This is a genomic window from Stenotrophomonas sp. S41, from assembly GCF_016624625.1.
In the GTDB taxonomy this organism is placed as follows: Bacteria; Pseudomonadota; Gammaproteobacteria; order Xanthomonadales; family Xanthomonadaceae; genus Stenotrophomonas.
The window spans coordinates 1-88461 of the sequence record NZ_JACVTV010000006.1; the positions used below are offsets into that span (position 1 = coordinate 1).

Annotated in this window: 71 protein-coding genes and 1 pseudogene; 36 read left to right on the forward strand and 36 right to left on the reverse strand. The window is 68.3% G+C overall.

Annotation, left to right across the window (positions count from 1 at the left end):
• Window positions 1-415 (reverse strand): hypothetical protein (locus IAE56_RS21055; protein ID WP_234455843.1); only part of this gene is annotated, 415 nt, incomplete at its 3' end.
• 208 nt (window positions 416-623) lie between these two features.
• On the opposite strand from IAE56_RS21055, the gene ilvC reads away from it, so the two are divergent.
• From ilvC to gdhA, 10 genes are all read left to right on the forward strand, one after another.
• A complete protein-coding gene (gene ilvC, locus IAE56_RS02495; protein ID WP_200751341.1) occupies window positions 624-1598 on the forward strand; it encodes a ketol-acid reductoisomerase in 975 nt (324 codons plus the stop codon).
• Between the two features lie 37 nt (window positions 1599-1635).
• A complete protein-coding gene (ilvG, locus tag IAE56_RS02500) occupies window positions 1636-3372 on the forward strand; it encodes an acetolactate synthase 2 catalytic subunit (protein ID WP_200751342.1) in 1737 nt (578 codons plus the stop codon).
• A complete protein-coding gene (locus tag IAE56_RS02505) occupies window positions 3356-3604 on the forward strand; it encodes an ACT domain-containing protein (RefSeq protein WP_200751343.1) in 249 nt (82 codons plus the stop codon). The genes ilvG and IAE56_RS02505 overlap by 17 nt, the downstream gene beginning before the upstream one ends.
• A 99-nt stretch (window positions 3605-3703) precedes the next feature.
• Complete coding sequence (locus tag IAE56_RS02510) at window positions 3704-4795, forward strand: threonine dehydratase (RefSeq protein WP_200751344.1); 1092 nt, start codon at window positions 3704-3706, stop codon at window positions 4793-4795.
• The gene (locus IAE56_RS02515; protein WP_200751345.1) at window positions 4792-6375 is read left to right on the forward strand and encodes a 2-isopropylmalate synthase; all 1584 of its coding nucleotides are present in this window, start codon (window positions 4792-4794) and stop codon (window positions 6373-6375) included. Before IAE56_RS02510 ends, IAE56_RS02515 begins: the two co-directional genes overlap by 4 nt.
• Before the next feature lie 10 nt (window positions 6376-6385).
• Entirely contained in the window at window positions 6386-7159 is a 774-nt protein-coding gene (locus tag IAE56_RS02520; RefSeq protein ID WP_200751346.1) for a class I SAM-dependent methyltransferase, read from the forward strand.
• Between the two features lie 60 nt (window positions 7160-7219).
• Window positions 7220-8638, forward strand: a complete 1419-nt coding sequence (gene leuC / locus IAE56_RS02525) for a 3-isopropylmalate dehydratase large subunit (RefSeq protein WP_200751347.1) — start codon at window positions 7220-7222, stop codon at window positions 8636-8638.
• On the forward strand, window positions 8638-9216 hold the full coding sequence (gene leuD, locus IAE56_RS02530; RefSeq protein WP_006390726.1) for a 3-isopropylmalate dehydratase small subunit: 579 nt from the start codon (window positions 8638-8640) through the stop codon (window positions 9214-9216). Before leuC ends, leuD begins: the two co-directional genes overlap by 1 nt.
• On the forward strand, window positions 9206-10267 hold the full coding sequence (leuB, locus tag IAE56_RS02535) for a 3-isopropylmalate dehydrogenase (protein WP_200751348.1): 1062 nt from the start codon (window positions 9206-9208) through the stop codon (window positions 10265-10267). The genes leuD and leuB overlap by 11 nt, the downstream gene beginning before the upstream one ends.
• 102 nt (window positions 10268-10369) lie before the next feature.
• A complete protein-coding gene (gene gdhA / locus IAE56_RS02540; RefSeq protein WP_200751349.1) occupies window positions 10370-11719 on the forward strand; it encodes an NADP-specific glutamate dehydrogenase in 1350 nt (449 codons plus the stop codon).
• Between the two features lie 474 nt (window positions 11720-12193).
• Here gdhA and IAE56_RS02545 read toward each other — a convergent pair whose 3' ends face one another.
• Window positions 12194-12664 carry an SEL1-like repeat protein gene (locus IAE56_RS02545; RefSeq protein ID WP_200751350.1) on the reverse strand — a complete coding sequence of 157 codons (471 nt, stop codon included), beginning with the start codon at window positions 12662-12664 and terminating at the stop codon, window positions 12194-12196.
• A gap of 161 nt (window positions 12665-12825) precedes the next feature.
• Between IAE56_RS02545 and IAE56_RS02550 the strand changes: the two genes are divergently transcribed.
• Window positions 12826-13158: a hypothetical protein gene (locus tag IAE56_RS02550; RefSeq protein ID WP_200751351.1), complete on the forward strand. Its 333-nt coding sequence runs from the start codon at window positions 12826-12828 to the stop codon at window positions 13156-13158.
• A gap of 118 nt (window positions 13159-13276) precedes the next feature.
• Here the strand turns inward: IAE56_RS02550 and IAE56_RS02555 are convergent, their stop codons facing one another.
• Window positions 13277-16429 carry an efflux RND transporter permease subunit gene (locus IAE56_RS02555; RefSeq protein ID WP_200751352.1) on the reverse strand — a complete coding sequence of 1051 codons (3153 nt, stop codon included), beginning with the start codon at window positions 16427-16429 and terminating at the stop codon, window positions 13277-13279.
• A gap of 4 nt (window positions 16430-16433) precedes the next feature.
• Entirely contained in the window at window positions 16434-17564 is a 1131-nt protein-coding gene (locus IAE56_RS02560; RefSeq protein WP_200751353.1) for an efflux RND transporter periplasmic adaptor subunit, read from the reverse strand.
• Between the two features lie 121 nt (window positions 17565-17685).
• Here IAE56_RS02560 and IAE56_RS02565 point away from each other — a divergent pair, with 121 nt between their 5' ends.
• From IAE56_RS02565 to IAE56_RS02575, 3 genes are all read left to right on the forward strand, one after another.
• Window positions 17686-18363: a TetR/AcrR family transcriptional regulator gene (locus IAE56_RS02565; RefSeq protein WP_108769938.1), complete on the forward strand. Its 678-nt coding sequence runs from the start codon at window positions 17686-17688 to the stop codon at window positions 18361-18363.
• A 139-nt stretch (window positions 18364-18502) separates the two neighbouring features.
• A complete protein-coding gene (locus IAE56_RS02570; protein WP_150453226.1) occupies window positions 18503-19150 on the forward strand; it encodes a protein-L-isoaspartate O-methyltransferase in 648 nt (215 codons plus the stop codon).
• A gap of 16 nt (window positions 19151-19166) precedes the next feature.
• A complete protein-coding gene (locus IAE56_RS02575) occupies window positions 19167-20525 on the forward strand; it encodes a TolC family outer membrane protein (protein ID WP_200751354.1) in 1359 nt (452 codons plus the stop codon).
• Between the two features lie 278 nt (window positions 20526-20803).
• On the opposite strand, the gene IAE56_RS02580 is transcribed toward IAE56_RS02575, so the two are convergent.
• Both IAE56_RS02580 and waaA read right to left on the reverse strand, forming a co-directional pair.
• Complete coding sequence (locus tag IAE56_RS02580; RefSeq protein ID WP_200751355.1) at window positions 20804-22066, reverse strand: amino acid transporter; 1263 nt, start codon at window positions 22064-22066, stop codon at window positions 20804-20806.
• Window positions 22067-22278: 212 nt separating this feature from the next.
• Window positions 22279-23577 (reverse strand): lipid IV(A) 3-deoxy-D-manno-octulosonic acid transferase, encoded by a 1299-nt coding sequence (waaA, locus tag IAE56_RS02585; protein ID WP_200751356.1) that lies wholly within the window; start codon window positions 23575-23577, stop codon window positions 22279-22281.
• A gap of 60 nt (window positions 23578-23637) precedes the next feature.
• Between waaA and IAE56_RS02590 the strand changes: the two genes are divergently transcribed.
• Window positions 23638-24555, forward strand: a complete 918-nt coding sequence (locus IAE56_RS02590) for an LpxL/LpxP family Kdo(2)-lipid IV(A) lauroyl/palmitoleoyl acyltransferase (RefSeq protein ID WP_200751357.1) — start codon at window positions 23638-23640, stop codon at window positions 24553-24555.
• Window positions 24556-24837: 282 nt separating this feature from the next.
• Here the strand turns inward: IAE56_RS02590 and IAE56_RS02595 are convergent.
• The 5 genes and pseudogenes from IAE56_RS02595 to IAE56_RS02615 all read right to left on the reverse strand — a co-directional run bounded on the left by IAE56_RS02595 (window position 24838) and on the right by IAE56_RS02615 (window position 30942).
• Window positions 24838-25287, reverse strand: a pseudogene (locus IAE56_RS02595) (transposase).
• A gap of 166 nt (window positions 25288-25453) precedes the next feature.
• Window positions 25454-26785 carry an O-antigen ligase family protein gene (locus IAE56_RS02600; protein ID WP_200751358.1) on the reverse strand — a complete coding sequence of 444 codons (1332 nt, stop codon included), beginning with the start codon at window positions 26783-26785 and terminating at the stop codon, window positions 25454-25456.
• Entirely contained in the window at window positions 26766-27881 is a 1116-nt protein-coding gene (locus IAE56_RS02605; RefSeq protein ID WP_108769946.1) for a glycosyltransferase, read from the reverse strand. Before IAE56_RS02605 ends, IAE56_RS02600 begins: the two co-directional genes overlap by 20 nt.
• 12 nt (window positions 27882-27893) lie before the next feature.
• Window positions 27894-28091: a zinc-finger domain-containing protein gene (locus IAE56_RS02610; protein ID WP_108769947.1), complete on the reverse strand. Its 198-nt coding sequence runs from the start codon at window positions 28089-28091 to the stop codon at window positions 27894-27896.
• 109 nt (window positions 28092-28200) lie between these two features.
• On the reverse strand, window positions 28201-30942 hold the full coding sequence (locus tag IAE56_RS02615) for a TonB-dependent receptor (RefSeq protein WP_200751359.1): 2742 nt from the start codon (window positions 30940-30942) through the stop codon (window positions 28201-28203).
• Window positions 30943-31359: 417 nt separating this feature from the next.
• On the opposite strand from IAE56_RS02615, the gene IAE56_RS02620 reads away from it, so the two are divergent.
• A complete protein-coding gene (locus tag IAE56_RS02620; protein ID WP_200751360.1) occupies window positions 31360-34710 on the forward strand; it encodes a GH92 family glycosyl hydrolase in 3351 nt (1116 codons plus the stop codon).
• Between the two features lie 8 nt (window positions 34711-34718).
• Window positions 34719-35453, forward strand: a complete 735-nt coding sequence (locus tag IAE56_RS02625) for a basic secretory protein-like protein (protein WP_200751361.1) — start codon at window positions 34719-34721, stop codon at window positions 35451-35453.
• A gap of 155 nt (window positions 35454-35608) precedes the next feature.
• Here the strand turns inward: IAE56_RS02625 and IAE56_RS02630 are convergent, their stop codons facing one another.
• Both IAE56_RS02630 and IAE56_RS02635 read right to left on the reverse strand, forming a co-directional pair.
• Complete coding sequence (locus IAE56_RS02630) at window positions 35609-37900, reverse strand: NADP-dependent malic enzyme (protein WP_200751362.1); 2292 nt, start codon at window positions 37898-37900, stop codon at window positions 35609-35611.
• Between the two features lie 228 nt (window positions 37901-38128).
• Window positions 38129-39472, reverse strand: a complete 1344-nt coding sequence (locus IAE56_RS02635; RefSeq protein ID WP_200751363.1) for a dicarboxylate/amino acid:cation symporter — start codon at window positions 39470-39472, stop codon at window positions 38129-38131.
• A gap of 331 nt (window positions 39473-39803) precedes the next feature.
• Here IAE56_RS02635 and IAE56_RS02640 point away from each other — a divergent pair, with 331 nt between their 5' ends.
• Both IAE56_RS02640 and IAE56_RS02645 read left to right on the forward strand, forming a co-directional pair.
• On the forward strand, window positions 39804-40970 hold the full coding sequence (locus tag IAE56_RS02640) for a porin (RefSeq protein WP_108769953.1): 1167 nt from the start codon (window positions 39804-39806) through the stop codon (window positions 40968-40970).
• 68 nt (window positions 40971-41038) lie between these two features.
• On the forward strand, window positions 41039-43687 hold the full coding sequence (locus IAE56_RS02645) for a PAS-domain containing protein (RefSeq protein WP_200751364.1): 2649 nt from the start codon (window positions 41039-41041) through the stop codon (window positions 43685-43687).
• Window positions 43688-43820: 133 nt separating this feature from the next.
• Here the strand turns inward: IAE56_RS02645 and IAE56_RS02650 are convergent, their stop codons facing one another.
• Genes IAE56_RS02650 through IAE56_RS02670 form a run of 5 tightly spaced genes read right to left on the reverse strand, consistent with a single transcriptional unit; the run spans window position 43821 to window position 48082 of the window.
• Window positions 43821-44273: a DUF695 domain-containing protein gene (locus IAE56_RS02650; RefSeq protein ID WP_200751365.1), complete on the reverse strand. Its 453-nt coding sequence runs from the start codon at window positions 44271-44273 to the stop codon at window positions 43821-43823.
• A 3-nt stretch (window positions 44274-44276) separates the two neighbouring features.
• Window positions 44277-44924 (reverse strand): response regulator transcription factor, encoded by a 648-nt coding sequence (locus IAE56_RS02655; protein ID WP_079223223.1) that lies wholly within the window; start codon window positions 44922-44924, stop codon window positions 44277-44279.
• Between the two features lie 29 nt (window positions 44925-44953).
• Window positions 44954-46009 carry an ABC transporter substrate-binding protein gene (locus IAE56_RS02660; RefSeq protein WP_200751366.1) on the reverse strand — a complete coding sequence of 352 codons (1056 nt, stop codon included), beginning with the start codon at window positions 46007-46009 and terminating at the stop codon, window positions 44954-44956.
• A complete protein-coding gene (locus tag IAE56_RS02665) occupies window positions 46006-47397 on the reverse strand; it encodes a sensor histidine kinase (RefSeq protein WP_200751367.1) in 1392 nt (463 codons plus the stop codon). The genes IAE56_RS02660 and IAE56_RS02665 overlap by 4 nt, the downstream gene beginning before the upstream one ends.
• Window positions 47390-48082, reverse strand: coding sequence for a response regulator transcription factor (locus IAE56_RS02670; protein WP_108769956.1), 693 nt, complete (start codon window positions 48080-48082; stop codon window positions 47390-47392). The genes IAE56_RS02665 and IAE56_RS02670 overlap by 8 nt, the downstream gene beginning before the upstream one ends.
• Window positions 48083-48462: 380 nt before the next feature.
• Here IAE56_RS02670 and IAE56_RS02675 point away from each other — a divergent pair, with 380 nt between their 5' ends.
• The 3 genes from IAE56_RS02675 to phbB all read left to right on the forward strand — a co-directional run bounded on the left by IAE56_RS02675 (window position 48463) and on the right by phbB (window position 51755).
• Complete coding sequence (locus IAE56_RS02675; protein ID WP_164074571.1) at window positions 48463-49599, forward strand: porin; 1137 nt, start codon at window positions 48463-48465, stop codon at window positions 49597-49599.
• Window positions 49600-49660: 61 nt separating this feature from the next.
• Window positions 49661-50989 carry a CitMHS family transporter gene (locus tag IAE56_RS02680; RefSeq protein WP_200751386.1) on the forward strand — a complete coding sequence of 443 codons (1329 nt, stop codon included), beginning with the start codon at window positions 49661-49663 and terminating at the stop codon, window positions 50987-50989.
• 25 nt (window positions 50990-51014) lie between these two features.
• Window positions 51015-51755 (forward strand): acetoacetyl-CoA reductase, encoded by a 741-nt coding sequence (gene phbB / locus IAE56_RS02685; RefSeq protein WP_108769957.1) that lies wholly within the window; start codon window positions 51015-51017, stop codon window positions 51753-51755.
• Between the two features lie 76 nt (window positions 51756-51831).
• Here phbB and IAE56_RS02690 read toward each other — a convergent pair whose 3' ends face one another.
• The 3 genes from IAE56_RS02690 to rsgA form a co-directional block, all read right to left on the reverse strand.
• Window positions 51832-54120: a TonB-dependent receptor gene (locus IAE56_RS02690; protein ID WP_200751368.1), complete on the reverse strand. Its 2289-nt coding sequence runs from the start codon at window positions 54118-54120 to the stop codon at window positions 51832-51834.
• A 564-nt stretch (window positions 54121-54684) separates the two neighbouring features.
• A complete protein-coding gene (locus IAE56_RS02695) occupies window positions 54685-55938 on the reverse strand; it encodes a flavohemoglobin expression-modulating QEGLA motif protein (RefSeq protein ID WP_108769959.1) in 1254 nt (417 codons plus the stop codon).
• Between the two features lie 206 nt (window positions 55939-56144).
• A complete protein-coding gene (gene rsgA, locus IAE56_RS02700) occupies window positions 56145-57245 on the reverse strand; it encodes a ribosome small subunit-dependent GTPase A (RefSeq protein WP_234455844.1) in 1101 nt (366 codons plus the stop codon).
• Between the two features lie 122 nt (window positions 57246-57367).
• Between rsgA and IAE56_RS02705 the strand changes: the two genes are divergently transcribed.
• The 3 genes from IAE56_RS02705 to IAE56_RS02715 are packed head-to-tail and all read left to right on the forward strand — an operon-like array spanning window position 57368 to window position 59982.
• Window positions 57368-58642 carry a pyridoxal phosphate-dependent aminotransferase gene (locus IAE56_RS02705; protein WP_108769961.1) on the forward strand — a complete coding sequence of 425 codons (1275 nt, stop codon included), beginning with the start codon at window positions 57368-57370 and terminating at the stop codon, window positions 58640-58642.
• 2 nt (window positions 58643-58644) lie between these two features.
• Complete coding sequence (locus tag IAE56_RS02710) at window positions 58645-59262, forward strand: SGNH/GDSL hydrolase family protein (protein ID WP_200751369.1); 618 nt, start codon at window positions 58645-58647, stop codon at window positions 59260-59262.
• A gap of 3 nt (window positions 59263-59265) precedes the next feature.
• Window positions 59266-59982, forward strand: a complete 717-nt coding sequence (locus IAE56_RS02715; RefSeq protein WP_200751370.1) for a class I SAM-dependent methyltransferase — start codon at window positions 59266-59268, stop codon at window positions 59980-59982.
• 62 nt (window positions 59983-60044) lie between these two features.
• Here IAE56_RS02715 and IAE56_RS02720 read toward each other — a convergent pair whose 3' ends face one another.
• A complete protein-coding gene (locus tag IAE56_RS02720) occupies window positions 60045-60824 on the reverse strand; it encodes a polysaccharide deacetylase family protein (RefSeq protein ID WP_200751371.1) in 780 nt (259 codons plus the stop codon).
• Between the two features lie 60 nt (window positions 60825-60884).
• Here IAE56_RS02720 and grxD point away from each other — a divergent pair, with 60 nt between their 5' ends.
• Window positions 60885-61811: a Grx4 family monothiol glutaredoxin gene (gene grxD / locus IAE56_RS02725; protein ID WP_108769965.1), complete on the forward strand. Its 927-nt coding sequence runs from the start codon at window positions 60885-60887 to the stop codon at window positions 61809-61811.
• A 122-nt stretch (window positions 61812-61933) separates the two neighbouring features.
• Here the strand turns inward: grxD and IAE56_RS02730 are convergent, their stop codons facing one another.
• The 3 genes from IAE56_RS02730 to IAE56_RS02740 all read right to left on the reverse strand — a co-directional run bounded on the left by IAE56_RS02730 (window position 61934) and on the right by IAE56_RS02740 (window position 66855).
• Window positions 61934-62473, reverse strand: coding sequence for a DUF924 family protein (locus IAE56_RS02730; protein WP_108769966.1), 540 nt, complete (start codon window positions 62471-62473; stop codon window positions 61934-61936).
• Between the two features lie 43 nt (window positions 62474-62516).
• Window positions 62517-63293 (reverse strand): AMP nucleosidase, encoded by a 777-nt coding sequence (locus tag IAE56_RS02735; protein WP_079223275.1) that lies wholly within the window; start codon window positions 63291-63293, stop codon window positions 62517-62519.
• A gap of 151 nt (window positions 63294-63444) precedes the next feature.
• The gene (locus IAE56_RS02740) at window positions 63445-66855 is read right to left on the reverse strand and encodes an autotransporter serine protease (protein WP_200751372.1); all 3411 of its coding nucleotides are present in this window, start codon (window positions 66853-66855) and stop codon (window positions 63445-63447) included.
• Window positions 66856-67103: 248 nt separating this feature from the next.
• Here IAE56_RS02740 and IAE56_RS02745 point away from each other — a divergent pair, with 248 nt between their 5' ends.
• The 5 genes from IAE56_RS02745 to IAE56_RS02765 all read left to right on the forward strand — a co-directional run bounded on the left by IAE56_RS02745 (window position 67104) and on the right by IAE56_RS02765 (window position 71886).
• Window positions 67104-68510 (forward strand): amidohydrolase, encoded by a 1407-nt coding sequence (locus IAE56_RS02745; protein WP_200751373.1) that lies wholly within the window; start codon window positions 67104-67106, stop codon window positions 68508-68510.
• A 17-nt stretch (window positions 68511-68527) separates the two neighbouring features.
• Complete coding sequence (locus tag IAE56_RS02750; RefSeq protein WP_200751387.1) at window positions 68528-69793, forward strand: amidohydrolase family protein; 1266 nt, start codon at window positions 68528-68530, stop codon at window positions 69791-69793.
• Between the two features lie 18 nt (window positions 69794-69811).
• A complete protein-coding gene (locus IAE56_RS02755; protein ID WP_200751374.1) occupies window positions 69812-70444 on the forward strand; it encodes a DsbA family protein in 633 nt (210 codons plus the stop codon).
• Window positions 70445-70536: 92 nt separating this feature from the next.
• A complete protein-coding gene (locus IAE56_RS02760; RefSeq protein WP_108769970.1) occupies window positions 70537-71478 on the forward strand; it encodes a DegV family protein in 942 nt (313 codons plus the stop codon).
• Between the two features lie 69 nt (window positions 71479-71547).
• A complete protein-coding gene (locus tag IAE56_RS02765; protein WP_079223285.1) occupies window positions 71548-71886 on the forward strand; it encodes a hypothetical protein in 339 nt (112 codons plus the stop codon).
• A gap of 80 nt (window positions 71887-71966) precedes the next feature.
• Here the strand turns inward: IAE56_RS02765 and IAE56_RS02770 are convergent, their stop codons facing one another.
• The 4 genes from IAE56_RS02770 to IAE56_RS02785 all read right to left on the reverse strand — a co-directional run bounded on the left by IAE56_RS02770 (window position 71967) and on the right by IAE56_RS02785 (window position 77045).
• The gene (locus tag IAE56_RS02770; RefSeq protein WP_200751375.1) at window positions 71967-73379 is read right to left on the reverse strand and encodes an efflux transporter outer membrane subunit; all 1413 of its coding nucleotides are present in this window, start codon (window positions 73377-73379) and stop codon (window positions 71967-71969) included.
• A complete protein-coding gene (locus IAE56_RS02775) occupies window positions 73376-74413 on the reverse strand; it encodes an HlyD family secretion protein (protein WP_200751376.1) in 1038 nt (345 codons plus the stop codon). The genes IAE56_RS02770 and IAE56_RS02775 overlap by 4 nt, the downstream gene beginning before the upstream one ends.
• Before the next feature lie 22 nt (window positions 74414-74435).
• On the reverse strand, window positions 74436-75983 hold the full coding sequence (locus IAE56_RS02780; protein ID WP_200751388.1) for an MFS transporter: 1548 nt from the start codon (window positions 75981-75983) through the stop codon (window positions 74436-74438).
• A gap of 153 nt (window positions 75984-76136) precedes the next feature.
• Entirely contained in the window at window positions 76137-77045 is a 909-nt protein-coding gene (locus IAE56_RS02785) for a LysR family transcriptional regulator (protein ID WP_108769975.1), read from the reverse strand.
• A 140-nt stretch (window positions 77046-77185) separates the two neighbouring features.
• Between IAE56_RS02785 and IAE56_RS02790 the strand changes: the two genes are divergently transcribed.
• Complete coding sequence (locus tag IAE56_RS02790) at window positions 77186-77626, forward strand: universal stress protein (protein WP_200751377.1); 441 nt, start codon at window positions 77186-77188, stop codon at window positions 77624-77626.
• Window positions 77627-77679: 53 nt separating this feature from the next.
• Here IAE56_RS02790 and IAE56_RS02795 read toward each other — a convergent pair whose 3' ends face one another.
• Window positions 77680-79125: a GGDEF domain-containing protein gene (locus IAE56_RS02795; RefSeq protein ID WP_200751378.1), complete on the reverse strand. Its 1446-nt coding sequence runs from the start codon at window positions 79123-79125 to the stop codon at window positions 77680-77682.
• Between the two features lie 198 nt (window positions 79126-79323).
• Between IAE56_RS02795 and IAE56_RS02800 the strand changes: the two genes are divergently transcribed.
• Window positions 79324-80187, forward strand: coding sequence for a PA4780 family RIO1-like protein kinase (locus tag IAE56_RS02800; RefSeq protein ID WP_200751379.1), 864 nt, complete (start codon window positions 79324-79326; stop codon window positions 80185-80187).
• 62 nt (window positions 80188-80249) lie between these two features.
• On the opposite strand, the gene fghA is transcribed toward IAE56_RS02800, so the two are convergent.
• From fghA to IAE56_RS02820, 4 genes are all read right to left on the reverse strand, one after another.
• On the reverse strand, window positions 80250-81080 hold the full coding sequence (fghA, locus tag IAE56_RS02805) for an S-formylglutathione hydrolase (protein WP_200751380.1): 831 nt from the start codon (window positions 81078-81080) through the stop codon (window positions 80250-80252).
• Window positions 81081-81128: 48 nt separating this feature from the next.
• Window positions 81129-82238 carry an S-(hydroxymethyl)glutathione dehydrogenase/class III alcohol dehydrogenase gene (locus IAE56_RS02810; protein WP_108769980.1) on the reverse strand — a complete coding sequence of 370 codons (1110 nt, stop codon included), beginning with the start codon at window positions 82236-82238 and terminating at the stop codon, window positions 81129-81131.
• A 59-nt stretch (window positions 82239-82297) separates the two neighbouring features.
• Complete coding sequence (locus tag IAE56_RS02815; protein ID WP_079223297.1) at window positions 82298-82573, reverse strand: metal/formaldehyde-sensitive transcriptional repressor; 276 nt, start codon at window positions 82571-82573, stop codon at window positions 82298-82300.
• Window positions 82574-82655: 82 nt separating this feature from the next.
• Window positions 82656-83564: a LysR family transcriptional regulator gene (locus IAE56_RS02820; protein ID WP_108750556.1), complete on the reverse strand. Its 909-nt coding sequence runs from the start codon at window positions 83562-83564 to the stop codon at window positions 82656-82658.
• Window positions 83565-83692: 128 nt separating this feature from the next.
• Here IAE56_RS02820 and IAE56_RS02825 point away from each other — a divergent pair, with 128 nt between their 5' ends.
• Window positions 83693-84796 carry an alkene reductase gene (locus IAE56_RS02825; RefSeq protein WP_200751381.1) on the forward strand — a complete coding sequence of 368 codons (1104 nt, stop codon included), beginning with the start codon at window positions 83693-83695 and terminating at the stop codon, window positions 84794-84796.
• Window positions 84797-84986: 190 nt separating this feature from the next.
• Here the strand turns inward: IAE56_RS02825 and IAE56_RS02830 are convergent, their stop codons facing one another.
• Window positions 84987-85664 carry an SMI1/KNR4 family protein gene (locus tag IAE56_RS02830; protein ID WP_200751382.1) on the reverse strand — a complete coding sequence of 226 codons (678 nt, stop codon included), beginning with the start codon at window positions 85662-85664 and terminating at the stop codon, window positions 84987-84989.
• 115 nt (window positions 85665-85779) lie between these two features.
• On the opposite strand from IAE56_RS02830, the gene IAE56_RS02835 reads away from it, so the two are divergent.
• The gene (locus tag IAE56_RS02835) at window positions 85780-86196 is read left to right on the forward strand and encodes a VOC family protein (RefSeq protein ID WP_200751383.1); all 417 of its coding nucleotides are present in this window, start codon (window positions 85780-85782) and stop codon (window positions 86194-86196) included.
• A 108-nt stretch (window positions 86197-86304) separates the two neighbouring features.
• Here the strand turns inward: IAE56_RS02835 and IAE56_RS02840 are convergent, their stop codons facing one another.
• Window positions 86305-87189, reverse strand: a complete 885-nt coding sequence (locus IAE56_RS02840) for a LysR family transcriptional regulator (protein WP_200751384.1) — start codon at window positions 87187-87189, stop codon at window positions 86305-86307.
• Window positions 87190-87293: 104 nt separating this feature from the next.
• Here IAE56_RS02840 and IAE56_RS02845 point away from each other — a divergent pair, with 104 nt between their 5' ends.
• On the forward strand, window positions 87294-88346 hold the full coding sequence (locus tag IAE56_RS02845; protein WP_200751385.1) for an NAD(P)-dependent alcohol dehydrogenase: 1053 nt from the start codon (window positions 87294-87296) through the stop codon (window positions 88344-88346).
• Window positions 88347-88461: the final 115 nt, after the last annotated feature.

Genomic DNA, 88461 nt, shown 5'->3' on the forward strand with positions numbered 1-88461 from the left:
ATGCGTTGTGGTGGTAGCGCCGGGCCGTGCCCGGCGAGCGCAGCGGTAAAAGCCCCTCATTCCCGCGCAAACAACCCGCTGAAAAGAGTGAATTCCGGTTCACCGAAACACTTTCAGCCGCAACCATCCTTGTGCCACAAGCGATTGCGCCGGATGCAGCGGAAACCAAAAAAATATCCGTTGCCAGGGTTGACACTGCCGAATCGCACATGTTTCTCTCGATCACATGTTGCACCACACCACGCCACTGCGAACCCACGTTGAAGCCGCCGACACCGGCGCCGCCTCGCTGCGTTCGATTCTCGTGCTCGTACTTATTACCCAGCCAACAGGTGCGGGACGAGCCAGCGTGTAAGCAACAGACACACCGGAACTCGACAAAAACCCGCACCCGCCCCGGTGCGGGTTTTTTCATTTCAAGACCTGGTTTCAGACGCAACCACCATGAACACCGCCAACTGCAAAACCCGGACCTGCCACACCACGACGCCTCGTGGTGGCTGTGCCCGTGCGATGCGCGGCGCCTCCCCCACCGTTTTCCCCTGACCGGCCGGTACGTCGCTTCGACTGCCGGCCGTCTTTTTCTTCCCGTCTTTTTCTTCCCACCGCAAGGAACCTCCCCCATGAGCACCAACGATCTGCCCCAGACCAAGATCGCCGTCATCGGCTACGGCAGCCAGGGCCGCGCCCACGCACTGAACCTGCGCGAATCCGGTTTCGACGTGGTGGTAGGCCTGCGCCCGGGCGGCCCGACCGAAGCCAAGGCCCAGGCCGACGGCTTCAACGTGGTGGCCCCGGCTGACGCCGTGAAGGACGCCGACCTGGTCGCCGTGCTGACCCCGGACATGGTGCAGAAGAAGCTGTACAACGAGGTGCTGGCGCCGAACATGAAGCAGGGTGCCTGCCTGCTGTTCGCCCACGGCCTGAACGTGCATTACGGCATGATCGAGCCGCGCGCCGACCTGGACGTGGTGCTGGTCGCGCCGAAGGGCCCGGGTGCGCTGGTCCGTCGCGAATACGAAATCGGCCGCGGCGTGCCGTGCATCTGGGCCATCCACCAGGATGTCACCGGCAAGGCCGAACAGCATGCCAAGGCCTATGCGGCCGGCCTGGGCGGCGCACGCGCCAACCTGATCCAGACCACCTTCAAGGAAGAGACCGAAACCGATCTGTTCGGTGAGCAGGCAGTGCTGTGCGGCGGTGCCTCGGCGCTGGTGCAGGCCGGCTTCGAAACGCTGGTGGAAGCCGGTTACCAGCCGGAAATCGCCTACTACGAAGTGCTGCACGAACTGAAGCTGATCGTCGACCTGTTCTACGAAGGCGGCATCTCGCGCATGCTGGAATTCGTCTCCGAGACCGCCCAGTACGGCGACTACGTCAGCGGCCCGCGCGTGATCGACGCCAGCACCAAGGAGCGCATGAAGGAAGTCCTGAAGGACATCCAGGACGGCACCTTCACCAAGAACTGGGTGGCCGAGTACGAAGCGGGCCTGCCGAACTACAAGAAGTACAAGCAGGCCGACCTGGAGCACCCGATCGAGAAGGTGGGCAAGGAACTGCGCGCCAAGATGGTCTGGTTGCAAGGACAGGCCGCGTAACCACGCGGCCACCCCCACCCGCTTTGCAAGGTTCCCCATGAACTCTCCCACACACCGCAGCGCGCCGCCCAACGGTGCGCGCTGGCTGACCCAGGCGCTGGAGGCCGAGGGCGTCCGTACGCTGTTCGGCTATCCCGGCGGCACCATCATGCCGTTCTACGACGCGCTGGTGGATTCGTCGCTGAAGCACATCCTGGTGCGCCACGAGCAGGGTGCGGCGCTGGCGGCCAATGGCTTCGCCCGCGCCAGCGGCCAGGTCGGCGTCTGCGTGGCCACCTCCGGCCCCGGCGCGTCGAACCTGGTCACCGGCATCGCCGATGCGATGCTGGATTCGGTGCCGATGGTCTGCATCACCGGCCAGGTCGCCACGCCGCTGCTGGGTACCGACGCCTTCCAGGAACTGGATGTGTTCGGCCTGACCCTGCCCATCGTCAAGCACAGCTGGCTGGTGCGCAGCGTCGATGACCTGCCGCGCGTGGTCGCCGATGCCTTCCGCATTGCCCGCGAGGGCCGCCCCGGGCCGGTGCTGATCGACCTGCCCAAGGACGTGCAGCTGGCCGATGCCAGCCACCTGCCGGCGCACGTGCCGTCCAGCGTGGAACCGCCGGCCGCGGCCGCCGATGCGGCCATCGCCGAGGCCATCGCCGCACTGGAAGCGGCCGAGAAGCCGGTGATCTACGCCGGTGGTGGCATTGCCCTGGGCGAGGCCGTGCAGGACCTGCGCGACTTCGCCGAGGCCAGCGCCATCCCCACCGTGATGACCCTGCGTGGCCTGGGCGCGCTGCCCCCGCAGCACCCGCAGTCGCTGGGCATGCTGGGCATGCACGGCACCCGCGCCGCGAACATGGCGGTGCAGGAAAGTGATCTGCTGCTGGTGCTGGGTGCGCGCTTCGATGACCGTGCCACCGGCAAGCTGGCCGAGTTCGCTCCGTTCGCCCGCGTGGTCCACATCGACGCCGACGCCTACGAGATCTCCAAGCTGCGCAGCGCCGATGTCGCGGTGCCGGGCAATGTCAGCCATGCCATCCGCGCCCTGCGTGCGGCCTTCCCCTCCCCCCAGGCCCACCAGGACGCATGGCGCAAGCGCTGTGCCCAGCACCGCGACCGCTTCGCCGCCCGCTACGACGCACCGGGCCAGCACATCTACGCCCCGGCGCTGCTGAAGCGGCTGAGCGAAGTGGCGCCGGCCGACACGGTCATCGCCTGCGATGTCGGCCAGCACCAGATGTGGGTGGCCCAGCACTGCCGCTTCAACCACCCGCGCAACCACCTGACCAGTGGCGCGCTGGGCACCATGGGCTTCGGCCTGCCGGCGGCGATGGGCGCGCAGTTCGCCTGCCCCGACCGCACCGTGGTGCTGGTGTCCGGCGATGGCAGCTTCATGATGAACGTGCAGGAGCTGACCACCATCGCGCGTTGCCGCCTGCCGGTGAAGATCGTGCTGCTGGACAACAGTTCGCTGGGCATGGTGCGGCAGTGGCAGGAGCTGTTCTTCTCCGAGCGCTACAGCGAGATCGACCTGTCCGACAACCCGGACTTCGTGGCCCTGGCCAAGGTGTTCGGCATCGCTGCCACCCGCATCGACAACCGCGACGACGTGGAAGGCGGCCTGGCCGCGCTGCTGGCCGAACCGGGCCCCGCCCTGCTGCACGTGGCCATCGATGCACGCGCCAACGTGTGGCCGCTGGTGCCGCCCAACACCGCCAACAGCACCATGCTGGAAAGCAACCCCGCCCATGCCCGCCAGGAGACCCCCAATGCAATACCGGCTTGACCTGGTGCTGCACCCGGCCGAAGGCGCGCTGCTGCGCGTGATCGGCATGGCCGAACGCCGCGGCTTCGCCCCGCGCGCGATCAGCGGCGCGCCGGTGGCCGCCGATGACGGACGCTGGCACCTGCAGCTGGTGGTCGATGGCCAGCGGCCGCCGGACACCCTGTGCCGGCAGATGGAAAAGATCTACGACTGCGTGTCGGTACAGCTGACGCCCGTGGAAGGAGCTGCATGATGAACACCCGTACCGTAGCGACCACGGTGCCGGCACGGAGGCGTCTTCTTCGTCGCCCGTGCCCGCACCCGGCGCAGTCCGGCAATCCGCTGGTGGCCCATGCCGGCCGCTGATGCCAGCAAGGAAAGCGATGTCGGTGACGTAAGCGTCGCCGACGTACTGGCTGCGCAGGCCCGCCTGCGCCGCTTCCTGCCGCCTACTCCGCTGCACCATGCCGAACGCTTCGGCACCTGGCTGAAGCTGGAAAACCTGCAGCGCACCGGTTCCTACAAAGTGCGCGGCGCATTGAACGCGCTGCTGGCCGGCCGCGAACGCGGTGACACCCGGCCGGTGATCTGCGCTTCGGCCGGCAACCACGCCCAGGGCGTGGCCTGGGCCGCCTACCGCCTGGACGTGCCGGCCATCACCGTGATGCCGCATGGCGCGCCGGCCACCAAGATCGCCGGTGTCGCCCACTGGGGCGCCACCGTACGCCAGCACGGCAACAGCTACGACGAGGCCTTCGCCTTCGCCGTGGAACTGGCGCAGCGCCATGGCTACCGCTTCCTGTCCGCCTTCGACGATGCCGACGTGATCGCCGGCCAGGGCACGGTCGGCATCGAACTGGCACCGCATGCACCGGACGTGGTGATCGTGCCGATCGGTGGCGGCGGCCTGGCCTCCGGCGTGGCGCTGGCACTGAAATCGCAGGGCGTGCGCATCATCGGTGCGCAGGTCGAGGGCGTCGATTCGATGGCCCGCGCGATCCACGGTGATGTCAACGAGATCGCACCGGTGCCGTCGCTGGCCGACGGCGTGCGGGTGAAGGTGCCCGGCTACCTGACCCGCCGCCTGTGTGCCTCGCTGCTGGACGATGTGGTGATCGTGCGCGAAGCCGAGCTGCGCGAGACCCTGGTCCGCCTGGCGCTGGAAGAACACATCATCGCCGAGGGCGCCGGTGCGCTGGCCCTGGCCGCCGGCCGCCGCGTGGCTGGCCGCCGCAAGTGTGCGGTGGTGTCCGGCGGCAACATCGATGCCGGCGTGCTGGCCGGCCTGCTGACCGACATCCGCCCCCGGCCGCCGCGCAAACCGCGCCGGCGCCGCAGTGAAACCCCACGCTCGCCCAGCAAGGCCAGCGCCCCCGCCTCCCCCACTTCTTCCCCTTCCAACCTGCAAGCCGTCGCGCCCGCTGTCGAGGAGATTTCCCTGTGACCACCATCGAACGAATTACCACCCCGCGCATCCGCATCTTCGACACCACCCTGCGTGACGGCGAGCAGTCCCCCGGCTGCAGCATGAGCCCGCCGCAGAAGCTGGTGATGGCGCGTGCGCTGGACGAACTGGGCGTGGACATCATCGAGACCGGCTTCCCGGCCAGCTCGCAGTCCGACCGCGAAGCGATGGCCCTGATCGGCCGTGAGCTGCGCCGCCCGAGCCTGACCCTGGCGGTGCTGTCGCGCTGCCTGCAGGCCGACATCGAAACCTCCGCGCGTGCGCTGGAAGCGGCGGCCAACCCGCGCCTGCACCTGTTCCTGTCGACCAGCCCGCTGCACCGCGAGCACAAGCTGCGCATGAGCCGCGAGCAGGTACTGGAGTCGGTACGCAAGCACGTCACCCTGGCCCGCACCTACGTCGACGACGTGGAGTTCTCGGCCGAGGATGCCACCCGCACCGAGCTGGATTACCTGATTGAAGTGGCCCGCGTGGCGATCGCCGCCGGCGCGACCACCGTCAACCTGCCCGACACCGTCGGCTTCACCACGCCGGAAGAAATCCGCGCGATGTTCCAGCAGGTCATCGCCGGCGTGGCCGACGTGCCGAACGCAGCCAACGTGATCTTCAGCGCGCACTGCCACAACGACCTGGGCCTGGCCGTGGCCAACTCGCTGGCCGCCGTCGAAGGTGGCGCACGCCAGGTCGAGTGCACCATCAACGGCATCGGCGAGCGCGCCGGCAACTGCTCGCTGGAAGAAATCGCCATGGTGCTGAAGGTGCGCCAGGCCTTCTACGAGCAGGACACCGCGATCAATACCCCGCGCATCGTCGGCACCTCGCAGCTGCTGCAGCGTCTGGTCGGCATGCCGGTCCAGCGCAACAAGGCCATCGTCGGTGCCAACGCCTTCGCCCATGAATCGGGCATCCACCAGCACGGCATGCTGCGCCACCGCGGCACCTACGAAATCATGCGTCCGGAAGACGTGGGCTGGGAGGATTCGCAGATGGTGCTGGGCCGCCACAGTGGCCGTGCCGCCGTCGAATCGCGCCTGCGTGCGCTGGGATTCTGGCTGGAAGAAGACGAACTGAAGCTGGTCTTCGAACAGTTCAAGGCGATGTGCGAGCAGCAGCGCGTAGTCACCGACGCCGACCTGCAGACCTTGATGCAGGGCGGCGCCAACAACCAGGGCTACCGCCTGGCCTCGATGACCATCAGCGATGTCGGCAGCCGCGCCAATGCGCTGGTCGAACTGTCCGACCCGGAAGGCAACCGCGTGGCCGAGACCGCACAGGGCGATGGCCCGGTCGATGCCCTGTTCGGCGCACTGTCCTCGGCCACCGGCGTGCAGCTGCAGCTGGACAGCTACCAGGTGCACAGCGTCGGCATCGGTGCCGATGCGCGTGGCGAAGCCAACCTGAGCGTGCGCCACGAAGGCGTGGAGTACGACGGCACCGGCACCAGCAAGGACATCATCGAAGCCTCCGCGCTGGCCTGGCTGGACGTGGCCAACCGCCTGCTGCGCCAGCGCCAGGGCGCCGCCAGCAACACCGAAACCCCGACCGCCGCCACTGCCTGAGGAAACTGACATGAGCGCCTTCGACACCGCCACCACGGCCGCCGGCCAGCAGTGGAACGCCCAGGACTATGCGATCGACGCCGGTTTCGTGCCGCTGCTCGGCGGTGCGGTGTCGCGCCTGCTCGACCCGCGCACCGGTGAACGCATCCTCGACCTGGGCTGTGGCGATGGCGTACTCAGCACCGAACTGGCCCTGAGCGGCGCACGCATCCACGGCGTGGACGCCTCGCCGGAACTGGTCAATGCCGCCCGCGCGCGCGGCGTCGACGCGCAGGTGATGGATGGCCACGCGCTGACCTTCAACGCCGAGTTCGATGCGGTGTTCAGCAATGCCGCGCTGCACTGGATGGGCAACCCGGACCGCGTGCTGGAGGGCGTGCGTCGTGCCCTGCGCCCCGGCGGCCGCTTCGTCGCCGAGTTCGGCGGCCATGGCAACGTGGCTACGATCATCGCCGCGGTGCAGGCCGCACGCGTGGCCCATGGCCATGGCGCCAGCGCGTTCCAGTGGTATTTCCCGACCGCCGATGCCTACGCCGACCGCCTGCGCCAGCACGGCTTCCAGGTGCAGCTGATCGAGACCACGCCGCGCCCGACCGCGCTGCCGACCGGCGTGGCCGGCTGGCTGCGGGTGTTCGCCGCGCCGCTGCTGGACGATCTGCCGGCAGCCGCCCGCGCCACCGTGCGCGAGGCCGCGGTGGTCCTGCTGGAGGACCTGCCGCGTGACGCAGCCGGCCGGCCGCTGGCCGACTACGTGCGCCTGCGCGTGCTCGCCCGCCGTCGCTGACTTGACCGTCCCGCTTTCTTTATTGATGTTCGCTCTCTCGTACTTCTGCCAGGCATACGCATGACTTCCGCACCCCGCACCCTGTACGACAAACTGTGGGACGCCCACGTGGTGGTTCCCGAATCCGACAGCGCCCCCGCCGTGCTGTACATCGACCTGCACCTGATCCACGAGGTCACCTCGCCGCAGGCATTCACCGAGCTGCGTTCGCGTGGCCTGGCGCCGCGCCGCCCGGATCGCACCAAGGCGACGATGGACCACTCCACCCCGACCCTGCCGGCCGGTGCCGACGGCAAGCTGCCCTACGCCAGCGCCGCCTCCGAAGCGCAGGTCGCCACCCTGGCGCGCAACTGCGCCGAGTACGGCATCGAGCTGTTCGACATGGCCTCGGACAACCGCGGCATCGTCCATGTCATCGCCCCGGAGCAGGGTTTCACCCAGCCGGGCATGACCATCGTCTGCGGTGACAGCCACACCTCCACCCACGGTGCGTTCGGTTCGCTGGCCTTCGGCATCGGCACCAGCGAAGTCGGCCACGTGCTGGCCACCCAGTGCCTGCTGCAGCGCAAGGCGAAGACGTTCGCGATCACCGTTGATGGCCCGCTGGCGCCGGGCGTCGGCGCCAAGGACGTGGTCCTGCACATCATCGGCGTGATCGGCGTCAACGGTGGCACCGGCCACGTCATCGAGTTCCGTGGCAGCACCATCGAAGCGATGGACATGGAACAGCGCATGACCCTGTGCAACATGTCGATCGAAGCAGGCGCGCGTGCCGGCATGGTCGCCCCCGACCAGGTCACCTTCGACTTCGTGGCCAACACCCCGCGCGGCCCCAAGGGCGCCGACTTCGATGCCGCCGTGGCGCGCTGGCAGCAACTGCGCAGCGATGAAGGCGCACGCTTCGACAGCGAAGTGCGCATCGACGCCGCCGATATCCGCCCGACCCTGACCTGGGGCACCCACCCGGGCACCGCCATCGCCGTGGACGCGCCGATTCCGGCCGCCAACGATGCCGCTGCGCAGAAGGGCCTGGATTACATGCACTTCCAGGCCGGCAAGGCGCTGGCCGGCACCCCGGTCGACGTGGTGTTCGTGGGCTCGTGCACCAATGGCCGCCTGAGTGACATGCGCGAAGTGGCGCAGGTGCTGCGTGGCCGCCACGTCGCCGACGGCGTGCGCATGCTGGTGGTGCCGGGCTCGGAGATCGTCAAGCGCCAGGCCGAGGCCGAAGGCATCCACGAGATCGTGCGTGCGGCCGGTGCCGAATGGCGCGAGCCGGGCTGCTCGATGTGCATCGCCATGAACGGTGACCTGGTCGCCCCCGGCCAGCTGGCCGTGAGCACCAGCAACCGCAACTTCGAGGGCCGCCAGGGCCCCGGTTCGCGCACCCTGCTGGCCTCGCCGATGAGCGCGGCGTGGGCCGCGGTGAAGGGCCAGGTGGCCGACACCCGCGAGCTGTTCGCACAGGAGGTGGCGTGATGGCCGGTTTCCGTACCCTGACCTCGTCCAGCGTGGTGCTGGCGCAGACCAACATCGACACCGACCAGATCATTCCGGCGCGGTTCCTGTCCACCACCGAACGCGCCGGCCTGGGCCGCAACGCGTTCAATGACTGGCGCTGGCAGGCCGATGGTTCGCCCGTGGCCGACTTCGCCTTCAACCAGCCGCACAACGCCGGCCGCAGCATCCTGCTGGCCGGCCGCAACTTCGGCTGCGGTTCCTCGCGCGAACACGCGCCGTGGGCGCTGACCGACCTGGGCCTGCGCGCCATCGTCAGCAGCGAGATCGCCGACATCTTCCGTGGCAACTCGCTGAAGAACGGCCTGCTGCCGATCGTGCTGGACGAAGCCGACGTGCAGGCGCTGATGCAGCGCCCGGACGACGAGCTGACCATCGACGTGGCCGCGCGCGAGCTGCGCACCCCCGACGGCCGCGTCTATTCCTTCCCGCTGGATGGCTTCTCGCAGACCTGCCTGCTGGAAGGTGTCGACCAGTTGGGGTATCTGTTGGGCCGTGTCCCTGAAATCGAACGTTACGAGAGTGAGCATGCACGCTGAAATTGTTGTCCTGCCCGGTGATGGCATCGGCCCGGAAGTCGCCGCCGCCGCGGTTGCCGTCCTGAAGGCCGTCGCCGAACGCTTCAACCACAGCTTCACCTTCAGCGAGCACGACATCGGTGGCATCGCCATCGATCGCCATGGCGAGCCGCTGCCGGCCGTCACCCTGGCCGCCTGCCAGGCCGCCAATGCGGTGCTGCTGGGCGCGGTGGGTGGCCCGAAGTGGTCCGACCCGAATGCCAAGGTGCGTCCGGAGCAGGGCCTGCTGGCGATCCGCAAGGCGCTGGGCCTGTACGCCAACCTGCGTCCGGTGCGCACCCATGAAGCCGCCCTGCACGCCTCGCCGATCAAGGCCGAGCTGCTGCAGGGCGTGGACTTCGTGGTGGTGCGCGAACTGACCGGCGGCATCTACTTCGGCGACAAGACCCGCGACGCCGACAGCGCCAGCGACCTGTGCCGCTACACCGTGGCCGAGATCGAACGCGTGCTGCGCAGCGCTTTCCGCCTGGCCCAGCAGCGCCGTGGCAAGGTCACCTCGGTGGACAAGGCCAACGTGCTGGAAACCTCGCGCCTGTGGCGCGACGTGGCCGCGCGCATCGGCCGCGAGGAATTCCCGGACGTGGCGCTGGAACACCAGCTGGTCGATTCGATGGCCATGCACCTGCTGGCCAAGCCGCGCGAGTACGACGTGATCGTCACCGAGAACATGTTCGGCGACATCCTCACCGATGAAGCCTCGATGCTGGCCGGTTCGCTGGGCCTGCTGCCTTCGGCTTCGCTGGGCGAACCGGGCGCGGTGGGCATCTACGAGCCGATCCATGGTTCGGCGCCGGACATCGCCGGCAAGGGCATCGCCAATCCCTACGCGACGATCTTCAGCGCCGCGATGCTGCTGCGCCACTCGCTGGGTCTGGAAGCCGAAGCGGCCGCCGTGGAAGCCGCCGTGCATGCGGTGCTGGATGACGGCGTGTTCACCGCCGACCTTGCGGCCAAGGGGCAGGCGGTCAGCACCGCCGCCGCCACCGACGCGGTGCTGGCCAAGCTGAAGTGAACCCACGAACGCGGCCCCCGGGCCGCGTTCGCGTTTGTGGCGGTCGTCCGCCCTACCCGCCGACCGCGCAGCCGCCGCCCCGCCCAGGCCTCAATCCAAGGAATGCCTTTGAAGCATCGTTCCCCCGACGAGTTCCTCGCCGACGTCGCCCGCCGTGACCCGCACCAGCCCGAGTTCCTGCAGGCAGTGAAGGAAGTGGTCCACAGCCTTTGGCCGTTCCTGCAGGACAACCCGCGCTACCTGCAGCAGGGCCTGCTGGAACGCCTGGTCGAACCGGAGCGGCTGATCCAGTTTCGCGTGGCCTGGAGCGATGACGCCGGCCAGGCCCAGGTGAACCGCGCCTGGCGCGTGCAGCACAGCTCGGCCATCGGCCCGTTCAAGGGCGGCATGCGTTTCCACCCGTCGGTGAACCTGTCGATCCTGAAATTCCTCGCCTTTGAGCAGACCTTCAAGAACGCACTGACCACGCTGCCGATGGGCGGCGGCAAGGGCGGTTCGGACTTCGACCCCAAGGGCCGCAGCGATGCCGAAGTCATGCGCTTCTGCCAGGCGCTGATGCTGGAACTGCACCGCCACCTGGGTCCGGACACCGACGTGCCCGCCGGTGACATCGGCGTCGGTGCGCGTGAGGTCGGCTACATGGCCGGCATGATGAAGAAGCTCAGCAACGATGCTGCCTGCGTGTTTACCGGCAAGGGCCTGTCCTATGGCGGCAGCCTGATGCGCCCGGAGGCGACCGGCTACGGCACGGTCTATTTCGTCGAGCAGATGCTGCACCACGCGCGCCGCGAAACCCACGGGGCACGCGTGCTGGTGTCGGGCTCCGGCAACGTCGCCCAGTACGCCGCGCAGAAGGCCATCGAGCTGGGCGCGAAGGTGCTGACCTTCTCCGATTCGGGCGGCACGCTGTACGCGCGCGATGGCTTCGACGAGCAGGCCCTGCAGGAACTGATGGCACTGAAGAACGAGCGCCGTGGCCTCCTGCAGGAACTGGCAAGCGATACCCGCTTCGAGTTCCTCGCCGGCAAGCGTCCCTGGCATGTGCCGGCGGACATCGCCCTGCCCTGCGCCACCCAGAACGAGCTGGATGAAGATGACGCCCGCACGCTGGTGCACAACGGCGTGCAGTGCGTGGCCGAGGGCGCCAACATGCCCTCCACGCTGGAAGCGGTGGATGTGTTCCTGCAGGCCGGCACGCTGTATGCACCGGGCAAGGCCAGCAATGCCGGTGGCGTGGCGACGTCCGGGCTGGAGATGAGCCAGAACGCGCAGCGGCTGTCCTGGCACCACGCCGACGTGGACGAACGCCTGCACGCGATCATGAAGGACATCCACGCCAGCTGCGTGCGCCATGGCAAGCGCGCCGACGGCAGCGTCAATTACGTGGATGGTGCCAACATCGCCAGCTTCGTGAAGGTGGCCGACGCGATGCTGGCGCAGGGGTTGTACTAGTAGATCCACGCCGTGCGTGGGTGGGGTCGGATCCTTTCCGCAGGAAAGGCTCTGACCCCTGCCAAAAGAGACTGAGCAGCGCAGGCGCAGCGACGAGCGCCTACTGCCGCCTGCGCCGCTTCTTCTGCTTTCTGCGCCCGTTCTGACTTCCCAGCCTAGACGAAGCGAACACCAGCCATCCGCCCACTACCATCCCAAACGTCCCCGCAGCGACGTTGTACGCGGTCGGCCCCAGACGCTGAATGATCGCGACGTGCAGTCCACAGTTGACCCGGCAGACCGGACCGGCCTGCGCGCCAACGAACACAAACAGACCGAACGCTACGCAGAGCAGTCCGCAACCCACTCCAAACAACCGCAGAAACATCACCTCGCTCCCCCTGATGTTGTTGGTAAGTCAAACACAGGAACGACGGTCAGCGTGACCGACGCAAGACGTGCCATGTTGCCAACCGCGCCATTGGCCGAGTGATCCTAATCACCTATACCAGCCAAGAACCCGGCGGCATGATCGTCTCCCGCTTCGGCGGCCCGGGCAATCCAGGACATTGCCTCTACGCGGGAATCCCCAGCGGACGCGCCTTTCAGCAAGGCCAATCCATACTCATACATTGCAGGGGGATACCCTGATCCTGCGGCCGACTTGAAGCACTGCTCCGCCCTGTCAACGTCCACCCCGACAAAGTCGCCAAACAGAAAATACGTGCCCAAGCGGAACTGAGCGGGCGCATAGCCCATGTCAGCCGAAAGCATCACTTGGGAAAGACTCCTCGCCTCGAATTCCTCAATGCTCTCCTCCTGGGATCCGTACGAAGACGACAGGAACATCGCCTCGGCGGATCCCGACTTCAGCGCATCGCGCAGGATCACAGCAACGTCATCCATTCGCCCGAGGTCGAGCAGGCGATTGATTTCCTTTGTGAGATCTGTCGGCAATCCAGTCATGAGGGATATTCCTTTGCGTCGTTCCCCGCCATCCTCCCGGCAGGTAGCAGGTTCCGGCTGAATCCGTCGAAGCAGCCACCCATGGGGTGGCTCTACTGTTGATCGTGGATGGTGCATGATGCCGGAACTGGATCCACCCTCTGCTGCCAAGGAACCCGGCCGTGCTCACTCCCGATCTGTTGACCGGCATTGCAGGAAGCCTCGGCCTCCTGCTCTGCGCCATTGCCGCCTGGATGCTGCACCGCCGGGTGCGTACGCGCAGCAGCGCAGCATTCGCGTGGCTGAGCACGGCAATGTGTGTGTGGCCGTTCATTGCTTCGCCGGCCTTTGCGGTGGTGGTCTATTACGCCGGCAACCCGCTGCCCCAGGCGTGGGCAAATGCGCTGGGCCTGGCCATCGACCAGATCATTCCCGTGCTGCTGACCCTGGCTGCCGCCGTGTTCTTCCTGCTGGCGGTGCGGGGTATCGCGTACCGGAACTCACCCGCGCCTTGAATCATCCACCCATGGGGTGGCTCTACTGACGAACCACGCCATACGTGGATGGGGTCGGAGCCCTTTCCCTGCGGGAAAGGGATCCGACCCCGGCAACGGCAGTCGAGCAAGCTCGACTCTACTCGCCCGGCTTGACCCGGAACCATGCCGCATACAGCGCCGGCAGGAACACCAGGGTCAGCACGGTGCCGACGATCAGGCCGCCCATGATCGAGATCGCCATCGAGCCGTAGAACGCGCTGCGCGACAGCGGGATCATCGCCAGCACGGCAGCGAGCGCGGTCAGCACGATCGGGCGGAAACGCCGCACCGTGGCGTCGATGATCGAATGCCAGCGGTCATGCCCGGCGTCGATGTCCTGCTGGATCTGGTCGATCAGGATCACCGAGTTGCGCATGATCATGCCGGCCAGCGCGATGGTGCCCAGCAGCGCCACGAAGCCGAACGGCGCGTGGAACAGCAGCAGGAACAGGGTGGCACCGATGATGCCCAGCGGCGCAGTCACCAGCACCATCGCCGCCCGCGAGAAGCTGCGCAGCTGCAGCATCAGCAGGGTCGCCACCACGATCAGGAACAGCGGCATGCCGGCCTTGATCGAGTCCTGGCCACGCGCCGAATCCTCCACCGTGCCGCCGGTTTCCAGCAGGTAGCCGCTGGGCAGCTGCGCACGGATGCCATCCAGTGTCGGCAGGAGCTGCTGCACCACGTCCAGCGGCTGCATGCCATCGCCGATATCGGCGCGCACGGTCACCGTCGGCAGGCGGTTGCGGTGCCAGATGATGCCGTCCTCGAAGCCATACTCCATCGTCGCCACCTGCGACAGCGTGATGCTGCCACCGTTGGCGACGGGCATGGCCAGGCTGGACAGCAGCTCCAGCTGGTCACGCTCGTTGGCCGGGCCACGCAGCAGCATCTCGATCTGACGGTTGCCTTCGCGGTACACGCTCACCGACTGCCCCGCCAGCGAACTGGCCAGGAACTGGCTGACCTGCGCACTGCTCACGCCCAGCGCGCGCGCACGTTCCTGGTCGATCACCAGGCGCACCACCTTGCTCGGCTCGCTCCAGTCCAGGTTGACGTTGATGACGTGCGGGTTCTCGCGCACCTTGGCCTCGACCTGGCGCGCGATGGCCTGAACCTGCTCGATGTGCTCGCCGGACACGCGCATCTGCACCGGGTAACCCACCGGCGGGCCGTTCTCCAGGCGGGTCACGCGCATCTGTACATCGGGGAACTGCGGGATGACGTCCTTCATCAGCCAGTCGCGCACGGTTTCGCGGGCGTGGGTGTCCTTGGCCAGCACCACGAACTGGGCGAAGTTGGTCGCCGGCAGCTGCTGGTCCAGCGGCAGGTAGAAGCGGGGCGAACCGGTGCCCACGTAGGACACGTAATTGGCGATGCCTTCGTGCCCGTGCAGCAGCTTTTCCAGCTTCTCGGCCTGGGCCTGGGTCGAGCGCAGCGAGGCGCCCTCGGCCAGTTCGATGTCAACCATCAGTTCCGGCCGGGTCGAATCGGGGAAGAACTGCTGCGGCACGAAGCGGAACATCATCAGCGAGAACACGAACAGGCCGATGGTCGCGGCGATCACCCACCAGCGATGGCGCAGGCAGGCATCGAGGAAGCGACGGAAGCGCTGGTAGAACGGCCGCTGGTAGGGATCGTGGTCATGGCCGTGCTCCGCCGGGGCGATCAGGTTGGCCAGCGCCGGGAAGCGGTCGGCCCACTGCCGGCGCCGGGCCAGCCAGCGCGCGGACAGGCTGCCCGGCTTCGGCGGCTGCGGATTGAACAGGTCCGGCAGCATCTTGTCGCCCAGGTACGGGATGAACAGCACCGCCGCGATCCACGACACCACCAGCGCGATGGTCACCACCTGGAACAGCGAACGGGTGTACTCACCGGTGCTCGACGCAGCGGTGGCGATCGGCAGGAAGCCGGCCGCGGTGATCAGGGTACCGGTCAGCATCGGGAACGCGGTCGATTCCCAGGCGAAGCTGGCCGCGCGCAGGCGGTCGTAGCCCTGCTCCATCTTGGTGGCCATCATCTCCACCGCGATGATCGCGTCGTCCACCAGCAGTCCCAGCGCCAGCACCAGCGCGCCCAGCGAAATCTTGTGCAGGCCGATGCCGAAGTAATGCATGACGAAGAAGGTCATCGCCAGCACCAGCGGAATGGTCACGCCCACCACCAGGCCGGTACGCAGGCCCAGCGAGAAGAAGCTGACCAGCAGCACGATCACTACCGCTTCGGTCAGCACCTGGACGAACTCGCCGACGGACTCTTCCACCGCCTGCGGCTGGTCGGAGACCTTGCGCAGCTGCATGCCGGTCGGCAGGGTCTTCTGCAGGCGCTCGAACTCCGCATCCAGGTTCGCACCCAGCTTGAGGATGTCGCCGCCGTCCTTCATGGCCACGGCCAGGCCGATGGCCTCTTCGCCCATGAAGCGCATCTTCGGCGAGGCCGGATCGGCGAAGCCGCGCTTGACCTCGGCGATGTCGCCCAGGTGCACGGTGCGCTCGCCGGCACGCACCGGGAACTGGCGGATCGCCTCGATGCTGTCGAACTGGCCGGTCACGCGCAGCTGCACGCGGTCGGTCGGCGTTTCGAAGAAGCTGGTACCGGCAATCGCGTTCTGGTCAGCCAGCGCCTGCTGCACCTGCTGCATCGACAGGCCCAGCGTGGCCAGGCGGGTGTTGGACAGCTCGATCCACACCTTCTCGTCCTGCAGGCCGACCAGGTCGATCTTGCCGACGTCGGGCACGCGCTGCAGTTCCAGCTGGATGCGGTCGGCGTAGTCACGCATCACCGCATAGTCGAAGCCCTTGCCGGTGAGCGCATAGATGTTGCCGTAGGTATCGCCGAATTCATCGTTGTAGAACGGGCCGACGATCTCGCGCGGCAACGTCGCGCGGATGTCGCCCACGCGCTTGCGCACCTGGTACCACAGGTCCGGAATCTGCTTGGAACGCAGGCTGTCGCGGGCCATGAAGATCACCTGCGATTCGCCCGGACGCGAATACGAGCGGATGAACTCGTATTCGCCGGTATTCATCAGCGCCTTCTCGATCGGCTCGGTCACCTGCCGCGACACCTGCTCGGCGGTGGCGCCGGGCCATTGCGTGCGCACCACCATCGCCTTGAAGGTAAACGGCGGGTCCTCGGACTGGCCCAGGTGCTTGTACGACCACGCGCCGATCACTGCGAAGGCGAGCATGGCGAACAGCACCAGCGGACGATTGGCCAGCGCCCACTCGGAAAGATTGAAGCGGCGCACCGGCTTACTCCTTGGCCTTCGGCGCGGCGGCCGGCGTGGCCGGCTTCAGCACCGGGCGGTTCTGCCGGTCCACGGCGGTCACCGGCTGGCCGGCGCGCAGCAGGTGGCCACCCGCGGCCACCACCCAATCACCGGCAGCGACGCCGGACAACACCGGCACGCTGTCGCTGCCATAGGCACCGGTGGTGACGGCCACGTCCTTCAGCGTGCTGTTGGCCGGATCCACCACCCAGACACTGGATGCCCCGTTGGCACCGCGCTGCAGCGCAGCCAGCGGCAGCTGCAGGGTGCCGGTGCGACCGGCGCTGCTGAACACCCGCGCGCTCTGGCCCAGCTCGACATCGGCCAGCGCTTCGGCAGCCAGGCTGACGCGGGTGGCATAGGTGCGCGCCTGCGGATCGGCCGCAGCCGCGATCTCGCGGATCGTGCCCGGCAGGCGCTGGCCCGGTCGGTTCCACAGTTCCACCTGCACCGGCTGGCCCACCGCGTAGTCGCGGAAGGTCGCTTCGGGCAGGTCGATCAGCACTTCGCGGGCGCCATCGGCGGCCAGGTTGAAGATGGTCTGGCCGGCCGACACCACCTGCCCGGCCTCGGCCTCGCGGCTGGCGATCACGCCATCGGCCGGCGCGCGCAGCTGGGCATAGCCCGCCTGGTTGCGCAGCACGTCGAGGTTGGCGCGGGCCGCGTTGGCCTGGCCCTGTGCGGCCTTGAAGGCGGCACTCTGCTGGTCCAGCTGCGAACGGCTGACCAGCTGCTGGTCGGCCAGCACCTGGTAGCGCTTGAGATCATCGCGGGTACGCGCCAGGTCGGCTTCGGCCGCCGCCAGCTGTGCCTGCGAAGCGCGCGCCTGCAGGGCGAAGTCGGCCACGTCCAGCTCGGCCAGCACGTCGCCCTTCTTCACCCGCTGGCCGGCATCGACGTGGCGCTTGACCAGGTTGCCGCCCACGCGGAACGACAGCGGACTTTCCTGGCGGGCCCGGATGGTGCCCGGGAACGACGCCGCACCCTGCCCGGCCTGCTCGCCCGGATGCACCACCAGCACCGGCACCGCGGCCTGCGGCGCCTGCTCCGGCCCCGAACAGGCGGCCAGCGCCACCACCCACACCCAACTGCCCAGCCAGCGCACGCTCTTCATCGGTCAACGTCCTGAAAACACAGGGTTCAAACGCGGGGGAGCCGGCACGAGGGCCAACCCCAATTTAGTAAACTGGCCGGTATAGTATAAATATCGAACCGGTTGGTCTAGTATTACGGGAATGAGTTCTCCCACTTCCCGCAAAGCATCGGCCAAGCCTGCTGCCAAGGCCGCCGGTCCCGGGCGTCCGAAGGACCTCGGCAAGCGCGCGGCGATCCTCGAAGCGGCCAAGACCCTGTTCGTCGAACAGGGCTATACCGGCGTGAGCATGGACAGCATCGCCGCCCAGGCGGGCGTATCGAAGCTGACCGTTTACAGCCATTTCGGCGATAAAGAAACGCTTTTCACCGAAGCTGTGCAGTCCAAGTGCATGGAGATGCTGCCGGACGCGCTGTTCGTGGCCGATGCCGAAGGCCCGCTGCGCGACCAGCTGCTGGGCATCGGCCAGGCCTTCTTCGAGATGATCACCTCCGATGCGGCGATCTCGGTGCAGCGGGTGATGATGGCCCCGGAGACCGATGAACGCCTGCGCGAACTGTTCTGGCAGGCCGGCCCGGAGCGCACCTGCGAGGCGCTGGCCGATTTCCTGCGCTCGCGCACCGCGCGCGGCGAGCTGGAGATCAGCGATTTCCGCCTGGCCGGCCAGCAGTTCCTGACCCTCATCAAGGGCGAGGTGCATATGAACCGGATGTGCGGCATGCCGCTGTCACCGGGACAGTGCGATGCTTCCAGCCACGTGCCCGACAGCGTCGATTTCTTCCTGCGCGCCTATGCGCCGCGAGGGTCTGGAACCGCCTGAAGCACCAAACTGAACGAACCGGAGGTCGCGATGACTTCCGGCACTGCGACCCCGGCCGCCCGAAAGCTGATGCTCTGGGCGCGCCGCCGGCCTCCGGCACCGGTAAAATGGCCGGCCCACTGCGCTGGATTTGAACCTCATGACGATTGATTACGCCCACGCCCGCGAACTGATGGTGGAACAGCAGATCCGTCCCTGGGACGTGCTGGACATCAAGGTGCTCGACGTGCTCGCCCGCCTGCCGCGCGAGGCCTTTGTCGCCGACGCGCACCGGGCGCTGGCCTATGCCGATGTCGAACTGCCGATCGGCAACGGCCAGAAGATGATGAAGCCGGTCATCGAGGGCCGTACCCTGCAGGCGCTGGATCTGCAGCCGGGTGACGAAGTGCTGGAAATCGGCACCGGCAGCGGCTTCCTTTCGGCCTGCATCGGCGCGCTGGCGCGCGACGTGCTGAGCCTGGAAATCGACCCGGAGCTGGCCGCCGCTGCACGCGCCCGCCTGGATGCTTCGGGCCTGGGCACCAACGTCCGCGTCGAAGTGGCCGATGCCCTGACCTGGCAGACCGAGCGCCGTTTTGACGTGATCTGTGTCACTGGCGCGGTCGACGTGGTGCCGTCACAGTTCGCCTCGTGGCTGCGTCCCGGTGGTCGCCTGTTCGTGATCCACGGCCGCTCGCCGGCGATGGAAGCCCTGCTGGTCAAGGCCGACGGCAGCACCGAATCGCTGTTCGAAACCGATATCGATTACCTGCGCGGTGCCGCCCCGGCACCCCAGTTCCACCTCTGAGTCCAAGGAAGCCGCAATGATCCGCCGATCCCTCGCTGTTGCGCTGGCCACTGCCCTGCTGCCGTTGTCCGCCCATGCCGCCGACCTGCTGCAGGTCTACGAAATGGCACGCAATGGCGATCCGCAACTGTCGGCCGCCGAATCGACCCGGCTGTACGACAAGGAAGGCGCCGTGCAGGCGCGTGCCGCGCTGCTGCCGCAGATCAACGGCACCGCCACGTTGAACCGCACGCGCACCGAAGCCGATGCCGATGCCAACTCCGGCACCGTCACCAGCAAGCGCCGCAACTACACGATCGACGGCAGCCAGACGCTGTTCAACTGGACGCAGATCAACAACCTGCGCTCGCAGCGTGAGCTGAGCAAGGCGGCGGATTTCACCCTCGATTCGGCCAACGACAGCCTGATCGTGCGCAGCTCGGCGGCCTACTTCAACGTGCTGGTGGCGATCGAATCGCTGAACGCCGCACAGACCAATGAAGCGGCCGCGAAGAAGCAGTTCGACTTCGCCGACAAGCGCCTGGAAGTGGGCCTGGCGCCGATCACCGACGTGCACGAAGCACGTGCCCAGTACGACCAGGCGCGCGCCAACACCATCATTGCGCAGAACACCCTGGCCGATAACTACCAGGCCCTGACCGAACTGACCGGCCAGCCGGTGATGAACCTGAAGGGCCTGCCGGCCGACTTCCGTCCGGAAGTGCCGGCCAACCGCGGCAACATCAGCGAACTGGTGCAGCAGGCGACCAGCCAGAACCCGGCGCTGAAGGCGCAGGAACTGAAGGTCAGCGCGGCGGAAGCCGGTGTGCAGGCTGCACGTGGCGGCCACTACCCGACCCTGTCGCTGGGCGGCAGCTGGGGCAAGAGCGCGACCTGGGGCGACAGCGTCGGTTCCGGTTCGCTGTCCCCCGATGCGCGCACCAACAGCATCGGCCTGACCCTGAGCGTGCCGATCTTCTCCGGCGGTGCCACCCAGTCCGGCGTGCGCCAGGCGCTGGCCCAGCGTGACATCGCCCAGGACGGCTACGAGCAGCAGAAGCGTGCCCTGGACCGCAACACCCGCAATGCCTACCAGACCCTGGTGCAGGGCATCAGCGAAGTGGAAGCCCGCCGCCTGGCGGTGGTCTCGGCGCAGAGCGCGTATGACGCGTCGCAGGTCGGCCTGGAAGTGGGTACCCGCACCGTGCTGGACGTGATCCAGAACCAGCGCATCCTGTTCTCCGCGCAGCTGGACTACGCCAACGCCCGCTACACCTTCCTGCAGAACCGCCTGCTGCTGAGCCAGTCGCTGGGTGCGCTGGACGTGGCCGAACTGCAGGACATCAACCGCCTGCTGACCCAGGATGCCGGCAACCCGGCCACGACCACGAACTGAGTCGTCGCCTGCCGGTAGAACGAAGAAGCCACCCGCAAGGGTGGCTTTTTTGTGGGTGCGGGTCGCGAGGGGGAGCATCCACGCATGGCGTGGATCTACTGCGACGTGGCGCGAATGTACGGGGCGCGCGTTCATCCACGCGTGGCGTGGATCTACCGGGTGCGTGTGCATCCACGCGTGGCGTGGATCTACGGGGTGCGTGTTTTTCGCGTATGGCATGGATCCAGAGGCAGTAGAGCCACGCCATGCGTGGCTGCCGTGCGCGGTCACGGGCCACGTCACCCCTGCCAGAGCTGGATCTGCCGGGCCAGCGGCACCAGGCACAACACGGCCGCCAACGGCGCCAACAGGTAGATCAACGCCGTGCGCTGGCGCGGCAGCGGGCCCTGTGGACGCAGCAGGCCCAGACACAGCACCGCCAGCAACGGCAGCACGGCCAGGCCTGGTGGCAGCACCGCGCGCTCAGGCAGCCAAGGCACCAGCAGCATCGCCAGCGCAGCCGCACCCAGAGCCAGCACCGCCCGCCCCGGGTCGCGATCGTCGTGATCAGCGGCATCGGCACCCGGCCGCCGCCACAACGCCGGCAGCAGTTCCACCGCCAGCAGCAGCACCACCACCTGCAGCGCCAGCAACCCGGCCCAGCCCGCCACCGGAACCAGCGGCAGCACCCACTGCAGCTGCGGCACCGCCTGCACCGCCACTGACAGCGGCCGCGTGCTGTCCAGCGCCGCGAACTGCACCAGGCCCGACTGCAGCGCCGCCAGCCCCATCAGCAGCAGCATGGCCGCCAGGACTGCACCACCGGCCATCTGGGTCAGTTGCCGGTGCGGTCGCTGCACCCGCGGTGCCACGCCCAGCAGCAGGCCCGCGCTCGCGAATACCCCCAGCAGGGGCACGGCAGCGGCTACCACGCCGCCCAGGCCGAAACGATGCGGCCCGGTGGAGGACGGCATCCACGGCACCCAGTTGCCGTAGTGCACGTAGCGCGCGGCCAGCAGCACCAGCAGCAGGCCCAGGCCCACTTTCACGGTCAGCAGCCCGCAGGCGACCAGCAGCGCACGACGTGGCCGCAGCATCGCCGCCAGGCCAACCGGCAGCAGGCCCAGCGCCGCCGCCATGGACATCGGCAGCCAGCGCTGCGGTGCTGCGCCGAGCGCGCCGGCGGCCGCGTACAGGTGGCGGGCCCCCGACTGCGCGGCGCCAGCCAGGGTGGCCAGCAGATCCAGCAGCAGCAGGGCCAGCAGGACGGCCGCCAGCCGTCGCCCGCACACACCCTGCAACAACGCCGGCAGCCCTGCTGCATCCGGCGTGCGGCGCATGACCTCACGCAGGCAGAACAGCAGCGGCGCCGTGCCCACGGCCGCCAGCAACAGGCTCAGCACGATGGCCGGCCCCGCGCGTGCCGCGGTGTTCTGGCTGACCAGGGCGATCACGCTGCCCCCGATCAGCAGGGTCAGCGCCAGCACCAGCAGGTGGTCGCTGCCCAACCGGTCGAACGCCGCGCGCCCGCTGCGCAGACCGGCATCGCTGTCGTCCTTCATCGCAAGCTCCCTTGATGCTGTCCAAGCATGGTGGACATCAGGCTGGCAGCCTGGATCGAGGGACGGAATCAGAATCGGCCGAATGTGTGTCGCGCTGTGATTGCAGACACAGCAGGCAACGGCCAACGGTCCGACTACGACAGCGCGGAGGGCGTCAAGCGGGCTTGAATCTGTCGAACGCGACAGTGCCGGGACGGCAGCGTGCGCTGGCCTCAGTCGCGCGGCGGCGGCAGGTGCGGCGCGACCAGCGCCAGCGTGCGCTGCAGGGCCCCGCGGCCGTTGCTCACCAGCGTACAACCGGCTCGCGCCATGTCTTCGCGGGCCTGCGCGTCGTCCAGCAGGTGCTGCAGCAGATCGCCCACCGCCTGCACGTCCTCGCCGATCAGCAGCGCCCCGGCCTCGCGCATGCGCCGCGAGATCTCGGAGAAATTATGCAGGTGCGGACCGGTCACCGCAGCCGTGCCCATCGCTGCCGGTTCCAGCAGGTTGTGCCCGCCGATGGCCTGCAGGCTGCCGCCGACGAAGGCGACCTGCGCACAGCCGTAGAACGGCATCAGTTCACCCAGCGTATCGATGACGAACACCTCGGTGCCCGCACCCGGCCACTGTTGCGCACGGCGCGTGGCCACGCTCCAGCCCTGCTCGCGGGCCAGCGCTTCGACCTTCGGGAAGCGTTCGGGGTGGCGTGGTGCCCACAGCAGCAGCAGGTCCGGATGGCGCTCGCGCAGGCGCCGGTGCAGGTCGATCACCGCCTGCTCTTCACCATCGTGGGTGCTGGCAGCGATCCACACCGGCCGCGTGGCCGGAACCTGCGCATGGAACTGGGCCACGAACGGCCGCACGTCCGGCGTGGTGATGTCGAACTTCAGGTTGCCCAGCGCCTGTACCTGCTCCGGCGCCGCGCCGAGCTGCACGAAGCGCGCCGCATCGTCTTCCGACTGTGCGGCCACGCAGGTGACGGTGCGCAGCGCGCGGCGGATGAGCGCGGCCAGCACACGGTAGCCGCGCAGCGAGCGGGCCGACAGGCGGGCGTTGAGGATGTAGACCGGGATGCGGCGGTCGCGGCAGCCGAACAGCATGTTCGGCCACAGCTCGGTTTCCAGGATCAGCGCCAGGCTGGGCTGGAAATGGCCGAGGAAGCGGTTGACGCTGCCCGGCACGTCATACGGCAGGTAGACGTGGTCCAGCGCATCGCCCCACAGCGCGCGCACCCGCTCCGACCCGGTCGGGGTGATGGTGGTGATGACCCAGCGGATGTCCGGGCGCTGCTCGCGCAGGGCGTTGACCAGTGGCGCGGCGGCGTTGACCTCGCCCACCGAGACGGCGTGCAGCCAGACCCGCGGCTGGCCGGTCGGCTGCGGATAGGACGCATAGCGTTCATCCCAGCGCCGGAAGTATTCACGGACCCGGAAACCGCGCCAGACCAGGTGGTACACGGTGATTGGCAGCAGGATGTAGAGCACGACCGAATACAGGCCGCGCAGGATCCATTCGACAGGGTCTTTACGCATGCGGCAAGGATACGGGAGCCCCCCGGGAAAGACACGCGGCGGGGTTGGTAGAATGGCCGCATGTCAGATGCCTCTACCGCCGTCCGCCCGTCCCTGGCCGATCCCCGCAACTGGCCGATGTTCGCGGCCATGTTCGCTGCCTTCGGCATCGCCCGCCTGCCGTGGATGCTGCAGCGCGCGCTTGGCCGCGGCGTCGGCTGGATCACCTGGCGCCTGCTCGGCAGCCGCCGCCGTGCCGCCGAGGTGAACCTGAAGCTGTGCTTCCCCGAGAAGGACGAGGCCTGGCGCAACCGCCTGGTGCGCGACAGCTTCGACGCCCTCGGCGTAGGCATCTTTGAATGCGCGCGTTCGTGGTGGGGCAGCATCGACAGCATCCGCCCGCAGGTACAGATCGAGGGCCTGGAGCATCTCAAGCAGATGCAGGCCGAAGGCCGCGGCGTGCTGCTGGTGTCGGGCCACTTCATGACCCTGGAGATGTGCGGCCGCCTGCTGTGCGACCACGTCGACCTGTCGGGCATGTACCGCAGGCACAAGAACCCGGTGTACGAGTGGGCGGTGAAGTTCGGCCGGCTGCGCTACGCCAAGGCGATGTATGCCAACGAGGACATCCGCGCCACCGTGCGCCACCTGAAGAAGGGCGGCTTCCTGTGGTACGCGCCGGACCAGGACATGCGTGGCAAGGACACCGTGTTCGTGCCGTTCTTCGGCCACACCGCCGCCACCATCACCGCCACCCACCAGCTGGCGCGGATGACCGGCTGCGCGGTGATCCCCTACTTCCATCGCCGCGAGGGCGGGAAGTACTTCCTGAAGATCGGCGCGCCGCTGGAGAACTTCCCCAGCGAAGACGTGGAAGCCGATACCGCGCGGGTCAACCAGGCCATCGAACAGATGGTGCGCGAGGCCCCGGACCAGTACCTGTGGATCCATCGGCGGTTCAAGCGCCAGCCCGGTGGCAGAAGCGATTTCTACAAGTAGATCCACGCCATGCGTGGATGATGCCCGGCCGCGCTCGTCACCGCGCCATCCACGCATGGCGTGGATCTACAACACTCCGGCACAGATCAGCTTGGCATCGCCTAGTAGATCCACGCCATGCGTGGATGAGTCCCGTCCGCGACCAGTACCGCGCCATCCACGCATGGCGTGGATCTACAGCACTCCGGCACGGATCAGCTTGGCATCGCCTAGTAGATCCACGCCATGCGTGGATGAGCTCCGTCCGCGCCCAATATCGCGCCATCCACGCATGGCGTGGATCTACAACGGCCATCGGCACCACGCGTAGGGATACTCCCCCACTTCGCACGCCAACCCCGCACGCACCGGGTTGGCCATGATGTACATCGCCTTCTCGTGCAATGACTCGTCGGTGCGCACCGCATGGTCGTGGTAACCGTGCTGCTAGAGTGCTCCGGATCGCCCCAGCTGCCGGTTCAGCAGGCGGCTGCTGCGGGATTTGAGCAGGGACATGCATTCGGCGAGTGTTCCCTTCCGCAGTTCCATCAGCCAATGCAGGTGATCGGGCATCACCACCCTGGCAAGGCTGTGGCTGATGCCGGCACGCTCGACGAAGCGCAGGGCGTCGACCAGCACCGCGACGTTGGCGGCATCGGAGAAGAAGGGCTCACGGCCAATGGTGGTCGTGGTCAATGAGTACACGATGCCGGTGCTGGAGTGGCGACCGTAGCGGAGTCTTGGGCTGGCCATGGCGCCAGCGTGCGATAGGTACGCGAGTGTCGGTATTGGGCGGTTGCCCGTATTGGTGTCGGGAAAGCTCCATCCACGCTTGGCGTGGATCTACTGCAACGCCCGCGGCAGATCAACGCCACGCGTGGATGATTCCCGTAGATCCACGCCACGCGTGGATGCGCGATCACACCGTTTTCAGTGCGTCGTCCGGTTCGCGGGCCAGCAACGTGCCGACGAACAACGCCGCCAACAACACCGTCACCCCGCCCCAGAACGCGGAATAGAACGCCAGGTGGGTGTTGAGCGGGAACACGGTGGCGGCCAGCGCCAGCATCGCCGGGCGCGCGCGGTCACGGGCCGCAGCCGGTGCGAAACGCCAGGCGCGCCACGCCTGGGCGACGGCGGCCAGCCACAGCAGCAGCCCCAGCACGCCGGTTTCGGCGAGGATTTCCAGCACGATCTGGTGGGCGTGCAGCGCCGGTTCGGCGCCCCACACCGCGGGCCCATCGTCACCGACGCACTGCGGGTACGCATCGCGGAAGCCGCGTGCGCCCACGCCGTTGATCGGGTGCCCGGCAATCATGCAACCGGCCGCACTCCAGATGCGCCCGCGTCCGGACAGCGCCTGGTCGACGCCCTCGGTGCCGCCGTCCCAGGCCATCGCGGTGCGCGCCACGCGCTCGCGCAGCTGCGGCACGCTGGCGGTCAGTGCCGCCGCGGCCAGCAGGCCGACCACCGCCAGCAGGCCCAGCCGTTTCCAACCAAGCTGGCGCACGCCGCTGTAGGCCACGATCACCGCGAAGGTGATCCACGACGCGCGCGAACCGGCCAGCAGCAGCACGATGGCCAGCGCCGCACCGGCGAGCAGCCAGCCCGGCGTACCGAAGCGGCGTGCGGCAGGAAGCAGCAGGAACGGCGAGAGGCTGGCCAGGACCTGGCCGAACTTGAGGTTGCACGGCCCCAGCGGACCGCTGAGGCGGTCGGCCAGGGCCATTTCCTCGGCCGGGCACAGCGCATGGCCGCTGACGGCGAGTTTCAATTGCTGCAGCGACCAGAACCATGGGCTGGTGCCCGCCAGCGCCTGCACCAGCGCATCCAGCGTCCACAGGGCGGTGATCAGCGCCAGGCCACCGAAGATCAGGCGGCGCCGCTGCGGGGTGGCCACGGCAATCGCCACCAGCCACATGAAGGGCAGGTAGCGCAGGCCGGCGGCCGCCTTGGTCCACGACGCCGCCGGGTCGATCGCATCGAAGGCGGAGAACGCCTGCGGCAACCAGTAACCGAGGAACAGGATCGAGGTCAGCGCCCACGCGGCGGGCGTGAGCAGATGCGGGCGGCGCTGCAGGCGGCGCATGATCATGCGCACCGCGGCATACACCGCGCCGAGGCCGAGCACGGTTTCGGCGATACCCGGCAACGGCCACAGGGCCACGTAGGCCAGCACCCACCATGGCGCCCAGCGCCCGGCGCGCTCGTCACCCGCGATGGGTGCGGCGTCAGCCTGCAAGGTCGGCATAGAGGCGGAGGGTGTCGCGCTGCATGGTCTGCAGGGTAAACGGGATACGGCTCGGCAAGGACGGCGGCTGCGCCAGCAGGGCCAGCGCACGTTCACCCAGCGCCCGTGCATCGCCCAGCGGCACGGCGCCGGCCGGCTGCAGCTGCTGCAGCAGTTCGCCCACGCCACCATGGTCCCAGCCCAGCACCGGGCGGCCGACCGACAGCGCCTCGACCACGGTACGGCCGAACGCCTCGGGCTTGTCCGACAGCTGCAGGACCAGGTCGCTGGCCGCATAGGCCTGGGCGATACGCGCGGTCGGGGTGCTGATCTGCACCGCCTCGGCCACGCCCAGCGCGGCCGCCTGGCGGCGCAGCTCGGCCACGTAGCTTTCGCGGCCGGGCTCGTCGGTGCCCAGCATCCAGAGCTGTGCCGGCACGCCGGCAGCGCGCACGTCGGCCAGCAGCTGCAGTGCGTGCGCATGACCCTTCAGGCGGGTGCCACGGCCCGGCAGCAGCAGCAGCGGGCCGTCGACCTGGGCCAGCCAGGGGTAATCGGCGGCCAGCGCCAGCCGCGGCCGGCGGTCGGCACGGGCCACGCGGGGGAACTGGCTGACATCGACGCCACGCGGAATGACCTGCAGGGTCTGTTCCGGCACCGTCGGGTAATGCTGGCGCACGTAGTCGCGCACCGTGTTGGATACGCAGATGACGCGCTCACCGCTGGTCATCACCGCGCTGTAGCGGCTGGGCGAATTCAGGCCGTGCACGGTGGTCACCCAGTGCGGACGCTGCGCGGCCGGCATCGCGCGGATCGCGTACAGGCCCAGCCACGCCGGCAGGCGCGAGCGCGCATGCACGATGTCCGCTCCAATCTCGGCGAACAACCGCCGCAGGGTGGGCAGGTGGCGCAGGGTCAGCAGCGATTTGCGGCCGATATCAAGGGTGAGGTGCTCGGCACCGCTGTCCAGCAGCGGCTTCACCAAGCGGCCACCGGCGGACACCACCAGCGCGCGATGGCCGGCGGCGACCAGGGCCGCAGCGATTTCCAGGGTCGAGCGCTCGACGCCACCGGAGTGCAGCGCCGGCAGCAACTGCACCACGGTCAGTCGGCGCATCGAGATGCCTGCTTAGTCGGCCAGCACGAAGGTGGAACCGCAGTACGGGCACTTCGCCTCGCCGTTGGGCTCGTCTTCGATCGGCAGGTACACGCGCGGATGCGAGTTCCACAGCGCCATTTCCGGGGTCGGGCAGCTCAGCGGCAGGTCGCTGCGGTGCACGGTGTAGCGCTTTTCGGCATTGGCGGGCGCGGTGGCGGTATGGCTCATGGCGGGTGTCGATGAACGGATTGCGAGGCCTGCGATTCTAGCACCTTGGGGCGGTCCGGCCGCCCCCTGCCCGTTCAAGGCCCCCGGGCGTGCCCGGGGGCCAGCGGCCCTACTGGAAGTCCAGCGACAGTTCCAGGAAGGCCGAACGGCCGAAGGCGTTGTAGACGCCCTGGTCGTAGTACGGCCAGTTGCCGTTGCTGCGGTCGATCGGCGGCATCTCGTCGGTCAGGTTGTTGACCGTCAGCAGCAGGCTGGCCAGGTCGTTGATGCGGTAGCCGACCGTGGCGTTCCAGGTGGTCCAGGGGCCGATGTTGCGCTGCTCGCCGCGGCTGTCCCAGGTGGGGGCGTTGCGTATGCCGAACGCGCTGGCGGTGAACGGCCCGCGCTTCCAGTTCACGCCCAGGGTGGCGCGGTACTGCAGTTCGTTGGAGTTGGCGCAGCACAGCTGGTCGTAGACCGGGTCGCCTTCCTTGTCCTGGGTGGTGTGCTTGAGCGGCCGGTAGTAGCCGGCATTGACCGCGAAATCACCCACCGACTGCGTGGCCCAGCGGTAGTCCAGCGCCGCCTGCACGCCGTTCTGGCGCTGGCTGGCGATGTTGATCGGGTACGAGAACACCTTGTCCACGCCGTTCGGGTTGAGCGGATCGGTGGCCGGCTTGCGCTGCACCTGGCCCAGCACCTGCTGGCAGGTGGGCGAGTTGATGTCGAACTGGGTCTGCCCGTTCTCCGAGACCCCCAGGCGGCAGTTGGCCTCGGTGTCGAGGATGCTGTCGGTGCCAAGGATGCGCACTTCGTTCTCGATGACCACCGAGTTGTAGTCCACCGACAGGGTCAAGGCGTTGTCCAGCGTCGACCACACCACGCCATAGGTGAAGGTGCGCGCGGTGATGTCCTTCAGGTCGCGGTTGCCGGTGCTGGAGGACAGCACCGAGAGGCCGGACTGGTCGCACTCGTCGAAGTTGTCGGAGGTGTACCCGGCCTGCCGGCATTGGTAGAGATCGGTGTTGGTGGTGTAGCCACTGCTTTCGCGCGAGAACAGGTAGAACATGTCCGGCGAACGGAAGGCGGTGGCGTAGCTGCCACGCAGCAGCAGCGATTCGATCGGCCGGTATTCCAGGCCCAGCTTCCAGGTGGCCTTGCCGTTGCCACCGCCGCGCTGCAGCGCGTACTTGTCGTAGCGACCGGACAGGTTGGCGCTGAACGTATCGATGATCGGCACCTGCAGTTCGGCGCCCAGCGCGTACAGGTCACGCTGGCCCTGCGCCGAGGTGCCGGCGGTCTGCCCACGGAACAGCACGCCCGCGTTGGGATCGGCCGACTGGTTGAAGAACTTCTCGCGCTGGCCCTGCGCGATCAGCGCGAAGCCGACGTCGCCGGCCGGGAGGGTGAACAGCGAGCGATCAGTGAGCAGCGCCGTCACGGCGGTGCGCGACGCACTGGATGCGGCGCGGTTGAGGCCGCTGAAGCTGTCGTACTGCTCACGGTTGATCGGCTGGTACAGCCGCGACAGATCCGGCGCGTAGACCTCGTAGCCATCCTGCATGCCGAGCATCGGCCCCAGGTAGTAGTCGTCAACGCCATTCTTAGCGAGGAAATCGGTGGATTTGCGGGTGACGTCGGTGCTGGAGCGGTTGACGTAGACGTCGTAGTCGAAGCCTCCAAGCACGCCGCGCACGCCCGCGGTGATGTTCAGCGAGCGGGTGTAGACGCGCTGGTCCTTGGCATCCAGGCCGACTTCCTCCGGCGCGTAGATGCGCTGCCACTGTTCGTACTGGCCGCTGGTCTGGTTGTAGAAGGTCTTGTTCCAGAACGGGCTGCCACCGCTGTAGGTCGGCCGGCCGAAGCCGAACAGGATGTCCGAGTACAGCTCGGTGTCCGGGCTGAGGTGGTAACGCAGGAAGGTGGTGGCGTTGACGTCCTGGCTGGAGTTGTACAGCGACGCGGTGCCGACGTTGTCAGGCGTGCCGCAGTAGTAGCCGCCGCCGGAAATGTCGCGGTGCGCGTACACGGTGCTGCCGCCGAACAGGTCCGACAGCGGCGCGCAGGTGGCCGCGCCCGGGTCGATGTAGGCGTTGGGGCCCATGCGCATGCGCAGGAAGCTGCGCGAAGGATCCTGCGGGCCGGTCGGGTTGTCGTTGACGCTGTCGATGCGGCTGCGGTCGAAGGCGTAGATCGCCTTCTGGTTGGTGTATTCCAGCCCGTAGCTGATATCGAGGTTGCCGAAGGTCTGGCCGCTGCTGGCGCTGAAGCGCTGGCTGGAGCCGCCGCCCTGGCTGTAGCCGCCGACGCGGTAGCGCAGGTGGGTGCCTTCGACGCGGTCCTTCAGCACGATGTTGACCACGCCGGCAATGGCCGAGGAGCCATACACCGAGGACTGGCCACCGGTGAGCACGTCGATGCGCTCGACCATGCCCAGCGGGATGTTGGCGATGTCGGCGATGCTGGTGTTGCCGTTGTAGGCCAGCGGGTAGCTGTTGATCGGCCGCCCGTTGATGAGGGTGAGGGTGTAGCTGGGGTCCAGGCCGAACAGGCTGATGGTCTTGGCTCCCGGGGTGTAGAAGCCGGTGCCCTGCGAATCCTGCACCGAGCCGTTCGACACCGGCAGCGAGCGCAGCGCGTCGAACACGGTGGTGAAGCCCTGTGCCTGGATCTGCTCGGCGGTGATGGTGGTGACTGGCGAGGGACCCTCCACCTGTGCGCGCGGGATGAGCGAGCCGGTGACCTTGACCGCATCCAGGTCGCGGGTGCGCGGCGGATCGGTGCCCTCCCCCTGCGGGGTGGACTGGGCCTGTACGGCAAGCGGCGACAACAGCAACGACGACATCAACAACGACAACAACCGGGGTTTCATCAAGCTCTCTCCAGAGGCGGATGACGGTCCAGCCGGTGGGGGGCGGACGGGAAGGTCGTGGATGGACGGCAGTGGCGGGCAACAGCGGGACGGCAACGGGGCCGGCCCGGATCAGGACATGCGGGGCATTCCGGTACAGGGGGTGAGCTGGCCATTTTTAAATCGATCCAAGGCAGCCTGTCAATAATTTGAAATGAAACGGTTTTGCCGGATTTGGATCGAACTAATTGCACTTGTCAGGGGGCAATGGGCTGAGGCAGGATCGGGACGATTCCGACCCCGACCCGATCGCATGGCCCGACCCCCACCGGACCGGCATCGCCCCCTCCACTGCCCCCTGGGCGGCGGGCGCGATGCTGTCCGTGGTGCGTGCCGATGCGGGTTCTGCCTGCCGCCTGCCCTACCGGGAGACCCTGCATGACCCTGTCCGATCCGCGCCGCGCCCTGCTTCCGCTTGCCCTCGCCCTGGCCTGCGCCACCCCCGCCCTGCCCGCACTGGCACAGGGCCTGCAGACCTCGTTCGAAGCGGGCGAACCGGCACCGGCCCAGGCCGGCGGCGCCCTGCAGGTGCAGATCGGCAACGGCCCGGCCGAGCCCTATGCGGCCAAGCGCAACGTCGGCTACAGCGGCCTGCGCGCCCTGCACTACCAGGCCGGCGGTGGCAGCGCGCGGCGCGAACTGTTCGCAACCGACCTGGCCATCGACGCCGATACCACGCTGTCCTGGCTGGTGCTGCCGGAGATCGTCGGCAAGGACACGGTGGCCTCCACCTTCGTATCGCTGGACCTGCGCCTGGACGATGGCAGCCGCGTGTCGGCCAGCAGCGTGCGCGACCAGCACGGCATCGCCCTGGGCGCACAGGCGCAGGGCGAATCGAAGACGCTGTACCCGCAGCAGTGGGCACGCAAGGCCGTGCGCCTGGGCGATGTGCCGGCGCTGCGCGGCCGCCGCGTGGTCGCCATCGAGCTGGAGGTGGCCAGCGCCGAGGGCGCACCGGTCTCCGGCTGGATCGACGACGTGCGCCTGGATGCACAGCCGCGCAACGTGCCGCAGCGGGTTTCGGACTGGGTGCTGACCACCCGCGGCACCCAGGCCAACGGCACCTTCTCGCGCGGCAACAACTTCCCGGCCACCGCGGTGCCGCATGGCTTCAACTTCTGGACGCCGGTGACCGATGCCGGCGCGCTCAACTGGCTGTACCGCTGGAACGAGCAGAACGATGCGAAGAACCGTCCGCAGCTGCAGGCGCTGGCACTGAGCCACCAGCCCAGCCCGTGGATGGGCGACCGCCAGACCTTCCAGGTGATGCCCTCGGCCAGCCGTGGCGTGCCCGAGGCCGACCGTGGCAAGCGTGCGCTGTCCTTCGACCGCAGCCATGAAAGTGCACGCCCGTACCGCTACGACGTGCGCTTCGACAACGGCATCGCCGCCTCCATTGCGCCGACCGACCACGCCGCGCTGTTCCACTTCGCCTTCCCCGAGGGCGGTGATGCCAACCTGCTGTTCGACAACGTGGACGCACGCGGCGGGCTGACCCTGGATGCGGCCACGCAGTCGCTGTCCGGCTACACCGATACGCGCAGCGGCCTGTCCAACGGCGCCACCCGCATGTTCGTGGTCGCCCGCTTCGACAAACCGTGGCGCAGCAGCGGCCGCATCGACACCGGCCGCCCCACCGGCTACATCAAGTTCGATGCGGGCAGCGATCGCCAGGTGACCATGCGCATCGCCACCTCGCTGATCTCGGTCGAGCAGGCGCGGCACAACCTGGACCTGGAAATCGCCGCCGCCGATACGCTGGACAGCGTCGCTGGCCGCGCGCAGGACGCCTGGGATGCACGCCTGGCCCGCTTCGACATCGGCAATGCCAGCGACGATGCGAAGACCACGCTGTATTCCAGCCTGTACCGCCTGTACCTGTACCCCAACTCCGGCCATGAAAATGCCGGCACCGCGGCCGCGCCCGACTGGCGCTACGCCAGCCAGGCCAGTGCCGAGGACAACAACACCGACGGCAGCGCCAGCCGCAGCTTTGCGCCCGTGCGCGATGGCCAGGTGTACGTCAACAACGGCTTCTGGGACACCTTCCGCACCACGTGGCCGGCGTATGCGCTGTTCACCCCGGACGATGCCGGCAAGCTGGTGCAGGGTTTCATCGAGCAGTACCGCGCCGGCGGCTGGATCGCACGCTGGTCTTCACCGGGCTATGCGGACCTGATGGTCGGCACCAGCTCGGATGTGGCCTTCGCCGATGCGTGGCTGAAGGGCATCGGTGGCTTCGACCCGGCCGAGGCCTACGCCGCCGCGCTGAAGAACGCCACCGTGGTACCGCCGGACCGCCATGTCGGCCGCAAGGGCATGGACCGTTCGACCTTCCGCGGCTACGCCAGCGCCGACGTGCATGAAGGCATGTCGTGGACAATGGAAGGCGCGTTGAACGACTTCGGCATCGCCAACATGGCCGAGGCCCTGGCCAAGCGCGCGACCAATGCCGCCGAACGCGAGCGCTACAGCACCGAGGCCGATTACTTCCGCTACCGCGCGGCCGGCTACTCGACCCTGTTCGACCCCGCCGCCGGCTTCTTCCAGGGCCGCAAGGAAGATGGCAGCTGGCGCCTGAATTCGAAGGCCTACGACCCGCGCGTGTGGGGCTACGACTACACCGAATCCAACGGCTGGACGTTCGCCTTCACCGCCGCGCACGACGGCGAGGGCCTGGCCGCGCTGTACGGTGGCCGCGACAAGCTGGCCGCCAAGCTCGATACGTTCTTCTCGACCCCGGAAACCGCTGATCCGGCGCTGGCCGGTTCCTACGGCGGCACCATCCATGAAATGACCGAAGCGCGCGACGTGCGCATGGGCATGTACGCGCACAGCAACCAGCCGGCGCACCACATCCCGTGGATGTACCTGTACGCCGGGCAGCCGTGGAAGACCCAGCAGCACGTGCGCGAGATCCTGTCGCGCCTGTATGTCGGCAGCGAGATCGGCCAGGGCTACCCGGGCGATGAGGACAACGGCGAGACCTCGGCGTGGTATGTGCTGGCCTCGCTGGGCCTGTACCCGTTGCGCATGGGCGCACCGGAGTACGTGATCGGCTCGCCGGCCTTCGAGCATGCGCGGGTGGAACTGCAGGGCGGCGCGGTGCTGACCGTCAACGCGGCCAACAACTCGGCGCAGAACGTCTACGTGCAGTCGCTGAAGATCAACGGCAAGCCATGGACCAGGACCTGGGTGCCGCACGAGGTGATCGCCAAGGGCGCGACGCTGGACTTCGTGATGGGCCCGCAGCCCTCGCGCTGGGGCACCGGCGTGGATGATGTGCCGCGTTCGCTGACCGCGCCGGGCAAGCGCCCGCAGATGCTGCATGACCTGCTCGGCAACGGCGCCCACGCGGCGCTGGCCGATGGCCGTGCCCTGCCCGCGCTGCTGGACGACGATGCAACCACGGCCGTGCCGCTGGGCGCGGGCGCCACCATCGCACTGACCGCGGTGGGCGATGGCGCGCCGACGATGTACACGCTGACCAGCGGTGAAGGCGCGATCCGCGGTGCCGGATGGACGCTGGAAGCGCGCAGCAATGGTGGCGCGTGGGTCGTGCTGGACGAACGCAGTGGCGAGACCTTCGACTCGCCACGCCAGACCCGTCCGTTCCGCATCGCCACGCCTGCCCGGCATGCCGAGTACCGCTTGCGCCTCGGCGCGCCGGGACGCCTGGCCCTGGCCGAGATCGAACTGCTCGCCCCCGCTTCCACCCTGGCCCGTTGAGGAAACCGATGACCGCGTTCCGACTGCTGCTGTCCGCCGCCGCCCTGTCCGCCGCCCTCGCCAGCGTGCCTGCGCATGCCTTGGAGACCACCGAGGTACGCCAGGGCGTGACCCTGCACTACACCGACGCCACCGATGCGCTGGATGCACCGATGCGCGCGCGCATCATCGAGACGTTCTTCTCGGCCTACCTGCGCGAGCGGGCGGATTTCCATCCGGCCGCGCCCAGCCAGGTCGGCATCGTCATCGACCCCGGCTACGACGGCGTGGCCTATGTGGGGGAAAAGGAGAAAGCGGCCACCATCACCATCGACCCCGGCTGGCTGGCCAAGCATCCGGCTGACCTGGACCTGGTGACCCACGAAGCGATGCACATCGTGCAGGGCTATCCCAGCTACGGCGACCAGCAGGTGCCGGGCTGGCTGGTGGAAGGCATCGCCGATTACGCACGCGACCGCTATGGCATGGGCAATGCCGCGGCGGGCTGGGCGCTGCCGCAGAAGGTGGGCAAGGGGCAGACCGTGGAAAGCGGCTACCGGGTGACCGGTGCGTTCCTGAAGTGGGCCGAGGGCGAACACCCCGGCCTGGTACTTGCGCTGGACAAGGCCCTGCGCGCAGGCCAGTACACCCCGGCGCTGTGGCAGAAGCACGCCGGCAAGGCACTGCCGGCGCTGTGGGCCGAGTACGCCAAGCCGCGTTCGGATGCCCCGCCGCCGGCACCGGCACGACGCGGCAAGCGCTGAGTGGTAGCGCCGGGCCATGCCCGGCGGAATGCCTGATTCGCCGCGCTGCGCGCTCGCCGGGCATGGCCCGGCGCTACCCGATCCGGTTTCCGCTGTGCGGAAACAGAAACGCGCCCCGTGGGGCGCGTTTCTGCAGCTGTCGCGGGAACGAAGGCTTACGCCTTCTTTTCCGCTTCCAGCTGCTTGCGGATCTGCGCATCCACCGCGGCGATCGCGGTCATGTTCAGCACGCGGCGCGAGGTCGCGCTGGTGGTGAGGATGTGCACCGGCTTGTTCACGCCCATCAGGATCGGACCAATCGCCACGCCGTCGGTGAACACGCGCACCAGGTTGTAGGCGATGTTGGCCGCTTCCAGGTTCGGCAGCACGAACAGGTTGGCACGGCCCTGCAGGGTCGAGCCCGGCAGCAGCTTCTGGCGCAGGGCTTCGTCCCACGCGGTGTCGCCCTGCATTTCGCCGTCCACGTTCAGACGCGGGTTGCGCTTGAGCAGCATCTCGCGCACCTGGCGCATCTTCAGCGCATCCTTCGAATCGTGGCTGCCGAAGTTGGAGTGCGACAGCAGCGCCACCTTCGGCTCGATGCCGAACAGCTTCATGCGGTACGCAGCCTGCAGGGTCGCTTCGCACAGCTGCTCGGCGGTCGGGTCTTCCTGCACGTGGGTGTCCACGAAGAAGAACACGCCCTGCTGGTTGATCACGCCGGTCATGGCCGAGGTCGAGGTGACCTTCGGTTCCAGCGGCAGCACGCTGCGCACGTAGCCCAGCTTCTTGTGGAAGCGGCCGACGATGCCGGTCAGCATCGCATCGGCTTCGCCACGGGCAACCATCACGGCGGCGATCAGGGTCGGGCGCGAACGCATCAGGTTCTTCGCCGCGGCCACGGTCACGCCGCGGCGGCCGGTCAGGCCGTGGTAGTACTGCCAGTATTCGTTGAAGCGCGGGTCGTCATTGATGTTGGTGACTTCAATGTTCTCGCCGACCTTCAGGCGCAGGCCGAGACGCTCGATGCGCGATTCGATGACGTCCGGGCGGCCGATCAGGATCGGGTGCGCCAGGCCTTCGTCGACCACGTTCTGCACCGCCTGCAGCACCACTTCTTCTTCGCCCTCGGCGTAGACCACGCGCTGCTTGTCGTTGCGCGCGCGGTCGTAGACCGGCTTCATCATCAGGCTGGTGCGGTAGACGAACTGGGCCAGCTTGTCGCGGTAGGCGCCCATGTCGGCGATCGGACGGGCGGCCACGCCCGAATCCATCGCGGCCTGGGCCACGGCGGCCGACAGCTCCACCAGCAGGCGGCGGTCGAACGGACGCGGGATCAGGTATTCACGGCCGAAGCTCGGGGTGTCACCGCCATAGGCCGAGCCCATGTCGGTGGCCGCACGGCGGGCCAGCGCGGCGATGGCGCGCACGCAGGCGATCTTCATTTCCTCGTTGATCGCGGTGGCGCCGACATCCAGCGCGCCGCGGAACAGGTACGGGAAGCACAGCACGTTGTTGACCTGGTTCGGGTAGTCCGAACGGCCGGTGCCGATGATCGCGTCCGGACGGGCGGCGCGCGCCAGTTCCGGCATGATTTCCGGGGTCGGGTTGGCCAGGGCGAAGATCACCGGATCCGGCGCCATGGTCTTGACCATCTCGGCGGTCAGGATGCCCGGGGCCGACAGGCCCAGGAAGATGTCCGCGCCGTCGACGATCTCGGCCAGGGTGCGCTTGTCGGTGTCGCGCGCATAGCGCTGCTTTTCCGGGTCCAGGTCGGTACGACCGGTGTGGATGACACCCTCGCGGTCGAAGGCCAGGATGTTCTCCGGCTTCAGGCCCAGCTGCACCAGCATGTTCACGCAGGAAATGCCGGCCGCGCCCATGCCCGTGGTCGCCAGCTTCACTTCTTCGATCTTCTTGCCGGTGATGGCCATGGCGTTGATCACCGCGGCACCGACGATGATCGCCGTGCCGTGCTGGTCGTCATGGAACACCGGGATCTTCATGCGCTCGCGCAGCTTGCGCTCGACGATGAAGCATTCCGGAGCCTTGATGTCTTCCAGGTTGATGCCGCCGAAGGTCGGCTCCAGCGAGGCGATGATGTCGACCAGCTTGTCCGGGTCGGTCTCGTCAACTTCGATGTCGAACACATCGATGCCGGCGAACTTCTGGAACAGCACGCCCTTGCCTTCCATCACCGGCTTGCCGGCCAGTGCGCCGATGTTGCCCAGGCCCAGCACCGCGGTGCCGTTGGAGATGACCGCCACCAGGTTGCCGCGCGCGGTCAGCTCGCTGGCCTGCTGCGGGTCGGCCTTGATCGCTTCACAGGCGTACGCAACGCCCGGCGAATACGCCAGCGACAGGTCGCGCTGGGTCAGCATGGGCTTGGTTGCAGAGACCTTGATCTTGCCCGGCGGGGACATCCGGTGGTAATCGAGGGCGGCCTGTTTGAAATCTTCGTTGGACATCGACGTGGATTAATGAATGGGCAAGGGGGACAGGGGATGATACCCCCGTTGGAGGGCCTGGACCTGTCGCTATCCTGTCGCAATCATGCTGCGACCGCACAATTCCGTGCCGTATGCGACCAGTCCAGGGACCAGCTTCGGCGTTGCCCATGACAGCCATGGGTCGCCTTGAAACGTTGCGGGGCCGCGTCACTCACGTGACCGGCCCCGCGGTACCACACACCTGTGTCAGCCCTTGGCGGGCAGTGCCTCCGGCACGGCATCGACCGGCGGCGGCAGCTCGCTCTCGCGGCCGTCCAGTGCCAGCTTCAGGCGGTCACGGTCCAGCGCGCCTTCCCAGCGCGACACCACCACCGTGGCCACCGCATTGCCGATGAAGTTGGTCAGCGAGCGGCATTCGCTCATGAAGCGGTCCACGCCCAGGATCAGTGCCATGCCGGCCACCGGCACTTCCGGCACCACGGCCAGGGTGGCGGCCAGGGTGATGAAGCCGGCACCGGTGACGCCGGCCGCGCCCTTGGAGCTGAGCATGGCGACCAGCAGCAGGGCGATCTGGTGGCCCAGGGTCAGTTCGGTGTTGGTGGCCTGGGCGATGAACAGCGCGGCCAGGGTCATGTAGATGTTGGTGCCGTCCAGGTTGAACGAGTAGCCGGTGGGGACCACCAGGCCGACCACCGACTTGCTGCAGCCGGCGCGTTCCATCTTTTCCATCAGCGACGGCAGCGCCGATTCCGAGGACGAAGTGCCCAGCACCAGCAGCAGCTCGGCCTTCAGGTAGCGGGCCAGCTTGAACACCGAGAACCCGCACAGGCGGCAGACCACGCCGAGGATGACGGCCACGAACAGGAAGGCGGTCAGGTAGAACGAACCCACCAGCCAGGCCAGGTTGATCAGCGAACCGACGCCGTACTTGCCGATGGTGAAGGCAATGGCACCGAAGGCACCGATCGGGGCGGCCTTCATCAGGATGTGCACCAGCTTGAACACCGGGGCGACCAGCGCCTCCAGGAAGTTCACGATCGGCTTGCCCTTCTCACCCACCGAAGCCAGCGCGATGCCGAACAGCACGGCCACGAACAGCACCTGCAGGATGTTGCCATCGACGAAGGCGCTGATCAGCGTCTTCGGGATGACGTCCATCAGGAAGCCGACCAGGGTCAGGTCATGCGACTTCTCGACGTAGCTGTGGACCGCGGTCTGGTCCAGCTCGGCCGGGTTGATGTTCATGCCCGCGCCCGGCTGCACGACGTGCGCCACGATCATGCCGACGATCAGGGCCAGGGTGGAGAAGAACAGGAAGTACGCCATCGCCTTGGCGAAGACGCGGCCCACCGTGCGCAGGTGGGTCATGCCGGAGATGCCGGTGACGATGGTCAGGAAGATCACCGGCGCGATGATCATCTTCACCAGGTTGATGAAGGCATCGCCCAGCGGCTTCATCTTCTCGCCGATCATCGGCTCGTAGTGGCCGAGAATGGCGCCCAGGACGATCGCCACGATCACCTGGAAATACAGCTGGCGGTAAAGCGGCAACGGCTTGCTGGGCAGCGCCGGGGTGGTCGGGATGTGCATGGCGGACTCCGGAAGGGGAGAGTTCTGACGCGAACGGCCCCTGCCTGCGCAGGGATCGTCTCCGTGGATCTGGTCGCAGGCCAGGCACGGCGTGCGTGGTGGTGCGACCAATGGACGCCTTTGTACGCGCAGGGCACGCCGCCGCAGATAACCTATTGGTACTAGCCCCCCGGTTCAGGTGGCTCGGGTGCCTACACTGGCGCCGCACCGCCTGTCCCGGGGACGGCCACCGGCCCGACCTGAACGATCGGGCGCCCCCCTGCGAAAGTTCCGGCCGTTGCGGCCGTTGATGTCCTGTCCACACGTATCCGAGAGAGAGAGCCGCACCACCATGCGCCCGATTCCGACCCTGCTGGCCCTGTCGCTGGCCGCCCTGCCCGCCTTCGCCTCCGCCGCCGATTTCGACAACTGGCCGACCAAGTACGCCTTCAGCGATGGCACCGAACTGGCCGCCACCGCCAACATCGCCTACGACTACAACGACTTTTCCTCGGCCAGCGGCATCGAAGATGCTGACGCGGTGCGCCGCAAGGAATTCGGCGCGACCCTGAAGAAGAAGGGCGTGTACGACGCGATGGTGTACTACGACTTCCAGTCCGATACCTGGCTGGACGTGTTCGTGCGCTTCGAGAGCAAGGCCTTCTTCGGCCGTGATGTCGGCCGCTTCCGCTTCGGCTACATGAAGACCCCGGTCGGCCTGGACGGCAACACCTCCTCGCGCGCCGGCAGCTTCACCGAAGTCGCCCTGCCCGTGCAGGCCTTCTACGCCGCCCGCCGCACCGGTGCCGAGTGGGTGCTGGAACGCCCGCAGTACCTGCTGCAGGCTGGCGCCTACGGTGGCAAGGACCTGCAGGGTGACAACCCGGGCACCATGCAGGCCGTGCGCGCGGTCTGGACCCCGGTGAAGGCACCGGGCGACGTGGTCCACCTGGGCCTGGCCTATTCGCAGGAAAACCCGCGCGGCTACCGCGACGGCCGCGACGTGCACCACGAAGCCAGCGCCCGCCTGCGTGCGCGCCCGGAAGCCGGCCTGACCGACATCCGCCTGGTCGACTCCGGTGCCCTGGTCACCGCCGACCAGATCCGCCGCACCGGCCTGGAAGGCATCTGGATCCGCGGTCCGTTCTCGCTGCAGGGTGAAGCCCTGCAGGCCACGGTGACCCGCAAGGGCCTGCCCGACTACACCGGCAGCGGCCAGTACGCCATGGCCAGCTGGGTGCTGACCGGCGAATCGCGCCCGTACAGCGCTGGCGCGGTGGCCAACATCAAGCCGGCCCACAGCTACGGCGCGGTCGAGCTGCTGGCACGCTACAGCCGCCTGGACCTGGACGATGGCAGCATCCTTGGCGGCCGCCAGCACGACCTGACCGTGGGCGCCAACTGGTACCTGACCAGCCACTTCAAGTTCCAGGCGAACTACGTGAAGGTCGATGCCAGCCGCCGTGGCGTGCACAGCACCCCGGAGATCTTCGAACTGCGCGCGCAGATGCACTTCTGATCCCTTCCACGGACCAGAAACCGGCGGGCGTGCATGCCACGCCCGCCGGCCCTGCGTAGACTGCGCCCATGTACTGGCTCAGCCGCCATCGGATGCTGTTGCTGACCATCGCGGTGATGGTCGGTGGCACCGTGCTGTGCGCGATCGCCGCCGGCCACTTCGCCTGGCGCCGCGCGCTGGCTGCCGAAAGCAACCAGGTGCAGCGCCAGCTGCAGCTGTACGGCCAGGGCCTGCAGCAGCGCATTGACCGCTTCGGCACCCTGCCGCAGGTGATGGCGCTCGACCCGGATCTGCTGCAGGCGCTGCGCGCGCCGCTGACACCCGCCGCAACGCAGCGCCTGAACCTCAAGCTGCAGCGCGCCAACCAGGTCACCCGCACCTCGACCCTCACCCTGGTCGGCCGCAATGGCGTGGCCGTGGCGGCCAGCAACTTCGACCAGCCCTCGACCAATGTCGGCGAGGACTACGCCTACCGCCCCTACTACCAGCAGGCGCTGGCGCATGGGCGTGGCCGCTTCTACGGCATCGGCATGACCACCGGCGTGCCCGGCTACTTCATGTCCGAGGCGATCGTCGATGGCGACGGCCAGCGCATCGGCGTGATCGTCATCAAGATCGAGCTGTCCGCACTGGAACAGGAATGGCTGGGCAGCCCCGACGTGGTGCTGGCCAGCGACAACCATGACGTGGTGTTCCTGGCCAACCGCGATGCCTGGCGTTACCGCCTGCTGCGCCCGCTGGGTGCCGACGAGCGCAGCGAGATGCTCGACGCCCGCCAGTACGCCGACCGTTCGCTGCAGCCGCTGCGCGTGCGCACCGAGGACGTACTGGCCGATGGCGGGCGCATGGTGCGCCTGCTCGACCCGGCGCTGCCGCAGGCGATGCTGTGGCAGACCCTGCCCCTGCCCGACGAGGACTGGAGCCTGCACCTGCTGCACGATGCCGGCGGTGCTTCAAGCGCGGGCCGCGCCGCGGCCATGGCCGGTGCCGCCGTGTGGCTGGCACTGGGCTTCCTGGTGCTGTTCGTGCAGCAGCGCCGGCGCCTGTCGCGGCACCGCCAGCGCAGCCGCAGCGAGCTGGAAACCCTGCTCAAGCAGCACGCGCAGGAACTGCGCACCGCCCAGGACGGCCTGCTGCAGGCTGCCACCGATGCCGACAGCGGGCTCAGCCGCAGCCTCGAGCACCTGCCGCAGGGCGTGGTCATCATCGACCGCGAACTGCGCTTGGTGGCGTGGAACTCGCGCTACATCGAACTGTTCCGCTTCCCGCAGGGGCTGGTGCGGGTGGGCCGGCCGATCGAGGAGCTGTTCCGCTTCAACGCCCGTCGCGGCCTGCTCGGTCCCGGGCCGATCGACGATGCCATCGAGCGCCGCTTGAACCACCTGCGCAGCGGCCGCCCGCACATGCGCGAAAGCGAGAAGGACGACGGCACGGTGCTGGAGATCCGCGGCAATCCCCTGCCCGACGGCGGCTTCGTCACCAGCTATGCGGACATCACCAGCTACAAGAACGCCGCGCGCGAACTGCGCTCGCTGGCCGATGCGCTGGAACACCGCGTGGCCGAGCGCACCCATGACCTGGACGAAGCGCGCCGCGAGGCCGTGCAGGCCAACCGCTACAAGACCCGCTTCGTCGCCTCGGCGGTGCACGACCTGCTGCAGCCGCTGAATGCCGCGCGCATGTTCGTTTCGGTGCTGCGCGCGCGACTGAGTGGTGAAGCGCGCGAACTGAGCGAGCACGTCGATGCCGCGCTGGCCGCGCAGGACGCCATCCTCAACAGCCTGCTGGACATCTCGCGACTGGAATCGGGCTCCCTGCAGACCCGCGTGCGCGCCTTCGCGCTGTCGCCGCTGCTGGAAACCCTGGCCCGCGAGTTCGGCATCGCCGCGCAGAGCCGTGGCCTGCAGCTGCATTGGGTCGACACCCGCGCGGTGGTGGTCAGCGATGAAGCCCTGCTGCGCCGCATCCTGCAGAACTTCCTGTCCAATGCGCTGCGCTACACCCCGCGTGGGCGCGTGCTGATCGGCTGCCGGCGCGTGGGCGACCAGCTGCGCATCGAAGTGCACGACCAGGGCCCGGGCATTCCGGAAAGCCTGCAGGGCGAGATCTTCGAGGAATTCCGCCGCCTGAACGATGGCGTCGAACAGGAACGCGGCGCCGGCCTGGGCCTGGCCATCGTCGAGCGCATCGGCCGACTGCTCGGCCACCGCATCAGCCTGCGCTCCACCCTGGGCAAGGGCAGCGTGTTCGCGGTGAGCGTGGCGCTGGGGCACGCCGACGATGTGGCCGCGCCGGCACCGCCGCCGGTGCTGGCCGCCGAACCGTCCGACGACAGTCCGCTGCGCCAATGCCGCGTCTGGAGCATCGATGATGATCCACGTGTGTGCGCGGCCACCCGCGCCCTGCTGGAGCGCTGGGGCTGCAACGTGGAACTGGCCGATGGCCCGCACGGCGCACTGGAAATCGCCAGCGCGCTGAACGTGCCGCAGTTGCTGCTGCTGGACGTGCGCATGGGGCAATGGCACGGGCCGGATCTGTACGAAGCGCTGTGCACGCTGTGGCAGGCACGCCCGCCGGTGATCCTGGTGACTGCCGAGCGCGATGACGCGCTGAAGGCGCATGCCGCCGAACAGGGCTGGGGCATGGTGGCCAAGCCGGTGAAGCCGCCCGCGCTGCGCGCGTTGATGACGCAGATGCTGTTGCGGCATCGGGGGTAACGTCGAGCCTGCTCGACTGCAATGCTCCGCTTCCTGTAGAGCCGAGCCCACGTTCGGCTGCAGTGCCTGGTAGAGTCGAGCTTGCTCGACTGGAGCCGCAAACACCAGTCGAGCAAGCTCGACTCTACGTAGCTCAATTTACCTTGGAATCCTGCAGCAGCAGGTCCAGTTCGGGCTGGGCCAGAGCCCAGTCGAGGTCGTATTCCATCTGGAACTCCCACTCCCGCAGCTGTGCGGGTGCAGCGAGCAGCTCCTGCAGCCGGTCATTCGCCTCTTCGGGATCGTGTACCCGATACAGTAGAACGCGCTCGCCACGGGCGGTGATGCGGGCAAGGAAAACGGCATTGCCGTCCGCCTCAACGCTCGATTCGAGCTGACCTTCCAGACGCGTGACCACCTCCAGCTCTTCCGGGGTGGGCATGCCGTTGTCACCCAACTCTCTGCAGGCGATGCCGATCCGCAGATGCCAGGGGAATGCCTCCCGGCCTGCAAAGCTCCGCAGCGCCGTGTTGACCACCACCACCGCAGGATCCTCGCCGAGGGTCGTGTTGATGAGGGCGTAGAACGGCGCCGGGATCGCCCGCATCGGTCAGATCCCGCCGGCGTCGCCTTCCGGCTCCAGCGCCTTCACCAGCACCGCCGCCTGGGTGCGGCTGTGGCACTCGAGCTTCTTCAGGATGGCGGTCACGTGCACCTTCACCGTGTTCTCGGCCAGGCCCAGTTCGTAGGCGATCTGCTTGTTGAGCAGGCCATCGGCCAGGCACAGCAGCACGCGGAACTGCTGCGGGGTGAGCTGGGCCAGGCGCGCGGCCAGCAGCGCATCGGATTCGCTGCGTTCCGGCGCCATCGCCGGGAACCACAGGCTGCCGTCGAGCACGGCCTGCACCGCCTGGCCGATGGTCTCGGCCGGGGCGGATTTGGGGATGAAACCGGCGGCACCGAACTGCTGGGCGCGGCGGATCACCCGCGGGTGGTCGTTGGAGGAAAGGATCACCACCGGGATATCCGGATGCGAGCCGCGCACGTGCAGCAACGCGGAAAAACCGTGCGCACCGGGCATGGTCAGGTCCAGCAGCACCAGGTCCACCTCGGGCTGGGCGTCGAGGGCTTCGGCCAGGGCATCGGCGCTGGCCACCTCGCGCACCTGTGCCAGCGGCAGGCTCTGCCGCAGCGACTGCACCACCGCCGAACGCAGCAGCGGGTGGTCATCGGCGATCAGGATGGTGTATTCGCTCATGGGGCCATTGTACGTGCAGGCCGGCAGGGTCAGCGCCCGGCCGGCTCCACGCTGCTGCGCCAGGCATCGAGGAACTGGCGGCGCTTCAGCGCATCCAGGTACACCAGCAGGCCCGGGCCGAGCTGGATCGGGCGACGGCTGCGTCCGGGTGCGTCGTCGCTGCGCGCGTTGCCGGTGACGATCGGCATCAGCCGTGCCTCGCGCGAGAGCACCTGCTGGCCACGCGGCGACAGCAGGTAATCGAGGAAGCGGCGCGCCTCTTCCGGGTGCGGCCCGGTACGCGGTATCACCGCCGTGCGCAGCACCACCAGGGTGTAGTCCTCCGGCTCGATGATGGCCAGCGGCGCGCCGCCATCGATGCGTGCCTGGGCATACGAACCCAGCACGTTGTAGACCAGCGACAGTTCGCCGCTGGCGACCTTGTCCAGCAGCACGCCGGTGCGCTCCTCGCGCAGCACCGCGTTGTCGCCCAGCGCGCCCAGCAGCGCGCCGGCGATGCTGCCACGCTGCGCGTCCTGGGTGGCCAGCAGGTAGCCCACGCTGCTGCGTTCGATATCGTAGGTGCCGACCCGGCCGCGCAGCGGCGTGCCCTCGGCGCGCAGCAGGTCCAGCAGCTGGCGCCGCGTATGCGGGGCCTTGGCGGCCGGCAGGCGGCGGGTGTTGTAGACCATCACCACCGGCTCGTAGCTGATGCCGAACGCCTCGCTGCGCCACTGCGCCCAAGCCGGCAGCGCGGCGGTCTGCGCCGAGCGGTGCGGCAGTGCATGGCCGTCGTTCACCAGCTTGGTCTGCAGGTCCATGCCGCTGGAAATCAGCAGGTCCGGCGACTCCGGCCCGGCGCGATCGTGCAGGTAACGCGCGTACAGGTCCTGGGTGATGATGTCCTCGTACACCACTTCGGTGCCGGGGTGCAGACGCTGGTAATCGGCGATGACCACCGCGAACACCTCGATGTCGGTGCTGCCGTGGATGCGCAGCTGCGCGGTGGCCGGGCCCTGCGCGGCGAAGCGGCGCACATCGCCGGGCGCGGCCAGCGCCGGCAGCGCCAGCAGCAGGGCGAAGGCGGTGGCGAACAGGCGGATCATGGACTGCTCCGGGGCAGGCGGATGGTGGCGACCAGGCCGCCCTGCGGGCGGTTGCTCAGGTCGATGTGGCCGCCGTGGCTGTCGACCACGCGCTTGACGATGGCCAGGCCCAGGCCGGCGCCACCGGCCGGTGCGCCCTCGCCACGGGCGAAGCGCTCGAACACGCGTCCGGCATCGGCCGCAGCAATGCCGGCGCCGTGGTCGGCGATGGTCAGCACCGCCTGCCCGCCTTCCACGGTCAGCGCGATCTGCAGCGGGCCGTCACCGCCGTACTTCAGCGCGTTGTCGACCAGGTTCTTGATCGCCTCGCGCAGCAGCAGCGCATCGCCGTGCACCTGCACCAGCTCGGCGGTCATCGCCAGCTGCACGCGCGGCGCAGGACCGGCCTGCGGCAGTGCTTCGTGCAGAGCCTGGTGCACGGTCTCGGCCAGGTCCACGGCAGCGAAACGCTGCAGGTTGGAACGGTGGATCACGCTGGCATCGCTGAGCAGCTGGTTGAGCAGGCGGCTCATGTGGGTGGCATTGCGCTCGATGGCCTGCAGGCTGCGCCGCATGTCGTCCGGGTCGTCGTCATCCAGTGCCAGCTGCGCCTGCGCGCGCAGTGCGGCCAGCGGCGTGCGCATCTGGTGCGCGGCCTCGGCCATGAACGCACGCAGCGTCTCGTTGCTGCTGGACAGGCGTTCCATGAAGCGGTTCAGCGCGGCCACCATCTGGTCCATTTCGCGCGGCACGCGCGCATCCAGCGGCTTCAGGTCGGACGGCTCGCGCCGTGACAGTTCGCGCTCCACCCGCACCAGCGGACGGAACGCACGGTGCACGCCGAAGGCCACCAGTGCGAGCAGCAGCAGCGACAGCACGCCGATGGCCAGCAACGCGCGGTTGACCATGTCCTGCGCCAGCGCCTCGCGTGCACGGCGGGTCTGCCCCACCTGCACCTGCACTTCGCCCTGCGCGGACGCGGCGGCGAAACTGCGGCTGACCACCACGAAGCGCACGGTCTCGCCACTGTAGGACGCATCGAACAGCTGCGGCTGCGTGCCCGGCCGACGCGGTGGCGCGGGCAGGTCGCCATAGCCGGTGATGAGGTTGCCGCGGCTGTCGGCCACCCGATAGAACACGCGGTCCTCCGCCGCCATCGCCAGCAGATCCAGCGCGGCGTACGGCAGGTCCACCTGCCATTGGCCATCGACCAGCGCCACCGAATCGGCGATGGACAACGCCGAGGACACCAGCAGGTGGTCGTAGGAACGGTTGGCGGCGCGCTGGCCGTAATCGCGCGCGGCAAACAGCAGGGCCACCGCGAACACCGCCAGCAGCGTGCCCAGGTACAGCAGCAGGGTGCGCCGCAGCGAACCCGGCGCGGCTACCGCGCTGCGGGCCTCAGCCATCGCCATCGCTGCTGCCGTCGCCGGCTTCTTCCAGCAGGTAGCCGACACCCCGCACGGTGGTGATGCGCAGCGGCGCACCGGCCAGCTTCTTTCTCAGGCGACCGATGTACAGCTCGATGGCATTCGGCCCGGCTTCGTCGTCGAAGCCGAACAGGCCGTTGCCGATCTCGTCCTTGCCAACCACCTGGCCGAGGCGGCCGACCAGGATTTCCAGCAGCCGGTATTCGCGGTTGGGCAGTTCGATCGGCTCACCGTCCACGCTGACGCGGTGCGCGGCGTTGTCGAACTGGAAGCCACCGACCTGCACCACTTCGCTGGCCTGGCCGCGTGCACGGCGCAGCAGCACGCGGCAACGCGCCTCGAATTCGCGGAAGTCGAAGGGCTTGCCGAGGTAATCGTCGGCGCCGACGTCCAGTGCCTGCACGCGGTCTTCGATGCCATCGCGCGCGGTCAGCATCAGCACCGGCGTGCTGTCGCCGCGCTCGCGCATGCCGGCCAGCACGCGCAGGCCATCCAGCTTGGGCAGGCCGATGTCCAACACCACCAGGTCGAAGCTCTGGTAACGCAGCACGCTGGCGGCGGCCAGGCCGTCGGCCTGCCAGTCCACCGCGTGGCCGCTGCGGCGCATACGGCGGATGATGGCATCGGCCAGATCCGGATTGTCTTCGACCAGCAGCAGGCGCATCGGCGGGCAACGGAGGGACGCAGGGGGAAGCGAATGCTACCGCGTGCGGCGCGGCGGCGTGTGGCGGGCCTTCCGCCGGGCACGGCCCGGCGCTACCGGGGATCACGGTGCCGATGCCTTCCGCCGGGCACGGCCCGGCGCTACCGGGATCGCGGTGCGGACGCATCCCGGGGCACCGTAGCGGTGGTAGCGCCGGGCCATGCCCGGCGAGCGCAGCGGCCCGTTTTACGCTGCACCGCACAAACCGCTGACAGGACGATGACAGCTACCGCAACCCAGACTGCGGCCGCGCACCATCCGGTGCCCACGATTGCCGCGCGCCCGGCGCGCACCTGGGAGGGTTTGTGGAACTGAAGTTTGCCTGGCAGCGCCCCGCCGCCATGATGGCCCTGGCTGCGCTGGCCGCGCCGGCCTTTGCTGAAGACGACCGGCCGGTCACCGCCACCGTCGGCGGCCGCCTGCACCTGGATTTCGCCACGTTCGACAACGACGACCGTGGCACCCCGAACAAGGACGACACCGAGATCCGCCGCGCCTGGGTGGACGTGTCGGGCAAGTTCTTCGTGGTCGACTACAAGGCCGAAGCGGACTTTTCCGGCGACCGCGTCGAGGCCAAGGACGTCTACCTCAGCCGCAGCTTCGGCAAGGCCGGCAAGCTGACGGTCGGCCAGTTCAAGCAGTATTTCTCGCTGGATGACCGCACCAGCTCCAACTACGGCAGCTTCCTGGAACGCGGCAACGCCGGCACCACGCTGGCGCCGCTGTACCGCCTGGGCGCGTCCTGGCAGGCCAATCCGGGTGATTTCACCTGGGCGGCCAGCCTCTACAGCCTGGAAAGCATCGATGCCTGGCAGGTGAAGGGCCGCGCCGCCGGTGGCCGCGTCACCTGGGCACCCTCGCCCAGCGACGGCGACGTGCTGCACCTGGGCCTGTCGCTGGCCCATGAGGCCTACGACAACCCCGGCAGCAACGGCACCCCGGGCCTGAAGATCCGCCCGCGCCCGGCCGGCCACCTGTCCGACGAGAGCCGCCTGACCCTAGTCGACTTCTCCGCCGGCCGCGATACCGACGTGAACAAATGGTCGCTGGAATACGCGCAGGTGCGCGGCCCGCTGTCCTGGCAGGGCGAATTCAGTGGCGCCACCTTCGATGACGGCGCCCAGCGCGGCGACGTGATGGCCGCCTACGGCATGCTCAGCTGGTTCGTCACCGGCGAAAGCAAGGCCTACGACCGCAAGACCGGCCGCTTCGCGCGGGTCAAGGACATCCGCCACAAGGCCGGTGCCTTCGAAGTGGCGCTGCGCTACGACCAGATGTGGGGCGCGCAGCACCTCGATGGTGCGCCGGACCTGCGCCGCGGCAGCACCGCTGCGTGGACGCTGGGCGGCAACTGGTACCTGCGCGACAACCTGCGCTTCATGCTCGACGTGATCGAAAGCCGCAACCGCGACCGCCTGGCCGGGGTGACGCTGGACCGCACGCGCGCGGTCACCGGCCGCCTGCAGTTCGACTTCTGAGCCACGCACTCCCTCCCCCCTCCCCCCTCTTCAACCGCAGTACGCAAGGAGTCCGCAGATGATGCTGAGCATCCTCGGCTTTGGCATGGTCATTACGTTCATGTACTTGATCATGAGCAAACGACTGTCGCCGCTGGTCGCCCTGATCACCATCCCGATCATCTTCGCCCTGCTGGGCGGATTTGGCGCCAACATCGATGAAATGATGCTGGAAGGCATCAAGAAGATCGCGCCGACCGGCGTGATGCTGATGTTCGCCATCCTCTACTTCGGCGTGATGATCGATGCGGGCCTGTTCGACCCGCTGGTGCGGGTGATCCTGCGCTTCGTCAAGGGCGATCCGATGAAGATCGTGCTCGGCACCGCCGTGCTGGCGATGCTGATCTCGCTCGACGGCGATGGCTCGACCACCTACATGATCACCGTCTCGGCGATGCTGCCGCTGTACCAGCGCCTGGGCATGAACGCGCTGAACATGACCTGCGTGACCATCCTCGCCGGCGGCGTGATGAACCTGACCCCGTGGGGCGGCCCGACCGCACGCGCAGCCACCGCGCTGCACGTGGACCCGGCCGATGTGTTCGTGCCGCTGATCCCGTCGATGGTGATCGCCTGTGCCGGCGTGCTGCTGCTGGCCTGGTACCTGGGCATGAAGGAACGCCGCCGCCTGGGCGTGGTCACCCTGCCGCAGGGTGGCAGCTGGATGGACAACAGCGTGTCCGATGACAACAACGCGCTGCCGTCGGTGGAAGACGCCGAGGACATCAAGCGGCCGAAGCTGCTGTGGGTGAACCTGGCACTGACCCTGGCCCTGATGGGCGCGCTGATCGCCGGCGTGCTGCCGATGCCGGTGCTGTTCATGGTCGGCTTCGCCATCGCCCTGGTCATCAACTACCCGAACCTGGCCGAGCAGCGCCGCCGCGTGGTCAACCACGCCGGCAACGTGCTGTCGGTGGTCGCATTGATCTTCGCCGCAGGCATCTTCACCGGCATCCTCAACAACACCGGCATGGTCGAGGCGATGTCGCACAGCTTCCTGGCGATCATCCCGGAATCGTGGGGCCCGTACCTGGCCGTCATCACCGCCATCGCGTCGATGCCGTTCACCTTCTTCATGTCCAACGACGCCTTCTACTTCGGCGTGCTGCCGATCCTGTCCGAGGCCGCCGGCAACTACGGCATCACCCCGGTGGAAATGGCCCGCGCCTCGCTGGCCGGGCAGCCGGTGCACCTGCTCAGTCCGCTGGTGCCGTCCACCTACCTGCTGGTGGGGTTGGCCAAGGTCGAATTCGCCGACCACCAGAAGTTCACCCTGAAGTGGGCGATCGCCATCTCGCTGCTGTTGATGGTCGGCGGCCTGCTGTTCGGCCTGTATCCCTTCGCATCCTGATCCGGACACCAAGGAGCCTTCTGCAATGACGCTTCGAATCGCTTACGTCACCAGCGGCATGGGCAGTGTCGGCACTGCCATCTGCCAGAGCCTGGCCCGTTCCGGCCACACCGTGGTCGCCGGCTGCGCACCGAACTCGCCGCGCAAGGCCAACTGGCTGCGCGAGCAGCGCGAACAGGGCTTCGACTTCATCGCCTCCGAAGGCAACGCCACCGACTGGGCCTCGACCACGGCGGCCTTCGCCAAGGTGCGTGCCGAGGTGGGCGAGGTGGACGTGCTGGTCAACAACTCCGGCGGCAGCCGTGACCTGCTGTTCCGGCAGATGACGGTGGAAGATTGGAATGCAGTGATCGCCTCCAACCTCAACGCGCTGTTCAACCTGACCAAGCAGGTGGTCGACGGCATGGCCACGCGTGGCTGGGGCCGCATCGTCAACATCGGCTCGGTCAGCGCGCACAAGGGCCAGATCGGCCAGGTGAACTACGCGACGGCGAAGGCGGCGATGCACGGTTTCAGCCGTGCGCTGGCTGCTGAAGTCGCTTCGCGCGGGGTCACCGTGAACACCTTGTCGCCGGGCTACATCGCCAGCCAGGCGATCAGCAGCTTCCCGCCGGACGTGCTGGACCGGTTGGCCGCCTCGGTGCCGGTGCGTCGCCTGGGCCGCCCGGAAGAAGTGGCCGGCCTGGTGGCCTGGTTGGCTTCGGATGAAGCCTCGTATGTGACCGGTGCGGATTACCCGGTGAATGGTGGGCTGTACATGGGTTGAGGCCCATCCACGCACGGCGTGGATCTACTGTTTCAGTAGAGCCACGCCACGCGTGGATGCTTCATGCCCCTGCCGGTCAGAAGTCCGCAGCCACCGTCATGAACACCTGGCGCGGTGCGCTGGCATGGATGGCGTAACGCGTACCATTCGGGTCGGTCGGTGCGAACGAACTCAGCTGGCCGGCATACCGCTTGTTGGTCAGGTTGGTCGCGTTCAACGACACGCGGATGTTGCGCAGGCCCATGCCCGGCCCGAAGTCATAACCGGCGCCCGCATCAAAGGTGGTCACGCCCGGCACCGACTGGTCGTTGGTGTAGGTGTAGTAGCGCTTGCCGGTGTACTTGGCGCGCAGGCTGGCGAAGAAGCCATCGCGGTTCCAGCTGATTTCGCTGGACGCCATGCGCTGCGGCGTGTCCACGGTGATCTTGCCGGCCACCGGCACGATCTCGCCACCCGAGGTGTAGTTGTCCTCGTAGGTGGTCTTGTTCCAGGACAGCGCGTTGTACCACTGCAGGCCGTCGATCGGCTTGAGGATGAAGGTCAGCTCGGCACCGTGGCTCTTCACCGAACCCACGTTGATGAAGCGGGTGACGCACTCCGGGCGCGTGCCGACTTCGATGCTCGAGCACGGGTTGAGCGACAGCAGGCGGTTGTCGAACGTCACGTTGTACGCGGCGATCGATGCCTGGTACTTCTCACCGAAGGTACGGAAGCCGGCTTCCAGGCTCTTGGACTTCTCCGGTTCCAGCCCGGCGCTGGCCGCGAACGATTCCGGCGAGACCTGCAGCGGGCCACCGCTGCCACCGCCAACGAAGGCCGCGATGTTCTCGGCATACGAAGCGAACAGCTCGTTGTTGGCATTGAGCTTGAAGCCCACGCCGACCTGCGGCAGCACCGATTCCTTGGCGGTCAGCGTGCCCGAAGCGATGCTGGTTTCCACACCGCCCTTGGCGGTGGCGCGCATGCGCGTGTTCGGGCTCTTCAGGCCCACGTCCACGGTCAGGCGCTGGTCGAGGAAGCGCATGCGGTCCTGCACGTAGAACTGCTGCGTGCGGATGTCGAAGTCCTGGTTGAACAGCAGGCGGTCCGGGTTCTTCAGGTACAGATCATCCAGGAACGGGCCGCTGATGTAATAGAAATTGCGCGACACGTTGTGGTCGTTCTGCTCGTACCACAGGCCGGCTTCCAGCTCGTGGATGCCCACCTGCCACGACAGCGCGGCGGTCAGGCCGTCGCGGTTGATGGTGTAGTTGGTGCTGCGGATCGAGATCGGCAGCATCTGGTCGGTGCCCGGGTAGGACGGCTGGCCCGGCGCCCACCAGTGGCCCTGGCCACGGTTGTCGTGGTGGTAGGCCACCAGCTTCAGGCGCCCCTGCTCGCCCAGGCGCAGGTCGGCGTCGACCGAGTACAGGTTGTCATCACGCAGCGCGCGGCTCTGGTAGTACGCATCGTCGATGCTGTTGACGCCGCCACTGAACTGGCACTTGGCCGGATCACGCGTACCCGGCGCGCAGTAGGCAGCGGCGACGGCGCGGTCCCAGTCCGGTGCGTAGATGTTCCAGTCCCAGCCCAGGCCGCGGTCCAGCATGTCCTTGGACAGGTAGGCGTAGTTGGCCTGGCTGGCGCGCGAGGTGGCGACGAACGCACCGAAGCGATGGTCGCCGACATTCCACACGGCCTTGGCGTTGAACTGGCGCGTGGTCTGGTTCTGGTACGGCGCGGCCCACATGTCCTGGTCCTGGTGCACGCCGGAGACGTAGGCCGAGAAGCCATTGATGTCGCCGGTATCCACGCGCAGGTAACCGCGGCGCTGGTTGTTGTCACCGACGGTGACGCTGGCACGGCCGCCGAATTCGGTGGACGGGTCCATCGAGAAATACTGGATGGTGCCGCCGAGGTTGCTGGTGGAGGCCACGCCCAGCGAGCCGATGCCCTGCGACAATTCGGCGCCGGCGAGGTTCTCGGCAATCAGCGCGCGGGCGATGCTCAGGCCGTTGTAGTTGCCGTAGCTGTTGTCGCCCAGCGGAATGCCATCGAGCGTGTAGCCGAGACGGCTCTTGTCGAAGCCGCGCAGGCTGATGGTCTGCGATTCTTCGTTGGCGCCGAAGGCATCGTTGGACTGCACCGACACGCCGGGCAGGCGGTCGAGGATCTTCTGGCCACTGGTGCCCGGCGGCAGCACCTGCTTGTCGACGGCGGTGATGCGCTGCACCTGGCGGGTTTCGCCTTGGCCGATGACGGACACGGTGTCGAGCGTCTGTGCGCTCAGCGCGGCGTCGGCGGTGGCATCGGTGGTTTCAGCGGCATGGGCGCTGGCGGCGGAAAGCGCGATCGCGACGGCGATCGTGAGGTGTCGGGTCTGCATGTGGATCCATTGCATGGGGGGAGTCCGCCGCGACTCGGCACGGCGCGAGGCCACTATGCGAATGGAAGATGAAATGTTTTTTACGAAGTGGCGCGGGTGTTGCGGGCAGTGACGTGCGTCTCGTTCGTGGGGTTTTGGTGGCAGGGCTGCGCCCTGCACCCGCAGAATCAACGTCAACGTCCAGAGCAAGAGCGGCTATCCGTGGAATGGCGGGGCACTGTGGGTTTGCGGGGACGCCGTAAACCCGTCCATGGGGGCTCGGTCGCCGCTTGCTCGTGTGCGCTGTCCTGCGCACACGGCAAGACCGGGGTTGGGCGTCCTGCCCAACCCGCTCGAGGCATGCCTCGGGCCCATGCGGCTCACGCCCCCGCAACCGGACCCACCCCGCCTTTGACAGTTTCCTGCGAGCTGTTGGAACCTGCCGCTGATGGAACCTGCTGCTGTTGGTGGGTGCCGACCGTTGGTCGGCACAGGGTCGGATCCCGTTGCTTGGCAACGGGCTCTGACCCCGGTTCTGTTTTTGATTTTTGCGACCGTTTTCGGTGGGGCTTCCACCAACGCCTTTCACTCCGGCGCCAGCTGGTCCATCCGTATGCGATTGGCGAACAGCGAGAACGCCAGCATTCCCGCCAGGCCATTGGCCCGGCTCACCCAATGCGGCAGCCAGCGCGGTGGCTTCAGTACGCCGCTCTCGAACAACGGTGCGAACGCGATCGCGTCGGTCAGGCTCATCTTGCCGGCGAACAACCAGCGGCAGACCTGCAGGCGGTCCTCGGCCAGCATGTGGCGGAAGAACGTGTGCACCGACACCAGCCCGCGCAGGTACACCGTGTCCTTGGTGAAGGCGAGGCCGCCGCTCGGTGGTACGCCGCGGAACACACGCTGCGCCGAGGCGAAGCTTTCCTCCGGGTTCTGCCCGGCATCGCAGAAGTAGCGGTACACCTCGATGAAATCCGCACCTTCGCGTGCCATCGCGATGGCTTCGGTACGCAGGCTGATGCGCTTCAAACGCTCGATGTCGATGCTGCCGGTGATCTGCTCGGCGAACGTGGCCAGGCCTTCCTGGGTGGCGGTCACCCGTGGCGAGGACAGCGCCAGGCTGGGCAGCACCGGTTGTTCGCGGCCGTTCAAGGCAGTCAGCGAATGCACCAGCGCTTCGTGGTGGAACAGCTGCGCGCGGTCGTAGGCGCTGAAGCGTGCACTGGTGCGCAGACGGATGCGGGTCGGGCCGGCAGCAGCCTTGGACACCAGCTCCGGGTCCAGCTGCACCTGGATGATCCGCGATTCGAAGAAGCCATCGAGGTCGTTCTGCAGCTGCAGCTGCAGGGCGATGGCGGAGACGGGCACCTGTTCTTCCGGGGCCAGCAGTTCGCTGTCGAGCTCGCTGGCGATCTGGATGAAGTGGCGGGCCGCTTCGCGCGTGCTCGGGCCGTTGCCGGGCAATGGCTGCTCCGGCGCACCGAACAGCTGCACGGAACAGCGATCGACAGCCGCAGTGCCCAAGCCTTCCAGCAGCTGCGCGGCCAGGTCCCAGCTCTGCGCGGACTGCTGCACGTAATGGCCCAACGGATGGCTGGGATCACATTCGGCGGCGATGGCGGCCAGCGCGCGGCGTTCCTCGCTGAAGTCCAGTTTCGGATAGTCCACCTTCGGCAGCACCGGCTGGCCGCGCGCCACGCTGTCCAGGAACGGTGCCTGCACCGTCGCCGGCCAACTGGTCAGCCCCAGCAGGCGGATGCCGCCCACGGCCTCGACCAGTCGCGCGTCGAGCGCCGCATGGTGGGCCACGTCATGGTCCAGCGTCGCGGTCGTTTCCATGGGCGGACTATAGCGCCCTGCCCTGGGTTTGGTCGTTTCAAGCAGAACCCGGTAGTTGCCAACCTTGGTTGGCATCCGCCGCAGGCGGGGCTTCGGACACACCCGTGCCAACCAGGGTTGGCACCTGCCAGGAGCAGGCAGAGGCGGGTCCGTTGCAGGGTTCAGAGCCCATTGCGATGCAATGGGATCCGACCCCGCGATACCCATCAGCGCCGGCGGTTCTTGCTCGCCGGGCGGAACTGCTGGCCCTTGCCCTTCTTGCCGCCGCGCTCCTGCGCGGTCTCGGCCTGGCGCACGGCCAGCTTGGCGGCGGCAGCCGCCACTTCTTCCTTCAGCTTGAAGTAGTTCTGCAGCCGGCTCTCTTCGATCTCACCGGCATCGATGGCCGCGCGCACCGCGCAGCCCGGTTCCTGCTGGTGCATGCAGTCGTTGAAGCGGCACTGCGCCGCCAACGCTTCGATATCGGCGAAACCGCCTTCGGCCAGCGTCTCTTCGCCGGTCGGCTTCAGCTCACGCATGCCCGGCGTATCGATCAGGCACGCGCCCATCGGCAGCGGCATCAGCGCGCGGTGGGTGGTGGTGTGGCGGCCGCGCGAATCGTTGGCGCGCACCGCATTCGTCTTCATCCGCTGCTCACCCAGCAGGGTATTGGTCAGCGTGGATTTGCCGGCCCCGGACGAACCGACCAGCACCACCGTGCGACCCGGGCCCAGCCACGGTTCCAGCACGGACACGCTGTCGGCATCCAGGCCATTGATCGCGTGCAGCGCGATGCCCTGCATCTCCAGCTCCTCCAGCACCGCCAGCGCGTCTTCGCTGTACTCGGTCTGGTCGGCCTTGGTCAGCACCACCACCGGCTCGGCACCGCCGCCGCCCACCAGCAGCAGGTAGCGCTCGATGCGGCGCGGGTTGAAGTCGGCGTCCAGGCCACAGACGATGAACACCGTATCGATGTTGGCCGCGATCACCTGCTGGTGGTAATGCTCGCCGGCCGCGCCACGCTTGATGGCGGTACGCCGCGGCAGCAGGGCGACGATGCGGATGCCGTCCAGCAGCACCCAATCGCCCACCGCCGGCCGTTCATGGCTGGGGAAGCGCGGGCGCTGCCATTCCGGCAGCGACTCGGCCTTGATCGAGGCCTCCGGGCCATCGGCCACCACGTAGTGGGTGCGGTGCTGTTCGATCACCCGCGCCGGACGGGCCTGCGGGTGCTCGGCCATCGCGGCCTGCCAGTCGGCCTGCTGCGGCGGGCCCGGCCAGGGCCAGCCGATGGTCTGCAGGGCGTTGAAATCGGGGGTCTGGGTCATCGCCGCCATTCTAACCGGCCCAATGCCCTGCCAGCCCAACAACGGCAGGCCCTGGGGCCTTGCCATGCACTGCAGCAATTCCGGTAGGATGGAAACCCCATGCCTTTTGACGGCCCAGCCCCATGTCCACCCCCTCGCACAAGCCCCTGGCCACCCGCGAGCGCCTTTCCGAAGTGCGCTACGAGATCCGCGGAGAGCTGGCCCGGCGAGCGCGGGAGCTGGAGGCGCAGGGCCGCAAGCTGATCAAGCTGAACATCGGCAACCCGGGCAACTTCGGCTTCCGTGCGCCGGAACACCTGCAGCACGCCATCGCCGATGACATGGGCCGCACCGATCCCTATACCCACCAGCAGGGCCTGCCGGTGGCCCGCGAAGCCATCGCCGCCGCCTATGCGCGCCGTGGTGCGCCCGATGCCCACCCGGACCGCGTGTTCGTCGGCAACGGCGTCAGCGAGCTGATCGACCTGTCGCTGCGCGCCCTGCTGAACCCGGGCGACGAAGTGCTGGTGCCCTCGCCGGACTACCCGCTGTGGTCGGCGGCGGCCATCCTCAACGACGGCCGCCCGGTGTACTACCGCTGCGCGCCGGAGAACGGCTTCCAGCCCGACCCGACCGAGATCGAGACGCTGGTGTCCTCGCGCACCCGCGCCATCGTGCTGATCAACCCGAACAACCCCAGCGGCGCCAGCTACCCGCGCGAGCTGCTGGAGCGCGTGGTCGAGATCGCCCGCCGCCACAACCTGCTGCTGCTGGTCGACGAGATCTACGACCAGATCCTGTACGACGACGCGGTGTTCCAGCCGGTCGCGCCGCTGGCCGGCGACCACCCGTGCCTGACCTTCAGCGGCCTGAGCAAGGTGCACCGTGCCTGCGGCTGGCGCGTGGGCTGGGCCCACCTCACCGGCGACGATGCGCGCCTGGGTGAATTCCGCGCAGCGCTCGACCTGCTCAGCGCGCTGCGCCTGTGCGCCAACGTGCCGGGCCAGTACGCCATCGACGCCGCAGTGAACGGCCCGGACACCATTTCCGAACTGTGCGCGCCCGGCGGCCGCCTGTATGAAACCCGCCGCGCGGTGATCGAGGCCTGCAACGCCAGCGAGCACCTGTCGCTGGTCGCCCCGGCCGGCGCCCTGTACGCGTTCCCGGCCGTGGTCGGTGCCGCCGCCAAGGGCTTCGACGACCACAACTTCGCGCTGGACCTGATGAACGACGAGGGCGTGCTGGTCGTGCCGGGTTCGAGCTTCAACGTGCCCTACCGCCACCACTTCCGCGTGACCCTGCTGCCGGAAGCCTCGGTGATGCGCGATGTGTTCGCGCGCATCGACCGCGTGCTGGCCCGCCGCGCCGAAGACGCCACCAAGGTCGTGCCGCTGAAGCCGCGCCGTTCGGTGGCCTGAGCGTGGCGCTGTCCTACCTGGCGCTGGGCGACTCGTACACCATCGGCGAAGCGGTCGCGGTTGAAGGCCGCTGGCCGCACCAGCTGGCTGCCGCACTGCGTGCGCAGGGCGTGGACCTGGCCGACCCGCAGACCATCGCCACCACCGGCTGGACCACCGACGAGCTGGACGCCGGCATCGATGCCGCCGCACCGCAGTGCCCGTTCGATTTCGTCAGCCTGCTGATCGGGGTCAACAACCAGTACCGCGGGCGCCCGCTGGACGAGTACCGCCAGCAGTTCGAGGCCCTGCTGCAGCGTGCGATCGGCTTTGCCGGTGGCGATGCCGGCCGCGTGCTGGTGCTGTCCTTCCCCGACTGGGGCACGACCCCGTTCGGTGCCGGCAGCGGCCGTGACCTGGCTCGCATCGAGATCGAGACCGACGAATTCAACGCCGCCGCCGAGGTCATCAGCACCCAGCAGGGCGTGGCCTTCGTCGACATCACCGACATCAGCCGCACGCACGGCGCCGACCCGGCGATGATCGCCGAGGACGGCCTGCATCCCTCCGCGCGGATGTATGCGTTGTGGGCCGAACGCGCCCTGCCCGTGGTCACGCGCCTGCTGCAGCGAACGGACTGAGCGATGGATGGCCTGCCAGGGAACGGCACACCACTGAACTGTTCGCCGCTGGAGCGCGGCCAGGCACGGGCCATCGCCGAGGCGTTCCGGCCGGTGCAGGCCTGGGGCAACCGCCGCGACTACTACTACACGCGCGGCAAGCTGGGCAGCGATCCGCTGTACGACGGCGTGCTGCAGCACCTTCCCGACGATGGCCTGCCGCTGCTCGACCTGGGCTGCGGGCTGGGCCTGTTCGCCCACGTGCTGCGCCAGCGCGGCCGCAGCCAGCCCTATCTGGGCGTGGACGTGGATGCGGGCAAGGTCGCCCGCGCGCAGCGGGCCGGTGGGGACCTGGAGGATGTGCGGTTCGACTGCCTGGACGTGCAGGCGCCCCTGCCTGCGCAGGCCGGGCACGTGCTGCTGCTGGACGTGCTGCAGTACCTGGATGCGCAGCCGCAGCTGGACCTGTTGAAAGCGGCCAGCGCACGGGTGGCGCCTGGTGGCAGCCTGCTGCTGCGCACGCCACTGGCCACCGGCGACCGCCGCGACCGCACCACGCGCGTGGCTGATCGGCTGGCCTGGCTGGTGGGCTGGATGGGCACGCGGCCACGGCATTACCCCGACCCGGCACTGCTGCGGGCGACGCTGGCCGAAGCCGGATTGCAGGTGGGCGAGGTACGGCCGCTGCACGGGCGCACGCCGTTCAACAGCTGGCTGCTGGTAGCGCAGCGGGAGCGGTAGCGCCGGGCCATGCCCGGCGGAATCCCGCAGACGTTCGCCGGGCATGGCCCGGCGCTACCGCATTACAGCGACGGCAGCCGCGCCTTCAGCCCGCGCTGGTCCAGCACCTGCAGCACGCGCTCGATGATGGCCAGGTTGTGGCCATGTGCGGCACCTTCATGCAGCAGCACGATGGCCCCGGGCTGCAGGTCCGGCAGCAGGCGCGCCATCACGCCGTCGGGCGTGCAGCCCACGCCGTCATAGCCACGCGCGGTCCAACCCACCCGCACCAGCCCCAGCGCGGCCAGCACCGGCGCCACGAACGGGTTGGTCATGCCCACCACCGAGCGGTACCAGCGCGTCGGGCGGCCGCTGACCGCCTGCAGGGCCTGGTGGCAGCCTTCGATCTCGGCACGCATCTGCGCCGGCCCCAGCCGCCAGAAGCGGGTCTGCGGGTGGGTGTGGCTGTGGTTGCCGAGGTCGTGGCCGCGATGCAGGATCGCCTCCACCAGGGCCGGATGCGCCAGTGCGCGCTCGCCGACCAGGAAGAAGGTCGCCTTCGCCTGGTGCCGGTCGAGCAGATCCAGCAGTGCCGGGGTCTCCTCGCTGGGGCCATCGTCGATGGTCAGCCAGACGCTGTCGCCCGCATCGGGCAGGCGGTCCAGCACCGGCGTGTAGAAGCGGCTGTTGGGCAGGAATACCGGCACCATGAACAGTGCGTGGCTGGCCACCATCAGCGGCAGCCCCCAGTGCCAGCCGGCGAGCACCCAGACCAGGATCACCGCTACCTGCGACGCCACCAGCCAGGGCAGCCAGCGCCACGGCCGGGTCGGGATGCGATGCAATGTTCCTGCGTTGGTCATGCCCCATGATGCCATGGGGCGTAGAATGGGTGATTCGAATTTACGGACCCTAGACTGCCCATGTCCCTCGATCCCGCCCTGCGTTCGCGCATCGAATCCCTCCTCAACGACAACCGCGTCGTGCTGTTCATGAAGGGCCAGCCGTCGATGCCGCAGTGCGGCTTCTCGGCCAAGGCCGTGGGCGCCCTGCAGGACCTGGGCGTCGATTTCGCCCACGTCAACGTGCTGGCCGACCAGGAAATCCGTGAAGGCATCAAGGCCTATGGCGACTGGCCGACCATCCCGCAGCTGTACATCGACGGCGAACTGGTCGGTGGCAGCGACATCATCCTGCAGATGGCCGCCAGCGGCGAACTGAGCACCGTGCTCGGCCTGGCCGCACCGGACCGCACCCCGCCGCGCATCACCGTCACCCCGGCCGCCGTGGAAATGCTGAAGGGCGCGCTGGCCGATGCCCCGGGCGCTTCGCTGCAGCTGACCATCGATGCGCGCTTCCAGCCGAACTTCCAGCTGGCCCCGCACGATGACAGCGCGATCGCCGCCGAATCCAACGGCCTGCGCGTGCAGTTCGACCTGTCCAGCGCGCGCCGCGCCGACGGCATCACCATCGACTGGGTCGATGACATCCGCGGCAAGGGCCTGGCCATCGACAACCCGAACGCGCCCAAGCCGGTGCAGGAAATCAGCGTGCGTGACGCCGACGACCTGGTGCGTGCAGGCAACGTGACCCTGGTCGACGTGCGCCCGGCCGACGAACGCGCCATTGCCGCCGTCGGCGTGCCGTTCAAGAGCTTCGACGGCAACGGCCGTGCCGAGCTGGAAGGCCTGCCCAAGGACACCCCGCTGGCCTTCCTGTGCCACCACGGTGGCCGCAGCGCGCAGGCTGCCGAGCAGTTCCGCACCCTGGGCTTCACCAAGGTGTTCAACGTCACTGGCGGCATCGACGCCTGGTCGGACGAAGTGGACAACGGCGTGCCGAAGTACTGATCGGCCGCCAGCGGGTCAGCAACGCCCGGGGTCGGATCCCTTTCCGCAGGAAAGGGCTCTGACCCCACCACGAAAAACGCCGGCATTCGCCGGCGTTTTTTCGTTGCGCACCCAGGCGACGGTCAACCGGCGAAGCCGCCTTCGGCGAGGAAATCCAGTTCTTCCGGACTGGGCATGCGGCCCAGTACGGCGTTGCGGTGCGGGAAGCGGCCGAAGCGGCGGATGACGTCGCGGTGGACTTCGGCGTACTGCAGGTATTCCTTGTCGCCCAGCACGTCGAACATGGCCACCGAACGATCCTGGTCGAACGGATCTTCGGAATGCTCGAACGGCAGGTAGATGAAAGCACGCAGCTTGGGCACCAGCTGCAGGTCCAGGCCTTCCTCGATGGCGCGCATGGCGTAATGCCGGGCCAGGCCATCGGTGGCGAAGGAATGGGCGGTACCGCGGAAGCAGTTGCGCGGGAACTGGTCCAGCAGCAGCATCAGCGCCAGCGCGCCCTCGGAACTGCCCAGCCAGTGTTCGCGCCCACGCGACGCCGCCGCGTAGTGCTCCTCCAGGAACCGCTCGCGGAACCGCGCGTCGAACGCGTCATCGCGGGCGAACCACTTCGTCGGGCCCGCCTCGCTCCAGAATTCCACCACTTGCGCGGCAACGTCCATCACCTGCTCTCCAGGGCCGGCGCCCGGCGCCAGACCATCATCATCATTCGTCAAAGCGCAGGTGGCGGACCGACTTGCCGTTGCGCCGGATAAGCTTAAGCGCCTCGATACCGATCTGGATATGGTTTTCCACGAACTGGGAGCTGACCTTGGCATCGGAGGCCTCGGTCTTGACCCCGTCGGGGATCATCGGCTGGTCGGACACCAGCAGCAGGGCCCCGCTGGGGATGTGGTTGGCGAAGCCGGCGGCGAACACCGTGGCCGTTTCCATGTCGATGGCCATGCAGCGCATCGCCCGCAGCCGCTCCTTGAAGGCCTCATCATGCTCCCAGACACGGCGGTTGGTCGTGTAGACCGTGCCGGTCCAGTAGTCGTGGCCAAGGTCGCGGATCATCGTGGACACCGCCCGCTGCAGGGCGAAGGCCGGCAGCGCCGGCACTTCCGGCGGCAGGTAGTCGCCCGAGGTGCCCTCGCCGCGGATGGCGGCGATCGGCAGCACCAGGTCGCCCAGCTGGTTCTTGCGCTTCAGGCCCCCGCATTTGCCCAGGAACAGCACCGCCTTGGGCATCACCGCCGACAGCAGATCCATGATGATGGCGGCATTGGGGCTGCCCATGCCGAAGTTGATCATGGTGATGTCGTCGAAGGTGGCACTGGCCATCGGCCGGTCCAGGCCGACGATGGGCGCCCCGGTCAGCTCGGCGAAGGTATGCAGGTAGCCGCCGAAGTTGGTCAGCAGGATGTGCTGGCCGAACTGGTCCAGGGGCACGCCGGTATAGCGTGGCAGCCAGTTGTCGACGATTTCCTGCTTGCTCTTCATGGCGCATCCGCTACGGCGTGGGGCCGCTATTGTAGGCGCGTGCCCGCCGGCCTTCACCTGGCCCGGCAACAAAGAAGGGCGGCCCTGCGGCCGCCCTCCTGGGGGTTCCCGGCACGTCCTGCCCGGGAACCGTTACTGCCGCGCCGGGCGCTTAGAAGCGCACCGACCAGCGCAGGTTGGCACCGTGGTCACGGCTCTCATCGCCGTACTGGCCGCTGTAGCCCAGTTCCAGCTGCTGGCGCTCGGTCAGCCAGGCCGACAGGCCCAGCTCGGCCACCACCGCACTGTCGGCGATCGGCGCACCGCTGACCACGAACGCGTCGCTGCCGCTGGAGAAGGCCAGCGTTGCCGACGGGTCACGGTCGCCGCTGGCCCGGCGGTAGCCCACCCCACCGGTCACGTGCAGCCAGCTGTCCTGCTGGAACGAGGCCTTCAGGCCCTTGTCGAAGCGCACACCGGCCGTGGCGACGGTGGTGCGGGCGTCGTCGACCCGGCCCTGCAGGGCGGCGGCACCGCCACGCTCGTCGATGTGCTTGGTGTCCACTTCCACGCGGGCCACCTGCAGGTACGGCTCCAGGCCGGCTTCACGGCCACCGAAGCGGTAGGCCGCTTCGATGAACGCCTGGCGGGTACGGGCGTCGTAGCGGGCGCTCAGCGTGTCGGTGTAGCCGGAGAACGCCAGCTCGCGGGTGCTGTCCACGTCGTGGTTGCTCACCGCCAGGCCGCCACGCAGGCCAAAACCGCCCCAGTTGTGGCTGGCGTACGCGCCGAAGTGGGTGTTGTCGATCTTCGAGCGCGCACGACGGCCCTGCTGCTGCTTGACATCGGTACGGCCGGTACCGGCCAGCACGCCCACCTGCCAGCCGCCGAACTCGCGGTCCACGCCGACCAGCAGGCCGTTGTTGTTGGCCTGGGTGCGGGCGGTGTTGGCGTTGCCGTCCAGGGTGGTGCTGCCGCCGATGGCCTGCACCCAGACGCCGGTTGCATCGGCATCGCTGGCGCCCGGTGCGGTGGCACCGGCACGGCGCGACAGCGCGGCATCACGCACGTTGCGGCTGCTTTCCACCAGCGCGGCCGCGGTGGCTGCGTGCAGCTCGCCACTCAGGCCGTCCAGCGCCGCACCCACCTGTTCCGGGAACAGCAGGGTCAGCGGACGCGGCAGGCCCTGGCCGACGGCCAGGGTGTCAGCCACGCCGGCCACGGCGCGCTGGTTGGCGGTGGTGGCGGCGCTGGCCAGTGCGGCGCCGCGGGCCACCTCGATCCGGGCACCGGAGGCGCCGTAGACCAGGCTGAACTGCATGAAGGGCGAGAACGCGCTGAAATCGGTGGTCGCGAACTGGCCGATCGTGCCGCCATCGGCCTGCAGGAAGTTGAACTGCTCACCCAGGTAGTAGGTGCCCGCTTCCGGCAGTGCCACCAGCGAGCCGCCGAGGGTGGCGGTGCCGGTGACGTGCAGCAGGTCGCTGCGGCCGCCCGGGGCCAGTTCGGCCCGGTAGACGCCGCTGGCGGTCTGCACGTAGTCACCGTTGATGGTCAGCGTGCCGATCGAGTTGCCCGGCGCGATGATGCCGGACACGGTGGTGTCGCCCAGTTCGCCCACGCCCTTCAGCGTGCCCTTGGCGCCGACGAAGGTCTGGCCACCGGTCTGCACGCCGTTGAACGAGACCACGCCGCCGGACACGCTCAGGTCCGAGCCGTCCAGCACGCCGGTGCGGGTGACGAAGCTGACGCCACCGTTGGCGTTCAGCGCGGTGCTTTCCAGCGTGCCGTTCAGCACCAGGCTGCCACCGGTCACTTCCACGGCGCTGGTCAGCGCGTTGACGCCGTCCAGCTCCAGCACACCCTCGCGCACCACGGCGCCGTTGAAGCTGTTGTCGCCGCTCAGGCGCAGCCAGCCGATGCCGCTCTTGGTCAGCTTGCCCGGGCCGCCGATGTCATTGGTCCAGTCGTCCCACGCATCGCCTTCCCACACCTTCAGGCCACCGGCCTTCTGGTTCATCACCACGTCGGTGTCCACGCGCAGCGAGCCGTAGCCCTCGATGGCCTTGGCCAGGTCCATCATGCCCCAGCCGTAGACATCGTCCACGCCCTCGGCGCCGAGGTCGGTGGCCGTGGTCAGCAGGATGTCGCGCACCTGCGCGCTGTCCAGGTACGGGAAGCGCTCGAACAGCAGGCCCAGTGCGCCGGTGACGTGCGGGGCCGCCATCGAGGTGCCGGTCATCCAGCCGTAGCTGTAGGTCGGCACGCGTTCCAGCACTTCCAGCAGCACGTTGCCGTTGCCGCCGTCCACCAGCTGCGCATCAAGCGCCGAATCGCTGCCGTAGACGGTGGACAGGATGTCGGTGCCCGGTGCTGCCAGGCACCAGTTGGCACTCAGGCCGCAGCGGTTGGAGGAGCTGTCCAGCACATAGCTGCCCGGCGCCACTTCGTCCACGTTCACCACGCTCAGCCAGTACGGCTCGATCTCGGCGAAGGCGCGCGGCAGCGTGGCGTAGATGCCGGCGATCGGCGCGTCTTCCGCCTCGTCGGGGTAGACCTGGTTGTTGCCTGCGGCCCACACCTGGATCATGCCGTTGCTGCGCGAGCCTTCGGCGAAGATGTCCAGGTAATCCATGTTGTCTGCGTACAGGCCGTCGACGTCTTCCACGGTGGTCGGCTCGTTGCTCAGGCCCCAGCTGTGGTTGAGCGCACGCACGCCCTGCTCGTTCATCTGCGCGTACATGCTTTCGAACGCGGTGCTGTCCGGGCCCACGCCGCCGATGGAGAAGACCTGGTAGCTGCCGGCCGTGTTACGCGCCCACACCTGCGCGCTGTTGAAGAACAGCTTGGCCACGCTCAGGTCGGCGCCGAAGGCGACGCCATGGGTGCCGTTGCCATCGCGGTTGGCGGCGATGGTGCCGGCCACATGGGTGCCGTGGGTCTGGAAGGAGACGCCCGGCTGCACGTAGCCCGGGTCGGAAATGATGATGTCGCGGATGTACTGCGGGACGCTGGGGTCGAACGCGGTGTATTCGATCGAGACATCGTCGCCGTCACTGCTGAAGCAGGCATCCGGGCCGTCGATGAAACCGGTGTTGCCGCACAGGCTGCCGTCTTCCAGCAGGTCGGCGATATGGATGCTGCGGTGGTCCTTGCCGGCGAACTCGTCGTGGTCCAGGCCGCTGCCGCTGTCGAACACACCCAGGCGGATGCCCTTGCCGGTCAGGCCGCGGGCATAGGCAACATCGGCATTGATCGCGCCCAGGCCCCAGTCGTTGTTGAATTCGGTGGTGCGCCAGCTGGCGGCATCACCGGCCTTGCCCATGACCGGCTCAGCGGCTTCATCATCGGCGGTCGTGGCAAACGCACGCGACGGGGTGGCGGTGGTGACCAGCGCCGGTGCGGCGAAGGCGGCCTGCAGGCTGCGCTGGAACTGATAACGCGACAGCTCGTCACTGCTGCCCTGGGCCAGGGCCGGCAGCGAGGCGGCCACCAGCAGCGAGCCGACAATGGCCGAAGCCAGCGGCGAGGGCAGGAAGGCGCGGCGCGCAGCGGCGGTACGGTACGACGTGGAAACGCTCATCAACAGGTACGTCCTTGAATTCCATGGGAAGTGCGATGCCAGCCATGCGCGTTGGCACAGGGCCGCCAGCAAGGGGAGAGCCACACGCTGCTGCGTTCGAACACCGCAGGTGTCACCAAAAATTAATGATTCGTTCACAATTTTTGTATAGGGAAATTCCTACATCCGCCCCTGCCCAACGTCACTTGGCAACCGCCCCCGGCGCCGGATAGCGTCGGTGGATTCACGCGCCTGCCAGGGGAATCTGCATGCCATCCACGCTGTTGCGCGCCGGGCTTGGCCTGGCGTTGGCCTCACTGAGCACCGCACCGGCGGTGGGCGCGTCGCGCTTCGTTGCCGACCCCTACCCCAGCACCTATCAGGCCCATCCCGATGGCCCGGTGCTGATCCAGAACGCCACCGTGCTGACCGGCACCGGCCAGCGCCTGGAGCATGCCGACGTGCTGCTGCGCGACGGCCGCATCGTCGCCGTCGGCGCGCAGCTGCAGGCCGATGCCGGCATCACCCGCATCGATGCACAGGGCAAGTGGGTGACCCCCGGGTTGATCGACGTGCATTCGCACCTGGGCGTCTACCCCAGCCCGGGCGTCAGCGCGCACAGCGACGGCAACGAGATGACCGCGCCGGTCACCGCCAATGTCTGGGCCGAGCACTCGGTGTGGCCGCAGGACCCCGGCTTCACCGCGGCCCTGGCCGGTGGCGTGACCAGCATGCAGGTGTTGCCCGGCTCGGCCAACCTGGTCGGCGGCCGCGGCGTGGTGCTGAAGAACGTGCCGGCCACGACCTACCAGGCGATGAAATTCCCCGGCGCGCCGTGGGGCCTGAAAATGGCCTGCGGCGAAAACCCCAAGCGTGTCTACGGCGGCAAGGGCACCGCCCCGGCCACGCGCATGGGCAACGTGGCCGGCTACCGCGCCGCCTTCATCGACGCGGCCGACTACATCGCCAAGAACAGCCCGAAGCCGGCCAAGCGCAAGGGCTGGTTCGGCAGCGACAAGGGCGACAGCGCCGGTGATGCCGGCGGCAAGCGCGACCTCAAGCTGGACACGCTGGCCGGCGCCATCCAGGGCGACATCCGCGTGCACATCCACTGCTACCGCGCCGACGAGATGGCCACCATGCTCGACCTGGCCAAGGAATTCGGCTTCAAGGTGGCCGCCTTCCACCACGGCGTGGAAGCCTACAAGCTGGCCGACCGGCTGGCCGCCGATGGCGTCTGCGGTGCGCTCTGGGCCGACTGGTGGGGCTTCAAGATGGAAGCCTTCGATGGCATCGCCGAGAACATCGCGCTGGTCGACCGGCCGAAGAACAGCTGCGCCATCGTCCATTCCGATTCGCCCGAGGGCATCCAGCGCCTGAACCAGGAAGCGGCCAAGGTGATGGCGGCGGCACGCCGCGCGCGCATGCCGGACATCGCCCCGGAACACGCGATCATCTGGATGACCGCCAACGCCGCCAAGGCGCTGGGCATCGAAGGCCAGACCGGCACCCTGGAGGCCGGCAAGATGGCCGACGTGGTGGTGTGGAACGGCAATCCCTTCAGTTCGTATGCGCTGGCCGAGCAGGTGTACGTCGATGGCCGGCGGTTGTATGACCGCGGTGCGCCGGCGGCGACGCCGCGTTCGGATTTCCAGCTTGGCCAGGAGGTGCGCTGATGGGCCGTTCCACGCAGATGACGAAGCCTGTCAGGAAGAGCCGCCGAGCATGGCCCGGCGCTACCGTGGTCGCACTGTTGTTGCTGGCAACCGCGGCTTCGGCGCAGGACCTGCTGGTCCGCAACGCCACGGTGCACACCGCCAGCGCGCGCGGCAGCCTGCAGAACACCGACGTGCTGGTGCAGGGCGGCATGATCCGCGCGGTCGGCCCCGGCCTGGCGGCACCGGGCGGCGTGGCCGTGGTGGAGGCCAACGGCCGCCCGCTCACTCCGGCCCTGTTCGGCGGCATCACCGAGATCGGCATCGAAGAGGTCTCCGGTGAATCGAGCACGGTGGACAGCACGCTGAAGATCGGCGAGCAGCCGCTGCGCCCGGAATTCGACGTCACCCTCGCCTACAACCCGGCCTCGGTACTGATTCCCGTGGCACGCCTGGACGGCATCGGCTTCACCGCGCTGGGCGCAGCCACCGGCGGTGGCTTCGTGGCCGGCCAGGGCGGCGTGATGCGCCTGGATGGCAGCGCCGACCCGATCGGCCCGCGTGCGCTGTTCCTGCGCCTGGGCGCGGCCGCGTCTGAGCTGACCGGGCAGTCGCGCGCGGCGCAGTGGATGCTGCTGCAGCAGATGGTGGACGAAGCGCGCGGCCAGGTCGCCGCCGATTCGCCGCATGCGCTGCTGACGCCCGCCGGCCGCCGCACCCTGGCCCGCTACCTGGCCGGCCAGGGCCGCATCGTGGTGGAAGTGGACCGTGCTGCCGACATCCGCCAGCTGCTGCGCTGGGCCGCACGCGAGAAGGTGAAGATCGCCATCGCCGGCGGCGCCGAGGCCTGGCAGATGGCCGCGGAACTGGCAGCCGCGCAGGTGCCAGTGTTCGTCGATGCGCTGGGCAACCTGCCCACCAGCTTCGACCAGATCGGCGCCACCCTGGAAAACGCCGCGCGCCTGCAGCGTGCGGGCGTGCCGGTCAGCTTCGCCCAGCGCGACGACGCCTCGCACAACGCGCGCAAGATGCGCCAGCTGGCCGGCAATGCAGTGGCCAATGGCCTGCCCTGGGCCGATGGCCTGGCCGGGTTGACCCGGGTGCCGGCACAGGTGCTGGGCGTGGCCGACCAGATCGGCACCATCGAACCGGGCAAGCGCGCCGACCTGGTGCTGTGGGAAGGCGACCCGCTGGATGTGGCGCACTATGCCGAACAGGTCTGGCTGGGCGGCCGCGCGATGCCGATGCGCTCGCGCCAGACCGAACTGCGTGACCGCTACCTGCAGCACAACGCGCAGCCCTGACCTACGAGGAATCCGCCGATGCCGACCCTGCGCTGGTACTTCGATTTCGTCTCGCCTTACTCCTACCTGCACTGGCAGAAGGTCAAGCAGCTGCCGCAGTTCGCAGCCATCCAGCCGGTGCCGATCGCCTTCGGCGCGGTGCTGCACCACCTGGGCAACCTCGGCCCGGCCGAGATTCCGGCCAAGCGCCGTTTCATCTACCGGCAGCTGCTGTGGACGGCGCAAACCGAAGGCACGCCGCTGCGCTTCCCGCCCGCCCATCCGTTCAACCCGCTGGCCGCGCTGCGCCTGTGCCTGGCCGCCGGTGCCAGCACGCAGGCGGTGGATGTGCTGTTCGACTGGATCTGGCGCGAAGGCAATACCGGTGACAGCGCCGAAACGCTGCGCATACCGGCGGCCCGGCTGGGCATCAACGACGTGCAGGCCGCCTGCGCCGAAGCGGCAGTGAAGGAACAGCTGCGCCGCAATACCGAGGCCGCGATCGACGCCGGCCTGTTCGGCGTGCCGACCCTGTCCATCGACGGCGAACTGTTCTGGGGCAACGATGCGCACCCGATGATGGCCGCTGTGCTGGCCGACCCCAGCCTGCTGCAGCGTCCGGACTGGCAGGCCGTGGTAACGCTTCCAGTGGCGGTGCAGCGCAATCGCTGAACAGGCAGTGGCGTGATTCCCTCGCGCGCCCCGGATAAAATTGCGATAGCTTTCACATTCCGAACCTACAACCGCCCTGGAGGGGGAGCCGGATGCGCATCGGAATCGTTGTCGATTCGGCCTGCGACCTGCCGCAGGATTTCATTGCCGCACACAACATCGTGGTGCTGCCGATCACCGTGCGGATCGGCGAAGCGGTGCTGGCCGACCACCGCGACGAGCAGGCGACGCTCAGCTTCCTGCACGCCCACGTGGCCGAGCATGGTGCCGAAGCCGAGACCATCCCCTTCAGCGTCAACCAGATCCGCGATCTGTTCCTGCAGCAGCTGGTGATCGATTACGACCACGTGTTCTGCATGACCATCACCAAGACGCGCAGTCCGATCCACGACAACGCGCTGCAGGCCAGCTTCGCCATCCTCAACGACTACAAGCCCGTGCGCCAGGCGGCGGGCTACAACTCGCCGTTCGCGCTGCGCGTGCTGGATACCCAGAACCTGTTCGCCGCCCAGGCGGTGACTGCGGTGGAGGCGGTGCGGCTGCGCGACAGCGGTGCCAGCGTGCAGCAGATCCGCGAGCGGCTGGAAGAACTGTTCGGCAACGTGCACGGCTACATGGTCACCCGCGACCTGTACTACATGCGCGCCCGCGCCCGCCACAAGGGCGACCGCAGCGTCGGCCTGCTCAGCGCCGCGCTGGGCAGCGCGCTGGACATCAAGCCGGTGCTGCACGGCTACAAGGGCGAGACCGGGCCGGTGGCCAAGATCAAGGGCTTCGACAACGCCGTGCAGAAGCTGTTCGGCGTGGTCGGCCAGCGCGTGCGCAACGGCCTGATGACCCCCACCGTCTGCGTCAGCTACGGCGGCGAGCTGGAGGAACTGCGTGCCCTGCCCGGCTATGCCGCGATGAAGGACCTGTGCGCCAGCCACGACGTGGCGGTGTACGAGTCGGTGATGAGCCTGACCGGCATGGTCAACGTCGGCAAGGGCGCGGTGACGATCGGCTTTGCCGATGGGCCGCATCGCTTCGAATAAGCCGTTCTGGCGTACACAAGCATTGCACTGCGGCTGTGCCAGCCTTGCCGCACCTCAAGGAGACGAACCATGCCTGCGCAGTACCACATCAGCCTGCCCGACCCGTCCAAGGCCCGCGGCAACGACCCTGACCTGTCCTTCCATTCGCAGAGCGCCGGCGGTTTCGCCGAGGAGCTGCAGGATGCCCTGCGCAGCGGCACCCTGTTCGAGCGCTGGAAGGCCAAGCAGCCCGACCCGGACGCCGTGGAACCGCAGTGGGGCGTGACCGACCCGGACGCCACCGTGACCGGCGAGCAGAAGGACCTGCGCATCAACCTGGTGGCCACCACCCGCATCGACAGTGATGTGTTCAAGCAGCGCCTGCGCCTGCTGGCCGGCCACCACTGGGAACTGCGCGACGTGCGTTGAGGCGCCCGCACCCGCCGGACATGGCCCGGCGCTACCGCCACGATGGGTAGCGCCGGGCCATGCCCGGCGATTCCATGTCATTACCAGCCGCCACCCAGCGCGCGGTACAGCTCCACTCTCGCTATCGCGGCCGTGGCCTGGCTGTTGGCCAACGCGGCCTGGTTGTCCAGCGCGATGCGCTGGGTGCTCAGCACATCCAGCATGTCGACCACGCCAGCCTGGTACTGGCGCCGCGCCGCCCCCAGGGCCGTCTCGCTCTGCGCCACCGCCACCTGCAGCTGCGTCGTGCGCTGCTGCTCGGCCGCGTAGCCATCGATGGCATCGTCCACTTCGTGCCAGGCCTGCAGCACCGTGCGCTGGAACTGCAGCGCGGACTGCTGCTGTTGCAGCCGGCTCAACGCCAGGTTTGCCTTCAACCGCCCACCCTGGAAGATCGGCAGGCTGATCGACGGCCCGATGCTGAAACGGTGTGCATCCCAGCCATCCAGGTCATCCAGCTGCTTGGCCTGGAAGCCCGCATCACCATTCAAGGTGATGCGCGGCAGGAAGCTGGCCTTGGCCACGCCGATGTTCGCGGTGGCCGCATGCAACGCTGCTTCAGCGCGGCGGATGTCCGGTCGGCGTTCGGCCAGTTCACTGGGCAGGCCCACGGCCACGTCGGGCAGTGCCGGCCAGTCACTGCGCACGTCCTGCAGCTGCGCATCCAGCGCCTGCGGCGGCCTGGCCAGCAGGAACGCCAGCGCGTTGCGCAGCTGCGATTGCCGGTGCCGCAGCGGCGCGACGCGTGCCTGCAGCGCGGCCACCTGCGCCGCCGCGCTTGATACCTGCAGCGTGCTGGCCACGCCCTGGCGCTGCCGCGCCTCGGTCAGCCGCTGGATGTCGGCGGCGATGCCCAGGTTGTCCTCGGTGATCGCCAGCAGCTGCGAGGTTGCGCGCAGCTGCAGATAGGATCGCGCGGTTTCGGCCAGCAGCGCGATGCGCACGGCATGCGCATCCTCCTCGGCCATCTGCACGCGCGCGTCGGCGGCTTCCACCTGGCGGCGCACGCGGCCCCACAGGTCCAATTCCCAGCTCAGGCCGATGCCGGCCTGGAACAGGCCGTAGTCTTCGCGGCCGGCGTTGCCGGACGGATCGCTCAGGCCCACCTCGCTGTTACGCGCACGCACGCCACTGGCGCTGGCCGCCACCGAGGGCAGCCGGTCGGCAGCGCTGATGCCACGCGCCGCGCGGCTCTGCTGTACGCGGTTGGCCGCCAGTTGCAGGTCCAGGTTGGACTGCAGCACCTGCTGCGCAAGCTGCCCCAGCAGCGGATCATCGAAGCCCGCCCACCACGCCGCATCGTCGTCGAGGGTCGCAGTGGCCACGGCGTCACCCTGCCACTGTGCCGGCAGCTGGGCCTGCGGCCGTACGAAGTCCGGGCCCATCGTGCAGGCCGCCACGGCCAGGCACAGCGCCGCAGTGGCCAGGGTCTTCATCACGCTCGGGGCGTTCATGCGCCCTCCCCGCCCTGCAGGTCCACACGCGCCTCCACCGACATGCCGGCGCGCAGCTGCTCTGCCAGCGGCTGGCCCGGCTCCAGCACGATCTTCACCGGGATGCGCTGCACCACCTTGGTGAAATTGCCGGTGGCGTTTTCCGGCGCAACGGCGGCAAAGGTCACGCCGGTGGCCGGGGCAATGCTGTCGATGTGGCCGTGCAGGCGCGTGCCGGGGAACACGTCCACCGTCAGCTCCACCGGCTGCCCGGCGTGCATGCGGGTCATCTGCGTTTCCTGGAAGTTGGCGACCACGAAGGCGCGCTGCAGCGGCACCACTGCGGCCACCGCCGTACCGGGGGTCAGATAGGCACCGACGCGCACCGCACGGCGGCCGACCACACCGTCAATCGGCGCGCGCAGCTCGGTGTGGGAAAGGTCCAGCTCCGCGCGTGCCTGTGCCGCTTCGGCGCGCTGCACCGCGGCCTGTGCGGACTGCACGCCGGCAGCCAGGATGCCGGTGCGCTGGCGTGCGGTGCTCAGCGCCGCCTGGCCCTGCTGCAGGTGCGCATTGGCCACGGCCTGCTTCGACTGCGCCTGCTGTGCGTTCTGCACGGTGCCGGCACCATCGCGGGCCAGTTCGCGGTAGCGCTGCTGGTCGGCGCTGGCCAAGGTCAGTTCGGAGCGGCTGACATCGACGCTGGCCCGGGCCTGCTCGATCAGCGAGCCCTGCTGGGCCAGCGCGGCCTGCGCATTGGCCAGCTGCGCGCGCGCGTTGGCCAGATCGGCGCGCGCGGCCTGCAGCGCCACCTGGTAATCGCGGTCATCGATGCGGGCCAGCACGTCGCCGGCCTTCACCCGCTGGTTGTCCTGCACGTCGACGCTGCTGACGAAGCCGGCCACCTTCGGCGCAACCACGGTGAAATCGGCATTGACGTAGGCGTTGTCGGTGCGCTGGTAGCGCCCGTCGCGCAGCAGCAGCCAGCCGCCGATGGCCAGGGCCAGCACGCCCAGGGCGAGGCCGGTGTTGAGGGTTGTCTTGTTGACGGTCATGGGGGATTCCTTGCGAAGGGGGTCAGGCCACGGCACGTGGCGGATGGACGCGGGTGGCCCAGGCCAGCAGCGGCAGGCAGCCCAGGGCCACCAGCGCGACCAGCCAGTACAGGTCGGCCGAGGTCAGCGCCTGTACCTGGGCGTGCAGGCGGGCGGGCAGATCGGTGCTGGCCGGCAGCCACGGCTGGTTGCCCAGGTGGTCCACCAGCGCCGTGGAATGGAGGTGGCGCCGCGACTGCCCGACCGCGTCGAGCACGCCGCCGGCAAACACCGCGGAAAAGCCCTTGACGGTGTTGAACCAGGCCGAGGCATAGGGACCGTCCTGCGGCGCCAGGCCGGTGGTGGCCAGCAGCAGCAGCGGCAGCACCGCCATCGGCTGCGCCACCACCTGCAGCAGCTGCACCCACAGGAAGTTGTCGCGGTTCCACTGCACGTCCAGGTGCGTGCCGATGAAGCAGGCGGCGGCCAGCAGGACCAGCCCCGTCGCCTGCACCCAGCGGCAATCCACCGCACGCTGGTTCATCAGGGTGGCCACCAGCGGCAGCGCGATGACCTGCGGCAGCGCGACCCACAGCAGCATCGGTGCGGTCTGCAGCGGTCGGTAGCCCTGCACGCTGGCCAGGTAGCCGGACGGAATGGAGATGACTGCCAGCAGCACGAACAGCACGCCGATGCAGGTCACCAGCGAGTAGCTGAGGTTGCGATGGGCCAGCAGCTGCAGCTTGAAGAACGGCAGCGGGTGGAACCATTCGTTGATGAAGAACAGCACCAGCAGGCCGCCGCCACCGCCCAGCAGCACCGTGATCAACGATGAGTCGAACCAGTTCAGGCGCGCGCCCTGGGTCAGGCCCAGCACCAGCATCACCAGCGCGGACAGCCCCAGCGCCAAGCCCACGCCATTGAACTGGGCGAAGCGTTCCAGCCGCAGCGGGTCCTGCGGCAGCCCCCAGCCCACCATCGCCATGCCGGCCACGCAGAACGGCACGATCTGCCAGAACGCGAACTGCCAGCCGGCGTGCTCGACCCACAGCGCCGCCAGCGGCGTGCCCATGCTCGGTCCGAACGTCGCCGTCAGCGCATAGCCGGCCAGGCCGTACAGCTTGATGCCCGGCGGCAGAAAGCGCAGGGCCACGCTCATCAGCAGCGGCGGCAGCGCGCCCCCGGCCAGGCCCTGCAGCCCGCGCAGCAGCAGGAAGGTCGGCAGGTTCGGCGCCAGCGGGCACAGCACGCCCAGCAGCATGAAGGCGGCGATCATCACCAGGGCGAAGCGGCGCAGCGAAAAGGTCACGGCACACCAGGGCGCGAAGGCCATGGCGCTGACCGACATCGCGCTGTACACGCTGATGATCCAGCTGCCGTCGTCGACGCTGAAACCCATCGCGCCGCGGATATCGGCCAGGGCGACCTTGGTGATGTTCTCGTTGAAGCCCGACACCAGCACCACCAGCAGCACGCCGCACAGGCCGACCACGATGCGGCGGTCGAAGGCGGGGGCGACGGGGGCGGCCGGGGCGGGGGCCCCCCCCCCCCCCCCCCCCCCCCCCCCCCCCCCCCCCTCTACCCGGGTTATTTCTTCTTGACCGGGGCCGGTGCGGTGGCCCCCCCGGCGGGGGGGGGGCCCCCCCCCCCGGGGGGGGGGCCCCCGGGGGGGCCCCCCCCACGAGGCTGGTAGGTGCCGACCGTTGGTCGGCACATCCTCAGATGCAGTCGAGCAAGCTCGACTCTACACGGCGTCCGCGTCGCACATCGTCTTGATCGCGCGGCGCAGCCAGCGATGTGCCGGATCGTTGTCCATGCGCGGGTGCCAGGCCTGCACCAGGGCCACCGTACGCACCGATACCGGCAGCGGGAACATGCGCAGCGGCAGCCCCATGTAGGTGATGCGATCAAGCATGACGCTCGGCATCTGCGGCAGCACCAGATCCGACGATGCCGCCGCGAAGATCGCGCCATGGAAGGTGGGGATCACCATCGCCACCCGTCGGCTCAGGCCGAGCTGCGCCAGCTCATCATCGATCGGACCGTGGGCGATGCCGCGCCGCGAAACGGAGATGTGGTCGCAGGCAGCGAAGCGCTCGGCAGTGATGTCCCCGTCGAACAGCGGATGATCCTCGCGCGCCGCACCCAGCAGCGCCGTGGTGAACAGGTTCTGCACCTTGGTCTCCGGCGCATGCTTGCCGGCCGTGCTGATGAACAGGTCGATCCGGCCCTGCACCATCGCATCATCATCGGTATCGCCTTCGGGCATGAAGCGCAGCGTGCAGCGCGGCGCCTGCTGGCGGAACACCTCGCGCAGGCGGCCACCGTAGCTGCCGATGAACACATCGTTGGCGCGGATGCTGAAGGTGTGTTCCAGGGTCTGGATGTCCACTTCGCGGCCGTCATGGAACACCCGGTGCGCCTGCTCGATCACGTCGCGCACCTGCTCGCGCAGCTCCAGCGCGCGCGGGGTCGGCGCCAGGCCGCGGCCGGCACGCACCAGCACCGGGTCACCCAGCGCGTCGCGGATCCGGCCCAGGGTGCGGCTCATGGCCGGGGCACTGAGGTTCATGCGCCGCGCCGCCCCGGCGACGCTGCCTTCGTCCAGCAGGACGTCGAGGGCGAGCAGCAGGTTCAGGTCAGGCAGGGGCATGGCAGTCTCCAACAGGTGGAGTGACTCTACGACACCCTTGGTCAATGTCGATTGCATCCGGTGCAGGTATTGCCTGCGCCGCACGGCATGGGTGCACGGCGCGGCATGGGCGACCATCACCCCCTGCCAAGGAGCCCCCCATGTTCACAACCCTGCTGGTCGCCCTCGACGGCGGCCCCCAGCACGACACCCTGCTGGATCTGGTCACCCACGTTGCCGGACCGCGCAGCCGCATCCACCTGCTGTGCGTGCTCGATCCGGAGTTCGCCCTGCCCGCCGATGCCAGCGATGCCGACCGCCGCGAGTACCCCGCCGCCGAACGCCAGCGGGCGAAGGCCGAAGGCCTGCTGCAGGACGCCATCGCACAGCTGCGCGAGCGTGGGGTAGATGCCCGCCCGCTGCTGCCGGCAGGCGATCCCGCCGAGGTGATCAGCACCCAGGCGCGCGAGCTGGGCGCCGACCTGATCGTTATCGGCCACCGGCACCTGTCACGGCTGCAGCGCCTGCTCGACAGCTCGGTGGCGCAGTGGACGCTGGACCACGCGCCGTGTCCGGTGCTGGTGGAGACGCGCGGCGGCTGACCCGACCAGAAGGCTGCCAACCAAGGTTGGCAACTACCGGTGCCGCGTCCGCCTCAACAATCGATCACGCCTTCCTCGCCGCTCTCGTCGTCCAGCACCCGTGCGTGCAGGGTCACCTGGTTGCGGCCGGCGCGCTTGGCGGCGTACAGCCCGGCATCGGCATCGGCCAGCAGCTGGTCGGCGCTGGCCGTGGCCGGCGGGTGCAGGTAGGCCACGCCGATGCTGATGCTGACCGGGCCTTCGGGCAGGCTCAGTGCCTCCACCGCCATGCGCAGCCGCTCGGCCAGTGCCAGCACGCCCGACAGCGGACTGCCCGGCACGATCACCGCGAATTCCTCGCCGCCATAGCGCGCCACGCTGTCGGCCGCGCGCCCGGCGGTGGCCTGCAGCACCGCCGCCACCGCACGCAGGCAGCGGTCGCCGGCCGGGTGGCCGTGCTGGTCGTTGAATGCCTTGAAGCGGTCGATGTCCACCAGCAGCAGCGCCAGCTCGGTGCCGCTGCGGCGGGCACGGTTCCATTCGGCCTGCAGCACGGTGTCGAACTGCCGCCGGTTGGCCACGCCGGTCAGGCCGTCCTGCCGCGCCAGCTGGTCGAGGGTGGCCTGGCCTTCCAGCAGGTCGATCTGCAGCAGGGTACTGCGCAGGCCGAAGCCCAGCGTGGCCACCACGAACCCGGCCACCGCCAGCGGCCGCGCGTGGTCCACCACCAGGGTGCCGACCACCAGCAGCAGCAATGGCAGGATCATCGGCCCGCCGGCCTGCACCAGCCGCGACAGGCGCGGGTGCAGCACCCGCCCCGGCACCGGGGACTGGCGCAGGGCCAGCACCGCCAGCAGCAGGAACGGCACGTCGATCAGCAGGTCGTTGTAGGCACCGAAGGACTGCTCGGCGGTGTAGTGGTTGATGTAATACGCCACCACCAGGTAGCCCAGCGCATACAGCGCCAGCGCACGGAAGAACGCACGACGCTCGGGCACGTCGCCGGCAAGCCAGCGCACCACGGCAAATGCAGCGATGCACAGGTTCTGGATGTCGAACATGTGCTGCATGTTGGCCATCGCCTGATCATCGATGTCGATGCGGTCGGCGAAGGACTGGGTGTGCACGAAGAACAGCACGCCCAGCAGGGCGGCCATCAGCCCGTCGATGAGGCTGATGGTCCAGCGCTCGCGGCGTGCCCGGGCCAAGATGAAGACCAGCGGCACGCCGTACAGCACGTACAGCAGCAAGCTGGCGCTGGGGGTGATGTTGGAGCGGCCGGCGCTGAGCGCATCGACCATGTTGAAGCCCATGCCACCGGCCCACAGCAGCAGGGCCAGCGCGGTGGCGCGCCAGCCCAGCGCCGCACGGTCGCGCTGGGCCCGCCACAGGCAGGCGGCCGCGGCCAGCAACGGTGCCGCGGTCAGGAAGGCGAAGGATCCGCCACCGGCCGTCCCAGGCCAGAACGCCACGACCAACCCGTGGCACAGCACGTACAGCAGCGCCAGCACGACCGGCATGCACTCCCCCCATCCGTAAGGCCGTATGCGCGCACCATAGCGCAGCCCGCGGCCACTGCGGCGTGATCCGCTTTGGAAAAAGCGGATCCGCGACGCTCACGGGCCCGCCGGGAGGCCGCTGGGCAGCCGCGACCGGTAAATGCGAAAATCCACCCCCACCCCAGCGAGCGCCTGTGCGCCGACCGCCCCCGAGATCCCGTGAAAACCCCCGAAGCACTGCGCGCGCTGATCGACGACAGCGTGATCGATGAAGTACTACGCCCGCTCAAGAGCGGCAAGGAAGCGGCCGTGTACGTGGTACGCAGCGGCGACGACGTGCGCTGCGCGAAGGTCTACAAGGACATGGCCCAGCGCAGCTTCCAGCAGCGCGTGCAGTACCAGGAAGGCCGCAAGGTGCGCGGCAGCCGCGAGGCGCGTGCGGTGGGCAAGGCCAGCAAGTACGGCCGCAAGCAGCAGGAAGCGGCCTGGAAGAACACCGAGGTGGATGCGCTGTACCTGCTGCGCGATGCCGGCGTGCGCGTGCCCGAGCCGTACGGTTATTACCACGGCGTGCTGGTGATGGAGCTGGTCACCGATGCCGACGGGTTTTCCGCCGCCCGCCTCGGCGAGGTGGAGCTGGAACCGGAGCAGGCCCGCCAGTTCCACCAGACCCTGGTCCGGCAGGTGGTGCGCATGCTGTGCTGCGGCCTGATCCATGGCGATCTCTCGCCGTACAACGTGCTGGTCGGTCCCGATGGCCCGGTGGTGATCGATTTCCCCCAGGTGGTCAGCGCAGGCGGCAACAACGCCGCGCGCAGCATGCTGCTGCGGGATGTGAACAACCTCACCGCCTACCTGGGCCGCTTCGCACCCGAACTGCTGGACACCTGGTACGGCGAGGAAATGTGGGCGCTGTTCGAGGCTGGCAGCCTGCTGCCGGACAGCGAACTCACCGGCACCTTCGTGCACGATGAATCCACCATCGACCTGGACAGCGTGCGCTACGCCATCAACGATGCGCGCGAAGAAGCCCTGATCCGCCAGCAGGGGCGTGAGGCGGCGGAAGAAGACGACGACCGGTAGCGTCGAGCCTGCTCGACGGTTCTCAAGGCAATGCCGGCCAGCGGCCGGCACTACCGTCAGGGTCAGGCCTTCAGCGCGCGGGCGTGGTGGGCGACGTGCTCACCGATGAAGCTGGCGATGAAGTAATAGCTGTGGTCATACCCCGGCTGCAGCCGCAGGGTCAGCGGGTGGCCGACGGCATCGCAGGCCTGCTGCAGGCGCTCGGGCTGCAGCTGGTTCTGCAGGAACTCATCGGCATCGCCCTGGTCGACCAGCAGCGGCAGCCGCTCGCTGGCGGTGGCCACCAGCGCGGTGGCATCCCACTGCGCCCACTCGGCCGGGTTGTCGCCCAGGTAGGCAGTGAACGCCTTCTGGCCCCACGGCACCTGGCTCGGCGCCACGATCGGCGAGAACGCCGACACGCTGCGGTAGCGGCCCGGGTTGCGCAGCGCCAGCACCAGCGCGCCGTGCCCACCCATCGAATGGCCACTGATCGCGCGCGCATCGCTGGCCGGGAAGTTCGCTTCAATCAGCGCCGGCAGTTCGTGCACCACGTAGTCGTGCATGCGGTAATGCTTCGCCCACGGCTGTTCGGTGGCGTTGAGGTAGAAGCCCGCGCCCTTGCCCAGGTCGTAGCCTTCGGCATCGGCCACGTCATCGCCGCGCGGGCTGGTGTCCGGCGCCACCAGGATGACGCCATGCTCGGCGGCGTAGCGCTGCGCGCCGGCCTTGGTGATGACGTTCTGCTCGGTGCAGGTCAGGCCGCTCAGCCAGTACAGCACCGGCAGCGTCTGCGTGGCGGCCTGCGGCGGCAGGTACACGGCGAACTGCATGTCGCAGCCCAGCGTGGTCGAATGATGGCGATAGACGTCCTGCCAGCCGCCGAAACAGGCGCGGTGTTCGATGCGTTCCATGGAGTGCTCCCAGCGGCGGCAGGCACGCGGCCTGCCGCCTGGCGTGATTCAGAAGTGGACGACCGAGCGGATCGACTTGCCTTCATGCATCAGGTCGAAGGCTTCGTTGATCTTGTCCAGGTCCATGGTGTGGGTGACGAACGGGGCCAGTTCGATATCGCCCTTCATCGCGTCTTCCACCATGCCCGGCAGCTGGCTGCGGCCCTTCACGCCGCCGAAGGCGGTGCCCATCCACTTGCGGCCGGTGACCAGCTGGAACGGACGGGTGGAGATTTCCTGGCCCGCACCGGCCACGCCGATCACCACGCTCTGGCCCCAGCCACGGTGTGCGCATTCCAGCGCCGCACGCATCACGCTGGTGTTGCCGATGCACTCGAAGCTGTGGTCCACGCCCCAGGTGGTCATTTCAACGATGACCTGCTGGATCGGCTTGTCGAAGTCCTTCGGATTGATGCAGTCGGTGGCACCGAATTCGCGGGCCAGCTCGAACTTGGACGGGTTGGTGTCCACCGCGATGATGCGGCCGGCCTTGGCCTGGCGCGCACCCTGGATGACCGCCAGGCCGATGCCGCCCAGGCCGAACACGGCCACGCTGTCGCCTTCCTGCACCTTGGCGGTGTTGTGCACCGCGCCGATGCCGGTGGTGACGCCGCAGCCGAGCAGGCAGACGTGTTCCGGGTTCGCTTCCGGATTGATCTTGGCCAGCGACACGTCGGCCACCACGGTGTACTCGCTGAAGGTCGAGCAGCCCATGTAGTGGTAGATCGGCTCGCCGTTGTAGCTGAAGCGGCTGGTGCCGTCGGGCATCACGCCCTTGCCCTGGGTGGCACGCACCGACACGCACAGGTTGGTCTTGCCGCTCTTGCAGAACAGGCACTCGCCGCACTCGGCGGTGTACAGCGGAATCACGTGGTCGCCCGGCTTGACGCTGGTCACGCCCTCGCCCACTTCCACCACGATGCCGGCGCCTTCATGGCCCAGCACCACCGGGAACAGGCCTTCCGGATCATCGCCGGACAGGGTGAACGCATCGGTGTGGCAGACACCGGTGTGGGTGATCTTGACCAGCACTTCGCCGGCCTTCGGCGGGGCGACGTCGATCTCGACGATCTGCAGCGGCTGGCCGGGACCAAAGGCGACGGCGGCACGGGATTTCATGGCGGACTCTCCAAAAGACAGGCAGTAACAGGATGGGCGGCGCTATGTTGCGCCGTTGTTTATTTCAGGTATGAGCGGATCAGCCCGCTCATCTCGCGCACGCGTTCGGCGCGTTGTTCATCGGAGGTGGCCGGCTGGCCGAATTCCTCGCGCAGGTGGGCTTCCATCACCTCGGACATCAGCCCGTTGACCGCGCCACGGATGGCCGCGATCTGCTGCAGCACCGGCCCGCAGTCGGCGCCCGCCTCCAGCGCGCGGTCCAGCGCATCGCACTGGCCGCGGATGCGGCGCACGCGGGCCAGGACCTTCTTCTTTTCTTCGGGGGAATGCGGCATGGCGAGCCACCTGCGGAACTATACTGGGGGATAGTATACACAGGCGACGCCGGGGCTCAATCCGCAGGGCGATCCAAGGCGTTCAGTCGAACGCGCCCGCCGCGGCCAGCCGGGTCAGTTCATCCACCACGAAGCGCACTTTCGGCCGCAGGTGGCGGGTCGGCGGCCACAGTGCGTGGATCTCGATGTGCCGCTGCATGCACTCGTCCAGCACCGATTGCAGGGCGCCGGACTGCAGGTGCCGACGGACCAGCGAGACCGGCATCTGGCAGATGCCGAGCCCGGCGATGGCACCGTCGATCACCGCATCGCCATCGTTGAGCTGGTGGGTGGCCTGCGGAATGAAGGTGCCGCCCTCGCCGTCCGGGCCGATCCGCCACGCCATCGGCTGGCCGTGGCGGTAGCCGACGATGCTGCGGTGCTGACGCAGCTCGTCCACGCTGCGCGGCACGCCGTGCGCCTGCAGGTACGACGGCGCGGCGCAGGTGACCAGGCGCTGGCTGCCCAGCCGGCGCGCCACCAGGTGCTCGGCTTGCTGCAGGCCGCCGAAGCGGATCAGCAGGTCGATGCCTTCCTCGATCGGGTCGACGAAGTGGTCGGTGAAGGTCACGGTCAGCTGCAGGTCCGGGTACTGCTGGCACAGCTTCAGCAGCACCGGCATCACCACCAGGCGGCCGAAAGACGAGGGCATGTCGATGCGCAGGCGTCCGCTGGGCAGGTGCGCGGCTGAGCCCAGGCAGGCCTCGGCGGCGGAAATCTCATCCAGCGCGGCCGCGCACGAGGCGTAGTAGGCCTCGCCGTCGGTGGTCAGCGAGATGCGTCGGGTGGTGCGGTGGAACAGGCGCACACCGAGCCGCGCCTCCAGCCGGGCGATGGCCTTGCCCACCGCCGAGCGCGAGATGCCCAGCGCTTCGGCCGCCTCGGTGAAGGTGCCGGCGCGCGCCGTGGTGACGAAGGTCACCAGGCCATTCAAGGATTCCACGGGCAGCATCGGCAGCCTCCATTGGGGACACGATGTCCCGCCAAGAGGGAAATCGAAGCTCTTTATGCACCTTGGTGTCAACTCCATCCTGTGTGCATGGCGCCACGGGCGCCCTCCCCCACACCGAGATGACCGAGATGACCGACCTGCTGTTCCGCCCCTTCGACCTGGCGGGAACCCCGCTGCACAACCGCATTGCCATGGCGCCAATGACCCGTGCCCGCAACCCGGGCGCCGTGGCCAACGAGCTGACCGCGCAGTACTACCGCCAGCGCGCCAGCGCCGGCCTGATCATCAGCGAAGGCACGCCGGTCTCGCCGCAGGGCCAGGGCTACATCGACGTGCCGGGCATCTGGTCGGCCGAACAGGTGGCGGGCTGGAAGCTGGTGACCGATGCGGTACACGCCGCGAAGGGCACGATCTTCGCCCAGCTGTGGCACGTCGGCCGCATGTCGCACAGCTCGCTGCAGCCCGACGGCGGCCAGCCGGTCAGCGCCGGTACGCGTGCCGTGGGCAGCGACCCGCGCAACTTCGCCTTCGTGTACCTGGATGACGGCAGCCGCGGTCGCGTCGATCCGACCCCGCCGCGCGCCCTGCGCACCGAGGAAGTGCCGGGCATCGTCAGCGACTTCGTGCGTGGCGCGGAAAATGCCATCGCCGCCGGTTTCGACGGCATCGAACTGCACGCCGCCAACGGCTACCTGTTCGAGCAGTTCCTCAACCCGGTCACCAACGATCGGCAGGACCTCTACGGCGGCTCGCTGCGCAACCGCGCACGGCTGATCCTGGACACCGTCGATGCACTGGCCGCGAGCATCGGCGCGCACCGCGTCGGCGTGCGCCTGGCACCGAACAGCCAGGTCTTCGACATGCCGGCCTATGCCGAGAACGAAGCCAGCTACCTGTACCTGGCCGAAGAACTGGGCAAGCGCGGGCTGGCCTACGTGCATCTGAATGACAACTACCTGCGCGGCGAGCGCGCCATCGGCGAAGACTTCCTGAAGGCCTTCAAGCAGGCGTACGGCGGCACCGTGCTGCTGGCCGGCGGCATGACCCGCGAGTACGCACTGCGCCTGGTCGACGAAGGCACGATCGACATCGCCGCCTTCGGCCAGCCGTTCATCGCCAACCCGGATCTGGTCGAGCGCCTGCAGCAGGACATCGCGCTGGCCGCGCCGGATCGCGACACCTACTACGGTGGTGGCCGCGAGGGCTATCTGGACTACCCGGCGGCGAGCTGATCGAGCACGGGGTCGGATCCCTTTCCAACGGAAAGGGCTCTGACCCCTGGTTCGGCCAAGAAGGGGTCAGAGCCGCGCTGCGCGCGGACCGGGCATGGGGTCGGATCCCTTTCCAACGGAAAGGGCTCTGACCCCTGGTTCGGCTAGGAAGGGGTCAGAGCCGCGCTGCGCGCGGATCCGACCCCGGCTTTCAAGCGCCCTCGCGCACGTAGGCGAACGACTCGTCCAGCCGCGGGAAGCCGACCACCTGTTTCACCAGCGCCTGCGCTTCCTCGTCGCTGATCCGCCCTGCGGCAATGTCATCGGTGCGGGCAAACAAGGCCTCAAGCGCCGTCGCCTGGTCGTCGCGCAACCAGCTGCGGTGGCTGCCCAGCCACGCCTGCAGGTTGGCGGCCAGATCACCTTCGACCAGCGTCGTGTACTCCGCTTCCAGTTCCGCCACCGCCTCGACCATCTTGCGGAACAGGAAGTCCTGCAGGTTGGCGGCCAGCACGTCGGCGCGGTCGTCGTCGTGCCACACAAGCAGCACCGGCGCTTCGGCGAACCCCGGCGCATTGGTCCAGAAACAGTAGGTATCGCCGGCACCACTGCGCGCGAACGGCAGCAGCTGCAGGTCCTCGCGCAGCGGGTTGTAGTGGTCCTCGGCGGTCAGGTCTTCCCAGGCTTCGCGCAGTTCGCCCTGTTCAATCGGCTCGAACTCGTTGGCGTGCAGCAGCAGCGGCGGCTGTGCCAGCAGGGTGGGAAACACTTCGCGGAACCACGGGTTGCCCAGCGCACCCCAGTCGCTGCGCCCTTCGGCGGTGATCTGATGAAACAGCGGCGGAAAGGCCTGGCCGGTGGCCTGTTCGATATCGGAAAGCGTGCTCATGGAGGTCCCTGTCGAAAGCAGTCGCCTACCTTGCCTGAATCCCGCCGACAGATGAACCGGCAGCCCGCTGCGGCAGGTCTAGACTGCACGCAACCGGCCCCCGCAGATCCCTGCCATGGACTCCCCCGCCCGCACCTTCATCGTCAACATCGATGTGCCCGATCTGGCCGCTGCCGAAGCGTTCTACGTTGCAGCCTTCGGCCTGCGCGTCGGCCGCCGCTTGGGCGCTGGCGCGCTTGAACTGCTCGGTGGTCCCACCCCGCTGTACCTGCTGCAGAGTGATGCGGGCAGCGTGGCCACCGACGAGGGCGACGTGCGCGATTACGAGCGGCATTGGACGCCGCTGCACCTGGACTGGGTGGTAGAAGACATCAATGTCGCGCTGTCACGCGCGGTGGCCGCCGGCGCGGTGATCGAACTGCCGGTGAGCGAACGCCGCTGGGGGCGGCTGGCGGTGCTGGCCGACCCGTTCGGGCATGGGTTCTGCCTGATCCAGTTCGTTGGGTTGGGGTATGACGCATTGGTGGAGTGATCGGGGCCTGCCATCCACGCATGGCGTGGATCTACTGCATCCACGCATGGCGTGGATCGACTGCCTGATGCGGTGGGTGCCGACCGTTGGTCGGCACTGCATCCCGCCTCACTCCCGCAGCATATCCACGAAGGCGCGCAGCGCCGAAGCCATCTGCCGCTGCTTCGGGTAATACAGCACGAAGCCGGGGAACGGCTCGCTCCAGTCCTGCAGCACCGCCACCATCGTCCCGGCCTCGATATGCGGGCGCGCGGCATCTTCCAGCACGTAGGCCAGGCCGAAACCATCCAGCACCGCGCGCATGATGGTGGTCTGCTCACTCAGCGTCAGCCGCCCGCGCACGTCGATCTCCAGCGACTGCCCATCGCGATCGAACTGCCACTTGTACAAGTGCCCGCTGGCGAAACGGAAGCGGATGCATTCGTGCTGCAGGAGGTCGCGCGGGTGCTGCGGCGCCGGATGCTGGCGCAGGTATTCCGGCGAGGCCACGATCATGCCGTGCAGCGCCGGTCCCAACGGCACCGCCACCATGTCCTCGGGCACGAACTCATGCAGGCGCACGCCGGCATCGAAGCCGTCGGCGACGATGTCGACCAGTCCATCGTTCTCGGTCAGTTCCAGCCGCACATCCGGATGCGCGCGCAGGAAGCGGGTCAACCGCGGCCCGAGCTGGGTCGGTACCGCCGCACGCGCCGCGTTGATGCGCAGCAGGCCGGTCGGGCTGTCCCTGAACTGGTTCATCTCTTCCAGCGCGTCGTGCACCTGGCCCAGCGCCGGCTGCAGCCGGTCCAGCAGGCGCTGCCCGGCCTCGGTCAGGGCCACGCTGCGGGTGGTGCGGTGGAACAGGCCCACGCCCAGCCGCTCTTCCAGCGCCCGGATCGCATAGCTCACCGCCGAGGTCGACAGGGTCAGCTCGCCGCCGGCCTTGCGGAAGCTGCGGTGGCGGGCCACGGCGGCAAAGGCGGCCAGGTGGGAGAGATTGTCAGAGGCCATTGTGCAGTCTGCCTTGATGAATCATGCCGATATCCGGGCTTTGTAGGCCGGTACGAGGGGCGTATTGTAAAGCGCCTTTCGACAAACCCCGCCAAGGATTCCCCATGTCCCTCGCCCATGGTTATGCGGTGCGCACCAACACCGCCCCGCTCGAGCCCTTCACCTTCGAACGTCGCGCCGTCGGCGCCAACGACATCCGCATCGAAGTGCTGTACAGCGGCATCTGCCATTCCGACCTGCACCAGGCCCGCGACGATTGGGGCGGCGCCGAGTACCCGATGGTGCCGGGCCACGAGATCATCGGCCGCGTGGTCGAAGTCGGCCCGTCCGTCACCACCCTGAAGGTCGGCGACTTCGCCGGCGTCGGCTGCATGGTCGATTCCTGCCGCCATTGCGATGCCTGCGACCACGACCTGGAGCAGTACTGCGAAAAGGGCCCGACCTACACCTACAACAGCCACGACCGCAACACCGGCGAGCTGACCATGGGCGGTTACTCCGACCACATCGTGGTCGAGCAGCGCTTCGTGGTGAAGGTCTCTGAAAAGCTGGACCTGAAGGCCGCCGCGCCGCTGCTGTGCGCCGGCATCACCACCTACTCGCCGCTGCGCCACTGGAAGGTCGGCCCGGGCCAGAAGGTCGGCGTGATCGGCCTGGGTGGCCTCGGCCACATGGGCGTGAAGTTCGCCAAGGCGATGGGCGCCACCGTGGTGATGATCACCACCACCCCGGAAAAGGGTGCCGACGCCAAGCGCCTGGGCGCCGACGAAGTGCTGGTCTCGCGCGACGCGGAGCAGATGAAGGCCCACGCCAACAGCTTCGACTTCCTGCTCAACACGGTGCCGGTCAGCCATGACACCAACCCGTACATGAGCCTGCTCAAGCGCGATGCCACCATGTGCCTGGTCGGCGTCATCACCGAACTGGACCCGCCGCTGATGGGTGGCACGGTCATCTTCGGCCGCAAGCACGTCACCGGCTCGGCCATCGGCGGCATGGCCGAAACCCAGGAAATGATGGACTTCTGTGCCGAGCACGGCATCGTCAGCGATGTTGAAATGATCAACATCAAGGACGTGAACCAGGCTTGGGAGCGCATGGCGAAGAACGATGTGCGTTACCGCTTCGTGATCGACATGGCGACCATCAAGGCTTGATCGCTGCAGTGATGGAATGAAAAAACCCCGGCAATACCGGGGTTTTTTCTTTAGGTAGTGGCCGGGGGGGGGGGGGGGGGGGGCGGGGGGCGCGCGGCGGGGCGCCCCGGCCCGC

Bases quoted from the DNA above. Each gene is read 5' to 3' on its own strand.
- IAE56_RS02785 (WP_108769975.1), bottom strand. From the start codon at position 77,045: ATGCCCCTGCCTGACCTGAACCTGCTGCTCGCCCTCGACGTCCTGCTG.
- IAE56_RS02670 (WP_108769956.1), bottom strand. From the start codon at position 48,082: ATGCGCCTGCTGCTGGTCGAAGACAATCCGGATCTGGCCGATGCCATC.
- IAE56_RS02545 (WP_200751350.1), bottom strand. From the start codon at position 12,664: ATGACTGGATTGCCGACAGATCTCACAAAGGAAATCAATCGCCTGCTC.
- IAE56_RS02665 (WP_200751367.1), bottom strand. From the start codon at position 47,397: ATGGCTGAGGCCCGCAGCGCGGTAGCCGCGCCGGGTTCGCTGCGGCGC.
- IAE56_RS02600 (WP_200751358.1), bottom strand. From the start codon at position 26,785: ATGCCGACCTTGCAGGCTGACGCCGCACCCATCGCGGGTGACGAGCGC.
- IAE56_RS02750 (WP_200751387.1), top strand. From the start codon at position 68,528: ATGACGAAGCCTGTCAGGAAGAGCCGCCGAGCATGGCCCGGCGCTACC.
- IAE56_RS02630 (WP_200751362.1), bottom strand. From the start codon at position 37,900: ATGTCCAACGAAGATTTCAAACAGGCCGCCCTCGATTACCACCGGATG.
- IAE56_RS02605 (WP_108769946.1), bottom strand. From the start codon at position 27,881: ATGCGCCGACTGACCGTGGTGCAGTTGCTGCCGGCGCTGCACTCCGGT.
- IAE56_RS02730 (WP_108769966.1), bottom strand. From the start codon at position 62,473: ATGGACGTTGCCGCGCAAGTGGTGGAATTCTGGAGCGAGGCGGGCCCG.
- IAE56_RS02835 (WP_200751383.1), top strand. From the start codon at position 85,780: ATGGACTCCCCCGCCCGCACCTTCATCGTCAACATCGATGTGCCCGAT.
- IAE56_RS02790 (WP_200751377.1), top strand. From the start codon at position 77,186: ATGTTCACAACCCTGCTGGTCGCCCTCGACGGCGGCCCCCAGCACGAC.
- IAE56_RS02640 (WP_108769953.1), top strand. From the start codon at position 39,804: ATGCGCCCGATTCCGACCCTGCTGGCCCTGTCGCTGGCCGCCCTGCCC.
- IAE56_RS02735 (WP_079223275.1), bottom strand. From the start codon at position 63,293: ATGAAGAGCAAGCAGGAAATCGTCGACAACTGGCTGCCACGCTATACC.
- IAE56_RS02675 (WP_164074571.1), top strand. From the start codon at position 48,463: ATGATGGCCCTGGCTGCGCTGGCCGCGCCGGCCTTTGCTGAAGACGAC.
- IAE56_RS02655 (WP_079223223.1), bottom strand. From the start codon at position 44,924: ATGAGCGAATACACCATCCTGATCGCCGATGACCACCCGCTGCTGCGT.
- phbB (WP_108769957.1), top strand. From the start codon at position 51,015: ATGACGCTTCGAATCGCTTACGTCACCAGCGGCATGGGCAGTGTCGGC.
- IAE56_RS02580 (WP_200751355.1), bottom strand. From the start codon at position 22,066: ATGAAGGACGACAGCGATGCCGGTCTGCGCAGCGGGCGCGCGGCGTTC.
- IAE56_RS02590 (WP_200751357.1), top strand. From the start codon at position 23,638: ATGTCAGATGCCTCTACCGCCGTCCGCCCGTCCCTGGCCGATCCCCGC.
- IAE56_RS02775 (WP_200751376.1), bottom strand. From the start codon at position 74,413: ATGACCGTCAACAAGACAACCCTCAACACCGGCCTCGCCCTGGGCGTG.
- IAE56_RS02795 (WP_200751378.1), bottom strand. From the start codon at position 79,125: ATGCCGGTCGTGCTGGCGCTGCTGTACGTGCTGTGCCACGGGTTGGTC.
- IAE56_RS02755 (WP_200751374.1), top strand. From the start codon at position 69,812: ATGCCGACCCTGCGCTGGTACTTCGATTTCGTCTCGCCTTACTCCTAC.
- IAE56_RS02520 (WP_200751346.1), top strand. From the start codon at position 6,386: ATGAGCGCCTTCGACACCGCCACCACGGCCGCCGGCCAGCAGTGGAAC.
- IAE56_RS02770 (WP_200751375.1), bottom strand. From the start codon at position 73,379: ATGAACGCCCCGAGCGTGATGAAGACCCTGGCCACTGCGGCGCTGTGC.
- IAE56_RS02810 (WP_108769980.1), bottom strand. From the start codon at position 82,238: ATGAAATCCCGTGCCGCCGTCGCCTTTGGTCCCGGCCAGCCGCTGCAG.
- IAE56_RS02635 (WP_200751363.1), bottom strand. From the start codon at position 39,472: ATGCACATCCCGACCACCCCGGCGCTGCCCAGCAAGCCGTTGCCGCTT.
- IAE56_RS02760 (WP_108769970.1), top strand. From the start codon at position 70,537: ATGCGCATCGGAATCGTTGTCGATTCGGCCTGCGACCTGCCGCAGGAT.
- IAE56_RS02720 (WP_200751371.1), bottom strand. From the start codon at position 60,824: ATGACCAACGCAGGAACATTGCATCGCATCCCGACCCGGCCGTGGCGC.
- rsgA (WP_234455844.1), bottom strand. From the start codon at position 57,245: ATGACCCAGACCCCCGATTTCAACGCCCTGCAGACCATCGGCTGGCCC.
- IAE56_RS02505 (WP_200751343.1), top strand. From the start codon at position 3,356: ATGCAATACCGGCTTGACCTGGTGCTGCACCCGGCCGAAGGCGCGCTG.
- fghA (WP_200751380.1), bottom strand. From the start codon at position 81,080: ATGGAACGCATCGAACACCGCGCCTGTTTCGGCGGCTGGCAGGACGTC.
- leuD (WP_006390726.1), top strand. From the start codon at position 8,638: ATGGCCGGTTTCCGTACCCTGACCTCGTCCAGCGTGGTGCTGGCGCAG.
- IAE56_RS02575 (WP_200751354.1), top strand. From the start codon at position 19,167: ATGATCCGCCGATCCCTCGCTGTTGCGCTGGCCACTGCCCTGCTGCCG.
- leuB (WP_200751348.1), top strand. From the start codon at position 9,206: ATGCACGCTGAAATTGTTGTCCTGCCCGGTGATGGCATCGGCCCGGAA.
- IAE56_RS02610 (WP_108769947.1), bottom strand. From the start codon at position 28,091: ATGAGCCATACCGCCACCGCGCCCGCCAATGCCGAAAAGCGCTACACC.
- IAE56_RS02660 (WP_200751366.1), bottom strand. From the start codon at position 46,009: ATGATCCGCCTGTTCGCCACCGCCTTCGCCCTGCTGCTGGCGCTGCCG.
- IAE56_RS02740 (WP_200751372.1), bottom strand. From the start codon at position 66,855: ATGAGCGTTTCCACGTCGTACCGTACCGCCGCTGCGCGCCGCGCCTTC.
- IAE56_RS02565 (WP_108769938.1), top strand. From the start codon at position 17,686: ATGAGTTCTCCCACTTCCCGCAAAGCATCGGCCAAGCCTGCTGCCAAG.
- IAE56_RS02560 (WP_200751353.1), bottom strand. From the start codon at position 17,564: ATGAAGAGCGTGCGCTGGCTGGGCAGTTGGGTGTGGGTGGTGGCGCTG.
- IAE56_RS02825 (WP_200751381.1), top strand. From the start codon at position 83,693: ATGACCGACCTGCTGTTCCGCCCCTTCGACCTGGCGGGAACCCCGCTG.
- IAE56_RS02615 (WP_200751359.1), bottom strand. From the start codon at position 30,942: ATGAAACCCCGGTTGTTGTCGTTGTTGATGTCGTCGTTGCTGTTGTCG.
- IAE56_RS02715 (WP_200751370.1), top strand. From the start codon at position 59,266: ATGGATGGCCTGCCAGGGAACGGCACACCACTGAACTGTTCGCCGCTG.
- IAE56_RS02510 (WP_200751344.1), top strand. From the start codon at position 3,704: ATGCCGGCCGCTGATGCCAGCAAGGAAAGCGATGTCGGTGACGTAAGC.
- ilvG (WP_200751342.1), top strand. From the start codon at position 1,636: ATGAACTCTCCCACACACCGCAGCGCGCCGCCCAACGGTGCGCGCTGG.
- ilvC (WP_200751341.1), top strand. From the start codon at position 624: ATGAGCACCAACGATCTGCCCCAGACCAAGATCGCCGTCATCGGCTAC.
- IAE56_RS02695 (WP_108769959.1), bottom strand. From the start codon at position 55,938: ATGGAAACGACCGCGACGCTGGACCATGACGTGGCCCACCATGCGGCG.
- IAE56_RS02570 (WP_150453226.1), top strand. From the start codon at position 18,503: ATGACGATTGATTACGCCCACGCCCGCGAACTGATGGTGGAACAGCAG.
- IAE56_RS02765 (WP_079223285.1), top strand. From the start codon at position 71,548: ATGCCTGCGCAGTACCACATCAGCCTGCCCGACCCGTCCAAGGCCCGC.
- grxD (WP_108769965.1), top strand. From the start codon at position 60,885: ATGTCCCTCGATCCCGCCCTGCGTTCGCGCATCGAATCCCTCCTCAAC.
- gdhA (WP_200751349.1), top strand. From the start codon at position 10,370: ATGCCTTTGAAGCATCGTTCCCCCGACGAGTTCCTCGCCGACGTCGCC.
- leuC (WP_200751347.1), top strand. From the start codon at position 7,220: ATGACTTCCGCACCCCGCACCCTGTACGACAAACTGTGGGACGCCCAC.
- IAE56_RS02820 (WP_108750556.1), bottom strand. From the start codon at position 83,564: ATGCTGCCCGTGGAATCCTTGAATGGCCTGGTGACCTTCGTCACCACG.
- IAE56_RS02625 (WP_200751361.1), top strand. From the start codon at position 34,719: ATGACCGCGTTCCGACTGCTGCTGTCCGCCGCCGCCCTGTCCGCCGCC.
- IAE56_RS02680 (WP_200751386.1), top strand. From the start codon at position 49,661: ATGCTGAGCATCCTCGGCTTTGGCATGGTCATTACGTTCATGTACTTG.
- IAE56_RS02845 (WP_200751385.1), top strand. From the start codon at position 87,294: ATGTCCCTCGCCCATGGTTATGCGGTGCGCACCAACACCGCCCCGCTC.
- IAE56_RS02620 (WP_200751360.1), top strand. From the start codon at position 31,360: ATGACCCTGTCCGATCCGCGCCGCGCCCTGCTTCCGCTTGCCCTCGCC.
- IAE56_RS02745 (WP_200751373.1), top strand. From the start codon at position 67,104: ATGCCATCCACGCTGTTGCGCGCCGGGCTTGGCCTGGCGTTGGCCTCA.
- IAE56_RS02840 (WP_200751384.1), bottom strand. From the start codon at position 87,189: ATGGCCTCTGACAATCTCTCCCACCTGGCCGCCTTTGCCGCCGTGGCC.
- IAE56_RS02705 (WP_108769961.1), top strand. From the start codon at position 57,368: ATGTCCACCCCCTCGCACAAGCCCCTGGCCACCCGCGAGCGCCTTTCC.
- IAE56_RS02690 (WP_200751368.1), bottom strand. From the start codon at position 54,120: ATGCAGACCCGACACCTCACGATCGCCGTCGCGATCGCGCTTTCCGCC.
- IAE56_RS02650 (WP_200751365.1), bottom strand. From the start codon at position 44,273: ATGCGGGCGATCCCGGCGCCGTTCTACGCCCTCATCAACACGACCCTC.
- IAE56_RS02830 (WP_200751382.1), bottom strand. From the start codon at position 85,664: ATGAGCACGCTTTCCGATATCGAACAGGCCACCGGCCAGGCCTTTCCG.
- IAE56_RS02815 (WP_079223297.1), bottom strand. From the start codon at position 82,573: ATGCCGCATTCCCCCGAAGAAAAGAAGAAGGTCCTGGCCCGCGTGCGC.
- waaA (WP_200751356.1), bottom strand. From the start codon at position 23,577: ATGCGTAAAGACCCTGTCGAATGGATCCTGCGCGGCCTGTATTCGGTC.
- IAE56_RS02645 (WP_200751364.1), top strand. From the start codon at position 41,039: ATGTACTGGCTCAGCCGCCATCGGATGCTGTTGCTGACCATCGCGGTG.